The sequence below is a fragment of the Halalkalibacterium halodurans genome (genome assembly GCF_005671335.1).
Classification (GTDB): domain Bacteria; phylum Bacillota; class Bacilli; order Bacillales; family Bacillaceae_D; genus Halalkalibacterium; species Halalkalibacterium halodurans.
Genome location: NZ_CP040441.1, coordinates 3112831 through 3228173 on the forward strand (window position 1 = coordinate 3112831; position 115343 = coordinate 3228173).

Here is a 115343-nt window from a genome sequence, read left to right on the forward strand (position 1 = left end):
CCTGTCATCCATAAGTAGTCACGTGCACGAGTAGCGGCCACATAGAATAGCCGTTTATTCTCTGCCATTGTAGCAAGATCGGCTTGCTCTTTAACAAGCGCAAAGGCAGGCGTCTCTAGTTTCACCACTCCATCATCCTCTTCCCATTCATGACGAAGGACAATGCCCATTTCTCGGTCGTAGCGAACCTGTCCTTTGTCCCGTTGCGGAACACGGTCAAGCTGTGGCAAACAGACGATCGGGAATTCAAGACCTTTCGAAGCGTGAACGGTCATAATATGGACGACGTTTCCTGCCACTTGCTCAACTTCGGCTTCTCCTTCCTTTTCCACCTCTGCTTGAATCAAGTCAAAACGTTGGAGCAGTTCTTCCAACACGTTCGTCTTCCAACCGCTCATCACATCGATGAGCTTTTCTACATTCCTCACTTTTTGCATTCCGTTTTCCTGAACAAAAAGAGACATCTTTAATCCTGTTTGGTCGAACAACTCATACAGGTGATCGATTAATGAAGGGACTGGACGGAACGGAACCCACCGATCAAGCCATGTACGCAACCTTACGAAAGCGTCCGTAACGACGGGGCGTTCAGCAAAAAGACTGGCCATCTCCTTATCAACGACAATATCAAACCATGTTAGTTCATCGGAAAAACGTTCCTTGACAAACATTAAATCATCGAGCGTTAGTCCGAACATTGGACTTCTAAGCAATGCAAAGAGATAGAGCTCTTCAAACGGGCGGTCAAGCCACCGTAGCAGTGTCACGAAGTCTAGAATTTCCTGTCGTTCGTAAAAGCCAACACCGCCATAGACGTGGTACGGAATACCTTTATCGCTTAGCGCCCGTTCTAAGGCTAACAATTCCGTCCGCACAGGAATCAAGATCGCCATATCTCCCCAATTCGGTGAACGCCACGATTCACCGTTCCATACCGTCGGCTCCCCTGTTCGCACCATCTCTAGCAAGCGATCGGCAATATGGTGATAGGGTACCTGATCATTATCCTTTTCTTTCTCCGTTGTTTTTGTTATGTGCAAGCTCACCCGGATGTCATCCTCTTTTTCTGGTTCTCTCGCAGGAATGAGAGAGGCGTAAGGGACTGAATGAACGCTTACGTCTTTCATTGCATGAGCAAACAGTCCGTTTACTGCATGAATGACAGGGGCGGTTGTTCGGTAGTTCGTATTCATCTCAATAAATTGCGCCTCTTTCTCATCCCGTGCCTGTTCACTCATTTCATTCATCAGCGTTACATCGGCTCCGCGAAAACGGTAGATCGATTGTTTTCCATCACCGACAAGAAACTGATAGGAAGGGTTGATCTTTGTGAGCACATCCATTTGCATTTGATTCGTATCTTGGAATTCATCGACCATCATATGTTTGAACTGGTCATGGCAGCTTTTCTGCACGTCCTCCTGATCCAACAAACAAACAGCATTCCTCTGAAAATCAGAAAAGTCGAAAGCACTTAAAAGTTGTTTCCGTTCTTTGTAGCGAGCCGCAAAATATTGCAACAAGTCGATAAAGGCTGTAAGAACCTCCTTTGTTATTGGTTGTACCTCTACCGAAAAAGAGGTCCATTGTTTTTTTAACCCTTTCCACTCATCATAGAGTTGTTGAAAGGCTGGTGCTTTCTCCCCCCAGCTTTTATGCCCTCGTGCTGGCATGGCTGCTGTCAGCGTTTGTACATATAAATCTGGCGCTTCAGGATTAAGCTGATGAAAACAGCTGAGTAGATTGTGAATGTGATCTTTGAGCGCTTTCGTCAAGCTTGGATCATTTCCATCGATCCGATCCACTAAACGAGACGCTTTTTCATGAAACTCCGCGATCTGCTGTTCTTTTTCGAGAAGGAGTGCATGGGTTTGCACATTGAGCATCGCATCACCATCCAAGCGTTTAAATACGTCGTCATCAGCATGAATGTCTCGAATGTGTTCGTATACTTGGAGTAGAGAAGACTCAAGGGAACGCTTCGTATAGCATTCAAGGAGCTTTGCGAACAAGGGACGTAAAAGTGCGTCTTGGAATAGATCGTCAAGTATCTCTCGTTTCATGATCGCTGCTTCCACTTCATCTAATACGATAAATGTTGGCGGAATGCCCGCTTCTTGCGCATACTCTAATAAGAGCCTTTGACAAAAGCTATGAAACGTACTAATTCGTGCCCGTTCCAACCCTTCTTTTTGCTTTTGCCAAAAAATCACCTGCCCCGCATCACCGTGGGCCTTCGCTTCTTCTACTTTTTCGAGCAACCGTTGCCGGATTCTTTCTTTCATTTCACGTGCTGCCTTCTCCGTGAATGTGATCGCCACCAGCTCGTCCACCTCAGCACCAAATGAAGCCTCTAGATCATTTTGTGTTTCCTGCCATTTTTGTTCACAAATGTGGACAAAGCGCTCTGTCAGAACGCGAGTCTTCCCTGAGCCGGCTCCAGCCGACAGAACGACGAGCGGAGCCCGGCTAAAAATCGCTTGTTCTTGCTCCTGGTTAAATGTTATTGCCATGAAGTTTCTCCCTCCTCTCGCTGTTCAGGTGTTACGCGACAGACTGCATGATAGGGGCAGCTTTTACTGCAATCTAGCGGCATCACAGAAAAGTCTTCATGCATCCCTTGCCAGAGCTGTTCGATTCTCTCATCCAAGTTGAACGCATGAAGAAAGTCAATCGTTCCAAGCTGCTCGTGGCGATTTTTGCAAAAAGCCGATACGCGAAAACGCGAACCTTTTCCCACATGTTCTGGCTTCCAAAGCCCATTGTTTGCTCGTTTTTCTGGTTCCTTAAGCGAGATGTAGGACGCCCCATACGCTTTTTTCTCCTTCAGTTGCTGTCCAGCAGCAATCATGTACAAAGGGAGCTGTAGCTTTAAACCAGACGGGACATCTTCCTCCATCTTCAAATGGGCTTGTCCTGTTTTATAGTCGTAAATCGTAAACCCTTCATGATCCACATCGATTCGGTCGACTTTTCCTGTAAGCGTAATGGTCGTCCCGCTTGGTAACCGAATCGGCAATGACACTGATCGTTCCAAGGAATAGATGGCCATCTCCTTGACCGGTTCATGATCCCAAAAGTGTTTTCGCTCCGCTTTCCACCACTTTCTTAACCGTTTCAGCCATTCACGTTTTATGAGCTCAAGCTCTAGTCGAGATAAGCTGAGATACCGCTGCTCTATTTCTTCCCAAAGAGCTAAAAATACCAATTCTACTTTTTGGCCGATCCGCCCTTTATCTGTCTCAGATAAGCGATGAAATGGTTGTCCAATCAAGTCTTCTTCCTCGTATATATGCTGGATCACTTGATGAATCAAATGGCCAAGATCGAGCGGTGAAACGCGTACATCTTTTTTCATTGGTTCCTTAACCGCGAAGATTCGCTCCATTCCGAAACGAAATGGACATCTAGCATATTGTTCAAGTGCCGTCACAGATAGAGTGTGCTGGGCGGAGAGCGGCTCTGATAAAGTTTCCTCCCCTGTCTTCAACCGCTCGACGTGTTGATGGATACGCTCTATTTCAGGAGATAATCCATTGATGACGTAGCCTTTCCCTAAAAAATGCGCAGCTTTTTCTTGTTGTTCTCCTACCGTCAATGCAAAAGGGGCCTCCATTCGTTTTTCAAACGTCCATTCATACGTCTCTGTCGCCACATACCGATCCAAAAAGGGCGAAGGTAAGAACGGTTCGTTCGGATTCATCCCCTTAATATAGGAGAAGACAATTTCTGGAGCGATATAAAAGAGCTGGTCAAAATACGCCTCTTGCTTCATTTTAAACACGTGTTGTGTTGGAGCGCCGTACGGAATTGGCAAAGAATATAAATCTCGCTCCTGCACATAACCTTGGAGTGAATGGGGAGCTGGAAACGTACCTTCATTCATACTTGTCACATACAGTTTATCCCCTTGAAACAGCGGCACGTCTCGCCACGTATGGATGGAAACACCGCGCTCTCGTCCTTTCTCAATCGTGAACTTTTTCCGCTCGAGCTGATAGTGAAGCCATTCCCTAAACAGGTCAAGGCGAATCGTAAATGCCATGAGACCTTTTTCTTCTAATTCTTGTCGCTTCTCTTGCACCAATGACTTTAAATAGGTCATGACGTGTAATTCAAATGCGATTTCCTGCGCTCGCCACGTCTCATGGCTCTCTCGCATGCGTTGCTCATAAAGGGAAGACAGTTCACTATCGTCCAGTAATCTTTCAAGCTGATGCAAATAAGCTAAAAACGTATCTCGCTTCCGCCAAACGTTCCCGCGCACTAGCTCAATCAACCGTCCAATCCCCTCATCCGCTACATCCCCCGTTGCCAAAAACGACTTCTTAGCCAATGCAAAGCTCGCACCGCTCGTAAACGTGAGCTTCATGATTAGTTCTAGCAGTGGCAGCTGCTCCCAGCTTGTAGCTGCGCGGCTCGGCATGCGGAGAACGTAATCAAGCCAATGGAGAATAGCTGAATCTCTAGCCGAACGTCGCTTGGAACGTTGCAATGGCACACCTAAAAATTTCGCCACTCGAAAAAGGACTGCTTCATCCGCCTTTTCATCTGCTAGTACAATTCCAAACGCATCATACGGCTTTTCGCTCAGTATAATGTCTTGCATCAATCCATAATATTGTTCTTCTGTCGTCGAGGCCGCCTTTACGGAAATACTTTCTGTCATAAGGTCGTTCCGATGATGGACCGTTTTCTGTTCAAACCCTAACGAAAGTAGATCGTTTAACGTTTGTTTGGCAATCGCAAACGTAGCTTGCGGGAGGTAAACATGAAAGGGAACATCCGCTTTTTTCAAGGCCGTGATCAATCGATATTGCAACGGACTGAAATCATAAAAGCCGTCCACGACAACAGCTCCTGTCATGAGCGATGGACGTTTACTCAAGCGATTCGCTGCTACCAGTATTTTTTGTTCGGGGTCAAGTAGCCGATTTTCGTTAACGGTTGCTTGTTCATATCGTTTAAATAGAGGCTTTAACGACTCAAGTCCAGCGGTATATTCCTCTACCTCTAAGCCTAACCGTTTGATTTGACCATATGTATCAGCATAGGCTTTCGCCTGATGTCGATCATGTGTACCACCTAGTGCGTCTTCCTCTAAAAATTGCTGAAAAAACAAATGCCGGTCTTCTTCCCCAATCACAACATAGGATTCTTTTGTCTCGTCTAAAATGAGCTCCGCAAGATCATCAAACGTGATGTAACGAATGCCTGGCTGCCGTTTTCTTCCGAGAGATAACCATTTTGCCGATGGAAGAATGTAATAGAGAGGCGTCCCCGTCATTTGCTGCCACTGAAACCAGTGCGTAAGACGTTTTCTGTTGGCAATCTCCTTCACTGTTGATTCATAGACTACTTGTTCAGCCACCGTCATCCTCCTTCCTGCTTGGACGAATCATTTCTACGTGTGGAATGCCATCTTCCACGTATTCTTCTGAGCACGCATGAAAACCGTGCACTTGATAAAAAGCTTGTAAATGAGCTTGGGCCTGTATTTGAATCGAAGGTGCACGTTCGAATGTATGTAAAAAACCGATGGCTTGCTCCATTAATGTATGCCCAAGTCCTTTACCACGTCCACTTGGAGCGATAATGACTCGTCCGATGGAGGCATGCTCATCGTATTTGACACCTGTTTGAAAAAGGCGAGCGTAGGCCAGTATCGTTCCATGATCAATCCCAAACAAATGACTCGCTTGTTGATCGTACCCGTCAAGTTCAGAGTAAGGACAAGCTTGTTCTACAACGAACACGTCAACCCGTAACCGCAAAAGCTCATACAATTCATCTTTCGTTAACTCTTGAAACGTTTTGCAGTGCCACTTCAACGGACTTCCTCCCTTGCTATTTGTACTCCTAGTGTATCACATTCAAACATACGTTTGGTTATTTAGAAAAACTTGGCTTGTTGCCCCGATCATTAGGCAAACATGCAAAAAGAGAGCAGCGTTTAGGAAGCGCCACTCTCCATGTCTTAAAACGAAATCACATTATAGCCGATCAATGCGACGAGCACAAGACAGGTGATGAATACAATCCAATAGATACGAGCCTGCTGGCCGATCGTTCCTTTGGACGTACGTGTCAACAACATCTCCATCGCATAGATAAGCACGATTGCAAGAACACCTTTTACGATAAACAAGAAAGCAAACTGCCAGTAGACGAGCATGCCAGCCCCTGTGATTAGCATGATCACAAAGAATAACCGGACGATCATATGAAGGATTTTTCCAGCCTTCCCTTTCCCTGCTTTGATCAAAAAATAGCTAACGAGAAAGAGAATAATTAAAATGGCCCATGATCCGCGGTGAGATTCATAGAAAATGTTATAAAGTTCTGGTGACAATTGTTACGCCTCCTTTCCCAATCTAAATCTTCCCGTTTCTTGTCCATTATAAAGGATTGAAAACGGATTTACCAAAATCATCTCCTCCCGTCACAAAACTGTTAGATTAAAAAATCTACTTTTTATGAACCCGCTACAAAAGTTTTTCTCCGAACAATGAGCCCATCAGTTCAACAGCAACCTCCGCCGTCTTATTTCGCTCATCGAGAATCGGGTTTACTTCCACAAATTCTGCTGAGGTCACAATCTCGGCTTCGGCTAACATCTCCATCGCCAAATGGCTTTCCCGGTAGGAAATTCCACCGAGCACCGGCGTGCCGACACCAGGGGCATCATTCGGATCAAGTCCATCTAAATCAAGGCTCAAATGGACACCATCCGTCCCGTTTGACACGTGGGCAATCGCTTCCTCCATCACCCTCGTCATCCCTAGTCGGTCCACTTCATGCATCGTAAAAATTTTCATCCCATGTTCGCGAATATATGCCTTTTCCCCTTCATCCAATGAACGGGCACCGATAATGACGACGTTTTCTGGCTTTATTTTCGGTGCAAAGCCGCCGATTGACGTAAGTTTTTCATGCCCGATGCCTAAGCTTACGGCCAGTGGCATACCATGAATGTTCCCAGATGGGGAGGTTTCTGCCGTATTCAAATCCCCGTGGGCATCGTACCAGATGACCCCTAATTGGTGTCGGCGCTTTGCCACCCCAGCTAACGTACCAATGGCGATGCTATGGTCCCCCCCTAGAACGAGCGGGAAGTATCCTTTCGCCACAGCTTTCTCCACATGGAGGCAGAGCTGCTCGTTCGCCTTGATGACCTCGCCTAAATTTTTTAAATTTGTTTTTTCCTCGCTTACTTCCCCGGGGCGATCAATCGGAATATCCCCCATGTCATCGACATGATAGCCAATTGATTGAAGCCTCTCAATTAATCCAGCATAGCGTAACGCACTTGGCCCCATGTCAACCCCCCGACGATTTTGTCCTAAATCCATCGGTGCTCCAATGACAGCAATTTTCTTTCGATCCATGTCTCTTCACCTCAGCTGTAAAGTCAAAGTTCCCTTATTTACTAGCAAAACATTTGTTCATCGCCTACTCTAGCTCTTTCTCTGTAATCACGAGAGTGGGGGTTGGTGACCTTGCTTGACTGCTGAATAGGCACTCAACATATTCATGTAACGATTTCCTTTAGGGCTCCCTCCTCAAACCCCTTCTACTTGCCCCATATTTTTCTGTTTGTTTTTTAATGGCTGCACTGTTCAAAACCGATCGCCTCCTTTAAGATTGACTGCCGAGAACGTTTACATAAAAATATACATTAATGAATAAAAATACTTTTTCTTCCATCCTTAGATTAATTATAACAGATCGACGTGGTCAACAGTATGATTTCTCTAAAAGGCAAAAAGGGAGATCACAATTGAGTGACCTCCCTCACCACGAACTCGTTCCATAAAAACCGAGAAGGAACGCGGCGATCGAACCGACAATGCTTAACAACACATAGGAAAAAAGCTTCTTCCACTCACGCTCCCTTATGAGTAGCACCGCCTCCACACTAAACGTCGAATACGTAGTAAAGGCACCAAAAAAGCCAATTCCACCGAAAAGATACCCTATATCATCATAAGATGCAGCAAACAGTTCATGATAATAAAGTCCGAAAAAAGCTCCTAACCCGAATGAGCCAAGCAGATTGACAACAAGCATAGCTATAGGAAAAGGCGGGTCTGGGAACCGCTTCATCATCCATTGACCGACAAGATAACGGGCAATAGCGCCGATGCCTCCACCAATCGCCACAATCAAGAGATTCATGAGCCTGCCACCTCTCGTTTCCGTCTCGTAGCAATCTTACTAGCAAGCAAATAGCCTAAGAGCGCGAATCCGATTCCGCCAAATAAGGACGCAGCCACATATATAAGAAAACTGAACGGATGGTGACTGTATAACAACACCGAGTCAGCCGCCAGCGTTGACATCGTTGTAAATCCTCCGCACAAGCCGACACCCAGTCCTTTCTTCAGCCATTCTTTAGGAACAATGACGAGAAACCAAGAAGTTAAAAAGCCAAGCAAAAAGCTGCCTACTATATTTTCAATGAGTGTTCCATACGGATAGCCAGTTGTTAACATCCACGTGTTGAGGAGAAAGCGAAAGTTCGTACCGATCGCTCCACCGATGCCGATGGCGACAATTTCCTTTACAGTCTGTCGCATGCTGAAAAACTCCTCCCAAAAGCAAACCTCTTCCTCCATTAAAAACGTTTTTCGTTCAGTATTCAACTGTGATGAAAAAAAGAATCCCGACCATGCTGATACACAAACTAAAATGCCGTCAATACAATGAACTACCGACTGACACATCTTTTAGAACAAAAGGTGATTGCGTCTAATGCCTTGAGTAGATGTCTGAGTCTAAAGTAAACGAAAACCAATAAAAAACCCTACGGCTATGAAGAACCGTAGAGTGTCTCATTCTTTTTTACACTTGATCCCGGTCAATTTCTAAGCGATCTTGTCCGGCAAAGGCAACTTCCATGTCAAATTCGACGACATTTTCTCGATCGAGATTGAAATAATCAAGGACTGCATCAATTACTTGATCTTCTTCCATATCTGGCGTGAGCTCTAGCGTATTGATCAATTCATCAATTCGCTCTCTAGCCTCTTCTCCTCTAAATGATTCTCCGGCTGCCACGTATTTGGCTTCCGTCTCATCCCATTCTTCCTCAAATTCGATGTCTACGACTTCATCATCTTCAAGCTCAATTTCTAAATCAAGCTTGGTGACCTCCCCTTCATCGCCTACTTCCCCTTCTTGTTCGGTCTCATCTACGGGGGTCTCATCCATCATCTCTTCGTCCTCTACAGGTGCTCCCGGCTGGTCTGCCTGTGGCCCACACGCAATGATCATGACACTTAATAACATCATTGAGAGGAATAAACCTAGTCGCTTGGACAACATTTTCATTAACCTCCTTTATGTATGTTCAATAAAAGCATGCCCCAGTCATCCACAAATTATGAACACGAATAAAGGCAAGTAGAGGGGGAACGGTATGGACAAAGGATGATAACAAAGAAAAAGGAGGCGCTTCCTCATGAAGTGGATGCTCAAATCTTTCGTCTTACTTTTAGGCTTCTCTTGTTTTTTCATTTCAATGAACCAATCGATTAGCTATGCAACTCCTAGCATCATTGATTTCGAACTTGAAATGGTTTTAAAGGATTACTCAACATATGACATTGAATACGAAATGAGTGAAAATGTACTAGACGCCACCTATAACGTCCCAAACGAACCGACCATAAAGGGGCAAGAAGCAGTTGAAAAAGTCCAATCGTTTATCGGAACATTGCAATTGCTGCCGAGCACGAGTAACATGCAAGCTGTTCAAAACGTTCTAACTCAGCTTCAGTTATCAAAGGACGATATTCACTTCTTTAAGTTAGAAGCTACATTTGACGGTGGAGCTACGCTTAATATCCACTGGGCAGGAAAGAACTGCTGTTGCAATGACTGTCAGCACAACAATGGACGCGATTAAAAAAACCTATAAACACGAAATGATTACCATTAAATGATAAAATTATAGGTATTTTTATGCGTCATTTACATTCCCTTAACAATTCATTGTTATGATCAAGCTTGACAGTACAATGAATTGGGGGTCTCAGCTTGAAACAAACGTTATCAAACAAACATAAAGGAAGTAGATGGGCAACAACAATTTTGGAAAAACTAAACTTGCGCCTCCGTCTCCTTCTTCTTTTTATCTCCGTTATGACTTTTTCAATTAGCATTGTCGGTCTTAGTTCATATTTCCAAGCGAGGGATGTGACGATGAAGACAATCGAAGACCGACTCGTTCGTGAAACAGAGTTAATGGAGTACCTTTCCGAAAATTTGCACTTTCTTTATGTTAGCGATCCAGAATACTTTATGCAGCAGCTCACGAGCAACGTCCGTTCACAACAGGCAACTCTTTTTGATGATGGGATCGCGTCAGATTATTTTTCCATCGTTCATGGTGAAATCAATCCTTTTATTGAACCGAACCATCTAACAGCACCATGGCCCGAATCCCTTGTGGAGCAAATCATTGACATGGGCCGTGGCCAAATTCATACAACGATTGCTGGTGATTCCTACACAATCTCGTTTCAAGAAATGGAGGCCATCGATGGAATTTATCTTTTAGCCGTTCCTACCGATACATATATGCACGAGATTAATCAAATGGCTTTGTATTCTCTCGTAATCGCAGTTGTTAGTTGTCTAATGGCTAGTCTGCTAATTCTGTTATTTGTTCGCTCCATTACAAAGCCATTGATGGCCTTACGCACATTAATGAAACGCGCTCAACTTGGTGAACAGAAACAGACCATTCCTGACACAACGATTCCTGAGCTTATCTCTCTTTATGAAAGTTACCATGCTCTAATGTCACAAATGACCCGAATGTTACAGGAGTTAAAGACAACAAGTCACGAACTTGAACGAACAGGCGCTAGACTGGAGGCTTCGTCAGAAGAGGCATTAGCATCTAACAGCCAAGTCGTACGAGCGATTCAGCTCGTGCAACAAGGAGCTGAGCAAACTGCAAGCCGTTCTGAACAAAATGCAGACAGATTTCACATTTTGAGTGATCAGCTCATGGACATGGTGAACAAAACGGACCATCTTTTTCAAAAAGCAGCAGCAATGAATGTCTCTGCTAAAGGAGGCGAAGCGAATATGCAGCAGCTGATTGAAACGATCCATACGTGCAAAGAAGATTTTCACCAACTGACAAAAACGATGAATCATGTAAGCGATCATGCCCTTTCGATTTCGGATCTCGTACAATTAATTCAAAGAATATCAGAACAGACGAAGCTCTTGGCGCTGAATGCATCTATAGAGGCGGCGCGAGCTGGAGATACGGGCAAAGGTTTTGCTGTTGTTGCCACAGAGGTTCGGAAGCTAGCAGAACAATCCTCCCAAGCAACAGACCAAATCACTCACTCGATTGCTTCGCTAGAAACGGTCACAACGCAAGCCTCGGAAGAATTTAAACACGTGCTTGAAAAAATGATGACACACCTGACAATTGCTTTTGATTCTAAAAACGCCTTTGATAAGTTAATGACCGATATTTCCGAGGTAGGTTGGAGTCTAACAAGCACTCAGGAAGATCTACACTCCATTGAACGGATCATTCCTGAGCTCGAAGAAACATTTCAACAGTTCATGACCGTCTCACAAGAGACGTTAGCAAGCACAGAGGAAATGATACATACAAGCAGCATACAAAGTGAGCAAGTAGCCAGTACGCACGCGATTGGCTTAGAGCTTTCAACACTAGCAAGCGCTCTTTCAACTAGGACAGAGCACTTTTCTCTACATGCAAAAAACACGTCGGCTTGACGTGTTTTGCTTTTAGTCTCTAATTTAAATCAAAGTGTTTCCCATTCACCTCATAGACGACCCACTCTGATACGTTCGTCGCATAGTCGGCAATACGCTCAAGATAACGGCCAACGAAAGCCATTTGTGTCACCTGATCAATCTCGATACTTTCTCTCGGCAGAGCGAACAGCTCACGAATAAACTGACCATACATCGTATCCACTTTATCATCTAATAGCGCCAATTTTTGCGCCATAAGCACATCAGATTTCTCATAAGCAACTAGGGCTTGTTGAATCATGCTTTGAGCAATCTGAAACATGTCAATTAATTGCTGTTTATAGTCGGGTAGACTGTCTGATTTAAGCCGACTCGATTGCTTGGCAATATCGACGACGAGGTCTGCAACTCGTTCAAGATCACCGGAAATTTTCAATGCGACAATCAATTTTCGTAAATCGGTCGCCACAGGCTGTTGTTTGGAAATAAGCAAGGTGACCTGATCGTGTAGGTCAAGTTCAAGCTGATTGATTCGCACATCCCCTTCAATAATGCTGTCCATCCGCTCAAGATCGAAGGTTTGAAAGGCAACCATCATCTCTTCGATAACAGTTTCCACTTGATGGCCCATCATTAAGATTCCTTGCTTTAAATAATCCAATTGGGAATGAAATTTACGCATTGACACGCTTTATCGCTTCCTTACCCGAAACGTCCGGTAATATAGTCTTCCGTTCTCTTATCAGAAGGATTGGAGAAAATAATATCCGTACTATCATACTCTACCACTTCTCCGTTTAAAAAGAATGCTGTTTTGTCTGAAATTCGAGCCGCCTGCTGCATATTGTGGGTCACAATAATGATCGAATACTCTTTTTTCAATTCTTGAATCAATTCTTCAATTTTTAACGTAGATTTCGGATCAAGGGCTGATGTCGGCTCATCCATTAAAATCACGTCTGGTTCGATCGCTAAACAGCGGGCGATGCAAAGGCGTTGCTGCTGACCACCAGAGAGACCGTAGGCATTTTCATGAAGACGGTCCTTTACTTCATCCCAAATCGCAGCCCCGCGCAAGCTCCGTTCGACAATCTCACTCAAAATTTTCTTGTTGCGGATGCCGTGAATTCTTGGTCCATAGGCTACATTATCAAAAATGGATTTTGGAAATGGATTGGGCTTCTGAAACACCATCCCTACACGAGTGCGCAACTCCTCCACTTGAAAGGATTTATCAAGAATGTTACGGCCACGATACGAAATGTTCCCAGAAATTCGCACGCTAGGAACGAGCTCAACCATACGATTTAACGTTTTAAGATACGTTGATTTTCCGCATCCTGAAGGACCAATAATCGCGGTCACTTCTTTTTCATAGATCGAAAGGTTGATATTTTTTAATGCATGATCCTTTCCGTACCATAGGTTCAAATCCCGCGTTTCATATGCAACGGTAGGTTCCCCTTGTATAACATGCTTTTGACGAGGTTGTGGTACAATAACCTCCACATTCTTCTTTTCCTTCACTGTTAATGCCATAATCGGTTCCCCCTAAACCTTAATATCGTTTTTGAAACTTGTTACGAATGATGATTGCCGTGGAATTGAGCAAGAACAAGACAAGAAGCAAGATGATGATGGTTGCCGCTGCCAGGTTGGCATATTCAGCCACTAATGCTGAGTCGATCGTCCAATAGTAAATTTGCACAGGCAAAATCGTAAAACGGTCCATCAAACCGCCCGGAAACGGAATAAGCAAAGCTGGGATGCCTAGAACAATTAACGGAGCTGTTTCTCCAATCGCACGTGAAAGCGATAGAATAGCCCCTGTTAAAATCCCTGGTAATGCTGCTGGTAGAATAATATTTTTAATCGTTTGCCACTTCGTTGCCCCTAAGCCGAAAGATGCTTCACTCAAATGGGACGGTATCGCCCGAATCGCTTCCTGACTCGCCACGACCACAATCGGTAAAACGAGTAAGGACATCGTCAATCCACCGGCGAGCACGACACTTCCTAAATCCATTGTGCGGACAAACACCGTAAGGCCTAATATCCCAAAAACAATGGAAGGTACCCCCGCCAAATTGGAAATGTTCGTTTCAATCAAAGATTGCAGTCGTCCTTTTTTTGCATAACACTCGAGATAAATTGCTGTCCCAACGCCTAAAAACATCGTAACTGGGGTAACAACCAGCATGAGCCATAACGTCCCTAACAACGCCCCCATAATCCCAGCTTTTTCAGGGTCTGATGAATGCCGTCCTGTGAGAAAGTCAAGATTGATCCAACTAGCGCCATCAGCAAGAACACGAGCAATCAACACAGCGAGCACAACCAAACCAAAGATCGTCGCAAGAAAAAATAGTCCTTTAGCCATTTGGTTGATCAGTACCCGACTGCTCATCTTTTTTTGAACGACGTTTGCATCAACATATTTCATCTTAATACTCCTCCCTAAATCTGCGAGAGATGTAACGAGCAAGTAGGTTCATAAGGAAGGTAAAGACGAACAGCGTCATCGCTACAGCATACAAGCTATAGTAAATCGTCGAGCCAGCTGGAGCGTCTCCTCCTGTCACTTCCACAATATAAGCCGTCATTGTTTGCATCGATTGCGTCACATCGAATGTAAAGTTTTTCGAGCTGCCGCTTGCGATCGTGACGATCATCGTCTCACCAATCGCTCTTGAAAACCCAAGAACAAACGAAGCGACAATTCCAGAAATAGCTGCAGGGATTACGACTTTAGTCGTTACTTCTAGCTTTGTTGCCCCGAGTGCAAGTGCTCCTTCACGCATAGCATTGGGTACAGAGCTCATAGCATCCTCAGAGAGGGAGGCAACCATTGGGATGATCATAATGCCCATGACAATTCCAGGACTTAATATATTCGTTGCTTCCAATCCAGGAACAACGTGTCGTAATAAGGGAGTCACAAATGTGAATGCAAAGAAACCATAGACGATGGTGGGAATTCCCGCCAACACTTCGAGCATTGGCTTCAACGTTCGCCGCAAGCGATCAGACGCATATTCACTTAAAAAGATCGCTGTCATTAAACCGATCGGAATGGCAACCACCATCGCAATGACTGTAGAAATTAACGTCCCTGTCAACAACGGCAGCACGCCAAATTCGGGATTTTGACTTAAAGGCTTAAGTACTGTCCCTGTGAAAAAGTCAACGATCGGTATTCGACTAAAAAACTCAATCGTTTCATGTAATAACGTATATAAAATTCCAATCGTTGTCAGAATCGAGACCGTCGCAATCACAAGGAGACATTTTGGAATTAACTTTTCTGCTAAATTCGCCAAGCTCTTCGTCTGCCTGTTTTTTTCAATCATCTCCCTTACATCGACAGCGCCCCTGACATTTAATTCGCTGTTGTTATTCATGGAGATCACTCCTTCCATCCCTTGTAGCAATAGATAAAGAAAATTCGGTGATTACCAAAGCCTTTAAAGGGCAACAGAGCGGCAGTTGCACTTATACTTCCACCTAAAATTTTGTCTACGTTAAATGACCTTCACTGCTAAAATTTTTTTCTTAAATCAAATGCAAGCAAGAAGATGAGAACTTTTTCAAGCTCTCATCCTATGCTCGTACACAATTGTTTTATTTTAGTCCTTCTAAGAAATTCACATACTCTTGAACTTCTTCTTCAGGTAATGGTGCAAATCCAGTTTCGCCGGCAAATTCGTTTACATTGTTTACAACGAATAGAGCAAAGTCTAGCACTTCTGGCTTTTCTTTCGCATGATTTACGTTTAAATATGTGAACACTGGACGAGTAAATGGTGCATAATCACCATCTTCTGCAATCGTCTCTAGATTAGGCTCAACTGGTCCATCACCGAAGTCAACATGAACAGCTCCTAGTTGATCTTGGTTGTTCACATAATAACCGAAGCCAAAAAACGCGATCGCATTTGGATCTTCAGATACTAGGTTAACAAGAGTAGAATATTCTTGCTGCAAGTTAACGTTATCTACAAGATCTTGCTCTTCCATAATGACTTCATAGAAAAACTCATACGTACCGTGGTTTTCGTTAGGTCCCATAGGATTAATTTCTTCATCTGGAAACTCTGGGCGGATGTCAGACCATTTTTCCACTCCACCGTCTGCAGCGAAAATGCTGATTAGCTCTTCTTTTGTTAACTCTGTCGCCCAGTCGTTGTCTGGGTGAATGACAAATGTAAGACCGTCTAAAGCAACTTTGAATTCTTGAACGTCTATTCCAAGCTCTTCTGCCGTTTCTTTCTCTTCGTCCTTGATCTGACGAGACGCATCGTTGAAGTCTGTTCCGTTTTCTACGAGAAATTTACCAAATCCAGCACTTGTTCCAGCGCGGCTTACCTCTACTGAAACGTTCGGTTGCTCGCTTATCATATACTCTTCAGCAATGGCTGCCATTAACGGATAAACCGTACCAGAACCATCAACGACAACACTACCTTCAAGCTCATCGCTTCCAGTAGCCTCCTCTGTCGTTTCTTCAGGAGCTTCCGTTGTTTCTTCATCCCCTGGCTCTGCTTGTGTATCTTCTCCCGATCCACACGCAGCAACGATGACCATAAGCACCGTCATAGTAAGTAATAGCATGAACTTTTTGACATTCACAGAATTGTCCTCCCTTTTTTATACGGTTGTTTACTATTTTGAGCGACATGGTTTTTGTCCCTCCACAATCCGTAGTATAGAGAGAAAATATTAATCACATATATACTAAACGTAAAGGTTTTGTAAACGGGAGACGAACCTTGTCTAACCATCGTGTTTTTACTAGATTTACTAGAAATTTTGTCCTCTTATGTGGTCGTATTCGCTTAAACCGTAAAAAGACCGCCTCTTTCATAACAATGTAGAGGCAGTCCCTGTGTTACGGTGCTCATTCTATTAGCAGCAAGATCTTTTTGCCAGAAAGTCGCTTTTACATACACCTGTCTTTGGTAATTGAAGCTCCACACGTTCGGCTTCTTTCTTGCTCCCTGCAAGTGATGCAACAATCGAACGTACTTGCTCATAACCTGTGGCAAGCAAAAAGGTCGGTGCCCTCCCGTAGCTTTTTACGCCAGCAATATAGAAATTTTTTTCCGGTTGTCTAAGCTCCTTTTCCCCGTGGGGTCTCACTGTACCGCAGCTATGAATGTTCGGATCGATGAGAGGTGCTAATGCTGGCACACTTTCTAGCTTCGAATCCAGTTGATAGCGAATGTCCCGGTGATAGTCAACGGTTGGTCTTGCACCTGTATTGGCCACAATTTCATCTACAAGCGGGAGGGAAATAGGGGATTCATTTTGTACCCCAACTATGCTTAAACGACCTTCCACTCGGTCAATTTGCTCCATTTCAAATGAAGAGATCAACTCCACCTTCTGTTTCGATAGCAAGGCTTCTAACGCTAATCCAAGCTGGCCTCGTGCCGGTAATGCGTCTTCCTGCCCGCCACCAAACAACCCATTCGGACTGTTTCTGCGAATCGCCCATAAGATCCGAGTGGATGGAGCGGCTTCCTTTAATTGAGCTAAATCAAGCAATGTATGAATCGCAGAGTGGCCACTTCCTACAACAAGTATCGTTTTCCCTTCATAACGGCTGCGATCTTTTCCCTTTACATCAGGAATACCATAATAAATCGAGTCTTTCGCCTCCTGCTCGCCAATGGCTGGTACCCCACCAGCCCCGATCGGATTAGGGGAGAACCATGTCCCTGTAGCATCAATCACCGCCCTCGCCCTAAGAGTCTTTTGGTCGTTATCTTGCTTGTAGCGAATGATAAACGGTGTGTTTTCCCGATTGTGATCCTTGATTTTATCGATACCTTTTCGATAAATCGACTGAACCGGTGCATTCGTGTAAATATACGGCTTTAATGCCTTCGTTTCAGCAAGTGGCTGTAAATAATCTCGAACCAATTGTTCTCCTGTCGGTAAGTGGTCTCCAGCGGGCTCTTTCCAGCTTTCTTTCTCTAACAGAGATTTTGCTGCTCTGTCGATGTTATATTTCCAAGGAGAAAACAATGAAACGTGCTTCCATTCTAAAATCGAAGCTCCGACTTCACTTTTTCCTTCAAATAAAACAAACGGAACGTCCCGAACCGCTAAATGAGCTGCCGCCGCTAATCCGACAGGCCCTCCACCAATGATTGCTACAGGTAAAGAATTCATGTTTAACCGCCACCTTATATCAATTTTTTTTGATTTAATAACTGAAGAAAAATCGCCTATTGGCGAGCATAAAAGGAAAAAGAAAGGAGCAAACCCTCTGTCCAACTTGCATTCCCTCTACTGCGGGCGAAAAACACAGCACAATTGTTCAGAGAGTAATGCTTTAACTGTTTGGTCTTTCAAGCGATAATAGTTCCATTGACCTCGCTTCTGACGTTCAATTAAGTCAGCATCGAGCAAAATCTTCAGATGATATGATAATTTCGATTGAGGTAAGTTCATCATCTGTTGTAAATCACAAACACAGACCTCATGATGTTGGCATAACTCATACATGAGTAATAAACGTTTTTCATCGGCTAATGCTTTAAATTTTTGCTCAAATATCTTAAAGTCTGGCTTTACTGGAATAAGCTCGATATCCATTGTGCACCTCCTTTATCAACTTTTTTTGATTTATTGTTAGTTTACACGATGCCTGTTAGTTTATGCAAGTGTTAAATCAATTTTTTTTGATTAACTTTCTCTGATGCTCTAGTGATTTTCAGACTAAAACTTTTTTAAACTCATGTAATATTCCTTTGTGTCTTTATCAAATTTTTCTAAAGCGTATCGGAGAGTTACTCGAGGCATGATAGCTCCAAACTTGTCTAAAAATTGTTTAAGCCTATTTTCATCTTTTTTTCCTGCTTCCCGAAGCCAACTTCCCACCGCTTTATTGATCAACCGGTCGTTTTGTCATCTCAATTCTCCCTTCATGAATGGTTTACGATCGCTTAAGGATAGAAGGTTTTTCTCTTCTACTGCAATCACCTGAAAAATTTCATAGTCAATCTATCCTTTCGCTTTTTAGATGATCGATCCTCTAATCCTTCTTTAAAAGTTCAATATTAACGAATTAGTGAAACGTTTTTTGCTCTTTCGGATGACATTCTTTCTAGAAGGGTAATATGATAATAATTCATTCGACGAGGGTACATTGAAAAATACAGTTGCTCAGAAAGGATGGTTCATATGGATGTTTCATTTGTAAGAGATTATATCAATCTTGTTGATCATTTATCTGATGCCTTACTGCTTGTTGACAAAACGTACGAGTTTATAGGAATGAGCGCTGAGGAATGGGGAAGGTTGTCTTCCCAAGAAAAGCGAGGTTACTTGCAAACGATGGCCGATGATGTCATTTATGCGCTAGGGGCTATGCAGAAAGTACGTGTCGGTGAAAGTATCATTTCTTATGAACACCCAGCTCAGGCCATTATTGTCAACAGCGCGAACCATGTCGCACATGTCATTCGGCTGAAGTAAAGTTACGTTCCCCACGTCCTTCATTTTTTTATCATAACATAAAAAATAACCTCCTATGACATCAGCATCATAGGAGACCAGTGGTTATTTTCCTGTTTCAGCAAATGTTTTAATGCGCTCGCCAATTTCATCGCGTACCCGACAGAAGACAGCCCATTTTTCTTCATCGGTTCCTTCCGCTTTTGCTGGATCATCAAATCCCCAATGCACTCTCTCTTTGTTCGAAGGGGTTGCAGGACATACGTCCGCTGCGTGCCCGCAAAGGGTGACGACTAGGTCGGCTTTTTGCAATAACTCTTGATCAATTGTATCCGACGTCTGCTCGGAAATATCAATTCCAATTTCCTTCATTGCTTTCACAGCGTTCGGATTAACACCATGGGCTTCAATCCCAGCTGAATAGACGTCCCATTCGTCTCCTAAATATTTTTTCCCCCACCCTTCGGCCATTTGACTCCGGCAAGAATTTCCTGTGCATAGAAAGTAAATCACCTTTTTATTCATTGCTCTCTCCAACTCCTTTTTCTGTCGTTATGAAATAAGCATTAGCCATAAGTAAAGACCGACCAATGTAATAAATAAGGTTGGTACAGTCAGAATGATTCCAACTTTAAAGTAGTAACCCCACGTAATTTTCATCCCTTTTTTCGATAAAACATGGAGCCATAATAAGGTGGCTAATGAGCCAATCGGCGTAATTTTCGGTCCAAGGTCCGAACCTATAACATTGGCGTAAATGAGCGCTTCCCGCATGATCCCCATAGTATTTGTATCAGCAATCGCTAAGGCGTTAATCATGACCGTAGGCATGTTATTCATAAGGGAAGATAAGATGGCAGCAATAAATCCCATCGCCATCGTACCGGCAAACAACCCTTGGGCCGCTGCAAGTTCAATAATGTCGGCCAGAATATTAGTTAAGCCAACATTGCGCAGACCGTAAACAACAACGTACATCCCGATGGAGAATACGACGATCGCCCATGGGGCACCTTTTATAATTCCAGTCGTATTCAGCGCTTTGTTTTTTCCACTCGCTCTCCGGAAAATGAGATAAAACACAAAGGCAATTGGCATCGCGACAAAGGAAACAGGGATATGAACAAACTCACTGACGAAATAGCCAATGAGTAGGACAGCGAGAATAACCCATGAGAGTTTAAACATCGCCTTATCCTTAATCGCTTCATGTGGCTTTTTTAACTGTGACAGGTCGTAAGTTTTTGGCATATCCTTTCGAAAATAAAGATATAGCACCACGATGCTAGCAGCTAATGCAAAAAGGTTCGGCACGACCATTCTTGTCGCATACTCGACAAAGCCAATGTTGAAAAAATCGGCAGACACGATATTCACCAAGTTACTTACGATTAACGGCAACGATGTTGTATCGGCGATAAAGCCGCTCGCCATAACAAATGGAAGCACCATCGCTTCCTTAAACTTTAGCGCTCGCACCATGGCGAGAACGATTGGCGTTAAAATAAGAGCCGCCCCGTCATTCGCAAATAAGGCTGCAACAATCGCCCCTAATAACGTAATATACAAGAACATTTTAATCCCACTCCCATTTGCCACACGGGCCATATGGAGAGCAGACCATTCAAAAAAGCCAATCTCATCCAAAATAAGGGAAATAATAATAATGGCAACAAACGTTAATGTCGCATTCCACACAATTCCCGTCACCGCTTGAACATCAGCAAAATCAACGACACCAGCAAGCAGGGCAAGCACTGCTCCAATGGTTGCTGACCACCCGATTGATAGCCCGCGTGGCTGCCAGATAACGAGCACAAGCGTAAACAGGAAAATGAGGGATGCTACAATCACAGAGGACAAACGTCTCCACTCCCATTCTTAGGTTTTTTTAATCACAACATACTCGCAAACCGTCTTTTTCTAGTTCTCTTAATCTTTCTGTCTGGTCTGGGATATGGTTAAGTAACGACGCGACCATGTCGTATGCTTCATGCTTTTTATTCACACGAAAAAAGATCCATTGGCCTCGCCGTTCTTCCTCGATTAAGCCCACGTCGCGAAGCTTGCGAAGGTGTTGGCTAATCGAAGGCTGACTCATTTGGAACAGCTCAACAAATTCGCAGACACAGCACTCGTCTTCAAGCATCAGGGCCACCATCGTTAACCTCGTTTTATCTCCAAGCAATTTTAACACTTTGGCCGCAGTTGCAACCTCCATTTGCTGTTTTACAGACGCCATGGATTACACCTCACTTTCCCTATCCATCATCAGTATATAAACATATACTTATATACGCAACTATTAGTACATATATTTTATGTTAAGTGTTTGTAAATTCGTCTAATATATAAAGAAAACCCTATTTGCCAGACAAGTAAGGTTTATAACAGAAATTTACACGTCAATCGTTTGAATAACTTTGGCAGGATTTCCAGCAACAACTACATTTTCTGGAACATCTTTCGTTACTACTGATCCCGAGGCAATAACAGCATTATTTCCTATCGTCACTCCAGGATTAACGATCGCTCGGCCACCAATCCAAACATTATTCCGGATCGTAACCGGTTTTCCATATTCAGGACCCTCCACTCGCTCAAGTGGGTGAATGGGGTGGGTAGCTGTATAAATATGGACTCCCGGAGCAAGCATACAGTTTGCGCCAATTCGCACTTCACAAACATCTAAAATAACACAATCAAAATTGGCAAAAAAGTTGTTCCCTACATGGATGTTATAGCCATAATCACATCGAAATGTTGGTTCAATATTGACGCTTTCTCCCATAGAGCCGAACAGCTCTTTGATCAATTCCGTTCGCTGCTTCTCCTCAGTTTCTGTCGTTTGATTAAACAGACGTGTTAACCGTCTTGCCCTCTCTCGATCCTTGACTAGCTCTGGATCCCATGCCTTATATCGTTCTCCTGCTAGCATTTTTTCTTTTTCTGTTCTCATCTCCAACCTCCCGACAAAATAAATAGCGTTGCAGTTAACCAGCTAGCAACGCGCGGTTTGTAGAGTAGGGAGCTAGAATGTTTACCATTCTTTCACCCAGCCAGTATTCGCCAAAAAAATTTCCCCTTGGTATTTTGTTTTTACCTCAGCTACAAGCTGTTCGTGCTGTCCATGATGAGGCAGATGGGTAAGTAATAGTTGACGAGCGTTGGTGCGCTCAGCCAAAATCCCGACATCGAAGCTGTTCATATGACCGTAATCAGACAAGTCGGTTCCTCCATAGGCGCTACATTCTGCAATTAATAAATCACAGCCTTCAGCGAAATTGGCTAATTCCGCAAAATAGCTCGTATCTGCCGTGTAAACGAGCGATTGGCCTTCGACTTCAATCCGCATCGCATAGCAAGGAACGGGATGCTTCGTTTTAAAAAATGAAAATTGAAATGGACCGATAACCTTCGGGTTTAGTCCGTCATACGTCTCTGACCGAACGACGTGCTTATAGCTTAAAGAAGAAAAAGTCTCTGGGTCGTCACGATGGCCATAGATGGTCGCTTGCTTTTTTATTCGACCTTGTCCCGCTTGAAGCAGACGAGCATAATGAAACACACCGATATCAGCCATGTGATCTTGATGATAATGGGAAAGGACGATGCCATCGAGCTCCTCCAGAGGACAATAGGCTTGCACATGTGACAGCACCCCACTGCCGCAATCGAGCAAAAGCTTCGTTTCACCTTGTTCGAGCAAATAGCCAGATGTTGCCCCTTCTCGCCCTGGATAACCATGCCAGTAACCGATCACCGTTAGCTTCATGATTATGCCCATTCCTTTCGCTTCGCTCAAGGCACAAAACGGCATGAAATAAACTTGTGCTGAGCGATTTTTTTATTATTCTAGACTTATAGGGATACCAGTACACTACAAATCACGTGGAGGTGAGTGGGCTGCTCCAGTTATGGAGTGACCGCATGATTATATGTGTAGATTACCTTTCCAAGCACAAATAAGTGTGACTTCGAGCACGCAGACTTATCTTTGTATAAACAACTCGTTTATAGCTAGGTAATCAGTCAATGCTGTCTATCCCTATATATCTTGGAAAGGAGTTCTCCCTATGGGTTTAAAAATTGTCTATCCCGTCTGTTGTGGAATTGACGTCCACAAAACCTTTGTTGTGGCCTGTATTGCTTCAACCAACAAAGGAGTGACTACTTACAAACGCCATCGCTTTTCTACCTATACCAAAGGGCTGAAAGAGCTGTCACAATGGCTTTGTGAAAACAACTGTAAAGATGTCTGTATGGAATCTACCGGGAAATACTGGATTCCCGTGTTCAATGTTCTTGAAGATTCCTGCAACATCACTCTGGCTCATCCCAAATACGTCAAAGCCATTCGGGGTAAAAAGACGGACAAAAAAGATGCCAAATGGATTGCTGATTTATTTAAACATGATCTTGTAGCTGGAAGCTTTATGCCTCCCCTAGCTATTCGGCAACTTCGTGACCTGATGCGTTATCGTTTTAAATTGACCAACTTTACGTCCAGTGAAAAGAATCGATTTCAAAACAGCCTAACGGTATCGAACATCCAGCTTGGTAATACCGTGTCGGATACCTTTGGAAAGAGTTCCATGAATATTATTGAAAAACTGCTGGAAGACCCAACAGATACAGATTTTGATATCGAACCCCTTATACACGGTTCGATGAAGGACAAGATTCCCGAGTTAGAACTTGCCATTGATGGTGTTATTTCACCTGAGCAAGCAGGGAAAATAGCTGTGATTAAACAACATTATGATGATCTTCAAGCTCGTAAAGCAGATCTTGAACAGCTGATCCTTTCTCTTGCCGAGCCCTACACAGAAGAAATTAACTTGATCTTAACTGTTCCGCCCTTTAAAAACATCTTCTCCGCCATTGCAGTGGTTTCGGAAATAGGTGTCAATATGGACGTGTTCCCGACAGCTAAGCATTTATGTTCCTGGGCAGGGCTAACACCAACGAATAACGAAAGTGCTGACAAGAAAAAATCCGTAAGGGTTTCGAGAGCAGGGGTTTATATCAAGCCCCTTTTGGTACAGTGTGCTACGGCTGTAGTCAAAAGCGATAAGCATCCCGAAGTCCGAAACCGCTATTTAAGACTTAAAAAACGTCGCGGACACAAACGTGCCATTATCGCTATAGCGCGAATGTTGTTAACAGCAATTTACCACATTTTGAAGAAAAAAGAACCTTATAACCCAGATCTGTATCAGAAAGCCGATGTTCTTCCAGTAAATCGCGAAATTACGATTGAACAAGCAATCTCGTTGGCAAAATCCCAAGGCTTTCGAATTATGGAAACAGTAACTTAAGTTTTGTTTGATATACCATAATTTGCTAAACAGTCATCTCTGGATGGCTTATTTGTCATACTCTTTTACTTTAGTTGTTACATCATTGGTTTATTTCAGACTTGCCTCCTACAGATGATAAAATTAGCTCTGCTCCTTTTTGTTTTCACTTTTTATCCTGAGCCGAGATTTTTCAAGAATGAGTGTCAATTGTGTAATTAGCTTTCTTCGATCCTGTTCAGACTCCGTTTGATTAATCTTATCTTGAATCGATTGAATCGCTTCCCTTTCTTCTTTCGTTAATTGATTGAAATTGGCCATATCCCTGCTCCCTTCAGCAAGTCTTGTTTCAAAACACCAGAACTGAGGGGCTTTCATCCTACTTTCACTATATCACAGCATAGGACGAGGACAAAGTAAAGATGATGTAATGTTTGTTACCTCTATGTCACCATCTCTTTAGGTAAACGACTAAAATTTGCTTGCAAATGAGCGGATGATCGATTATCATAATATTCAGAAACTCATACTCTGGTCTTTGGTTTGCCCCCAAGACCAATCAGTATTGAGAAGCAGGTGACCCTTTTGTTTGATCAAGACTCTATTTATATCGTTGGTGAAGCGAAGTCACCGTCTAACAATCCGATTACACAACAATATAAAATCTTTTTTATCGGCTTTGTTGTCGACCGAAAGACAGGGAAAATCGTTGATGCGGATGTCTCATCCATCCTTCCATTAACGAGTACGTTTATTCGCCACCTGCTCATCGGTCAAAACATACTTGAGCCAGAAACTATAATTCAAATCATTGAAGACCGCTATCACGGCTCTTCGCAAAAAGCGATCATTGTTGCGTTACGCAACGCCAGCCAAAAATTTCAACAGCTTCATACCGTCTAGCTGCTTGATCCTTACCGGATGAAACCCAGCTAAATTCTTCAATGAAGAATTTAGCTGGGTTTTTTATATTTCTATTAAGAAAGGGGGCTCTGACTTTTCTCAATACTTTCCTAGATTTACTGAAAAGGAGCGATGTTTAAATGATTGAAAACGGCTTTTTGTTTCTATCGATCCTCATCGGGATGACCGCCCTCATCGTATGGGCAGAGTACAAAATTGGCGGAAAATTTTTCAAATATGTACCAGCCATCGTCCTCATTTATTTAGGTGCTGCCTTTATGAACACCTTTGGTTTATTTGGCGATTCAGAATCGTTAAGCAACACGAGCTATGGGGTGCGCAACGCCCTGCTACCCGCCATGATTTTACTTATGCTTCTTCAATGTGACCTTCGTAAAATTATCAAACTCGGACCAAAACTATTAATTACTTATTTTGTCGCTGCCTTTAGTATCGTTTTAGGGTTCACCCTTACCTACCTTGTGATGCAAAGCTTTTTCCTCGATGATACGTGGCGCGCCTTCTCTGCATTAGCTGGTTCATGGACTGGTGGATCGGCCAACATGGTCGCCTTGCAAGACATTTTAGCCGTGCCTGAAACCATTTTTGGCTATGCATTGATTATGGATACGATCAACTATTCGTTTTGGGTGATGGTGATGTTCTGGCTCGTTCCATTTGAGCGTATGTTTAATCGATGGACAAAAGCTGATACGAGCAAATTAGAAAGCATGAGTCAAGAAATTGCAGCAACCGTCACCGATGAAAAGCGGGAACCTACGACCTTTGTTCATATGATCGGTCTCCTTGGTTTCTCGCTCTTTATAGCCGCTTTGGCCACCGTTATTGGTGAGAACCTCCCTCAAATTGGTACAGGGATAAATGCGATGACGTGGACGATTCTCATCGTATCGATCGTCGGACTTCTTTTAGCCTTAACACCGTTTGCGTCGATTCCAGGTTCAATGGACATCGGTCGTGTCATGTTGTATACGATTGTTGCGATCATTGCCTCAGGGGCCGATTTCTCCTCCATTGGAGAAATTCCTGTGTACATTATCGCCGGATTTATGGTTTTGCTCTTCCACGGCTTGATTCTATTCGGGTTCGCCAAATTGTTTAAGCTCGATCTGTTTACGCTTGGTGTTGCTAGCCTAGCGAACATCGGCGGTATGGTATCAGCACCTGTATTAGCAGGGGCCTTTAATCGGGCTCTGATTCCTGTTGGGGTCATTATGGCACTCATCGGAGGATTTATGGGGACATGGTTCGGTGTCCTTACAGCTGAGATCTTATCAAGACTATAGAAAGAAGGTTAAACGTGAACATTCGTACTTTCTCGATTCATGAACAAACTTACGCATTAAAAGAGCCGTTTGTCACCGCCTTGCGCACCGTGACGGAAATAGAGGTCATCCATGTCATCATCACGCTTGAATCAGGCGCCATAGGACGAGGAAGCGCAGCCCCGACTTTTCCGATCACAGGTGAATCAAAGGAAAGCATGATTGCAGCCATTAACGGACCGATCATGACAGCATTGATGGCTCGCTCCATGTCCTTTCAAGAAGCGCTTCAAACCGTTCAAAATAGCTGCGCCGGGAACACAAGTGCTAAAGCTGCAGTCGATATCGCGCTTCACCATGCGTACGCCCAGTCTCTCGGCATTAGCTTGCTACAACTACTAGGCGGGGCTTCTATACCATTAGAAAACGACATGACGGTCAGTCTAGACGAAAAAATAGCGATGGAACAACAAATGCTTCGCCATCTGAATCATGGGTTTCAAACGGTGAAAATCAAAGTTGGAACGAATGGAGTAGAAGACTTAGAACGCATTCTTCATCTTAGCCATTCTGCCGAAAAGGGGGTGATCTTCCGAATAGATGCGAATCAAGCGTGGTCACCGAAGGAAGCTGTACAATTTATCCGCCAACTGGAAGCACAGGCAGTCCCTGTTCAATTTGTCGAACAGCCCGTCAAAGCCCATGATTTAGAAGGGCTTCGATACGTTCGTGATCATGTGGCAACACCGATAATGGCTGATGAAAGCTGCACGACCCGGACTGCAGCCCTCCGCATTATCCAAGCACAAGCAGCAGATATGCTGAACATAAAATTGATGAAATGCGGAGGATTGAATGAAGCCCGTGTGATTGCCGACCTAGCGCAAGCCGCAGACCTCCCGTGCATGATCGGAAGCATGATGGAGTCAAGCTGGTCCGTGGCTGCAGCGGCAGCGTTGGCTAGCACTCACCCAAACATCACAATGGTAGATTTAGACGCTCCATTATGGTTAATGGAAGAGCCTCCATCTCCCCATTTACTTTATGAAAAGGGAACCGTTTTCTATCATGAACCATCTTCTCCAGTGAAGGCACCCTCTTCATTGAACAATTGAAAGGAGTAGATTTTTCATGAAAATAGGCAAGTGGATTTTAATGTTTTTGCTCGTTGTTGCACCAGTGTTTTCCTTTGGATCTACTACCTATGCAAAGGACCCAACAAAAGAAACGACCGCCTATGTGGATGTATCCGTCTTAACCGTCTGGGTGGAGCCTAATATCGCTCGCGATGTGGACCTTCCGTCCCTTACAAATCCTGTTGATCCATGGAAATGGACAAAGAACATGACCTATGAAGAAAAACTATGGCTTGTTGGAAAATTAGAGACGCAAGCGTTGTATGGGATGAAGGTTCATATTTTAGAAGAGCAAGGGGACTGGGTGAAAATCGCTGTTGTAGGCCAACCGACGCCTCGAGAAGAAGCCGGTTATCCCGGATGGGTTCCAAAAGAGCAGCTTATCCAAAGCAAAAAGTTTCAACAGTTGGAACGCAGACCATTTGCGACGGTAACAGCGCCAACTGCTTTCCTTTATAGCAATCAAGGACTGACAAAAGAATTTATGGAGGTAAGCTTTAATACAAGGCTTCCTGTCCTCGCAGCCTTTCGTGATCGCGTTCTTGTCATGACCCCAAGCGATGGGACGAAGTGGTTTGCTCGAACAGATGTGGAAATCTATCAATCAGAAGACGATATCCCTGCCCCAACGGCGGATGATCTATTAGAAACAGCCGAATTGTTTCTCGACCTTCCGTATCTATGGGCCGGGGTATCTGGATTTGGCTTCGATTGCTCCGGATTCACCCATACTATTTATCGAGCCCATGGTATTACAATCCCACGGGACTCTAGTGTCCAAGCTCGATATGGTACGTACGTCGAACGGGAGCATTTACAAAAAGGAGACCTTGTCTTTTTTGCCCGTAACGGGGGCACAGGTGCGGTTCATCATGTAGGGATGTATATTGGTGATGGGAAAATGATTCATTCACCAAACTCGGCTAGCACAGTTGAAATTGTCACCATTGACGAATCAAGCTATGCAGGGAGCTATCATAGCGCGAGACGTTATTTAGAAGAATAATTAAAAGACAAAGCCGATGGAGCAGTTCGTTCCATGGGCTTTGCATCTGTTTAGCAGTGGGAACCTGTCACACACTTACCATTAATATACGTAGCTTCTACTTGAGCCGTGGCTGTAAATGGATGGTCACTCCAAATGACAAAATCACCATCCTTTCCTTTCTCAAGGGAACCGACTTGCTGTTCAACTCCTATGTGCTCAGCTGCACGTAAGGTAATGGCTTGAAACGCAGACTGTTCAGAGAGTCCAGCCTTTACCGCTTGAATCGCTGAGGTTACGAGATGGTTGATAGTCACTACAGGATGATCCGTTGTAATTGAAAAGGGGATCCCGTGCTTCTCCAATTCAATCAACGTATGCCAGCCTTTATTTACTAACTCTTGTTTCGTTCTGGACGTCATCGTCGGTCCGACCGACACTTTCACATTATATTTCGCTATATGGTCGGCAATTAAATGCCCTTCCGTGCAATGTTCAATCGTTGCTTCTAGATCAAATTCATCAACCATTCGGAGAACGGTGGCAATATCATCTGCACGATGGGCATGAACGCGAAGCGGAATTTCCTTGCGCAACACTTTTGCTAACTGCTCCATCCCAAGATCGCGCTTCTCTAGTTCGCCCTTCTCAAACCGTTTCAAATAATCTTGCGCTTGATACAATTGCTGTCGAAACAGAGCGGCAACTCCCATCCGTGTCACTGGGAGCTTTCCTTTTCCACCATGGACATTCTTCGGGTTTTCCCCGAACGCTGCTTTCATCCCAGATGGAGAACGGACAATCATCTCATCGACTACGGTTCCCACCGTTTTGACAGTTACCATTTCACCGCCAATTACATTAGCGCTTCCCGGCATGATTTGTACGGTCGTAACACCTGATTGTCTCGCATCCTCGAACCCTTGATCAAACGGATAGATCCCATCAATGGCTCGTATGTATGGGGTTGCGGCGGCTGTCGTTTCATTAAAATCGTGGCCCGTCCGGCCTAACCCTTCTGAAAACACCCCTATATGGGTATGAACGTCGATGAGACCAGGGGTAATATACTTTCCTGTTGCGTCGATCAGCTTCGCATTGGCTGGAGTGTCTACCCGCTGCCCCACCTCTAGCACCTTTCCGTCCTGAATGAGAAGCGTTCCCTGTTTAATGGTTTCTCCCGTGCCTGTTAATATCGTTCCGTTCTTGATCACTTTCATTCGTAGCACCTCCCCTATCTATTTCGTGATACGAATAAAAAATCCTCCATGAAATACGTGGTTGACCTGTTGTAAGAGCTACAAAAGAAAAAGCCTTCCTCTCATGAGGAAAGCCTTCTTTACACAATTATTGAGCTTTTGGGTATACGCTCACCTGTTTGCGGTCACGACCAACGCGCTCGAATTTTACAACGCCGTCGACTTTCGCAAATAGAGTATCGTCTCCACCTTTACCCACGTTCACTCCAGGGTAAATGCGTGTACCGCGTTGACGTACAAGGATAGAACCGCCTGTTACCAATTGTCCGTCAGCACGTTTTGTACCAAGACGTTTAGAAATAGAGTCACGTCCGTTCTTTGTACTACCGACTCCTTTTTTCGAAGCGAAAAATTGAAGATTCATTTTTAGCATCATCTTCACCTCCTGATACGTTCTTCTATTTGAATATGCTCACCGTAGCTTTCAGCAATCGATTGAAGGGAGATATTCATCCCTTCCAAAAGAAGTTGAACTTTCTCAAATGTCGTCTCTTCCAAATCATTTGGAACACGACAGCGGAGAAATCCACCTTCATTCTCCATCTCAGTCACCAACTCCACTTGGCACAAGGCAATAATGGCGTTGACCGTCCCGAGGGCAACAGCTGAAGCGCCAGCACACACGAGATCTTGACCATAAGGTCCTGCATCCGCATGTCCTGACATCGTGAACGAAACGATATCGTTTTGCTTATTACGTTCAAAAACAACGTCAATCATGTCATACCTTACGCATTGATTTTTTCAATGACAACTTTTGTATAAGGTTGACGGTGACCTTGCTTACGACGGTAGTTCTTCTTTGCTTTCATTTTGAAAACGATGATCTTCTTGCCACGGCCATGTTTTTCAACTTTCGCCGTAACTGAAGCACCTTCTACATATGGAGAACCGACTTTTACGTCATCGCCACCAACAAGAACCACTTTGTCGAAGTTAACAGATTCACCAGCTTCTGCATCAAGTTTCTCAATGTAGATCTCTTGACCTTCTTCAACCTTAACTTGTTTACCACCAGTTTCGATAATTGCGTACATCCTTGCACCTCCTCATATACTCAGACTCGCCATTCTAGGTAGGGAGATCCATTTATAAACCTAGTCTGTGCGGTTGTAGTCATTGGGTGCGACCAAATAACTAACAAGAGATATCATACCACATATCAAAAATCTATGTCAATGTCCAATCCTCTCTGCACATCGTTTCCCTCGTCTTGGACAAACTAGGACAAACTAGGGAAAAAATGAAAAAGGAGCTGACGATGAAATGGATCTTCTTACGATACTCAAATATGTTTGCAGCGCATCCGCTGTCAGTTGCTTGGTCTTCATTTACTCCTTCATGGCAAAAGAAGCGAAAAAGCAAAGCAAGTCTTCCCGTTAAACGAGGGCTGCTTTTAACGTATCTTGTTTAATGTCCCAATGAGACTTATTCCAGATCGCTTCTTGATCTTTGACGACAATGGCCTGTGGTGACTCGTGTTTCACACCTAAATCCTCCGCGATTTGGTTTGAGACAGGACGCGATTCGATCACCTTTACGAGTACAACTTGTCCGTCCCATTGAAGACCGTTTTCCAATAAAGCGTGTAACTCTTGATGAGCTTCAGCGCTCACCGGGCATTGCGTACTATGTTTAAATACAAGGACAGGTGTTTCCGTCGTCCCTTCAAATACTTCTTGCCATTGTTCAACTGTTGTTAGTTCTTTTACACTCATTGTGCCCACTCCTTATCGTTTTTTGATCCGCTCCACAAACTGTGTCGCTTCTTCGAGACTGCCAATATAACGAATCTCATACTGTTCTTCTTTTAACGTTTTTTTCGGTACTGCGAGAATTCGTGAGCCAATGGCAGTCTCCAATCTTTTTAAATGCCCCCCATCTTGTCCAAACAACACAGGAGCAATATGTGAAGGGAGCTCGAGAACAATTGCTTCAGCATCGGAGCCACGATATTCCCATAGTTCCCGTTCAATCTTAAATGCTTGTGCTTCATCTGACAAGACTTGACCTGTTCCCCGGCACGTCGGGCATGGTTTTGAAAGGGAGGCTTGCAACGATTGCCGAACTTTTTTCCTCGTCATTTCCACAAGCCCTAGACCTGTCATTCCAATGACATTTGTTTTCGTTCGATCGGTTTTCAACGCTTGTTCAAGCGTATGTAAGACAAGCTGTTGATCCTCCTCGCGTTTCATATCGATGAAATCAATAATGATGATCCCAGAGATATCACGTAGGCGAAGCTGATGAGCAATCTCCTTTGCCGCCTCGATGTTTACTTTAACAACCGTATCCTGTAAGTCTTGCTTCCCGATGAACTTTCCTGAATTCACATCGATTACCGTTAAGGCTTCAGCATGATCCATCATTAAATAGCCACCATTTTTTAACCAAACCTGTCGCCTCAACCCTTTTTCTATTTCCTTCTCGACCTTTAAATGTGAAAAAACATTCTCTTTTCCCTTATAAAGAAAGACGCGGGACTCCATGTTTGGATAAGAGGCAAGGAGCTGCTTGATGAAATGATACTCCTCTCTATCATCTACAACAATTTCCCCCACTTCGTCAAGGGGGAAGTCTCGCAAAATGCGCTCGATCAGGCCCGAACTTTGATAGAGAAGGGACGGCGCTTTTGCTCCTTTGCCCCTCTTTTGAAGCTCTTCCCACATCTGCCTGAAAAACAAGATCTCTTGCTCTGCTTCATGCCGAACCTCTTTTTTACAAGCCGTTCGAATAATTAACCCTTCGTCGTTAAGGAGTAATTGCTCCCATTCGCTACGCCAACGTTCTCGCTCCTCCTCTGGGAAGATTTTTTTTGACACTCCGACGTAGCCGGCTTGTGGCATGTAGACGACGTATCGACCAGGAAAAGCAACCACGCCCGTTAATCGCGGCCCCTTCGTACCGAATCCTTCCTTTGTCACTTGAACGAGAAGCTCCTCCCCTTCTTGGACAAAGTCAGAAATATTCCGTTTCTTTTTTTCATCCTCTTCCTCATTCGATAAGTGAAAAGAGAGGAGCTCATCGCGATACAAGAACCCATTTTTCTCCCGACCAATATCGACAAAGCAGGCTTGCATTCCTGGCAGTACATTGACGACACGCCCACGATATACATTTCCGACAATCCGCTCTTCTACAGGGCGTTCAATCATAAGCTCAATGACTTGTCCATTTTCCACAACCGCCGCTCTTCGCTCTCTCGTTGCCATATTAAATAAGATCGATTTCACACTGTGCAACTCCTTCTTCGTCCCGCTTTTCCCGTTTAACTGATGCGAAGACTCTCACTTCAAGGCAACAAGAAAGAAGAAGTGAGAGAGACAACCCTATTGCATCAGCGAACATACAGTTGGGAAAAGCCTACCACTAAATGAGGTTTCGCTTTATCTCCTTTTACTTTACCTTATGTGATCATTATTTCGCAATGATCGTCGATAATGGTGCTCTTGGGAGCTTCGCTTCAAACAATGCTCTGAGCACCTCGGTCTCTGGAAGATAATGCGTCCTTTTTTGTTTTGCATCATTTACGATGATCGTATGAATGACTCCTCGTCTAAATTGCTTCGCGACTTCGGACACCTCTTGATGTGCTGAGACCACAACCGGCAAATGCGGCTTCCCCTGCTGGCTTAAGCCGATGTAAAATCGCTCCGTTAAAAAGCGGATAAACCGATAATGACACTGTTTATATTCGAGGTAATTGTTCACTATTAAAAAGGCAAGTACAAGCCAAAGGTTCAAATGAAATGGGTAAAGGATGACGGCAACACAAACAGCTACCGTCAAAAATAGAAAAGACAGGCCTACTGTTCGCCTCAAAGCCAATCGGTAGGGCCAAAACCGCATGCATAACAATTGCATAAGCCTTCCACCATCTAACGGTAAAATGGGCAACAAGTTAAATGCTAGAATCGTCACATTGTACCAAAGAAACTGTTGATAGGTTGATACATTCCACATCTCAAGTGCCACGAGCCCATAAGAAACAGCCATCATCCAAACGTGTTGAAGCGGACCAGCCGTGATAATAATGACCTCTTCTTTAAACGATCGATTGCCCCCTTCTTCTACTTCCGCTACACCACCGAACGGGAGCAACTCAATCTTTCGAATTCGCCAGCGAAAAAAATGGGCCGCTACTGCGTGCCCCATTTCATGCACAAAGACGATCACAAATACCATCAACACTTCCCGAAAATATCCCGTCAACACCCCCATTCCGATCACAAACCAGAAAAGCGGATTGACCTTCATTTTTTTAAATAGCGCCAAATAGCTAATCAAATCGAATCACATCGCTCGGATCCACGTAGTTTTCTCCTTGCTTCAAGGCAAAATAATAAACCCCTTTTTCACCGTCCTCTGCTCTTGAAGCTGTCCCAATCTTTGTCCCTGCTTCAATATGGTCGTATACATTGACCGCTACGTTATCGATCATTCCATAGATGGATTCTGATCCGTCATAATGCTGCAACGTCACCATTTTCCCCTCTTCACTGTTATTAATTTCAATGACGTACCCAGATTTCGCTGCTTCAACCTCAGCTCCCACGCCCGTCTCCACGAGAACTCCCCGGCCGTTTTGCTCAAAGCTTTCTGTAATTACCCCACTTGCAGGTACGGCAAAGACCATTCGTTCCTCATCTTGGTCTGGGTCTCCTAGAGCAAACTGATCATTGGAAGGAATGAGCGCAAGGGGTTGGCCAAATTGCTGCTCATACCAATGGGCAATAGCGGCAAATTGAAATTCTTGTTCAAACGCCTGTTCCACCCCTGCCCTTAACGGTTGAAGAGGAGCTGCGTTCGATTGAAACACGATTGCAATCACGAGAAATAAGCAAATTGAAATTAATGTGCGAAATAAAAGCAACCCTTGCCGATCCGTTGAGGCTCTCGGTTCATTTCGCTCTGGATACACGTAAACCTCTGGTTCCTCCCTAGCTTCTTCATGACGTTGAAACATTAGAGGTACCATTCGCTCACTTTTTTGTGTTCTCTCGTTTATTTCCCTTCTCCGTAACGCTAATCTTTTTCGAAGCTTATCCAATTCACGAGCCATTGATCCCCCCACCTTTACATAGACCTTCTTACTTGACTATATGACTTGTCCTGACTCGTTATGTCATAATGAAAAAAAGGTTTCTATGGAGGTATACGTGCAATGAATCACTTGGATCGCATTGGAGTCATTTTAGCAGGGGGAAAGTCAACAAGATTTGGTCGACCAAAGGCTATGGTCCAATATCAAGAGCGCTATTTTTATGAAGCGAGCCTTGATGCATTGCAGCACCATACCGATCAAGTGCTAATCATCAGCCATCCGACGTTAACAAACCAATTCAGACGGAATGAGGGTATACGAGTGATTGAGGACGATCCACGTTATCAAGGGTGTGGACCACTTGCTGGAATATTTACCGCGATAGAAAAGGAGTCTGCCTATTGGTATTTAACCGCTCCATGTGATACTCCTTTTCTAAAAAAAGAGATTTATGACATTCTCTTTTCTTATCTAGACCAAGAACCAGACAAAAAGGCGGTTATTCCTGTCGTCAATGGTCGAAAACAGCCGTTGATTGGCCTTTACCATCGCTCCTGTCTTGCACCAATCCAAAGCTTGCTAGAACAAAAACGTTATAAGGTAGGCTTCTTATTCCAATTGGTTGATACGCTATTCGTTGAAGATAAGGCCTTCGAGCAGCTCCACTCTTCGTTTGTCAATATCAATCGGCCAGAGGACTTGTCAGAATGGACTTGAGTATTAAAAAACCCCCCGCATTACTGGATCAATCCCAACTGAAGTGAGTTACCATCCGGTGATATTTACTCGATAAGTCTACTTATCTTTTTTTGCTTGTGAGAAAAATAGGCAGTTGCCGAGATTTTGTAGACCAGAAGCTCCGTTAGCTTTAGAAAATGTAAAAAGAAAAAGCGAGATCTCTCTCGCCCTTTGATCTACATTCACCCACCGCTTACAGGGGGAATCAACGCGACCACATCTCCAGCTTTAACAGTCATATGATCATTCGCATATTCTTCGTTGATAGCGACCATGATTTGTTCAAGTGAGCCTAGGGCGGGAATTTCCTTCGCCACCATTTCTTTAAGCTCCCCCACCGTCTTCCCTTCCCCTGCTAATAACAGACGGTCCGTTTCAGCTTTCTCACTTAACTCGGCAAATAATAGAATTTCGATCATTCCTCTCCCTCCATCTTTGGCGCTCCTTCAGGATATGAGGTTGTCTCTAATTGATCCCCGACCCACATTTCGCCATCCTCCCAATGTTCTTTTTTCCAGATTGGGACAATTTCTTTGATTCGTTCTATCGCATAGCGGCTTGCTTCATACGAATCAGCGCGGTGAGGGGTTGAAACAGCAATGACTACCGCTACATCGGTAATTTCTAGCCGACCTATTCGATGAGTAATTGCGACCCTCGCCTCAGGCCAGCGCTCTTGAATTTCTTGGCCGATTTGCACCAACTTTTTTTCTGCCATCGACGGATAGGCCTCGTACTGTAAATAAAGGGTTCTCTTTCCCTTTGTCAGCTCACGAACGGTGCCAATAAACGTATTAATCGCTCCTGCATGTGGGTGAACGACCTGATCGATCACTTGCTGGATCACAATCGGTTGTTCCATGATGGCAAATCGTTTGCTCGTCATGCTTACACCTCCAACCAGTTGATGAGATACGATAAATAGCGTTCTTCTTCATGGATTGTAAACACAGGTACATCCACTATTTGCTGAAGCTGTGCAGCATCCTCCCACACAATTACAGCTATCACTTTTTGTAGCTCACGTAAAAGAACGGCCTCCTTCTCATCTTTCAATAAAACAATTTTCGCGTATGGTTCATGTTTATAACCTTCAATAAAAACCCCGTCTAAATGAAGGGAACGATAAAGTGAAAAAATGTCTTCCAGCCGCCAAGGGGCAGGTTTACTCATCTGCACTTGCAACTCCCCATTTGAAGAAACGGCACTTGCTACAGCTCCTGCTTGTCTGTGCTTGTACGAATCCTTCCCTTTATCAAGAGCTGTTAGGGGGGAACCATGTCCATGATGCTTAATCGTCGCAAGTTTCATCCCTTTTGCCCGACCTTGTGTAATCAATTTCTCGAGCAACGTAGTTTTTCCCGAATTGCTGAAGCCTACCACCTGCAAAATTTTCATGCTTCGCTCAAAGGCATTGGTCCGCCTTCCCCTTTTAATAGCAACACATCTACTTCATCTCCGGCTTGAAAACCTCTCGTTCCACCCGGTAGCATGAGCAGCCCATTTGCATTTGCCAGCGACGTCACGACGCCTGATTTATCAAGACCTGTTGGTTTCACAATCAAACGGTCAATTTTAAATTCAACCTGGCTGCGAACAAAACGGGTAAACGGATTCGGCTTCGGGAAATCTCGTCCTAGTGTGGCCTTCACCCGCTTCAAGAAAGGCTGTTCAGAACAAAAGCCAACATGGATGAAGGGGCGAACGAGAAGTTCGAAGCCAACAAAGCAGGCTGAAGGATTTCCTGAAAGACCGAACAACAACTGGCCCTCACGTTCGGCAACGGTTGTTACACTTCCAGGGCGCATCGCAATTTTATTAAACAACACATTCGCTCCTAGCTTTTTGTAAATCGCAGGGAGATAATCATAGTCCCCAACCGATACCCCTCCTGTCGTGACAAGCACATCAACATCAGCCAACGCTGTTGCAATCGCATCATAGCATTGATCAAAATCATCAACAAGCTTACCTAAATAAACGGGTTCAGCCCCAATTTGTTTCACCTGAGAAGCGACCATATACGCATTGCTGTTGCGTATTTTCCCTGGGACAAGAGGCTCATCAACCTCTAATAATTCAGTCCCTGTCGCAAAAATTCCGATCTTCGGCATTCTATATACCGGAACCTTCGCGTAACCGAAAGTGGCAAGAAGCGCCTTGATTCCTGCATCAATTTGCCGCCCCTTCTCCACAAGTGGCATTCCCTCTTTCGCGTCTTCACCGCAAAACGAAATGTTATCGCCCGGTTGGAACGAGCGTTTAACTTCAATAAAACTCTCACCCGCTTCGCTTATCTCTTTTGTTAATTCAAACATTACAACCGCATCGGTTCCTTCTGGCATCTGCGCCCCTGTCATAATCCGAATAGCTTCCCCTTGGGAAGGGACTTTCTGTGCTACTTGGCCAGCGCCAATTTCTTCGATAATTTTTAACCGAACAGGAGTCTCTCGGGTCGCATCCTTCGTATCTACTGCACGTATAGCAAAACCGTCAAGAGGAGATTTATCAAAAGGAGGTACGTTGTGATCGGCTACTAGAGGTTGTGCTAAAAAACGACCGTCTGCTTCTTCTAGCGGCACCCATTCCATCGCCCACTCCTTTGCAAAAGCAACAACTTGCTCAACAGCCTCATGAACAGGGATCGGCACTCTTCGCTCTACCATTTTTTCGTCACCTCATGTCATCAAGTCTAATTTTTACCGATCCTTCAAAATTTCCCGCATCACATGGCCAAGCTCCGGAATGATAATGCGTGTCATGGCTAGCTTTACCGCCCCTGTTGACCCAGGCATAGAAAAAATCGCCTTTCCGTCACGTACACCGGCAATTGCTCGGCTCAGGATCGCAGCTGTACCGATATCCTCCTGGAAGCTAAGTAGACGAAAAATTTCGCCAAATCCAGGCATCTCTTTATCAAGACTGTCTCGAACCGCTTCATACGTTGTGTCGCGCAGAGCGATTCCAGTGCCTCCGTTTAGAAGGATAGCATCAATGTCTGCTCGTCCAGCAGCCACCTTTAACCAATGCTGAATTTGGCTATACTCGTCCTTCACAATTTGATATTCCGTCACTTGATGCCCTTTTGCTTCCAATAGTTCACGAATGAGAGCGCCGCTTTTATCTGTGTCGTACGTTCTCGTGTCTGAAATGGTTAAAATCATACAGCGTACAGTTTTCGGCGCTTCCTTTCGATGTTGTTCTACAGACATTTCGCTCATCCTCTCCTTTATTGACAAACTGTTTTCTGTTTACTATGATAGCACAGAATTAAGTTTACTAAATAAGCGCTCACTAAGTAGTGAACTTTTTCACTTGAAAACAAACATACTGCCAAGACTCAACGGCTGAAAATCAACTTACATAAAGAGTAAAAGGGGATGAAGAAAGGCATGAGGGATTTCACCCATTTTAACGAGCAGGGACGGGCGAAAATGGTCGATATTTCGGAAAAATCCATAACCGAGCGTACGGCTGTCGCGAAGTCAAGTATAGAAGTGAACAAAGAAATTTACGAGAAGATTACAGCAGGTAAGATCCGTAAAGGTGACGTACTCGCGGTCGCACAAATAGCTGGCGTCATGGCTGCAAAAAACACGTCCCAATGGATTCCTATGTGTCATCCACTTTCATTAACAGGTGTAGACATTTCCTTCGAGTGGGAAGAAACTAGGAACCATTACTTACTTCATATTGAAGCATCTGTTAAAACAACAGGACGCACTGGCGTAGAGATGGAAGCATTAACTGCCGCATCAGCTACTGCTTTAACGGTCTACGATATGTGCAAAGCGATTGATAAAGGGATGGTCATTGGCCCTACGTATTTAGTGAAAAAAACAGGCGGCGTCCACGGTGATTTTGAACGAAGCTCCAGTCAAAAGTCATAAATGTGAAACAGTACTTGATCTTATCTCAACAATTTCTTAATATAAAAGTAACACACTTCATAATTCAGAAGACTTCTGGAGGACATGTATGCAACCTTTTCGAGTCACGTTGGTAGAGGACGAGCCTAGTCATGCGACGCTTATTCAATACCACTTAAATCAGTTAGGGGCTGAAGTGACGGTTCATCCTAGTGGGAGCGCCTTCTTTCAGCACCGGAGTCAATTGTCGACCTGTGATTTACTGATTGTAAGTGATCAACTAGTGGATCTATCCATTTTTTCTCTCTTAGATATCGTAAAAGAGCAGACCAAGCAACCATCCGTCCTCATCTTAACGACAGGACGACATGAGTTAATCGAATCTTCTGAACATAATCTCTCGTACTTACAAAAGCCGTTTGCGATTTCAGAATTACGGGCTGCCATTGATTATCACAAGCCCTCCATGGGAGTAACGATGAACGTGTAGCTTTCGCCCCTATGTGGAACAATGCTTTCCATAGGTAAGAGCACTTGCCGATTGGCAAGTGCTCTCTTCGTGTTAAGTTAACACGTTTAAGGATTCACGGTTAAAGGCAGGTAAATCATCTGGCGTTCGGCTCGTGACCAAGTTCCCCCCACAGACGACCACCTCTTGATCATAGAAATTAGCCCCTGCGTTTCGTAAGTCAACCGCGATCGACTTATAGCCTGTCACATCACGTCCCTTTAATACACCTGCGTTAATTAAGAGTTGAGGACCGTGGCAAATCGCCATGATCGGTTTTTTCGCATCGGCAAAAGCTTTTGCAAACGCTACGAATCGATCATCCGCACGTAAAATGTCCGGTGAAAATCCACCTGGGATTAAGAGAGCATCAAACGCATCTTCTGTTACTTCATCGATACTAGCGTCAATTGTGATCGTCGATTCACCCTGCTTTCCTTTCACTTTTATCCCTTTTTCCTTTTCAATCGTTACGATGGAGTGACCAGCCTCTTTGAACGCTTTCACCGGTTCTGTGTACTCCGAATCTTCAAATAGATTGGTTACCACAACTGCGATCTTTTTCCCCATGTTCTCGTTCACTCCTTTTTTGTTCTCAGTGTTCGTATTACCCGAATGCCACACGTTCAAACACTTCTAATTGTAAAAAAAGATGTGATAAATATATTCAATTCTCATGTCTCATTTTATTTTTAGAAAACTTGGCTTTATCGTTTAACAGCATCTCTCATATAGAATATACTACTTGGATATTGCCAAAAGCCTTCAACCTGTTCGCCCAGTCCTGCCAACAGTTCAGAATGGTATAAAAATACGAGTGGAACCTCATCTACAATAATTTGCTGTGCATCTTTGTAGAGCTCAAGTCTAGTAGCTTCATCCGTTTCTTTTCGTGCACGCTCCAGTAAATCATCTAGCTCTTCATTTGCAAAGAACGTCCGATTACCAGGAAAGCCTGCATTCTCGGAGTGGAACATTGGATATAAACCGTAATCAGCGTCTAAGGTCACCGTTCCCCAGCTACTCACAAACATTTCCGTATCACCATTTCCCGCCAGTTCTAAAAACGTACTTGTTTCCACTGTTTCGACCTGTACATCGATGCCGATTGCCTGGAGCTCCTGTTGAACAAAAACTGCGATATCCATAAACGCCCGTGTATCGTTAGAGACAATAGTCGTTTCAAAACCATTTGGATATCCTGCCTCATCCAAAAGAGCTTTAGCTTCCTCTACGTCTTTTTTGGCAGCTGAAAACTGATCATCATAACCAAAGACAGTCGGAGCTAGCGGTCCTTTGGCAGGCAATGCCATCCCATTTAAAATGCCGTTGATAATCCCTTCCTGATCAATGGCCTTCGCAATCGCCTGTCGAACAAGTGGATCATTAAACGGTTCCTTTGTTGTGTTAAATCCTAAATAGGTTAAGTTTGAACTTGGAGACTTCAATACTTTAGTCCCATGATGCTGTTCAATGCGGTTAACATCATTCGGATTAACGGGATAAATGATATCTGCCTCACCCGTCTCAAGCTCAGCCACTCTCGTTAAATCCTCTGGTACGACCTTAAAGGTAAGAGCATCAGACTTTGCCTGCTCTCTATCCCAGTAGTTCTCGTTTTTGACAACTTTCACATACTCACCGTTTTGCGCACCCTCATACCGGTAAAAACCCGTACCAACAGGGTGTTCGTTAATGTATGAAAAAGGTTCTTCTCCATTTGCCATTGCCTCATAATCAGCCTCAATTGCTTCTTTGCTTATCATATGACCGCCAGGATGGGCTAAATGAGACGGCAACGGAGCAAACGGATATTCTGTATGGATGTGAACCGTATACTCATCGATCACTACAACTTCAGTAATCATATCAAACAAAAAGGCGACTGGAGATCCAATGTCTGGATCAATGACGCGCTCGAGATTAGCTTTTACCGCCTCCGCATTAAATGGGCTGTCATCGTGGAACGTGACTCCTTGGCGCAGCTTTGCCTCCCAAATCGTATCACCCACCATCTCTAAGCTTTCTGCAAGCAATGGCTGAATTTCTAGGCTTTCATCTAAATAGACAAGCGTATCATACATCGTACTCATCACATATAGAGATTCTCCATTATTTGCACCATGTGGATCAAGGGAAACCGGGTATGACATTAAATCGATTATAAGCGCATTTCCCTTCCTAGCATCTTCATTCTCGCCTCCCTGTTCACTCGCGGACGGTTCACTCGCACAACCAACTAGAGCAAAGGCGCTAAGCCAAACGATTAGTAACCACTGTTTCATATCGCTTCTCCTCCTTGTTGTATGTAAAAATTGGTATGAATGTCAAACGATGATGATAGTGTATCAGCTCAATTCCGAGTTTTCAACTCTTTTTTATCAAATTTAGCAAGCGACCTTTGCAACATAAGAAGAGAGACACAACCGACAATGAGTGTGGTATTATCCCCTACAGGTAGACATCAAAAAAAGAGAACATGATATGATGTTCTTAAATAGTCTACCTGCGAGGGGATTTTTCTATGGCAAAAAAAGGACAAACCTATACTACATATACAGAAGAATTAAAACGAGAAGTAGTTCGTTTAAAGTTAGAGGAGGGCTGGTCCTATCGTCGCCTTCGTGAGCGATTCGGGATTAAGAGTGATGCTCAAATTGCTGAATGGGTAAAGAAAGTTCAAAATGAGATATCATTTGATGACCAACGTGGTAAGTGGCATAAGAAGCATTTTAACAGTCTAGAAGAAGAGAATGCTTATTTGAAGGCGCAGGTAGATTATCTAAAAAAGCGCAATCCAAATCTACACGGGAAGGAGTGGTCTTAAAAGCACAAAGGTTTCAAATGATTGATAAATTAAGGAGAAAGCATCCACTTATGTGGCTTCTTAAGATTGGTGAAGTTTCAAAAGCTGGATACTACAAATGGCGGAATAGTCGTTCGAAACAAGCAATTCGCAGGGAAGAGGATATTCTGTTAAAGGAACATATCTTAGCTCTTCACAAACGACATCCATACTTTGGGTATAAACGAATGACGAGGGCTTTATCCAGAGAAGGAATGGTTATAAATCATAAACGTGTGCGGCGTTTAATGAGGGAATTAGGAATAAAATCAGTCATACGTAAGAAAAGACCTTTCTACGGGCGTAGAGGTTCTATTGTATTTCCTAACGTACTGAACAGAGAATTTTATTCAGAAAAGCAGTATGAAAAGCTAGTAACCGATATTACATATGTACGAATCGGAGACAAATTTGTGTATTTATCAGCCGTTTTAGATTTAATTGTTGCTTGGCAATTATCTGAAAGAAACGATCTTGATTTAGTCGTAGATACGTTGAAACAGTTAACAGGTAAGTCCTTTGCCAAGAATGCGCTCATTCATTCTGATCAAGGATTTCAATATACAACTAAGACTTATGAAAAGCAATTAGAGGGATTAGGCGTTCAAGGAAGCCACTCTCGCCGTGGCAATTGCTATGATAATGCTTGTATAGAAAGCTTCTTTTCACATTTGAAAGTGGAGAAGTTATATTTAATACGTCCAAAAACCGTTGAACAAGCTCAATGGGCGATTCAGGAGTATATCAACTACTATAACAACGGACGTTTTCAAGAGAAATTTAAAGGCCTTTCCCCGATTGAATACCGAGAAAAGGCCGCAGCTTAAGATACTCTTTTTTTCATTGTCTACTTGACAGGGTTATGTGCAGTGCCTCTCTTCTTTTTCTGCTATTTTTATATGGGGTTGATTGTGTCAAAAACACTCCCTTGCCGCGGGCAAGACTTCAGCTTATCGGGGGAAATCGCCCCGATGGATCTTCAGCTCTTGCTTTTCCCGCAGGCGTCCACGACGAATGCAAATAAAGTCTGCATTCATCGATATCGTGCCTATGAGGGATATTATTCGTCAATCGTATTTTTAAGCGCACGATAAAACAGAGCTGTCTCAAAAGATATACTTTTGAGACAGCTCCCTCCGATTTCATATGTAGGGTCGTGTTTAACGAACCCCAAAAAATGATTTTATTTTCGCTAGGACGCCCTTTTCTTGCTCGAATGACATGAGCGGAACCGTTTCTCCTAAAATGCGTCGTGCAATATTTCGATAGGCAACTGAGGCCTTGCTATCAGGATGAAGCGCAATCGGCTCTCCCTTGTTTGAAAATTTAATCACATTCTCATCGTCAACGACAATCCCTAATAGTTCGATGGCTAAGATGGAAACAATCTCGTCCACATCCAGCATCTCTCCGTTTTTCATCATATGGCCACGGATTCGATTGACGACAAGACGCGGTGCTTCAACCTCTTCCTTCTCGAGAAGGCCAATGATTCGATCAGCATCACGGACTGAAGAAATTTCAGGAGTTGTAACGACAATCGCTTTATCCGCCCCCGCGACCGCATTTTTAAAGCCTTGTTCGATCCCAGCCGGACAATCGATCAAGACATAGTCATATTCTTGTTTAAGCTCCTCGACGATTTCCTTCATTTGTTCAGGGGTTACTGCAGACTTATCTTTCGTTTGCGCAGCAGGTAACAAATTCAAACATTCAAAGCGTTTATCTTTGATGAGCGCCTGCTTTAGCCGACAACGCCCTTCCACTACATCGACAAGGTCATAAATAATGCGATTTTCTAAACCCATCACCACATCTAAATTACGCAAGCCAATGTCCGTGTCGACTAAACAAACTTTTTTTCCTGAAAGGGCAAGGGCGGTTCCTATATTTGCAGACGTTGTCGTTTTACCAACTCCACCCTTACCGCTTGTAATAACGATTGCCTCTCCCACGCGTAATTCCCCTTTCTTTCCTCTATTGCTCTACCATTTCGTCCAAAAACGTTGCGAGATTTGGTCTTATCTTTAACAACTTCTGAACGCGATCTAGCTGAATTTCATTCGTATCCGATGCAATGTATGCACATTCCATGATCCGGTCGCCAGCTTGTTGCTCTTCCTTGGACCAATGAAAAATTTGTTCTCCAATCCGCAGTTGAGCAGGTGCCATGTGCGACGTTGCAATGACCGCCTCTCCGTTTCCTTTATAACCAGCATGAGCAATGCCACGCAAGGAGCCTATCACAAAAATATTTCCAGAAGCTCGAATCGTTCCTCCAGGGTTTACATCCCCAATTAGCAGCAAATCACCATCCACTGAAAACACTTGTCCAGAACGAATGACTTTTGCTACAGAAACGATTTGTGCTTCTTTCCTTTTTTCTTCAGCCTCTTCTTTTGTCATGACTTGGGACACAAACTCCTCAACGTCCAAGTTTCGTCCATCGGTAATCAATTCTTGAATATGTCGCTTCTGTTCTACAGTTAAATAGCGATAGCCAACATCTACTTTAACCTGTATTCTTGGTTGGTCTTCCATTTGATAATGTTTCGAAGACAGCTTTTCAGCTAGCTCCCCAACAATACTGTCGAACGAGCAGCGATCATCTAAATGAAAGGTAAGACCATCCTTCGTCCCTTTAATGGTTACAGCTTGTTTTTTTTGTGTTGTCATCGTCCATGTTCACCTCAGCGAAGCACAAGTACCTTCAGTGTTAGACGTTGATCCATCCACTTGAAAATACCGTGTTGTTTATCTAATTCCACACAGGTATTTCGTTTCCCTTTTTTCGTCCTTATTTTTCTCGAAATCTCGCCATTTTCAAGACATATTGTAACAATTTTCGCATCGGAAGCACCATTAGTATGGCAAACGCCCCATTTAACGCCAGTGTTGGCAAAAGACGATGCTGAAAAAACATTGTATGGTCCATCTCTGTAAGGCCAATGATTTGCAAAAGACCGTATTGGTAGTACTCAAAAAGAAAAACGGCTAAAAACGCTAATGTGACTTGCGTGAGATTGCTATATTGTAGCCATTTATATGTTAGAGCAAAACCGTATCCTAACAAGGCGAATCCAAACATATAAACACCGATTAAATCCGTATAGACAACATCAAATAGCAGTCCAAAGATCAACCCGTATAACGCACCACTCCACCGCCCTAAGTATATGCCGATAAATACAAGCATAACGATGAGAAACCTAGGGACAATCATAATCTCACTTGCAAACCGCTCTGTGATGACTAGTTGAAACAATGTGCCTTCAAGAATAAAAATGAAAAACATCAGCCCTGGGAGGATGAAACGACTCACAGTCCTCCCTCCTCAATAAGTTCAGGGTCCATTGCTGTACTTAATCGTTCAATCACGATGACGTAATCGAGTGAGAGTAAATCGGCGTATGGCCTGATGTATGCATTTTGTGTTAATCCATACTCGTCCGGCTCTACCCGTTCCACTTCACCGATGATAATGCCACGTGGATAAACAGTCCCTAAACCAGAAGTTGACACAAGTTGTCCAGGTTCAATCTCTGCATCCATCTCTAGCTTTCTCATAACTAAAAGGCCCGTTTCATCATCATACCCCTCAATAAATCCAACAGGACCTGCTTTATCATCACCATCGATTCGTGCAGATACACGATTCGTTCGATCCGTATCTGTCAACAATTGTACTCGGGAAGAGAACTCACTTACTCGTTGAATTTTTCCGATCAAATAACCATTGGATGAGACGACGGCCATGTCGTCTTCCACACCGTGCTGACTCCCTATGTTAATTCCGATCGCTTCATTCCAACGGTCAGGTGATCTGAAAGTAACGACCGCATTACGCATTCGATAGTCTGATAGACTTTCTTCTAAATCAAGAATTTCACGCAATGATTCATTTTCTTCTTTTAACACATTTCGCTCAACGGATATTTGCGCATATTCTTCAAGCCGTGCCTTCAACGTTTGGTTTTCCTCATAAAGGTGGCGGAGTTCAGAAACCTCCTCAAAGAAACCCGCGACTAAATGTGCGGGTCTCATAACGATCGACTGAACCCAACCAACGGAATCATGCAAAAAACGCTCTGGCCACGTCAATCGTTCCCGGTCACTCAATGAATAGCCAATCAAAGCCACCAAAACAATAATGCTTACGAGCAGTACAATTAGTTTTTTGTTTGAAAAAAATGATGGCATCCCAAGCACCTACTCACGATTTTCGGTCAGCGCTTGATGTAATCCCAGCCTTGGACCGAAATAAATGCAAGTTTTCCAATGCTCGCCCTGTGCCAATCGCTACACAATCAAGCGGTTCTTCGGCAACGATGACTGGCATGTTTGTTTCGTCACTCAACACTTTATCTAAGTTTCGTAACAAAGCACCACCACCTGTTAACACAATGCCACGATCCATAATATCTGCAGCAAGTTCTGGCGGTGACTGTTCAAGAGTATTTTTTACAGCTTCAATGATGGTTTGAACGGTGTCCGATAGAGCCTTGGATATTTCTTCAGCCGTGACTTCAATCGTTTTCGGTAATCCTGTTAATAAATCCCGACCGCGAATATCCATATTGTCTACCCCTTCAGGTGAACCTGCCGAACCAATCTCAAGCTTTAATGCTTCTGCTGTCCGTTCCCCAATCATTAAATTATACGTTTTCTTAATGTATTGGATAATCGCCTCATCCATTTCATCTCCAGCTACACGGATGGACTGGCTCGTGACAATGCCACCCAAAGAGATAATGGCTACTTCTGTTGTTCCACCACCAATATCAACGACCATGCTACCTGTCGGCTCCCATACTGGCAAATCAGCTCCGATTGCAGCCGCAAATGGCTCTTCTAGCGTATATGCGTACTTTGCCCCAGCCTGTTTTGTCGCATCTTCCACCGCTCTCTTTTCGACTGCTGTAATTCCCGATGGTACGCAAACCATGACTGCAGGCTTTCTCGTGAAAATTGAACGATTTTTTTGCGCTTGACGAATGAAGTATTTTAGCATAGTGGCTGTCGTTTCGAAGTCTGCGATAACCCCGTCCTTCATTGGACGTGTAGCGACAATATTACCCGGCGTACGACCGATCATGTTTTTAGCATCGTTTCCGACCGCTTCGATCGTCCCAGTATCCGTACGTTTAGCCACGACAGAAGGCTCACGTAATACAATCCCTTTTCCTTTGACATATACAAGTGTATTTGCTGTACCTAAATCAATTCCAATATCTTTTGAAAACCCACCGAACATCTATGTATCTCCCTTCATGAATAACCGAAGTCATAACAAATATTATATCGAAATTTCCTCTAAAAACATAGCCTTTCATTTCCCTTTGATCATTTTACATTTTTATTGCGATTTTATACAGACCTTTCGCTGATTTTTATGAAAATGGTAAATGTCCTTTTTCCTTTAAGCTAACGAATGTTCGATCACCAATGATCACATGATCTAGCAGTTCAATCCCGATCAATTTTCCCACCTGTGCTAATCGGTGTGTCACTTCAATATCTTCTCGGCTTGGAGTTGGGTCTCCGGATGGATGATTATGGAGGCAGATGAGTGAAGCGGCTGACCTTCGTAACGCTTCCTTGAACACTTCACGGGGGTGGACGATGCTAGCGTTTAAACTCCCGATGAATACGGTTTGCTTATGAAGAACTTGGTTTTTCGTATTTAAATACAGACAAACAAAATTCTCTTGGCTGAGAAAACGCATTTCTTCCATAACAAAGCGCGACACGTCTTCTGGAGTGCGAATCACATACCGATCCATCTCCTGCATCGTATGAATTCTTCGGCCTAGTTCAATCGCGGCACAAAATTCTATCGCCTTTGCTTCACCGATACCATGAATGCTCGTCAACTCCTCTACCGTCGCTTCTCTCAACAACCGCAGACCGTCGAAATGACATAAAACATGTTGTGCAAGCTGTAGCACAGATTCGTTCTTTGTACCTGTCCGAAGCATAATCGCTATTATTTCTTGATTAGAAAGCGCGTGAGCACCTTCATGCAGCAACCTCTCCCGTGGTCGTTCCCTGTTTGGAACATCACGAAGCGTCATAGACATATTCGACAAAAGGGAGTACTCCTTTCTTAAAAAGTGTTCGAAAAATCACAAAATCTTATACTTATTACTTTTCTAGAAAAAAGGAAATGAAGGAGCCAAACCTAACAAAGCAGTTGCTAAAATCGTGTGGAAAATCCATGGACCTTTAGAGCACGTACTGTTCTCGAAAGGGGTAACCCGACAACGTTATAATAATCCCCCTTAAGTTCCTTCACTAAATAGGCACCTAAACCTTGGATACCATAAGCTCCTGCCTTATCAAACGGTTCACCTGTTTGCAGATATGTTTCAATTTCAGTGTCCGTAAGCGGCCAGAATCGGACTTCGGTTGTTTCCACAAACGTTTCGACTTGCCCCTGATGCAAGAGCGCCACTCCTGTTAACACTTCGTGGGATTGATCCGATAGTTGGGATAACATCTGTCTAGCTTCTTGCTCTGTTGCTGGTTTCCCAAGAATACGTCCTTGAAAGACAACGATTGTATCTGCGGCGAGGATGAAAGAGTCCTCGTGTTTTTTTGCTACGTCTTGTGCCTTTTGTCTTGCTAGTTGCTGAACAACCTCATCTGGTGGGAACGTTGGATCAAAAGTTTCATCAATTGTACTTTTACATACTGTGAAAGGGACGTTCATTTGTTCTAGAAGCTGCTTTCTGCGTGGGGAACCTGAAGCTAAAATAAGTGGTTTCATGAAGGGAGCACCTCTTTCAATAAAGATTAACATCTCTATTGTACAAGGTATGAGACCATCATACCAAATTTTTCAACAAACAACAATCAAAAGGAAGCTCTAACCCATGTGAGTTTTTTCCCGATTCAAGAGTATAAATTGGAATTAGAATGGGCTTATACTAATCACAAAAAAAGCGAGACCTCGCCATTTAAGAACGGGAGGTATCGCGCGAAAACAGTTGATACTGTACAAGGGCATCTAGGAGCTCCTGTTGCGTTTTCCAAAGGGCGTTTCCATCTTGTGTTGAGACATACGATGCTAGGTGATTTCCGGCTTGGATTAAATGTTCATTGATTACTTGAAGATGGGAAGCTGTCGATTCATCAAGTTCCTGAAAGGCGGTTTTCTGCTGTCCGTGAAGCCTTTCTACCTCTTTTCGTATTCCTTCAACAGACTCTTTTGTGATCGTTGCTCCTCCTGCCGTTAATCCATCCACCGAGAGACTGACTAACTGCTGATAACTTGACTCCATGTCATGAAGCCATTGAATGGTTTCCTCGTTTAACCTTTTGCTATCGGAAGTTGGTCCTGCAAATGATTTAATGTACGTATCTTGATCTAATTCTGAATAAGCTTGAGCCACATCCTGTGCTTTTGCCCGATCTTGCGCTAAGCCAATAAACATGTAAACTGAATCATCACTTTCTACTAGAGCAGCTGCCCTTCCCTTCTCTTGTAGGCTTGCGATGACCGCTTCTCCAGCCTCAATTGAAGTAAAAGCACCACCTTGGACAACCTCAACCGCTAACTCGGGAAAAGAAGCATCCCCTTGTGAAACAGCTGGAACCGTCTCCTGCACTTCACCAGATGCCACAGGTAATTCATCAGCTGTAAAGATGGTCAGTACAATGAACCCTAAGCTTGTCCCGACGATTAAAGCTGATACGAGTGCCATAATGAGAATAACCGGCACTTTTTTTACTTTTAGTGCGAACCTCTCATTTGTTCCGTACGGCTTTTTTTTCTTACGTTTGTAAGGGATTTTTGGACTCTTCTTCCGGTTCCCGTCATCCCAAAATGGTTCTTCATTCCGAATACGATCTTCATACCTTTTATGAAAATCGATCACTTTATCTGCATCTTCTCTAGGCTTTCGGCTTCTGTCATTTTTTTTTGCAGTTGAGGCTGGGTTGTTCTCAACTAATTCTTGAAATGGTTGGCGCTTTCCATTCAGACGAATCGAGACTTTTGCCTTATTTTGATCCATATTCTCAACACCCTCTCTAGCAATTCCACCTTTCCCTAAAGTCTATTAAACGAATGAATTTCATAGAACCATTTAAGCAAAAAACGATTACTTTTCATTGGACACTACTTTTTTAGGTTTTAAAGCCAACGTACGTACCATTGAATAAGAGCTTCTCCATACAAATAAGCAGTGAGGCTACCTAAGATGATAAATGGACCAAATGGAATGGGCTCTCGTCTTTTAATTCTTCCCAGCATCATCCCAACACCGCCTCCAATCGCGCCAAAAAGGCTGGATAGCATTATCGCTACTAGTGTAAGTTTCCACCCTAATACGAATCCGAGGACAGTAAAAAGCTTCACATCTCCTCCACCGATTCCGTTAGGATCGATCAAATAGACGATGAACAATAAGATGTATCCTACAACGGCTCCTGCCCAAGCATCCCACCACGGGTTTAGTGGAGCGAGCGTTGCGCGAAAAAGAACAAATAAGATAGCAAAGAAGAGAATGATGCGGTCTGGAATGATCATGTAAACAAGGTCACTAACAAAGATGATCGAAAAGAGAGAGACGAGCGCGAGAGCTACAAGTAATTCCATATTCCAGCCAAAGACAAGAAGCATTATGGAAAAACCGGACCCTACAGCTAACTCGACGAATGGGTAAAGGGGAGATATTTTTTGACGACAGTTTCGGCATCGGCCTCTTTGCCAAACATAGGAAAGGACAGGGATTAACTCAATCGTGGCAAGTGTCCTTTTACAGTATGGGCAATGGGAGCGAGGAGCCACGATTGATTGTCCTTTCGGCACACGCAAACCGATCACATTAAAAAACGAACCAAGTACCATACCGAGCACGAAGAGTAGGAGAAACGACATCACATCAATCTGATGCAAATGGCAAAACCTCACAAATAATATTGTTTTCGGAAGTGGTGGAAATCTCCCACTTTAAGTATAAAGGATAGGATGAAAATGTCTATTCCTTTTCATCATTTTCACAAGATAGGATCTCTTCTTACAATGATAGGGAGTGCTCTTGTTTTATATCGCTATAGGTCGCGACTCGATTACGTCCCTTTGACTTAGCACCGTTATACATCGCCCGATCAGCTTTACGTATGAGGTCCATGGCATGATCTTTTTTTCCAGCCTCTGCTATACCGAAGCTTGCGGTGACTTTAATGTCCACCGTTTCTCCTACTAATAGATCGGATCGAATGAGTATCGAGCGAGAAGAGAAATCCTGTTGAAGTAGAATTCCCACTTGACGTGCGTCCTCTTCACCATGATGAGGTAGCAATATGACAAATTCTTCTCCACCATACCGAGAAATCACACTGTTATCTGGACATATCTTTCTCATCCGATCAGCCACCGCTTCAAGTACATCATTCCCACTTTGATGCCCATACGTATCATTAATCTTTTTGAAATGATCCAGATCCAGAAGAATAATTGAAAACGGGAAGTCAGCCTCATTCACGGTTTTCTTCAATGCTTCCATCATATAACGAAAATTATAAAGGCCAGTTAAAGGATCGCGGACGCTTTCTTGTTTTGTCGTTTCTAGCAAGTCAACATTTTTAATCGCGACAGCAAAAATATTGACCAATATTTCTAGCATATGAATCCGCTGCTTCTTAAAATGATACATGTTCTTTGAAAAAACCGTAATGACTCCATACGTATCTTCTTTTTGACGAATCGGTAATGAAACAACAGACTGATAGATTTCAGGCAAGCGGATATCTCGTAGGTCACCGTCTTCTCTTCTTAGCATCGTATAAGGGCTTCCTGTCTCATAAACGTTTTTACTATAAAGATCTCCGTTTTGAAAATGGTTTGACCATTCAGCATCTAGTAAACTGCCATTCAACAGATTGAGTTCCTGTTGTTTCCCCTCATAAAGAACAACCGTATCAGCTTCTAAAAACTGCTCTACTTGTACGGCAAATAGATGAATTAACTTCTCCCGTGTGTTACAAGCATTTAACTCATGGCCGTACTCTGTCACGTCCTTTAGCATTCGGTTCGTATACTGGCTCTTATGATACATTTGCAAAAACATGCCGATCCCCGCAAAAAAAGATCCTAAAATAAAGACTGCCACGAGACCAACTGCTTCTGATAAATATAAAAGCATTAAACCTAACGGTAGCATAATGCTAGAGATGGCTACTTCTCGCATAATCCCCTTCAGAAATGAAGAATTCGCCTTTAATACAAGTACCCGAAACAAGTGAATCAAGGTATGATTAACGACTAGAAACGTCACCGCATATGCAAATATCGGAACGAGCTGTTGTTGAAAAGTTAAGGCTAAACCTCGTCCAACTTCACCACCTAAAAAATAAAAAACAGCGGCTGACACAAGGGAAGTAATCAAAAAAATAAATGTGTTTACTGGAATTCTATATAGGCTTCCATATCGTACACCAGCTGAGTATAGAGCAGTAATGATCGCAAATTGGGTCATGACAATTTCTACAAGAAGCCCATATTTCAAAAAGACAGCCAGACTCACCCACTGAAAAAGGGTGAGCACATGGCCACGATAAATGATCGGCATCGACGCCGTTAAGATCATCAAGAGTAAAAAGCTTATTTTTTCAATAGCGGTCAAATCACCGCGGGGAATGAGAACAACGCTTAAAGCGAACAATACGACAAGATACCCAAGATACAGTCCCCATAACCATTGCTTTTGCTTTAGATTCATCGCATTGCTCACCTCCCCAGCGGAATACACGTTATCTCTCTAACAGAAACGCCCTAACTTTTGAAATAAAATAAAGTGACCCGCAGATGATAACCATTTCATTAGCTTTACAACTTTCTCGTTCTCGCCTAATGGCCACTTTCCAATCTGCACAAATGGATTTGTTATAAACAGGCGCTTGTTCATACAATTGCTCTGCTTTCTGAGCTCGTTCAAATTCAAATGTCGTAAAAGTAAAAGAAGCGGGAAGGTCAACATAAGGGGCCAGTAAAGCTTTCATCTCTTTTTCTTTCGTTACAGCCATGACAAAGCGATACTTATACGTTGGAAAGTGAAGCGCTAGTAATTCGGCTAGTGCTTTCATGCCTTCTTCATTATGAGCTCCATCTACAAACGTAAGCGGTGCTTCAGATATTTTTTCAAAACGCCCAATCCATGTCGTGTTCCTAATCCCCCTAACAATATGGTCATTAGAGAGCTCGTAGTGTTTCATGGATCGTAATTGTTCGATGGCTTGAATCGCCATACTTGCGTTCTCTATTTGATGGTGGCCTTTCATTACCGTTTCTAACGATAGGGTGAGACCTGATTGTGATTGATATAAAAAAAACTGTTTATCCATTGTCACACTTTTGGGCAAGGAGTGGAAATCAGTTCCGTAAGCAAAGAGCGGAGCTTTCACCTTGTTCGCCTTATCCTGAATCACCCGAAACGCTTCAGGTTGTTTAACATGAACGATGGCTGGAATATCCGGCTTAATAATCCCCGCTTTTTCATAAGCAATGCTTTCAAGGGTTCCCCCCAATACGTTCATGTGATCGTGTCCAATTGACGTAATAATCGATAGAAGCGGGGTCACAATATTTGTGGAGTCAAGTCTCCCCCCAAGCCCGACCTCTAGTAGAACGATGTCAGGGTTCACACGGGCAAAAAAGTCAAAGGCTATGACCGTAATAACCTCAAACTCCGTGGGGCTCCCCAAATCTGTCCTTTTGAGCTCTTCCACCACGTCGATAATATTTAAGCAGCTTCGAACAAGCTCTTCGCTACTGATCGGTTCGCCTTTATAAGCAATACGTTCCCTAAAATGTTCAATATAAGGAGATGTAAACGTACCTACGTTGTAGCCTGCTTCGGTGAGCATGTAACGCATAAAGCTAACCGTTGAACCCTTTCCGTTCGTTCCACCGATATGAACAACGTTTAACTCTTTTTCTGGGTGTCCAAGCTTCTCCAACATCCATTCAATTCGTTGTAAACCTGGCTTAATTCCAAACGGTAAAAAAGTATGAATCCATTCAATGGCTTGCCTTTCATTTTGCACAGCTATTTTCCTCCATGTCGATCAAGTATGACATGATTATAACGAGAGTTCATCCACCCAGCAATGATGAAATACAAATCGTCTTTTAACAGACATATTAGAAAATTTTTAAACTAACCATTACCTTATACCTTGATTCTATCATACCATAAACACGCAAAAAGAATGATGAGAAAGATTGTCGAAAATTGACTAATAAGAACTAAATACCTATTACATATAGACTATAACTTATCATTAATGATCTTTCGTACTCGCATAAAGGTAAAAAGACAAGAGAGCGCCTACTATTTTAAATCATAAAAGAGAGCGCTGTGATTACAGCGCCCTCTTTTTATCCTTTTAGTTCTTTAATTCTTGCTCTGACCGCTGCTCGTTTTTCGAGATAATCTGCTTCCTTCTTCCGCTCTTCTTCGATTACTTTCTCTGGGGCCTTTGCTAAAAAACCTTGATTAGACAGTTTTTTCTGTACTCGTTCTACTTCTTTTTCGAGCTTATTCTCTTCTTTTTCAAGGCGAGCAATTTCTTCCTCTAAATCTAACAATCCAGCCAACGGTAAGTAAAGCTCAACCCCTGATAAAACATTCGACATGGATTTCTCTGGTTTTTCAATCGCCGTTCCCATTACAAGCGTGCTAGGGTTACAAAACTTTTCAATGTAGTGCTTCCCTCGCTCTAGCTGAGTCAGAACGTCATCGTTCTTCGCTTGAATATGCAATTCAATTTCCTTGCTCATCGGAACATTTAGTTCCGCACGGGTATTGCGGACAGAGCGAATAATGTCTTTCAATAGCTCCATGTCGCCCATCGCTTGTTCAAACGTAAATTCTTCTGATTTCACCGGCCATGAAGCAACAGTGATCGATTCGCCCTCATGCGGCAAATGCTGCCATATTTCCTCGGTAATAAACGGCATGAGTGGATGTAAGAGACGCATCGTTTGGTCAAGAACGTAGGCTAATACAGAACGAGTCGTCTTTTTCGCCACTTCGTCTTCCCCATATAAAGGGAGTTTCGCCATTTCAATATACCAATCACATAGATCATCCCAAATAAAGTTATATAAATGGCGACCGACTTCACCAAATTCGTAAGCATCGATCAAGCGAGTGACTGTTTCAATCGTTTCTTGAAGACGTGTTAAAATCCATTGATCAGCAATTGATTTCTCACCTGTTAAGTCAATTTCATCATAGGACATTCCATCCATGTTCATAAGAGCAAAGCGAGATGCATTCCAAATTTTATTGCCGAAATTCCATGTTGATTCGACTTTTTCCCAGTAAAAGCGCAAATCATTTCCCGGGGAACTACCTGTAGCTAAGAAGAAGCGTAAGGCATCGGCTCCGTATTTGTCGATCACTTCCATTGGGTCTACACCATTACCAAGCGACTTGGACATCTTTCGTCCTTCTGCATCCCGAACGAGACCGTGGATTAATACATCTTTAAACGGTGGTCGACCGGTAAATTCAAGGCCTTGGAAAATCATCCGTGATACCCAGAAGAAGATAATGTCATAGCCTGTCACTAGCGCATCAGTTGAGTAGTAACGCTTGTAGTCTGGTGCTTCCTCATCTGGCCATCCCATCGTTGAAAACGGCCATAGGGCTGAGCTAAACCACGTATCAAGAACGTCCTCATCTTGTTTCCAATTGTCTTTATCCTGCGGCGCTTCATGTCCTACATACACTTCTCCTGTTTCTTTATGGTACCATGCAGGAATACGATGCCCCCACCAAAGCTGACGAGAAATGCACCAGTCGCGAATGTTTTCCATCCAGCGAAGATATGTTTTTTCGAATCGGTCCGGGACAAAGTTGACTTTGTTTTCTGTTGTTTGCAGTTCAATTGCTTGCTCCGCCAGTGGCTTCATCTTGACAAACCATTGTGTCGATAAGTAAGGCTCGACTACCGCACCACTACGCTCTGAATGCCCGACCGAGTGAACATGCTCTTCGATTTTAAATAAAACCCCTTGTTCTTGTAGGTCTTTGACAATCTGCTTCCGGCATTCAAATCGATCCATGCCTTCATATTGGCCAGCCTTCTCATTCATCGTCCCGTCCTCATTCATAACGAGAATGCGCGGAAGGTTGTGGCGGTTACCGATTTCAAAGTCATTTGGATCATGGGCTGGAGTAATTTTTACCGCTCCAGAGCCAAATTCCATATCGACATAATCATCAGCAACAATTGGAATCTCTCGTCCGGTTATAGGAAGCTTCACCATTTTGCCGATGAGGTGTTGATACCGCTCATCCTCAGGATGTACGGCTACAGCCGTATCACCAAGCATCGTTTCCGGGCGCGTCGTGGCAACCTCAATTGCTCCGTCTCCATCGGCTAATGGGTATTTCATATGATAGAAATAGCCTTGCACATCTTTGTAAATGACTTCGATATCCGATAGGGCCGTTTTCGTCACTGGGTCCCAGTTAATAATGTATTCTCCTCGGTAGATAAGCCCCTTCTCATAGAGCTTGACAAACACTTCTCGAACCGCTTTAGACAGCCCTTCGTCCAACGTAAATCGCTCGCGGGAATAGTCGAGAGAGAGGCCAAGTTTTGCCCACTGCTGACGAATAAAATCAGCATATTCTTCTTTCCATTCCCACGTTTTCTCCACAAACGCCTCGCGCCCTAAGTCGTATCTAGACTTACCTTCCTCTCGCAATTTCGCCTCTACCTTTGCTTGTGTGGCAATCCCTGCATGGTCCATCCCTGGTAACCAAAGGGTATCATACCCTTGCATTCGCTTTACTCGTGAGAGAATATCTTGTAGCGCCGTATCCCACGCATGCCCTAGATGCAGTTTCCCTGTTACATTCGGTGGTGGAATAACTATGGTGTATGGTTTTTTCGTCTCATCAGATGTAGCTTCAAAAAATTTCCCTTCAATCCAATATTCATACCACTTCGATTCAATGTCTTGTGGATGATATTTTGTTGGCATTTCTTGATCCTGCTTTGTCATCTTTTTTCCTCCTTGCTTACCTTTAATTACGGCAGTAACATAAAAAACCCCCTTCGCTCAAAGGACGAAGAGAGTTTACTCGCGGTACCACCTTTGTTTGCCTATGGAATCATCACCATTGGCACACTCGACATGATAACGGCTTTTCGCCGACCTTACTTACTTGTGTTCAGTAAAGCTGCTCCAGGGCGACCTTCACCTCGTACATCCTAAGGAACCTCCCAGCCAATGGATTCCTCTCTCTGAAAAGGGTTCGGAAGCTACTCTTCCCTATCTGTGCATTTAAGATTATGTACATCATACGTTTATAAGTATTTTAGCGTTCCTTCATTGGATCGTCAACAACAGCATGATCTCTTTTTATGATAATTATACATGGGCCGATGCACCAGTTGCCTTGAAAACGCATAGGCTGATAACAAGATCATACACCGTATGTGAGAGGTGCTTTCGGATGAGACGACCGTACTACAAAAAACCCCCATGGTATTTAAAAATTCGCGCGATCATCGCCCAATTTCTTTTACCGTTAATCATTTTTCAATTTTTTCGTACACTGTTTTTCCCGACTTCGTTTGACGTCATTTTATTAACATTCCTTATCTTCCTTTATTGCTGTATGCTCATTCGGTTATTCTAAAACATGATGGCATCCATATATTAGGATAGGGTGGATAGCCCAATCTTATAAAAGGAAAACTTCATAAAGTGCAAAGAGACTACCTTCGTAAGAAGGCAGTCATGATAGTCCGCTTTCGTTGATAGCTGGTGTGGGGAGCAAACTTTTCGAAAATCGTTCAACTCGCCGCAAATTAAGCAAACGTTTCTCCAATCGCTTCACATGTTTGACTTCTGATGGAGGACCAGATTGCTGTTGATAAGCTTCGATCCCGTATATAACTGGATCTGGAAAGGATAAATAGGCGTGCAATAACCGTTTTTCTTCCTCTAGTAATGGAAGGTGTTGCTCATAACGATAAAGCCAGCGGTGCCCTTCCTCTTCAGACCAAAGGGCGTGCGGAAAGCTATGTCTAAAAAAGCTGGCTAAATCACGAGCAGGTGTGTCCAATGCAGCCCGCTCAAAGTTAAACAACAACGGTTCATGTCGCTCATTAAAAAAAGCATGGGCGCGGCTTAGCCTTCCGTGACAGAGGACGCTTCGATATTTTTCTTTCTCCAAGCACGTCTCATACCATGCTTCAAGGGACTCCTTCGCCGTGTGGGCCATATGCTCTAAAAATGAAAAGTGAGTTAATAACGTTAGCTCATAAGGAGACATATACGTTTTTCGTTCCGCCTGATCTGCAAAGCGATTCATTGTCAGCCATCGCGAATCCCATCGGTCACGCAGCTCGTTGTATGAAGCTTCAAGCTGCTCCTTCGAGAACGGCTGTGTCTTTACGGTCAAACGATGAATGACACCGAGCTGATCTGCCAGCTTCTCTTCTTGTGATTCACGGGCATTGTAAGGAATTGATTCAATCCATGGCATCACATAAAAACTCGTATCTCGATCTGTCAGTGTATATTCACCAAACTTTGTCGGTAAAAGAGGGACCACTTTCCGATAGCCTAAACGATCAAGCTTTCTCATACAGTAGACGAACCAATCGGCTTGCGATCGCGTCATTTGCGTCTTTTTTAAGGCAAATAAACCGTGCTTTGTGACGAGTTTCTTCACGTTCTCCCCATGGTCCTCTACCGCTTCTGGATATAAATCATACTGATACAAAATCGCCTCAAGAGGTAGTTGAGCTTGTTGCATAATCACTCACCTTCTTTTTTTCGTCAAGCCAACCGCTTAATTCTCGCACTAGCTTACGTGCTTTCTCCCATTCCTTTCGCACATCTTTACCTTCCCGTACACCTTGAAGTTCATACGGCTTCAAACATTCAGCTAATAGTAGATACCCTTGTCCGTCTGTTAAAGGGTGAAAATCATCCATTTCATCAAGAAGACGTTTTAATGAGTCCGTGCCATACTCCTCCATCCAAAATAGAAGAAAGGTTCGTAACGGAGCATAGCTCTTCTGAGGTTCCTCTTTTCTTGGACAGAAGAAAAATAACCCGTTCCAAGAGTATCCACGATCGATGGACAGTGACGCTGGTAATGTTGGAGGCTCAAGCTTGGAAAACCATGCCGTTAATTGCTCAGATTGCTGAATTCGTTTTTTACCCTCTCGCACAAGTGCTGCCCATTGCCCCCCTGTTTCAACAGAAGAGGGAGCGATTAAACGTTCCTGAGTTGAAGCGCTATACGGGGTTTGTTCACCAAATGCCAGCATGTTCCCGATGAACGCTCCCCATATCGCCTCCCGATTTTCTTCTAATTGAAGCGGAACCGCTCCTTCCATATGATCATGTACGGTAATCCATTGATGTTCATATGGAATGGCGGTTCGCCCATCTTTCGTTCGTATCATTCGATCAACAAACACATGCGGGGGCTGCTGGCATGTATCTCGCCAAGCAACATGCCATTCAAGTAAATCAAATTCGTCCCAATATTCAATCCTCTTATGGCCATACTCTGTTTGAATGAGATGCTCGGAAAGCTGGACCACTTCCTGATATGAGTAATTTTCCTTCAAGTGGTTGACAAGAGCCATAACTGCTCCTCCTTACCCCTCTTTCGACTGATGGGATGGGACAGGAATGTAAAGAATTTGCCCTTCTTCCACCCGTTCCTCTGTTAAACGATTGAAACGTATTAAGTGACTTGTCGAAATATCATATCGCTCGGCGATCATATCGAGAGATTCATTTTCTTGAATGATGCACATCTTTAACTTCGAAAATTCCTCTTCACCGTTCGTCATCATTTTTGTTAAATAAAGGGCATTCTCTTCTCGATGTCCTTTTGGTTCGTCTGTATCTTCCCCTAGATCTTCTTGTGATTCCTCGTCTATTGCTACTTCCTCTCGCTGAACGCCAAGTTGAATTTTCGTAGGATTCTCTTCTTCTTCCACACTTTCGGAATCATAGTGTTCTACGTCTACTTCTCCACGCATCAGCGCTGGTTCAATAGCATTTTCTTCGTTGACTTGCCCCTCTGCTGTCTCATCCTGATTAGCAACTGATGTAACTTCTTGTTGATGATTTTCCTCTTGCTGCTTTTGAACGGAGGCTGTAGACTCCTCCACTTTTGCCTGATCCGCTTTTGATTCCTCTATTGACTCCCCTTCGTGTGCCTGCTCTTCGTTCGATACAACCACATCTTCCTCTAGTTTATTTTCATTATCTGCTGGTTGAAATTTAAATGTTTGTCGAGACTGCACTCCCTCATTCCATGCACCAGCCTCCTCATTCACAAACGGTTTTTTCGCTTCAAACGAAAAAGTAGATGGGATAGGCTCTAACTGTGGTGGCTTCGGGAGTGGGTCGATGGCTGCTGGACGCTCCGATTGTGCTTTTTGCTTTGACACAGGAGGCTCACTTGTCATACCGCTAATCGACACATCTGCCGTTAATTGAATGCAGCTTCGTTCTGGCAAGTCATAATCAAATGAATCAACTTGAACGTAAATATCGTCTAGTTTTTGAATTCGACTTAAAGGAATCGTAACATCAATCGGGAAAAAATGTTGAATGCTCCCCTTTCCCTCGTCATCAATGGTCACCTCTTCGACTGAACGAAACGACACCTGTTCTTGAATGGCCGAAGTTGGATCAAGGGTCGCTTCCTCTTCCGTCGGTACATATTCTCCAAGAAGTCTTAAGCCGCCTTTAATATAGACATGATCCTGCTTTTCTTCGATCCGAATATCAGGCTCAAGGGACATTGCCAATATTTCTTTTACTTCTTGCCCTTTATTAAGCCAAACGGTTTCTTCAATGGAAAACGACAACTTTGAAGGTCGTTCTTGCGTCATTTTCATTCCTCCTCATCTGGAATTCAGTTCACCTGTGCTCGTTCACGATCAGTACGATACACTCTATGACACAACCGCATCGTTTATGATTGAACACAGCTTGTCTTTCTCTCCTTGCTTCGCTTCCATCCTATGCGGTTCCCCTAGCAACATATGCCTATGGATTTGTGCTTTTTAGATTAAAAGGGGCAGATTGTCACTTGCGAAAAACGTTCACAAGAGAATAAAAAAACAACACATGCCTCCTCTAGCGACATGTGCTGTTCAGTCTATTTTTTTAAACGCTTGAATGCTTGACGTGCTGCATCAACTGTAAAATCAATATCTGCCTCTGTATGTTTCGTTGATAGGAACATTCCTTCAAACTGAGATGGCGGAAGTGATACTCCTAGATGTAACATCTCCTTAAAATATTTTGCGAAAAATTCTAGATCTGAGCTTGAAGCGTCTGCAAAATTTTTCACCTTCTTATCGGTAAAGAAAAAGCCAACCATTGAGCCAGCCCGGGACGTATAGTGTGGAATATCATACTCCTTCGCCACAGCTGATAGCCCTTCTGCTAATCGATCTCCTAGTCGATCAAAATATTCGTAATTCGCTTCCGTTAATTGTACAAGTGTCTCATAACCAGCTGTCATCGCTAACGGATTTCCTGATAGTGTCCCCGCTTGATAAATCGGGCCGCTCGGAGCGATTTGCTCCATGATCTCTCGTTTTCCACCATAGGCGCCAACTGGAAGACCACCTCCAATGACTTTTCCAAGACACGTCAAATCAGGTGTAATCCCAAATGCCCCTTGCGCACAGTGGTAGCCGACACGGAATCCTGTCATCACTTCATCAAAGATAAGAAGTGTACCATTTTCTTCTGTTAGACGGCGCAACTCTTCTAAAAACCCTGGTTCAGGTGGGACAACTCCCATATTCCCTGCAACTGGCTCAACGATTACACCCGCTAGATCATCGCCGAATTGCTCGAACGCATAACGGACGCTCTCGAGGTCATTGTATGGAACCGTCAACGTATTTTGGGCAACTGTTTCAGGTACTCCTGGACTATCTGGAAGACCGAGAGTCGCCACACCAGATCCAGCTTTAATCAGTAATGAATCACCATGCCCGTGGTAGCAGCCTTCAAATTTTAAAATTTTATTTCTGCCCGTATAGCCTCTAGCCAAACGGAGTGCACTCATCGTCGCCTCTGTTCCTGAGTTAACCATCCGCACCACTTCAATCGAAGGGACACGCTCAATGACAAGCTCAGCTAGCTTTGTCTCTAATTCACTTGGGGCGCCAAAACTCGTCCCTTTTTCTGTCGTCTCTTTTAATTTTTCAACCACTTGATCATCGGCATGTCCTAAAATAAGCGGTCCCCATGAAAGAACATAATCAATATACTCGTTTCCATCAATATCGTAAATGTTCGCTCCTTTTCCTCGTTCCATAAACACTGGGTCCATGTTTACAGACTTAAAGGCACGGACGGGGCTGTTTACCCCCCCTGGCATGAGCGGCTTCGCTCGATTAAACGCTGCGCTTGATTTTTCGAACGTTTTCATAGCATCATCCCCCTCACTTCTCTTCATTTAACCAACGGGCTACATCTTTAGCAAAATAGGTTAAAATTAAATCTGCTCCCGCTCGCTTCATACTTATTAGCTTTTCAAGTACCGTACTTTTTTCATCAATCCACCCTTGCAAGCTAGCTGCCTTAATCATCGAATATTCCCCAGAAACGTTATAAGCCACAACTGGAAGACCTGTTTCATTTTTTACTTCACGAATAATATCGAGATAAGAGAGGGCAGGTTTCACAATTAAAAAATCGGCACCTTCCTCTACATCAGAACGGGCTTCTCGCAGTGCTTCTAACCGATTCGCCGGATCCATTTGGTATGTTTTCCGATCCCCAAACACAGGTGAACTATGTGCTGCGTCGCGGAAAGGTCCATAGAATGCTGATGCATATTTTACCGCATACGACATAACGGGTACATCTGTAAACCCTGCAGAATCCAGTCCAGCACGAATGGCCGCTACAAACCCGTCCATCATGTTAGAAGGGGCAATGATATCAGCCCCAGCTTTTGCTTGGGAAACAGCCGTTCTCGCTAATAAATCAAGACTCGGATCATTGAGAATTTTTCCTTCTTCAATGACACCACAATGACCATGATCCGTGAATTGGCAAAGGCACGTATCTGCGATTACCGTTAAATCAGGATATGATTCCTTTACTTGACGAATCGCTTGTTGGACAATTCCATGCTCATGATAGGCAGCGCTACCGACAGCGTCTTTTTCAGCTGGGACCCCAAAAAGAATAATCGCTGGGATTCCTAAAGAGACGACTTCATCCACTTCTGCATCCAACTGATCGAGCGATAATTGATAGACATTCGGCATGGATGGAACCTCTTGTCTCACCCCTTCGCCTTCCTTCACGAAAATTGGATAAATAAGATCATCAATATGTAGTTTCGTTTCCCTTACCATGTTGCGAATAGCGGCCGTTTGCCGAAGTCTTCGATGGCGCTTAAACGTTAAATCTTGTCCCATTGTTATCCGTCCTCCTTTACAAAATCACAGATCGCGTTTACAAGACCTTCCCCTGTATACGTCTTGGCTACAATATGAACCGGCAGTCCACGCTGTTTTGCTCTAGCGGCAGCAATTGGACCAATATAAGCATACAATAAATGCTCGTGAAGTATGAACTCTCGATCGAGAAGCGTCACAAAATGATCAACGGCTGAGGGCGAAGTAAACGTAATAATCTCAATCCTATGCTTTTGAAACGCTTCGCATAACATCACTTTGGCTTCCAATGGCCGCTTCGTTTCATAAACGGTCATCTCATCGACGATAAAGCCGTTTGCCTCCAGTCCAACTTTTACGGTAGGGCGAGCTAGATTCCCTTTTGGAAACAGGACTCGGCACGGCTTTAATCTTTTCACCATTGTTTCAACCAATGACTCTGCAACGTACTCATTCGGCATTAAGTCTACACTGATTCCGTAGCGCGAAAGCTCTCGTTGTGTCGAGCTCCCTACAGCCGCAATGGAAGGCAATTTTTTAAGCTCCTGCCGTGGCCATGTGTTGAAAAAAAAACGGACGGCGTTGGCACTTGTGAATACAATCCATTCATATGATTGGATGGACGCCCCTACTTCTTCATACACGTCCATCGTTTTTATAAACGAAAGCAGTGGGACTTCAATTGGAACTCCCCCTGCTTCCTCAATCAAACGAGAAAGGGAAGAGGCTTGCTCCTTTGCTCTCGTAATAAGAACACCCTTCCCCTTTAATACGGGTGCAATCATTGCGACTCCAACCCTTTTTTCACTTGTTCTAGCACTTCCTTCGCTCCTTGATCCATCAAAGTCTGTGCCATCGTTTCACCAAGTTCAACAGGATCTTTTCCACGAAGAATTTCTTTAAAAATTTGCTCACCATCTGGTGTGCCGACTAGGGCGGTTAGCTCAATCTCTCCTTCATCTGTTAACGTGGCGTATCCAGCGATCGGAACTTGACATCCCCCTTCCATCCGATGAAGGAATGTTCGCTCCGCTAGAACCGTCTTTGCCGTTGTGTCATCATTGATCGTCTTTAACATCTCAAGAACTTCGTCGTCATCCGCTCGGCACTCAATGCCTAAAGCTCCTTGTCCAACCGCAGGAACACAAAGGTCTGGGTCAAGATATTCGGTCACAATTTCATTGGACCAGCCCATTCTCTCAAGACCTGCTGCGGCAAGAATGATCGCATCGAAATCTTCCTCTTTTAGCTTTCGCAAGCGTGTTTCAATGTTTCCACGAATCCACTTAACTTCTAGGTCTGGACGCTTCGCTAAAATTTGGGCGGAGCGTCGTAAGCTGCTCGTTCCGACAATTGAACCGGCTGGCAATTCGGCCAACGTATATCCTTCATTTGAAATGAGCGCATCCCTTGGGTCGACTCGAGTCGTTGTTGCTCCTAGAGCAAATCCTTCCTGAAGTACAGAAGGAACGTCCTTCATACTGTGAACGGCGATATCGATTTCTTTGTTCGCCATCGCCTGTTCGATCTCCTTAACAAATAACCCTTTCCCCCCTACCTTTGAGAGGGTAACGTCAAGAATTTGATCGCCTTTTGTGATAATTTTTTTTATTTCAAAATCAAAAGGAGCACCGGCCTCTTTTAATTTGCTGATCACCCACTCCGTTTGGGTAAGCGCCAATTGGCTCCGTCTTGAACCGATAATTATTTTTCGCAATTCTCCAACCTCCAACTCTATTGTTCCAACGTCTTTTAATCCCATAAGTGAAACGTAGATAGGCTACCAGGGAGAAAATAATTGATTAGTATGAGTAAAAAGCACGCCACGTTTAGCAGCGCCATAGAATAGCCTCTTTTCATCTTTACCACACGTTGGTATAAGTAAACCGCATAACCACACATGACGATCATTGATGAGATCACCTTTGCGTCAAACCAAGGCAGTTCCCCAAACTGAATCGAGGCCCAAACAAATCCTAGGATAATGCCAATCAAAAAAAGCGGGAAGGCAAACATTGTCGAGTGAAACGCGTACTGATCCAACTTAGTCAACGACCCTAACCGCAGCAGCCGTTTTCCCCATTTTTTTCGCTTCAACATTTGGTGCTCGAGAACATACAAAGCGGAAAACGCAAATGCTAGCGTAAGCCCAGCATAAGAAAGCAAAATCATCGATACGTGGATGATCAATAGCTCCGAGATGAGCAAGGAGGCGAGCGATTCTGGTACGTCTCCATCTGGGGTAAACAAACTAAATGACATCATAACAAAGCCGATGATATTGACGAAAAAAACGAGAAAATCGACGCGAAATACACGATTAATGATGAGCGATAGAGTGACAACAACCCATGCATAAAAAAATAGCCCTTCAAATGGGGTAATGATCGGTAGCCGATTTAGGTCAATTGCACGTATGATAAAAAAGACCGTTTGTAGTAACCATACAACAGAAAGCAACCAGAAGGCCAAACGATTGACCTTCCGGTTGTGTTGCAAAAAGTCAATAAAATAAGCAAACAAGCTAATGCTGTAAATGATAATCGTCAACGGGTAAATCCAATTCATATATTGTCCACCTCAGGAGAATGCTTCCACTAAGATTTTACCATAACATGAGATTGTTTCTCCATACAGGTGATTGGACGTTTTTTCGCAAGCCACTCTTGCTCTGCTTGCTTTACTTTTTCTTGTTTTTCTTGCTCAGCCAACTCTTCTTCTAGAGCAAAGATTTTTGTAAACAAGTCCAGTGCTTCTTCCCTCTCCGGTGCGTTCGCAAGCTCTTTAATACGAGTGATTGGATCTCTCAACAACTGATTTACAATGCTTTTTGTATGCTTGCGAAGCACTTTCTTTTCTCTTTCCGTTAGGTTTGGAAGCTTCCGTTCAATGCTTTCCATCGTTTCCCCCTGAACGGTTAGCGCTTTTGTTCGCAAGGCTGTAATGATTGGGACAACCCCTAGTGTATTAAGCCATTGCTTAAATTCCACCAGCTCTTCTTCAATCAAAAGCTCAATTTTTTCTGCTTCCGCTCTCCGTTCTTCTAAGTTCGTTTGAACGATGTTTTGCAAATCGTCAATGTCGTATAAGTATACGTCATCATGCGAAGCAAGAGCTGGGTCTAAATCTCGTGGCACTGCAATGTCCACCATAAAAAGAGGACGACCTTTTCGCTTCTTTAATGCGTGAGAAACCATATCTGACGTGACGACATAACCTGTAGCGCCAGTGGAACTAATGAGGATATCGGCCTCCACTATCGCCTCTGTCAGCTCATTATATGGACGATCCACACCGAGGAAACGCTTGGCAAGCTCTGCTGCTTTTTCTCTCGTGCGATTAATGACCGTCACTTGTTCTGCACCGTTGCTATGAAGGTGCTTTGCTGTTAGCTCGCCCATTTTTCCTGCTCCTAGAATGAGCACTTGCTTTCCTTTAAAATCATCAAAGATTTTCTTTCCAAGTTCAACAGCTGCATAGCTAACAGATACTGCATTTTGCCCAATATCCGTTTCCGAGTGAGCCCGCTTCGCTAAGGTAATCGCTTGTTTGAACAGATGATTAAAAATCGAACCAGTGACTTGCTCTTCTTGAGCGATGAAAAAGCTATTTCTAACCTGTCCTAAAATTTGCGTTTCGCCAAGGATCATCGAATCTAATCCTGTCACCACTCGGAAAAGGTGCTCAATCGCATGATCGTTTTCACGAATCGTTAAAAACGGGGTAAATTCATCTTTCGGGAGCTTGAACCAATCAGCCAAAAAAGTTTTTGTGAAGTGCCGCCCAGTATGAAGTTGATCGGCAACGACATATAATTCCGTTCGATTACATGTTGAAACAATCGTGCACTCTAAAATGCTCTTCATTTGACGAAGCTGATGAAGGGCTTGAGGAAGCTCCGAATCTTGAAAGGAGAATTTTTCACGAATTTCAACAGGGGCTGTTTTATAATTTAATCCGATCATTAAAATGTGCATGTCTCTCGCTCACCCCTACAGGAAAAATGACAAAATTCTAGTGTACGTCCAATTCAAAACTATCTACATTATAACATGTCTAATGTAGCTTGTTAAAAAAAGTTTGTGAACAGTTAATGAAGGCTGAACGACTGCTAAACATCCATTCAGATCCAGCCACTGACTTATCTTCTAGCTTAACCAAATCAAGTCAGAACTATGATAAAACCGAAGTTGTGCCCTAGTGTTTTTTATTTAGAATTATTATTATAAGATATATATTATTATAAATGAATATGAAGGCATGTCAATAGAAAAACACCTTCAACTAGCAGAAGGTGTTTTCGAATCATGAGATCGCATGGAGGATGGCTTTCCATGCCTCATCTTTTCCTACGCCTGTTTCCGAGGAAAAAATGACAATTGGATCGCCTCCATCTTTCCCAAGCACACTTGCGATGTTTTTCACGTGTTTTGGCCACTTCCCTTTTGGGATTTTGTCACACTTTGTCGCGATAATAATGACTGGGATTTCAAAGTGCTTTAACCAGTCATACATCAGTTGGTCATCCTTCGTAGGATCGTGACGAATATCAATGATTTGCAACACAGCTTTTAATTGACCGCGTTGTTGTAAGTACGTCTCAATCATGCGCCCCCAAGCTTCACGGTCTTTCTTTGACACTTTGGCAAATCCATACCCTGGCACGTCAACAAAATGCAAGATGTCATTGATGTTATAAAAATTTAACGTTTGCGTTTTCCCTGGCCTTTGTGACGTGCGAGCTAGCTTTTTTCGATTGATCATTTTATTAATAAACGATGACTTCCCTACATTAGAACGACCTGCAAGTGCGACTTCCGGTAACGGACTGTTTGGATATTGCTCTGGCTTCACCGCTACACAGTCTAGTTCAGCTTTTGTTACTTTCATTTCTTCTCTCCCAACGCATGCTTTAATACTTGATCTAAGTGATCAACTAAAATATAGTTTAAATCCTCACGCACACTTTTTGGAATATCTTCCAAATCTTTTTCATTCTCCTTCGGGATGATGATAGTCGTCAGTCCAGCACGATGGGCGCTCATCGATTTTTCTTTTAAACCGCCAATCGGTAACACACGGCCTCTCAGCGTAATTTCCCCTGTCATTCCTACTTCTTTTTTCACAACACGACCAGTTAATGCGGAAATGAGGGCTGTCGCCATCGTGATTCCTGCAGACGGCCCATCTTTTGGTGTAGCCCCTTCAGGAACATGAATATGGATATCGTTTTTTTCATGGAAGCTCGGGTCGATGTCTAGCTCTTTTGAGCGTGAGCGAATGTAACTAAACGCAGCTTGAGCTGATTCTTTCATTACATCGCCAAGCTTTCCTGTAAGAATGAGCTTCCCTTTTCCAGGCACGACCGATACTTCAATCGAGAGCGTATCTCCTCCCGCCGTAGTATAGGCGAGACCTGTCGCTGCTCCCACTTGATCTTGCTCTTCTGCAAGTCCATAGCGAAACCGCTTTTTCCCTAACATTGTTTCGATAGTGTTTTGAGTAACAACCACTCGCTTTTTCTTTCCAGATACGAGCATTTTTGCCCCTTTGCGGCAAAGGGTAGCCATTTGCCGTTCCAAGCTTCGAACACCGGCTTCCCGGGTATAATAGCGAATAACTTTTAAAATCGCTTCTTCCTTCACTTGAAAAGTTCCTTTAGTTAGGCCATGTTCCTTCATTTGTTTTGGCAGAAGATAGTCTAACGCTATTCGCTGTTTTTCAACCTCTGTATAACCAGCAATTTGGATAATTTCCATTCGATCAAGAAGCGGACCTGGAATCGTCATAATGTTGTTTGCAGTTGTAATAAACATCACTTTCGATAAGTCGTAGGGCTCTTCAATGTAGTGATCACTGAACGTATGGTTTTGTTCAGGGTCGAGTACTTCTAAAAGGGCCGCTGCTGGGTCTCCTCTAAAGTCGTTTGCCATCTTATCGATTTCATCAAGTAAAAATACTGGGTTGACCGATCCTGCCTTTTTCATTCCTTGAATAATTCGTCCCGGCATAGCCCCAACATAGGTACGACGATGACCACGAATCTCAGCTTCATCCCGAACACCGCCTAGGGATATACGAACAAACTCCCGGTTAAGTGCTCGTGCCACAGAGCGTGCGAGCGACGTCTTTCCAACTCCAGGGGGGCCCGCCAGACATAAAATCGGACCTTTTAGTTCTTTCGTTAATTGCTGAACCGCCAAATATTCAATGACACGTTCTTTTACTTTTTCTAAACCATAATGATCTTCGTCTAGGATGCGTTCGGCACGGTTTACGTCAAGAATGTCTTCCGTTTCCTTCACCCATGGTAGCTGTATCAACCAATCAAGATAATTTCGGAGAACAGAGCTTTCTGCGGAGCTAGCCGGCATTTTTTCATACCGTTCCAATTCTTTTAATGCTTTTTCTTCTACGTTTTCTGGCATGTTCGCCTCATCTATTTGCTCACGTAATGAGGCAACTTCCCCTGTTTTTCCTTCCTTATCTCCTAGCTCTTTTTGAATCGCCTTCATTTGCTCCCGAAGGTAATACTCCTTTTGAGTACGCTCCATTGATTTTTTGACCCGTTGACCGATTTTCTTTTCGAGCCCGATCACTTCTTTTTCGTTGTTCAATACGTCAATGACTTGCAGCAACCGCTCTTTTACGGACGTTGTTTCAAGAAGCTGCTGCTTTTCGACAATTTTTAACGGTAGATGAGAAGCGATAACATCCGCCAACCGACCAGGCTCAGCAATATCAGAAACAGACGCTAACGTTTCAGCCGACACTTTTTTCGATAGCTTGATGTATTGTTCAAATAATTGCAGCACATTGCGCATAAGAGCCTTATTTTCGGTCGCGTTATCTTCATCATCTTCAGGCAAGGTACGCATCTCTACTTCGATAAATGCATCATTGGCAACATATTTTTCGATCTTCGCTCGCTGAAGCCCTTCGACGAGTACACGAATCGTCCCATTCGGGAGCTTTAACATTTGCTTAACTTTCGCATAAGTCCCAATTTGATAAATGTCGGTTTCGATCGGTTCATCTATAGAAATTTCTTTTTGCGCAGCGAGTAAAATGTAGTGGTCATCAATCATTGCATGTTCTAAAGCTTCAACAGATTTCTTTCGTCCAACATCTAGATGGAGGACCATCGTTGGAAAAACGAGCAATCCTCTTAGCGGCAACAGTGGTATATTGCGCCGCACGCTTTCAGCCATCCGCACACACCTCCAAAAATTCTTCATCCTTCGACAGAATTCGTCATACTCCAATCAATGTTGCGAAAAAATTGGGGGTTTTTGGCGATTCAGTATCTCAATTTTATCTTAATGATACCCCTTTGTCTAATATTAAACTGGCGCTGGTGCGGATACAAACGATTGATTGGCCGGAATCGTTTCCTCTTCCGTTTCTTCACGGATTAAGGCATATGAAAGAACGTCATCAAGATGTTTCATTGGGATAATGGTAATTCCTTCGATCTCCTGCAATATCGCTTGTTCATTCTCTTTTGGAATTAGAACCGTCTTTGCGCCGCTTGCTTTCGCTGCTTCCACCTTGGCGACGATTCCGCCTACTGGCTTGACTGTACCATGAATACTAATTTCTCCTGTCATTGCCACGGTATTGTCGACCTTTTCTTCTTTAATCGCGGAGTAAATGCCTGTTGCAATCGCTACACCCGCAGAAGGACCGTCTACAGGAGCTCCGCCAGGAAAGTTAATGTGAATATCATATTGATCAATCGGCAAATCCATTTTCTTTAAAACGGTAAGGACATTTTCAACTGAACCTTTCGCCATACTTTTTCGGCGAATGGAGCGAGCTTGGTTCCCCGTTTGCTCCTCTTCCGCGATACCTGTAATTGTTACACTACCTTCTGCAACGGAAGGAATGACATCGACCTCCACTTCGAGCAATGCCCCTGTATTCGGTCCAAACACAGCAAGACCGTTCACAAGGCCCACCTTCGGCTCGGACGGAATTTGCCGCTCTGGTCGTGGGGAAAGCTGACTTGAATGAATGACCCATTCCACATCGGCTACCGTCACTTCATGTCGGCCTTCTGTCGTTGCCATACCGGCTGCAATTTGTACGATGTTGACCGTTTCTCGGCCGTTGGTCGCATAAGCCGAAATTTTTTCATACACGCCTTCTTCCGCTTTAAACCCTAACCGGTTAACTGCTTTTTTCGCAATTGTCACAATTTCTTCCCGTTTTAAGGAACGGAAATAAACTTCTAAGCAGCGTGAACGAATCGCAGGTGGGATTTCCTCAGGCATACGGGTCGTCGCACCGACAAGGCGAAAATCAGCAGGGAGCCCCCGTTGAAAAATTTCATGGATGTGGCGAGGAATTTGTTGATTTTCTTCACTATAATACGCACTTTCTAAAAAGACTTTCCGATCTTCTAACACCTTGAGGAGCTTGTTAATTTGAATGGAGTGAAGCTCACCGATCTCATCGATAAAAAGCATGCCTCCGTGGGCTTTTGTGACAGCTCCTTGCTTTGGCTGAGGAATCCCTGCTTGCCCCATAGCGCCCGCCCCTTGATAAATTGGATCATGAACTGAGCCAATCAACGGATCAGCAATTCCTCGTTCATCAAAACGAGCTGTTGTTCCATCGAGTTCAACAAATACGGCATCATGGGCGAACGGAGAGTTCGGATTTTTCTTCGCTTCCTGCAACACAAGCCGCGCAGCCGCGGTCTTTCCTACTCCAGGTGGTCCATAAATAATGACATGCTGCGGGTTTGGTCCACATAAAGCAGCTTTTAATGCACGAATGCCTTCCTTTTGTCCAACAATATCTTCAAAGCTTTCCGGTCGGACTTTTTCGGAAAGCGGTTCACTGAGTGAAATGGATTGTAGCTTTCGCAATTGATCCATTTCTTTGCGTGACTCCCGATCAATGGATACACGCTGAGAGCGTTGGGTTTTTAATAAATTCCAGAAATAGAGGCCGATGACGACCCCAAAAAAAAGCTGGACGACAAAGAGAATTCCAGTCCAATTCATAGCGTACCTCCCCGGAACTAAATAAGTTTTTCTTAGTATCTCCGGGAACAAATGACCTAATCAGGTGAACACCGAAATCAGGCTGTCGTTTCTTGGATGGATTGGCGGAGCACTGGTTAACGAGGGAGAAGACAACCTCTACTCTGTTCGCGTTGCGAAACACTAACATGCGTCTAGGCTCTTTTTTCGGTACCGATTAGAGCAGGCACTTCTCTCATCAATTCCAAGCTTGCTTACGATAAGAAGCGTGCAAAGCGCCTGCGTTTGGCGTTCAGCTAGACCTTTCTGTTTTATAGAAAAACTTGTTGTCTCCAAATGATTAGCGATAGCCGTAGTTACACGTATCCAAACTCTCGAATAAAATTTCGCTTGGCTGAATGATTTTTACCCTTTCTTCACGAAAAAAACCACCCTTGCTTTTACGCAAGGGCAGCTAGTATCCATTAGGCACTTTCCTTTGGTTCCGGTTTAGTCATCGCTACTTCTGAGCCATCTTTCATTTTTAAAATCGGTGGCTCTCCCTCGGTGACGCATTTATCGTGAATGATACACGTTTCTACGTCGTCGCGGGCAGGTAGGTCAAACATGACGTCGAGCGTTAGTCCTTCAATGATTGAGCGCAAACCACGTGCACCTGTTTTACGCTCAATCGCTTTCCTTGCAATTTCACGCAACGCTTCATCAGTAAATTCTAAATTCACATCATCTAGCTCAAGCAACTTCTTATATTGTTTAACGAGCGCGTTTTTTGGCTTTGTCAAAATCTCGATAAGCGCTTCTTCATCTAAAGGCTGCAAGCTCGAAATGACAGGCAGTCGTCCGATGAATTCTGGGATAAGACCGAAACGAAGCAAGTCTTCAGGCAATACTTTGCTTAAATATTCACCTGGTTTTAACTCGTCTTGCTTAACTTCGGAGCCAAACCCAATGACTTTTTTCCCGAGACGGCGCTTAATGATTTGTTCAATGCCATCAAACGCTCCTCCACAAATAAAGAGAATATTCGTCGTATCGATCTGAATGAACTCTTGATGGGGATGCTTTCTCCCTCCTTGAGGAGGAACGGAAGCTGTTGTCCCCTCTAAAATCTTTAGTAAGGCTTGTTGGACCCCTTCTCCAGAAACATCACGCGTAATCGATGGGTTCTCAGATTTACGTGCAACCTTGTCAATTTCATCAATATAAATGATCCCTTTTTCCGCTTTTTCTACATCATAGTCAGCAGCTTGAATCAATTTAAGCAAGATGTTTTCCACGTCTTCACCAACATAACCAGCTTCCGTTAAAGAAGTGGCATCAGCAATCGCAAAAGGTACATTTAAAATGCGAGCGAGCGTTTGAGCTAATAGCGTTTTACCACTACCCGTAGGTCCAATCATACAGATATTACTTTTCGAAAGCTCGACCTCTTCCGATTTGCTCATGGAATTGATGCGTTTATAGTGATTGTACACAGCAACGGATAACGATTTCTTTGCTAAGTCTTGACCAATCACATAGTCATCGAGAATTTCGCGAATTTCATGAGGCTTCGGCACCTCTTGGAACTCCACTTCTTCTTCTGTGCCTAATTCCTCTTCTACAATCTCCGTGCACAATTCGATACATTCATCACATATATAAACGCCCGGACCAGCGACTAATTTTCTCACTTGATCTTGTGTTTTTCCACAAAAAGAACATTTCAATTGCCCTTTTTCATCATTAAACTTAAACATCCGGATCACCCCTTAACTAGTATTGTACCACGTTGTTAAAGCTTCTCGTAGTCGAAAAGCTCTCATGGATTTGACCCGCTCAATCTTTCCTCGCTATTTTGACATTGTAACATAGAACGATCATTTATGTGAGTAAAAGCGCTTTTGAAGCCATACAAAAAAACTTATGTACTGTTAGTGTAATGTGATACGGTTGTGACATGTAGACGAACGAAATAGGTATGTAAGTCATATGTACTGTCAAATAGCGAATCGTGAACATGAGGTGAGTCAAAAAGCGCGAAACATTTGGATGCACGCGAGCATAAGATAGCTTCTATCTTTTATATTTATGACCGCATTTTTTATACATTCAATAATTGAAGGAGAAATTCCTTCTTTTCGTGGTAATGTTTCGCCTTCTCATTAGGATACTCAAATCCACGCTTTGTCATACAAGCTAATTGGATCAAAAATAGTGTAAAACAAGGCACGAAGCACGTGCCTTGTTTTGGTTTTACATGTCATGGTGTTACCGACTATTTTGTTATGAGACAGCTTTACTGTGCTCGACTAGGAAATCAACCGCTTTTTGAATCTTAAGGTCAGCTTTAATACCGTCCGTTCCACCTTGCGTTGCAAAAATGGATTTAATTTCATCCACAGAACGTTGGTACATCTCAGCCATTTTTTCAAGTTCCTTTTCAACATCTTCATCAGATGCTTCTAAGTTTTCTTGATTTGCGATCGCTTCGAGTGTCAAGTTCACGCGAACACGCTTTTCTGCATCTTCTTTCATTTGTTCACGAAGTTGCTCTTGTGTCTGGCCTGAGAATTGGAAGTACATTTCAAGGTTCATTCCTTGCATTTGCAAACGTTGCTCGAACTCTTGTGTCATGCGGTCAAGCTCTGTATTAATCATAGCTTCAGGAATATCAATCGTTGCATTTTCAGACGCTTTTTGAATAAGCGTATCCCGCTTCTCATGATCCGCTTCGTGAGCGCGATCTTTTTCAAGCTTTTCACGGAGCTTCTTTTTCAGCTCATCTAAGCTTTCTACTTCTTCATCCACGTCTTTTGCAAACTCATCATCAAGCTCAGGAAGCTCTTTGCGTTTTACATCATGAATTTTCACTTTAAAAGTGGCTGGCTTTCCTGCAAGTTCTTCCGCATGGTATTCTTCTGGGAATGTGACTTCCACATCTTTTTCTTCCCCAGCTTTTAGGCCAACAAGTTGGTCTTCAAATCCTGGGATAAATTGACCTGAGCCAATTTCAAGAGAGTAATTTTCCGCTTTTCCGCCTTCAAAAGCTTCACCATCAACGAAGCCTTCGAAATCAAGAACAGCTGTATCACCTTCTTGGATAGCTTCTTCTTCAACAACGACAAGCTCTGCCTGACGCTCTTGCAAGCTCTTTAATTCTTGTTCTACATCCTCATCAGAAACAGTCGTATCTTTTTCCTCAAATTCTAATCCTTTATAGTCACCAAGCTGAACTTCTGGTTTGACTGTTACAGTTGCCTTAAAAATCAAGTTATTCCCTTGCTCCATTTGTTCGATATCAATCTCTGGGCGGTCGACAGGCTCGATCCCTGTTTCATCAATTGCCGCAGCATACGCTTCTGGTAAAAGAATATCGAGTGCATCTTGATAAAGAGCTTCTACCCCAAATTGGCGTTCAAAGATTTTGCGAGGTACTTTTCCTTTACGGAATCCAGGTACATTGACCTTTTTTACAACTTTTTTAAATGCTTTGTCTAAAGCTTCGTCCACTTTCGCTGATTCAACATCAACTGTTAAGACACCTTCGTTACCTTCTAACTTTTCCCATTTTGCAGTCATTGTTTATTAGTCCCTCCAACTTCACACTTACATTTTTCAAACGAACCTTCTGCTTTACAACCACTCTATTATAACATAGTATTGATTGATTTCAAGGGATAGGTTAGCGGAAGGAATGACCACTAATCCCTTGAAACGTCTCGGTTTCAACAAAATGAATTTCTTCTCCTTTTTCTAGCATTTGCTGCACCCGACAATTGTACATCCCGGCAATTTCTTCTTCATCGAAAGGTAACCCATTTGATTCATGAACGGCTACATGAACGGCTCCTGCCCATAGATCTTTCTGCTCAGGCTTCGGTGTAAAAGGATATAACGCGTACAAAAACTGCCACCAAAGCTGCTCTGCCATTTTAAACAGGGACGGGTTCTCGACTGCCAATCTGGCTTCTAGCTGCTCTACCACCGCATTTCCAAACCGCTGTTGCTCATCCGCATTAAGCTCTGCTGGGATGACCTCCGCTTCCTGATCAAATTTTCGAATTCTCACACGCTTTTCTACTTTATGCATCGTTAACATATGTAAGGCATAACTTCTCAAAGCAGGATCATTGCTTTCAGATTCGACGAATGAAAGCAGAGTGCGAATATCGGCCGGATCGTTATGCTTGCGCATCTGTTGTAGAAAATGCCATTGTTCTAATGAATCTCGCTCATTTATATCATCATATGTTTCTTTTAAATCGAGCTCTTCAGAAAGCGGCTCTTTTATGTATGTAGGAGAATCCTCGACCATCTGGCGACTAAAGTGGAGTAGCTGATAAAAGGATTCGGCATGTTTAGCCGGGAGTCTATCTTCAGCAAGAACGACGTCTAACATTTCGACCACTTCATCATATCTTCCCAACTGGACGAGTAACGAAAGATGAATTTGCAAGATATCATAGTAGTTTCCAATATCATTTCGCAACATTTGATCGGTTAATAGCACAGCATCATCTAACTTGCCTAATTCCACGTAACAAAGAGCTTTACCGAAAAGAATTTGCGAAGGTTCAGCATCGTATTGTTCTGCTTGTTCAAACATGGTTAACGCTTTTTTCGCATCTTTTTCTTTTAGCGCCTCCATCCCCTTTTCAATCAATCGCTTGACAAGTCCTGGGTATAACACGATGTTATCGCTTGATTCCGTTTTTTTCCCGCTCATGGTATTGTATCGCTCCACTCTTCTCTCCAATGGGAGAGAACGATTCTTTGCCTAAGTGTACCAAGACGCACATGAAAACACAAATCGAGGAGAGAAAGTAGCTGCCTAGTATTCAGGCAGCTACTTTCCGTTTCTTCCATTCATATTCCCTACTCTTTTGATCATTAAACCCGGCTTGCCTCAAATTGTTTAATTTGTTCCTCGTAACGCAAGGTAAGTCCGATCTCATCCCATCCATTAATGAGCATTTCTTTCCAATACCCATCAATTTCAAACGTTGCTTCGAATCCATCCTCACTTGTCACGGTTTGGGCTTCCAGATTTACAGTTAGGCTATAAGCTGTATCTTTGCCCTTCTCCACCAAAGCTGTTACTTCCTCTTGCTTTAATTTCACAGGCAAGATACCATTTTTGAAACAGTTATTATAGAAGATGTCAGCAAAGCTTGGTGCAATGACTACTCTGAAGCCGTAATCTTTAATGGCCCAAGGTGCGTGTTCACGCGAAGAACCACACCCGAAGTTATGCCCTGCGACAAGGATCGTCCCTTGTTTTGCATGAGGTTGATTTAGCTCAAAATCTGGATTGTCTTCTCCATTCGGCAAGAAGCGCCAGTCAAAGAATAAAAATTGGCCAAATCCCGTCCGCTCTACACGCTTTAAAAACTGCTTCGGAATAATTTGATCTGTATCTACATTGACCCGATCCAAGACGGCAATCGTACCTGTGTGTGTCTTTAGTGGTTCCATCGGTCTTCCCCTCCTTTTACGCGATTAAACGGTCTGCGGTTCGGATTGGAATGTGCGAACGTCCACAAAGTGACCTGCAATCGCAGCAGCTGCTGCCATCTGTGGGCTCACAAGGTGTGTCCGCGCTCCTTTTCCTTGTCTTCCTTCAAAGTTACGATTCGACGTAGACGCACAGCGCTCACCTTCAGGAACGGTATCAGGGTTCATCCCTAAGCACATACTACAGCCCGAATCACGCCACTCAAACCCAGCTTCCTTAAAGATTTCATCCAATCCTTCTTTCTCTGCTGCCCGCTTTACTTGCTGAGAACCTGGTACGACAAGTGCACGCACGCCATCCGCCACTTTTCTTCCTTTTATTAATTCTGCTGCTGTACGTAAGTCACTAAGACGTGAGTTTGTACATGAACCGATAAACACGTGCTGAATCGCAATCTCAGTAATCGGTGTTCCTGGTTCAAGGCCCATGTAAGCTAGCGATTGTTTGATCGCCCGACGCTCATTCTCATCTTTTGCATCGTCTGGTGAAGGGACAACCTGACTAACCCCTGTCCCTTGGGCTGGATTTGTTCCCCACGTGACCATCGGTTCAATTTCAGACGTATTCATTGTGAGCACACGATCATACACAGCTCCAGCATCAGTCGCTAACGCTTCCCATTGCTGGATAGCCACGTCAAACGCCTCACCTTTAGGAGAATTCGGTCGGCCTCGAAGGTATTCAAACGTTACAGAGTCTGGACTAATTAAACCAGCTTTTGCTCCTGCCTCAATCGACATATTACAGATCGTCATCCGCTCTTCCATTGATAGGGAGCGAATCGCTTCTCCCGTAAACTCGATGACATGTCCGGTTCCAAAATCAACACCATATTTCGCAATGACGGCAAGAATAATGTCTTTTGCTGACACAGATGGTGCTAATTCCCCTGTAACACGAACTTCCATCGTTTTCGGCTTCGATTGCCACAACGCTTGCGTTGCTAGTACATGTTCTACTTCACTTGTACCGATCCCAAAAGCCAGCGCACCAAATGCGCCATGAGTGGACGTATGACTGTCACCACAAACGATCGTTTTTCCTGGTTGCGTTAAGCCGAGCTCTGGTCCGATAACGTGGACTATTCCGTTATTCGGGCTATCTAAACCAGCGATCTCAATTCCGAATTCTTTGCAGTTCGCCTCTAACGTCTCAATTTGCTTCCGAGCAATTTGATCTTGAATGTTAAAGCGATCAACCGTCGGAACATTGTGATCCATCGTAGCAAATGTCAAATCTGGCCGGCGCACAGGGCGGCCTGCTAAGCGTAAGCCCTCAAATGCTTGCGGTGAGGTGACTTCATGGACCATATGCAAGTCGATATAAAGAAGGCTCGGCTTGCCTTCCTCACCGATGACCGTATGAGCGTCCCAAATTTTTTCAATAATTGTTTTTGGAGCCATCGCTTTTCTTCCTTTCTAAAGCATCATTTATGAAATATCAACAGAGGCTTGAATCGCTTCAACTACAGCATCCGTAATCGCTTTGGTTGAACTTGATTCTTCACCTGGCTTAGCAATATCTGCTGTACGATACCCTTGTTTTAATACTGCTTCAATCGCATCTTCAATTGTTTTCGCTTCTTCATGCAAGCCAAAGGAATATTTTAACATCATCGCACATGATGCAATCGTCGCAAGTGGGTTTGCTACCCCTTTCCCCGCAATATCAGGAGCTGATCCATGGATAGGCTCATAAAGTCCCGGTCCATCGCTCGTTAAACTAGCAGACGGAAGCATTCCGAGGGAGCCTGTCACCATCGAAGCCTCGTCGCTTAAAATGTCACCAAAAAGGTTTTCCGTCACGAGCACATCAAATTGTTTCGGTCTACGAATGAGCTGCATTGCCGCATTATCTACGAGCATATGTTCAAGCGTAACTTCAGGAAATTCTTGTGCCACTTCGTTTGCCACTTCTCGCCACATCCGACTCGATTCAAGAACGTTCGCCTTGTCAACCGATGTGACATGTTTATTTCGAACCATGGCTAGCTCAAAGGCTTTGCGAATAATTCGTCGCATTTCCCCTCTCGTGTAGAGAAGGGTGTCTACGACTTCCTCTGTTTCGCCTTCACCCCGTCGTTCACGTGGTTCCCCGAAATAAAGCCCCCCAGTCAGCTCTCGGACAATTAATAAATCTACCCCATCGATCACATCGTTTTTTAAAGTGGAGGCATCTGCTAGACTGTCATACACAGTGACTGGGCGTAAATTAGCAAAGAGGTTTAATCCCTTCCGTAAGCCGAGCAGTCCTTTTTCTGGACGAAGATGACCGGGCAGTGTATCCCACTTCGGACCTCCGACAGCACCAAGTAAAATTCCGTCCGCATGACGGCATACGTCTAGCGTTTCTTCTGGGAGCGGCGTTCCTACCTCGTCAATCGCACATCCGCCTAATAGGGCTTTTTTATAGGAGAACGTATGCCCAAAACGATCGGCCACTGCCTGCAGCACTTCTATGGCTGCGTCCGTCACCTCAGGACCAATACCGTCCCCAGGCAAAACCGCTATTTGTTTCTCCATTGCCCTACACCTCCACCTTCGATTCATAAACTTCTGCATATTTCTTTCGATTAATCGTTCGATTAACTGCGTTTAAATAGGCTTTTGCTGACGCTTCTAACACATCATGGGCCGTGCCGCGTCCACTTGAGACGACTCCTTGATAATCCATTTGAACATAGACATCTGCCAGAGCATCCCTACCGCCTGTAATGGACTGAATTCGATAATCTAACAATTTCACCGGGGCATCGAGCAGGCGCTCAAGTGTATTGTAAATCGCCTCAACACTTCCAGACCCAGTGGCCGCCTCTTCCGCCACTTCCCCTGATGGTAACTTCATCGTGATCGTTGCCGTATTCGTCAGGTTGGACCCGTAATTCACTTGAAGAGCTTGCAATTCGTAATGGTTCGTTTCTCCTCCAACGGTCTGCTCGGTCATTAAAGCAAATAGATCGTCTTCGGTAATTTCTTTCTTTTTATCTGCTAGGTCTTTAAATGCTTTAAAAATGTTGTTTAGCTGCTCATCTGTTCCTGTAAATCCAAGTTCCTGAACTTTCGTTTTGAACGCATGGCGCCCTGAATGTTTTCCAAGCACCATCGAATTGGATGACACACCGACCATCTCAGGTGTAATAATTTCATATGTTTGTTTATTTTTTAGAACGCCATCTTGGTGAATGCCCGATTCATGAGCAAATGCATTCGCTCCTACGACCGCTTTATTGTTTGGTACAACCATGCCCGTTAATTTGCTTACAAGGCTACTCGTACGTTTAATTTCTTTTAAAATAAGTCCAGTTTCTGTTTCATAATGATCTTTACGAATATTAAGGGCGACGGCAATCTCTTCAAGAGAGGCATTACCGGCTCTTTCCCCAATGCCATTAATCGTGCATTCCACTTGATCGGCCCCGCCCTGAATCGCTGCTAATGAGTTAGCAACTGCCATTCCAAGGTCGTCATGGTTATGAGTAGACAAGCTGACTTTGTCGATGCTTGGAACGTTTTGCTTCATATATTGAAACATTCGCTTAATCTCTTGCGGCGTCGTATATCCAACGGTGTCAGGTAAATTAATAACGGTTGCTCCCGCTTGGATCACCGCTTCAATGATTTGCGCTAAAAACGGAAAGTCCGAGCGGCTCGCATCCTCAGCTGACCATTGAACATGCTTGAAACGACTGGCTGCATACTTCACAGACTCAACAGCCTTTTCAATCACTTGTTCTGGAGTCATTCGTAATTTATGTTCCATATGAATGGGAGAAGTAGCAATAAAGAGATGAATCCGTGGCTCCTCAGCCGATTTTAACGCCTCCCACGCTGCGTCGATATCTTTTTGCACAGAGCGGGCCAGCCCAGTAACGGAGCTTCCTTTTACGGTCTCCGCAATCGCTTTAACCGATTGAAAATCCCCTTGGGAAGAGGCTGGAAAACCAGCCTCAATAATATCCACACCGAGACGCTCTAACTGTTTTGCGATTTCCATCTTTTCCTCAAAGTTGAGGTTCACTCCGGCTGACTGCTCACCGTCACGCAACGTCGTATCGAAGACGCTAATTTTTCGCACTGCCGACCACTCCTTTAGATTTAGCTTTTACGAATGGCATCATTTCTCTTAGCTCACGACCAACGACTTCAAGTGGATGATTTTTCTCACGTTCGTTGATGGCTGTAAATTCTGGGCGATTCGCTTGATTTTCTAAAATCCAACCTTTTGCAAATTTTCCTGTTTGAATATCAGATAAAATGTCCTTCATCGCTTGCTTCGTCTCTGCTGTTACGACACGTGGTCCTGCTTGGAAGTCTCCCCATTGAGCCGTATCAGAAATGGAATAACGCATATATTCAAGTCCACCCTCGTACATAAGGTCAACGATTAATTTTAATTCGTGCAAGCATTCAAAGTAAGCAACTTCTGGCTGGTAGCCAGCTTCTACTAATGTTTCGAACCCAGCTTTTACAAGTGCTGATGTTCCACCGCAAAGGACGGCTTGCTCACCGAAAAGATCTGTTTCTGTTTCTTCTTGGAATGTCGTCTCAATGACACCTGCACGAGCAGAACCGTTCATTTTTGAGTATGCAAGGGCGATGTCTTTCGCTTGACCTGTCGCATCTTGGTATACGGCTACAAGACCTGGAACGCCAGCACCGTCAACATAAGTGCGGCGTACGAGGTGTCCTGGACCCTTCGGAGCTGCAAGGAATACATCCACTGTTGCTGGAGGAACGATTTGGTTAAAGTGAACGTTAAATCCGTGAGCAAAAGCAAGTGTTTTTCCTTCTGATAATTCTGGCTCGATTTCATTTTTGTAGACGGTAGGTTGATGCTCATCAGGCAATAGAATCATGATTACATCGGCGCGTGATGCTGCTTCGCGAACAGAATATACTTGAAAACCGTCCTCTGCTGCTTTATCCCAAGATTTCCCTGGACGAAGACCAACGATCACTTCCTGTCCGCTGTCACGTAAATTTTGCGCATGCGCATGACCTTGTGAACCATAACCGATAATTGCTACTGTTTTTCCTTGTAATACACCTTCGTTAATATCTCCGTTATAAAATACTTTTGCCATTTCGTATCTCTCCCTTTTCCTTTTTATTTTTTTGGGTTTAATTAATGAGAGTGATGTGGTTACCTTCCACATCGTATTTTTTCGACCCTCGTTTGAAGGCCGTTATCCCTGTTCTAGCAAGTTCCTTAATTCCATACGGTCTAAGTAAGTCAATAAATGTTTCGACCTTTTGATGATCGCCTGTAATTTGGACGGTCATGCTCTCCCTACCAATGTCGATAATGGAGGCGCGGAACGGATTGACGACTGCTGCGATTTCTCCCCGCTGTTGGGGTGAGGCAACGACCTTGATTAAAGCTAGCTCCCTCGCCACAATCGCCTCATCGGTAATGTCTTTTACTTTCAAGACATCAACTTGCTTGTGAAGCTGCTTGATGACTTGCTCAATGTTTTTTTGGTTATCAACGATGACGACGAACGTCATTCGTGACACTGTCGGATTTTCTGTCACCCCGACCGTAATACTCTCAATGTTGAAATGACGTCTTGCGAATAAGCCTGTGATCCGGTTTAAAACCCCTGATGTGTTGTTCACAAGAGCTGTGATCGTTCGTTTCATGGCTTCACTCCCTCCATTTCATGCTGGCCTTTCCCTGGTGAAATCATCGGATACACATTCTCCTCTTTCGCTACACGGAAATCCATTAAAACCGGACCATCATGATCAAGCATTTCTTTTAATGCTTGATCCACCTCGGAAAGCTTCTCCACCTTCATCCCTTTAATGTCATAGGCTTCTGCCATTTTTACAAAGTCAGGCTGAATCGGGAATAGGGAGTTGGAGTAGCGCTCCCCGTGGAAAAGTTGCTGCCATTGTCGCACCATTCCAAGCGAGGCGTTGTTCACTAAAATTACTTTTACCTTCAGCCCTAATTCTTGTAAAATGGACAGCTCCTGCAACGTCATTTGGAATCCTGCGTCGCCGAGAACCGCTACAACCGTTGACGATGGCTCTGCGATTTGCGCTCCGATCGCGGCAGGGAAACCGAAGCCCATCGTGCCAAGTCCGCCTGATGTTACCCAACGATTCGGCTTATTGAACGCATAATATTGGGCTGCCCACATTTGGTGCTGGCCGACATCGGTCGTGATAATCGCCTCACCATTTGTAGCTTCACACAATTTTTCGATCAACTGCTGCGGCTTGATCGTCTCCCCATCTTCCTTGTACCAGAGTGGATATTCTTGCTTCATTCGCTGCAAATCTGCACGCCACACACTGTTATCACCGCGTTTGCCATTTTCCCCAATGAGCATTTTCAACGCTTCCTTCGCACAGCCGACCACAGGAATTTCCGTTTCAATGTTTTTACCGATCTCTGCTGGATCGATGTCAATGTGGGCCACGCGTGCATTTGGTGCGAAGAAAGCAAGGTTACCTGTCAAACGATCATCAAATCTGGCTCCGATACTGATTAACAAGTCCGATTCATGAATCGCCATGTTGGCCGTGTACGTTCCATGCATGCCGCCCATCCCTAAATGTAGTTCATGATCCGCCGGAAAGCTTCCGAGTCCAAGCAGTGTATTGACGACTGGAATTTGTTGTTGCTCAACATATTCAAACAGCTCCTGTGCAGCATGAGCATGAAGCACACCTGCACCAGCTAGAATAACGGGCTTTTTCGCCTGTGATACAGCTTCGACAAGCTTCCGAATTTGCAGGCGATTTGGCATCACTGTCGGTTGGTACCCTGGAAGGTGCACTTCTTTATCGTAGTCGAATAGGCCTGTTGTAAGAGAGATATCTTTTGGAAGATCGATGAGTACAGGCCCAGGCCTTCCAGTCGTCGCGATATGGAACGCTTCTTTGATGATCCTCGGTAAATCTTCGATTGTGCGGACTTGGTAGCTATGCTTCGTGATAGGCATCGTAATTCCGATCATGTCCGCCTCTTGGAAAGCATCCGTTCCGATCAGTGTTGTGGCTACCTGTCCCGTAATGACGACAAGTGGTAACGAGTCGATCATCGCATCAGCAATTCCCGTAACAACATTGGTGGCTCCAGGTCCTGATGTGACGACACACACACCGGGCTTTCCTGATACACGAGCATATCCCTCTGCTGCATGGATCGCTCCTTGTTCATGTCTTGCTAAAATATGACGGATCCCTGTCTTATAAATCTCATCATACGTTGGCAAGATCGCCCCACCTGGATATCCGAAGATGACATCCACCCCTTCCCTCGCCAAGGCTTGAATCAACATGCTTGACCCTGACATTTCCTGAGGTGGTTCAGGCTTTGGTTGCTCTCGCTTTTTCAACTTAAAGTTGGTACTCATCCTTGCTCCTCCTTTAATTCTTTGATTGTCTCTCTCCAACAACAATGGAATAATAAAAAAATCTTTTTACCCACGCTGCCAGAATTTCTAGCAAAGGGGCAAAAAGATTTCTCTTTTCACGGTACCACCCTCATTCGTAGCATTTTTACAAATGCTACCTCATGGACGATCAAATCGTCTCATTTTGATAACGGGTGTAGTGAAAAACCACCCGGCAACATCTACTAAAGCAGGCTGTGCCCGATTGTTCGAAGTCGCACTCCGAGGTGAGCTTCATTAAAGGATCATCGCTGCCTCTCAGCTCCTAGCAGCTCTCTGTAGATGATCGTCTTTAATTACTGATCCTCTTCAACGTGTTAAAACTATTTAGATCTTCATAACGCCACCTGTGTTGGCGGACGTCACAAGTTTAGAATAACGAGCTAGATAACCTTTTTTCACCTTCGGCTCTGGCTCGGTCCATCCCTCTTGGCGCTTAGCAATTTCTTCGTCAGATACGAGCCACTCAATCGTCCGATTCGGTAAATCGATTCGAATCTTATCACCATTTTCGATGAACGCGATCGGTCCGCCTTCTGCCGCTTCCGGTGAAATATGCCCAATGGAGATTCCTCTTGAAGCTCCGGAAAAGCGTCCATCCGTGATGAGGGCTACCTTTGTTCCTAAACCTCTTCCGATAATGGCTGAGGTTGGCGCCAACATTTCTGGCATTCCTGGACCACCTTTAGGCCCTTCGTAGCGAATGACGACCACATGCCCTTCACGGACATCCCCGTTGTTAATTCCTTGCTGCGCTTCTTCTTGGGAATTGTAGACGATCGCTTCACCTTCAAAAACTTGAATCGAAGGATCAACGGCCCCAACTTTAATGACCGCTCCATTCGGTGCTAGGTTACCAAACAAGATAGACAAACCTCCCACTGGGGAGTAAGGATTATCTTTTCGCCTGATGACTACATCATCGGTGATTTCAGCGTCTTTTACATTTTCATAGATGCTTTTGCCTGTAATCGTGATTCGATCTGGGTGTATCGCACCATCGATCTCGCAAAGTTCTTTAATGATCGCTGCTACTCCGCCTGCATGGTGGACATCGTCCATCGAATAATCGGACGCTGGGCTGATCTTACACAAATATGGAACTCGCTCTGCCACTTCATTGATACGATTTAAGTCGTATTCAATCTCGGCTTCATTTGCAATCGCAAGCGTGTGGAGAACCGTATTTGTTGATCCTCCCATCGCCATATCAAGAGCGAATGCGTCATCGATCGTTTCTTTCGTAATAATGTCGCGAGGACGGATATCTTTTTCAATTAAGTTCATTAAATGTTTCGCTGCGTCTTTTATTAGCTGGTGCCGTGCCTCAGAAGTTGCAACGATCGTTCCGTTCCCCGGCAATGCCATCCCTAGCATTTCCATGAGCGAGTTCATGGAGTTTGCCGTGAACATCCCGGAACAGGAACCACAGGTTGGACAGGCTGTTTGCTCAATTTCGAGCAACTCTTCCCTTGTCATTTTTCCTGACGAAAATGCGCCTACTCCTTCAAAGACAGAAGCTAACGATAGGTTCTTTCCGTCTTTTGTACGCCCTGCTTCCATTGGTCCACCTGATACGAAGACAGATGGGACATTGGTTCGAACCGATGCCATCAGCATACCTGGCGTAATTTTATCACAGTTTGGAATGAAGAAGACTCCATCAAACCAGTGTGCATTAATAACGGTTTCTGCCGCATCACATATGATTTCACGGCTTGGAAGGGAGTACCGCATTCCGATATGACCCATGGCAATTCCATCATCAACGCCAATCGTGTTGAACTCAAAAGGAATTCCTCCGGCTTCTCGGATCGCTTCCTTCGCGACTTCAGCAAACTTGTTTAAGTGCATATGACCTGGAATAATATCAATGTAAGAGTTACAGACCCCGATAAACGGTTTATCCATCTCCTCTTCTTTGACCCCTGCGGCACGAAGCAGACTTCGATGGGGGGCTCGGTCTATGCCTTTTTTTATCATGTCACTTCTCATTTTAATCGCTCCCACTGTTGCTTCGTTATCTTCTCTAAGCTCTGCTCTCTCTCCACTTTAAAGCGTTACGCTTTATTCTATGTTTTGTGAAAACGAAATAGTCAAAAAATATCCTCTATATACGGACATTTGTTTATCTCGTTTCTGTCTTTTGCTGAATATAATACGCCTATCTGCCGCTTCGGTCAACCACTTTTACAAAAATAATTTGACTATTTCGATTAGTCAGCCCCCTTGACAACGCTTACATACGCATGGATTCAAGCATCAATGGAACAACTCTTTTTTGCTATTTTTTCAAAACATAAAATAAAAAAAACTGGGCAAACTAGTCGTGGTGATGTAAAATGTGGAAACTCTCTTGGACAACTTATCGCTCAAAAAATTTTCCATTCCCTCTCCCTATCGTCCGGCTAAGGCAAACAAAGGTTGGCTCTTTAGTGCTGGTCGAAAATGGACGGATGAAGTGTAAAACTGAGGAAGAATCAGACTTTTATGAGCTTCTTATTCAAGAAAACTTGTACCCTACCTTGAATTATCATGTCGGAAGCATTCCCGTTCACTTCGCCCTCGTTCCTTTTAAGCTTGCGCTCATTGAACGTCATTCCCATATGAACGAAAAGCGATTAATGAAACGGTTAAAAAAGAGAAAGTGGGATGTGTTATTTTTTAGTCGAGAGCGCCTCGCCACAGAGCATGGGCGGCGCCTATTAGTAAACGACATTTATCATCTCCTTTCCCAAAAACCTTCTTTCTCACTGTTTGAAACGAAAAAAGGCCTCTCCCATTAATGGACAGGCCTATTTTCGTTTCACTTGTCATACCGCCGCATCGTACCACGATTTCACTAGACGAACAGAGGAAGCACATACTCTGTGCCATGCCACGTATTGGAGTTGGGATTCTACGTTTCATCTGAACTTTGGTAAATGACGATCGTTTTTCACTAACGACTGTTTTAATGTATGTACTGCTTCTAAAGCGACTGTTGCAAAGGTACAATTGGCGCCCAACTGCTACGATTTGCTATGTTTAAGATACTGGGCATATGTAGCTAAACTAATGATTCTCCATTTTTTAATGTGAAAGTGTCTGAGAATTCTTTTACTAACATAAAATACTCTTCCATCTATACTTGGGATGATCACGATGTGGTACTTTTAAATTCCATCTTGTATGTAATAAATTTTGTCACTTATAAGTAAGATCTCCTTTCGTTACCGAAATTGGTCTGGCCACCAAGTTCTTTTCTAACGATAGGAGTTTTTTTTATCATAAGACCACTCTTCTAGACGTTTTATTTTCACAAGTGCAGAGTACGTAGTTTTAGATCTATATTAAAAACAAACCAGTTCTCCAATAATGAGAACCGGTTAGCTTTACTATTGAATTTTAATTTCCCCTTGCTGTGTTCCAAAAAACCCGGTTTGTACGTTCAACAAAATATCATCGCTATCAAGCACGTCTTGCGGAACATCAAATACCACTTTACCTGGTAGTTCCAAACCAGGATTTAGCTTAGTAAGGAAAAAGTCAGCACCTTCATTCGCGTAAAGTCCAGCAGAGGAATCAGAATCATATTCTACATCTCCGACTTTTAATTTAAAGAAAGACGAATCAACCGTAATAGAGTCGCTTCCTTCATTTTTGATTGTTACATCTACAATGAGGAAAGTTCCTTTCGCCTCTGCAGTAAGAACATCTCCAACACTACCAGCTGTGCTAGTACCATTAGCCGTGAAGACTACATCACCGACTTTTAAAGCTTCACCGAGACCAGCAATTGGGTCTTCTTCCTCTGCTGATTCTTCCTCTGTATCTTCTTCTGTGCCTTCAGCCTCTTCTGGCTCCTCAGATTCATTTTCTGATTGATCTGCAGACACTTCTTCCGCCTCTGGTTCAGGTTCTTGTGCAGTCTCTGAGGAGTCATCATCTCCTCCTGAAACAGCCGCAAAAATAACAATAACTGCGATTAACCAGACCCACCATTTTTTATAAAATGGCTTTTTCGGTTTTGTTTCGTTTGACATAATCATCCCCCTATTAAATTTTAGTAAAAACTTCACAGGAAGATTATACCCTAACGATTGATTATTTTCTACATAATTTTATATATTTTTCGTATTTTTACCTGAATGTTGTGATATTATAGTCAAAATATGAGGATAAATCTATCTTAAGCTAATTTTTATTAATAAGTCAAAAGGCATACTATTTCTCATTTACTTTCTCCGATAATCATATAACCTTTTCCTATACATTTTCTAAACAATGAGCTTAAACCACTATGCTTATCTTTCTTGATGGGTACACGGGATAAGATCGTTGTCGCGATTTCTTTAGATGTCTCAACAATCGCTTTTGGCTCCTCCAATTCAGTGTCCTCCACTAACACACAGCGATAATTTAATGCTTTCACTCCTGTTGACATTGCTCATACTCCTTGTATGTTTCAAAAGCAGTATATTCTTCAATCCTCCGTTATTATCCATCAAAAAAAGGATGCTTTCACAGTCTGTGATAGCATCCTTTATCTGTTCCATCCCTTGTTGTTACCAAAGGTTACTTTATGTAGCTAAATGGCGTCCCAGGAGAGATTCGAACTCCCGACCGACGGCTTAGAAGGCCGTTGCTCTATCCAGCTGAGCTACTGGGACTCGATGGAGCGGGTGATGAGAATCGAACTCACGACATCAGCTTGGAAGGCTGAGGTTTTACCACTAAACTACACCCGCATTAAAGTTGGCTTTCTGAACATTACTTTTTCATGCCTCTTCCTCTTCTAGCTATGCTTTGCAGCCTGATGCGTCGAGGCAACTCGGAGCTTTTTCGGCAGATGTGTCGCTCGTGGCTGAGGTTTTACCACTAAACTACACCCGCATTAAAGTTGGTTTTCTGAACATTACTTTTTCATGCCTCTTCCTCTTCTGCTATGCTTTGCAGCCTGATGCGTCGAGGCAAAATGGCTTCTAATAATACAGCGACCTCTATTATAATAGCGAAAAATAAAATGAATGTCAACTAGTTTATTCCGGAATGGGGAGAAAAAACTTCCCATTCCGGTTAACGTAGGTACGTCCGTTGAAGGTCAGTTACTTCATGGCCGTCGCGATCCAAAAATGTGAGTTCGATCTGATCGTCTCTCACATATGCAAGACAATACGTTTGTTCTTTCCTGTTTCTCGGCAATCGAAGGCTTCCCGGATTCACAAAAACAATACCGTTTTCTTGGAAGCTTGTGGCCACATGGGAGTGACCGAAGCAAACAAGTTGTGCCCCTACCTCTTCTGCACGATACGTAAGGGAGACGTAACTCATTTTTACGTTGTATAAATGGCCATGTGTCACATAAACGTTAAAATCACCTACTGTTTTTATAAAGTCCTCAGGAAAATCAACACCAAAATCACAATTCCCTCGAACGATATTCATGCCTTCAAGGGCGCGATCGTCTCGGGGTAGTTCAGAATCGCCACAATGGATGATGGCATCCACTTCCTGGCGATGCTTGTCCGCAACCGCCTTTAGTTCATCGCTCCAGCCATGACTATCGCTAAGAATTAACAGTTTCATCTGGATCACACCCTTTTTGTTCCCCAATTAATCAAGCCACTTATCCAACTGCTTTAACGCGTGGTATCGGTGACTTAGCTTGTTTTTCTCTTCCTGCGTCAATTCTGCCATCGTTTTGTCATGGGACGGTACATAAAAAATTGGATCGTACCCAAAGCCACCCGTTCCTTTTGGCTCTGTTGTGATATACCCTTCACACGTTCCTTCAAACACGATTGTCTCTGCCTGCGGGCGGGCGAGCGCGATGGAGCAATGGAAGCGTGCAGTTCGCGCTTTCCACGGGATGTCTTGTAATTCGCGAAGGACTTTTTCGATGTTTTTTTGATCATCCTTTTCTTCCCCTGCATACCGAGCAGAGAAAATGCCCGGACGTCCGTCCAAGGCGTCGATGATTAATCCTGAATCGTCAGCAAGTACAGGCCGTTGAAAACGCTCGGCGATCGCCTCTGCCTTGATTGTCGCATTTTCATTAAATGTGCTTCCCGTTTCTTCGATGTCTTCAATTGCTGGGTAATCGAGAAGTGATTTGACCGAAAACCCTCTCTTACCTAAAATGGCTTCGAACTCTGCTACCTTGCCCTTATTTTTTGTTGCAACGATCCATTCTTTCATGCTTCCGATTGTTCCTTCTTTTTTTGCTTCGCTTCATCCACACGATTGGCAATCGCTCCTAATGCATTCCGTTGTTCCTCGATTAATTGCTTAATCCCTTTATCGGCCAAGGCTAAAATCGTAAGCAACTGATTGTGAGAGAAGGTCGCCTCTTCCCCCGTTCCTTGAAGTTCTACATACTCACCTTTCCCTGTCATGACAACGTTCATATCCACTTCTGCCTGTGCATCTTCAGCGTAGCATAAATCAAGGATCGCTCCAAGCTTCGGATCAATCCCAACAGAAACTGCTGCTAGAAAGTCATCAATTGGCCATTCTTGGATCGCTCCATTCGCCAATGCTTTTTCCATCGCAAGCGAAAGCGCGACAAAGGCGCCTGTAATCGACGTCGTCCGCGTCCCCCCATCTGCCTGGATCACATCACAGTCAATCCACACGGTCCGTTCACCGATTTTATCTAAATCAATAATGGATCTCAGCGCTCGTCCAATTAAACGTTGAATTTCCATTGTCCGTCCGCTTACTTTTCCTCTTGTCGACTCACGCATGTTCCGTTGCTCAGTCGCACGTGGAAGCATGGAATATTCGGCGGTAATCCAACCTTTGCCTTGCCCTCGTAAAAAAGGAGGAACCCGATCCTCTAAGCTCGCCGTACAAATAACCTTCGTGTTCCCTATTGAAATTAATATGGAGCCTTCAGGATGGTGTAAGTAGTTGATTTCGATTGAAATGGGCCGCAATTCATCGGCCTTTCGTTCATCCATTCTCATGTTCTTATTCCTCCTTATCCGCGTGTCCATTCTAGTTTATGTATTCGTATAAAAGAAAAACTTAGCTCATTCATTGAGCCTTTACTCGCAAAAGTTATCGTTTTTCTGACTTCCGAAAAACGATATCCTTTCCAATCGTGCAAAAAGAAAAGGTAGCGCTTCATGCTACCTCCGTCCTTATGATTATAATAACCAAAACTCCATTTGTCCAATTCATGAAACGCCTTAAAACTTCCCAGTGTTCACTTGACTTGGCCTAGAAACAGGCTCTGCCACAAATTCACCTTGCTCATTTAAAATGTTAGTCTCTCCGTTGACTTGAATCGCTACTTTTTCCACACCGTCTTGCTCTGTAAGCGTTAAGGCTAACATGTTAATGATTTCATCCGAAACGGCAGTTGCTTGCATTTGACTTAAAAGCGCTTCGTTGAAGTTCAGGGTGACGACGCCATTTTCGTATTTCGGTTCGTCCAATAGCTCAACCCCATTGCGGAAATCGGTGACTAAAGGAGACGTCACCATCGGCCCATTTAAAAGCTCCTCCACCGCCGCCGCAAACGAATTGTCTTTCACATTGACCCGGCGAGTGACCGGGACATAGTACGTCTGATCTCCAGACTGGGCAAGAAAGTAAAGGGTGACCGCCTCGCTGTTGACGACATCAACCACATCGCCCGATTCTAAGTTAATTCCATTGGCACGGCTATAACCATCACCAATCGGTGTTCCATTAACCGGCATTTTCTCGAGCTCATGACCGTTCACTTGAAGTTTTACTTTTTCTACGTTTTCAAATTGGGTAAGCGTCCATGTAATCGATTGAAGAATTTGTTGTTCCTTCTCCCCATCGTATTCGGTAAACTCTTTCGAGAAGTCAACAACGGCTACACCGTCCTCTAAATTGACAGACATCTCCGTATCTGGAGGAAGCACCGCTTGGAACCCATTCGGTAATAAATTCGTGACAGGGCCACCCTCAACTAAATATTCAAGGGATTGTTTCAACACACCGTCGGATTTTGGCAGCGGTAACGTTTGCGGGACGACCATGCCGTTTTCATCTAGCAAATACAGCTCACGATTGACTGTTTCTTCTACGGCTGATTCTTCATCCCCTTCTTCTCCTTTCTCCTCACGCTCGCCTTCGTCCTCTGGAACCCCTTCTTCCTCTAACTCTAATGATTCGCCTTCTTCTACATAATTGACAGGCGGTGTATCCATTTCATTTAAGGCTTCGTTGGCTCCAGAAGAGCACGCCGCAAATACAGCAAGCGATGCCGCAATGATGACAAACGGCGCCCCTTTTCTTAGGATTTTGCGCATTTCCCTATTCCCTCCTCAGCATGTTTGTACTAAATGTATACGAGCCTGCCCACAAATTAGACCATCTATCTTGGAAAAGCCGTAAAAAAGGTTCTTAGTCAAATGTTGGGGTGGCATAGGAGGGCGAGCCCCTCTTATCCTACCCCGAATGTCTGATGTTTGAATTGATGATGCAAGAGAATACGGTTTCGCAAGCGATCATAACGCCGAAAACCAAAGGCATTTCTCTTAATCACCTTCGTTTGATTATTCAGTCCTTCAATAAAACCATTGTTTAAGCCAAACGCGAGGCTATTCAAGATCTCGGTCTGCCAGTTCTTCAGCGTCTGAATGGCTCGGTGGAACTCCTTTAACGGGCTCGCCTCCACTCTTCGGTAAAAGGCGTAGAGCCCTTGTTTCACCTCGCTCATTCGTCCTTCCCTTCCTTGCATCTTCGCTTCTTGATACCACTGACGAAAATGTTCTTTTAGCTCATACGCTTCCCTTAAATCAGGGGATAGCTCTAAGTACCGCTCCACCTTCTTCTTTTGCTTATCATCCAGTCCTTCTCTCTCTTTCTGAAACAGATGTTTGATCCGTTTACATCGTTTTCGATGATACGGATGGAACGCTTTTTGCACTCGGCGGCGAACCCCTTCCAGAGCCCAGTAGATGTAACGACAGAAATGGAACGGATCCCCAATGATGAGCGGGTGGCCTAAGGCCTTTTGAACAGCCGACTTGAAGGTATAACTGAGATCCATCACGACTGTTTTCACATGATGACCCTTCTCTTGAAGATATCGTTTAAGCGTATCGGCTTTACGATCCGGTAAGATATCCAGTGGCTTCCGTGTATCTGCATCCGCAATGATCACTTGATATTTCCCCGCATTCGTATCCCCTTTGTAATCATCAATCGCAATCCGAGGAGGAAGGTGATCCACCTTCTTCACGAGGGGGGCCGCCAATTGATCAAACCGGCGCATGGCAGTTGTCACGGACGTTTGGAATTGATTCGCTGTGTCCGTAAAGTTCTTCCCTTGAATGAGCCGTAAGCGAAACGCTTGATTCCATTCCACTGTCTGACGCTGATATCGCTCTACAAAACAGGCTTTCTCCGCAAACCGCTTCCCGCATCTGCACGCGTACCGGCGCTTTCGATAGAATAGATACACCCACCGTTCAAAGAGCTTGAGATGTTGAACTTTTTGGATGCGGTAATCATGGATTCTCTCGGTTCTCTCCCCGCAGGATGGGCAACGATGAGGCGTTCGCGGCATTTCTACATGGAGCGCGATAAAGCCCTCTCGTTCCTCCATCTTTGTGACCTTCACACCTTTTAATCCGGGCAAATCCATGGTAAAATTCATCGTACACGCAGCTCCTATCCTTTCTTTGTTTCTGGACAATTCAAGGATAATGGATAAAGGAGCCTGCGTGCATTTTTTTTGCCCCTCTTTTGTGCAAAAACCCCAACATTTATTGTAGAGCCGTAAAAAAGAATTATATCGGTAAGCTAATAAAGGAATGAGCGTTCACACAAAAGAAAAAATCACACCATGGAGTAGTGTGATTTTCGTTTTCTTTCTATGACTCAAGGGTAATCGTTTCTACCCCTGGAACATTCATTTCTAACCAGACATCTGCTAATCGCTTGAAGCTTTTCGCATCACCCGTTGTGTAAAAATGATGTTCTGGTGCTTCATTACAAGTACGCAACCTCTGCTTATGATAAAGTAATCCACTTACTTCTCGCGCCGTTTCGTCCCCCGAGGAAATGATCTGAATGTCTGATCCCATCACCTCTTGGATCACAGGCTTTAATAACGGGTAGTGGGTGCAGCCTAAAATGAGCGTGTCGAACCCTTTCCCTTGTAAAGGCTTAAGGGTTTCTGAACAGGTCTCTAATGCCTCAGGACCTGAAAAAATCCCTCGTTCCACTAGAGGGACAAATGGGGGGCATGCCAAACTTTCAACCTGTACCCGATTGTTGATCTTTTTCAACGTGTGCTCATAGGCCCCGCTTTGAATCGTGCCTGTTGTCCCAATGACGGCCACATGTTCATTCTTCGTCACTTTTAGTGCGCTAATCGCTCCCGGTTGGACAACTCCGACGACAGGAATAGAGAGCTTCTCCTTCACCTCATCCAAGACGACTGCTGCAGCAGTATTACAGGCAATGACGAGCATTTTAATCTCCTGCTTCGTTAAATACTCGATCATTTGCCATGTGTAAGTCCTCACTTCATGCGGTGGACGAGGACCATACGGACAGCGCTTTGAATCCCCGATGTAAATTAGCTCTTCTTTCGGTAACTGTCTTATCAGTTCCTTAGCGACCGTTAGCCCGCCAAGGCCTGAATCTATAACCCCTATTGGTCTATCCAATCGATTTCCCTCAATTTCTTTTTTTCTCTTCCTCTTTTTTGGCCTGCATCTCGTCATACAAGACATTTAAATAGTTTTCAAACATGCTCACTTCTTCGTCTGAAAACTTTTCTAAGATATCCGTTAAATATTCTTGACGTTTACGGATCACTTCTTCAATGATTGTTTTTCCACGTTCTAATAAATGAATACGAACGACGCGCCGATCATTTTGATCTTTGACTCGCTCCACTAAATGGTTTTTCTCCATCCGATCGATCAAATCGGTTGTTGTACTGCAAGCTAAATACATTTTTTGTGACAATTCACCTATCGTCATATCCCCATGTTCATTTAACCATTGCAGCGCAACAAACTGGGGGGGCGTAATCGGGAAGTGGGATAATATTTCCCGCCCCTTCTGTTTTACGATTTCTGCCACCATTCGTAATGATTTTTCAATTTGCTCTACTTGGCGTCGCTCCACTGTGGAACCTCCTGATTAAAGTACTCTTATCCTATATTTTCGCTGTTTTTTATAGGAATTGCAAGGTTCGACACAGTTTTTTCACATGGAAAAGAGCCGACCTAACGGGCAGCCCTTTCCATTATTTCAAGTACGTTTTCTTTACAAGTTGCTCAACTTCCTCTGCTGTATCAAGCATTAACACTTTTTGTGCAAACGGTTTAAGCTCTTCTTTCGATAGCTTCAAAAGTTGGCTGCGAGCTGGTAAAATCGATGTTGCACTCATGCTGAACTCGTCCAATCCAAGACCAAGCAAGAGTGGAATCGCCACTTCATCTCCAGCCATTTCACCGCACATCCCGACCCACTTGCCTTCGCTATGAGCTGCTTTAATAACCATATCGACGAGGCGTAAAATCGCAGGGTGGTATGGCTGATACAGGTAGGAGACTCGCTCATTCATGCGGTCAGCAGCCATCGTATATTGAATTAAGTCGTTCGTTCCGATACTGAAAAAGTCTACTTCTTTTGCAAAAAGATTAGCCGCTACCGCCGTCGATGGGATTTCTACCATGATTCCCACTTCAATTGAATCGGATACGTCCACTCCTTCACTAAGAAGCTTGTCTTTTTCCTCTTGCATGATCGCTTTTGCTTGGCGAAGCTCTTCAAGGGTGGCGATCATTGGAAACATCACTTTTAAGTTACCGTATGTGCTTGCGCGAAGCAAGGCACGGAGTTGGGTCCGGAAAATATCTTGTTTTTCAAGGCACAGACGAATCGCCCGGAAACCAAGGAACGGATTAAGCTCTTTCGGTAGCTGTAGGTAGGAAAGTTCCTTATCTCCCCCAATATCTAGGGTGCGAATGACAACAGGCTTTCCGTCCATTCGCTGTACAACTTCCTTGTATGCTTCAAATTGCTCCTCTTCCGTCGGAAGCTGATCGCGATCCATATATAAAAACTCTGTTCGGTAAAGGCCGATGCCTTCGCCGCCATTGGCTAGAACACCATCAACATCTTTTGGAGTCCCAATGTTTGCAGCTAATTCAACATGAGCGCCATCCTTCGTTGCTGAAGGCTCCCCTACGAGCTTGGCCCATTCTTGCTTCTGCTTTTCAAAGGCCGCGCGTTTTTCTTCATAGGCTTTCACTTCTTCTTCAGTAGGGTTGACGATCACAATTCCCTCGATGCCGTCAACGATCACCATATCGCCATGTTGAATTTTCTCTGTTACTTCCTTCGTTCCAACAACCGCTGGAATTTCAAGTGAACGGGACATAATCGCCGAATGGGACGTACGTCCTCCAATATCGGTCGCAAATCCTTTAACGAATTGTTTGTTCAATTGAGCTGTATCTGAAGGCGTTAAATCCTCTGCGATAATAACCGTTTCTTCAGCAATTGTTGCCAGAGAACCAGTTTCCACGCCAATAAGATGCCCTAACACCCGCTTCGAAACGTCACGAATGTCGGCCGCTCGTTCTTTCATATATTCATTGTCCATGCTTTCAAACATGGAGACAAACATATCGGATACTTCTTTTAATGCATATTCTGCGTTCATTTGCTCATTCTCGATTTTCCCTTTGATCCCATCCACGAGTTCAGGGTCGTCAAGTACTAGCAAATGCGCCGCAAAAATCTCAGCCTTGTCAGCTCCCATACTAGCTTCTGTTTGATCTTTGATCGCTCTTAGCTCTTCTTTTGATTTTTCGAGAGCGGCTGTTAATTTTTCGATCTCTGTTGAAACATCTGTGATGGACGTTTTTTCTATGTCAACGTTTGGTTCTAGGTGAATGAATGCTTTGGCGATCGCTACGCCAGATGACGCAGCGATGCCAGTAATTTTGTGATGCATGCTTATTCTCCTAATCCTTCCTTAATCACTTCTTCAATGCCTTTAAGCGCTTCAGCTTCATCAGAACCTTCTGCTTTGATCGTCACTTGTGCACCTTTGCCAACACCAAGTGACATAACGCCCATGATGGATTTCAAGTTAACAGCTTTCCCTTTGTATTCAAGAGTGATCTCTGAAGAATACTGCCCCGCTTTGTTCACAAGCTGTGTTGCAGGACGTGCGTGAATCCCAGTTTCCGCTGTAATGGTAAACGTTTTTTCTGCCATAGAAAACAACCTCTTTCCTTGAATATTTTTATAATAAATGGAAACTATTCCAGTTTCACTTCATCCCTTCCTTGTTTATGTACCCGTTTTCTCTTTGCTGTAAGGACAAACAAGGAAACAATAAAAAAAGACACAGTAAAGAATCGCACATGATGAATGAAGGGACAACCTTTAGCATTCCCTACACCTTTTTCATATACACTTCCCTACTTATGCCTGATCGAATCAGTAACACGTATTTTCAGTGCACTTTATATTGTTGTAGCTTATGAAGTATGTAAGCACTCGTGTTTGCACCACTTCATACCTAGCTAACAGAAATTATAGCACAACTGAAGTCGGGCTTTCAATAAAAAACAAACGACAGGGAAGCATCGCCCTCCATCCCGTATCACGGTCTTGCCATGCGAATACACTAAATATGAGAGCTATCGTCATTTTACCTAGTGAAGGGCCAAGCGTCAATCACTCGCCCTTATCTCCCCATAATTTTCACAATAGGGATGTTCCTATTCACGTGTCTGATTTTCATCACATATACTATGTTGACTAAAACCCTTCTTACACAGACATGAGACGGAGATGTCAAATGTAGCTTCGGCCCGTGCAAGAAGGAGTGAACCCATTGAAGGGAGCAGAATTCGGACCAAAGCCCTTACTCACAAAAAGGGAGCGGGAAGTCTTCGAATTGTTAGTTCAAGACAAGACGACGAAAGAAATAGCTGAACAACTTTTCATCAGTGAAAAAACCGTTCGTAATCATATTTCCAACACGATGCAAAAGCTTGGGGTCAAGGGGCGCTCTCAAGCGGTCATCGAACTGATCCGATTAGGGGAACTGGAGATCTAAGGTCGCGTAACTACCTTTGACTCGCTCCCCTTTGATCACCGCTTTGTGGTGAACCGGGTGACTTATGCTTTCCCTTTGGGAGCTAGGTCACCTGAATTTTTTTATGGCATGATTTACGCCTTTATTTGATCGTGAGCCTAAATGGCTCCCCTCAAGTGTGGTGCTATTCTTAATTTTATTTGTTCCTTTTATTATAAATTCAGTTCTCCCCTAATCCCTTTTTTAGAATGGACGTCATTGCTTCTTCAGTAATGGAGAAAACATTTATTTCCTTCGCCCTTGCCCCTCCCCTCTTTTCAACATCGGCTTACATGTGATTTTTTAACCTTTCTTCCATCAGTTTTGCCATTTGTTTTGAATTCGGGGGTTCTTCACTCTTTAAATGATCAATAATGTTCATGTAGTCCCTTTCATTTCGGTTCTGACTTAATTTATACGCAGCCTGAATTTCTTCCACCTCTATCTTAAACCCCACTATGCCCTTCAGTTCCTTTTCTAAAAGTTCAGGAGAAAGTTTTTCCCATAACACTGGATTCTTGTAGACGTCAAGTCGAATTTTACACTTTTTGCTCGTTTCCTTTTTACACTTCTGCTGAAAAAATGCTTTTCCGGTTTTTCATGCGATGACTTTCCTCATTCTCTCCACCATGGATGACTTCCACACGGTGAAGTAAGCGATCTAAAATAGCTGTTGTGATTCCTTGATCTCCAATTAAATGACCCCATTCTTCTGGACTCTTATTTGAAGTCAGGATGATCGAACTTCGTTCGTATAAATGGTTAATCAAATGAAAAAACAAGTTTGCTTCTCTCTGATCCATCGCCATATACATTAAATCATCGATAATCACAAGGTCGGCATTTCTAATTCTTTTAAGCTGAACTTTAGATTTATTCAGGTATTCTTCTGACTTTAAAAGCTGCACAAGCTCACCCATTGTAGCGAAGTAAACATGGAATCCTCTATACACAGCTTCCAGTCCTAATCCAATGGCGATATGTGTTTTACCTATACCAGGGGGACCCAGAAGGATTAAATTGTACTGCTGCTCTAGCCAGCTTAATTCTCGGAGTTGAGAAAGCTGACGAGCCGTCAGAACGTTTTGTCCTTTCAGTTCAAACTCATCTAACGACTTCACGAAAGGGAAGCGCGCCCATTTCATTCTTTTCTCGAGGCTTTTTGCTTCACGTTTTGCTAATTCATATCGAGTGATCGATTCTAAAAATTCCAGGTAGGTCCATGATGCTTTTTCAGCTTCGCGAAGAAGCTGTGGCAGCTCCTCCGCCGTCTCTGCTAAACGTAACTGACGAAATTGATCTTGTAATTCATGCACAGTCTTGTTCATCATGCTCTACCTCCTAAAATGCTGGTATAGGCAAGTAGAGAACGGGTAGATGCTTTGATATGAGAATGCTTTGGTGAGCTAGTATAAAAGGGTTGTCCCTCTTCAATCGGTTCATCTCGCAATGTATGAAGGTGATGAGCAATATCACGAAAATCATTCGCATGATATAGTTTCTCTGCCATGCACTTTGTCAAAACAGTATCAATGAATGCTGGATACTGTTGAATGATCTTATAGAGGATCGCAAATTGATCTCGACGATACCTCGGGTATCTTTGGCTGATCTCATCTAAATAAGCAGCTGCCTGACCTTGATCTTCAAAGCAAGAGACGAGGCGTTGCTTAAGCTCTTCAACCCCTTTGGAGCGATCTCGAGTGTGGTGGCGATTTTGAATGAGTTTCCCTTTTTCTGAGCTCACAAGATGCTCGGCAATGACTTCACCTTTTGCTTCTCTGCGAATGACGAGCATCTTTTGACCTTCGTCTTTCACTTCAATCCAGACAAGATTCTCCCCCATTGTTTGATACGTCCCTAGGGGGACAGAATAACGGTTTGACTTGTACCGGATGGTGTTGTCCTTGCTTACATTTCTTGTTATACTTTGGTTATGGGTACTTTCATATGAAAGTAACGAAGAGACTGGCTGTAAGTGTTGCTTTTCGAGGAGAAACACTTCTGCTGGTCTTTTTTTCGTTGTTTGATGAACCTGATGATTCCCGGTACGCTGAAGCCATTGTAGTGCTCGACTATTCCAATCTTCTATATCGCTAAACACTCGACTGTCTGCGAAGTTGCCCTTTATGTATTTCACTACATTCTCAATCATGCCCTTAGATTCCGGATCGGCTTTTCGGCACAAGTGAACGTTAAACTCACGTTCATTCACATAATGTTGGAACTCCGTTGTTAAAAGCAGTTGTCCAGCATTCTCACTCACTGCGATTAAGTGATCCTGATCATAAACAATTTCTTCTGTTCGTCCTCCATAGAACTGAAAGGCATGTTCATGACAACGAATCGCGTCTCTTGTCGTAAAAGGACGCGCCTGCCATTCCATATATTTCTGCCTGGAATGAGCGAGGACAAAGGCAATGAAATAGAGCTTGATTTCTTTGTTGTCTGTCGTTTTCTGTTTTGTCTCACCCCAGTCTACCTGAAGTTGTTTACCCATTGGTTGTTCAGGAACGGCTTCATATTGACGGATCATGACCTTCTTCTCAATCTGATAAACCTCACGAATATCTTTCACATACGTTCTCACCGTACTTCCACCGACGACAAGATCGGGGTATCTCTCCAAAAGCCAATCATGAATTTGAGCACTACTTAGGTGAGGGTATTCTTCTAGCCAAGCAAGGATCCAGTCTTTGTAGGGATCTAGTTTTCTCTTCTTCCCTAAAGGTTGTTCAGTGTATGCTTTTGCTTCATCAAATGTCATGTCTAAATACTTATAGACAGTCGGTCTTGAAACTTTCAGCTCCTTAGCGATTTGTGCTACTTTAAACTTTCTCTTACGTAATTCATGGATCTTTACATATAACACTAACTTCTCCTCCAAAACCCTAACCCCCAGTAAAATAACATTACTATCTATTTTACTAAAGTAGTAGGTTGATTGAGCAAAAGTGTAAAATCTTATCGAGCAAAAACTGTCAACTTCATTCTAGCGTTTACAATTCTCTCGATGTTTCTCATATTTTTCTAACATTAATGTTAATTCTTCTATTAGTTCTTCTTTCTCTAAAATACTAGCTTTACCATACAGATGGACCGCCTGATAATTCCATGTCGGAACATTTTCTTCTGAATACCAAGAAGAAGAAATGTATGCATGTGGTCCTTGGAACATCACAAGCACCTTTCGGCAAGTTTCAAACGTTCGCCATTGAGGATTTCCATACGCTAAATGTCCTGTTACATAATAACCATCGCCCCTTTTATTTAAAGCTAAGGGTAAATGAGTGGCAATAGGTGTTTCTTGATTCGTTGTCACAAGCGTACCAAAAGAGTTCTTTTGAATAAAATGCCTTACCTCATTAACATCCGTGATCTTATAGTATTTCGGAATATACATAATAACACCTCCATTACTAAAACTAGCTCAGTGCTTTGGTCATGATCATATCTATCTGTTCTTCATCTCCCATATAAAAAGAGTGGGCTCCCCTTGGAACAAACCCCATCTTCTGATAAAAAGCAATAGCATTCTCGTTCTTTTCCCACACTCCTAACCAGATCTTATTCTTGTTTTGTCTTAAGGCTATTTCCATCGCTTTGTTTATAAGAACTTTTCCAAGGCCCTTTCCTTGAAATTCTTTTCTTATATATATCCTTTCAATTTCAAGTGACTCCTCACCCAATTCCTCAGATTGAGCATCATCTGTGTTGATCTTTAAGTATCCAGCAACTTCATTTTTGAAATAAATAAAAAAGAATTGTGAAGCAGGATTGGCTAATTCCTTTTCTAATTGCATTAAGTTAAATGCTTTTTCCAAATAGGTATTCATATTTTCAGGTGAATTCTGATCTTTAAAGGTATCGTTAAATGTTTCTATACTGATTTCTTGAAGCATCTGTAAATGTTCTCTGTTGCATCTTTTTATTTCCACCGTCATTGTAACGAAACAACTCCTCTCTATCGTTAATAGTGTCTCTTGTTTCCCTTCTTTACAAATTCCCAATCAACTTCTACGTTTTTTCTAACCCTTTGAAGAAGGTGGAGCATTTTTTCCACTTCTTCTTCAGAAAATCCCGCTAATGCCACTCTATTTGAATGGTCATTTTCTCTTTTTATAATGGGATAAACACTTTTCCCTTTTTCTGTTGGGAAGAGTTTTTTAATTTTTTTATTATGTTCATCATCTCTTTTTTCAATAAAGCCATTATGCTCAAGTTTTTTTATCGCACGAGCTGCTGTTGTTCGATCTACTTTTATCATCTCAGCTAACTTTTCTTGAATGATTCCTGGACTCTCACAAATTCGTACAAGGTACAAATACTGCCCTTTTGTAAGGTCATATTCTTTAAATTCGATATTACTTATTGAATCCAAGGCCCTTGCGATCATTCCAATCTCACGAAGAATCTCCTTCATAGCTATCTCCTCCACAACTTTATATTGCAAATGCAACAATAATCACCTATAGTAAATTTAACTTAAATTTGTTGTAAATGCAACAAAAAAATAATAAAGAGGTGAGTAGAATGAAATTTATTTTCTATGTGATAGGAATTTTAACATTCACTCTTGGTATCTCGTTTACAATCCAATCAGATCTAGGAACTTCACCTTTTGATGCGCTGCTTGTAGGCTTGTAGCAAACTGTTGGTCTTACTGTGGGGAGTTGGGAAATCCTCATCGCTTTCATGTTGATCGGCTGTAATTCATTATTAAAAAGGCAAAAGCCAGAAATTTTAGGAGTGCTGACAGCATTGATAGTAGGTATTGGAATTGATATGTGGCTTTTTTTAATGCATCATTTCATAACACCTGAACTTTGGTACAGCAAGAGCATTTGTTTTGCAATCGGTTTAGTCGTTGTAGCGGCAGGAACTGCAATCTATTTACACACAAATATCGCGCCAATTCCAGTTGATCGCTTGACATTAATCATACAAGAAATAACGAGGACGAATCTATTTTTTTCAAGAACACTCGTTTACCTCGTATTCTTGTTAATGGCATTACTTTTCAATGGACCTATTGGCGTTGGAACGGTAGTAACCGTTTGTTTAGGAGGATTACTACTTAATTTCTTTATGCCCATTACTGGTAAAGCATTAGACGGTATTTTAACAGATTCTCGTAGCCGACAAAATATAGACAAAAAGCATTCCCTATAGAATTTTTTCAAATATTTATTCGTTCAAGGCAATTGAGTGGGATTCCCATCTCCCCTTTGCTAAAATTTATAAGTATAATCAAAAAAGTAGGAAATCATTTGAAATGGTTTATCGCTATTCCATTCATTCTATTTGGAGCCTTCTTATTGGCACTAACAATTGATCAAATGGGAACTTTCGGTCATATCATGATGAAATTTATCGGAGTCGGAATGATTTTTTTGGCTGGTTTAATTGTTAGAAGTTAAAGAGACAAACATAACAAGTACAACCATTCATTGGAGCAATGTGTTATATTATTGTATGGGCAACGCCATATTGATCATAATAAAAAGTTCATGATCTAATGTCCGACTACAAGTTAAAGGAGTATGTACTAGATGGCTGAATTTGATTTAGGAGCAGTTCTCTTACAAATTGGTTTCATAGGTAGTATCATTTTAATTGGCTGGATTCTTTTTTTGTTGGTAAAACGTCTAAAAAAGTAGCCCTCTAGAGATGGAATTTACAAAGGGCTACAGAAGTTTATTAGATACTAGTTCTAGTCTGTGCCGATTACGGCTATAATCAGCTTTAAAGTCTTGGAGTGTAAACTGAACTGTGTAAATAGAGAGCGTACGGCTCTTGCGTCGCAGTTTAGTTTTTATATTGGTAGATTAAAATAAATCTTTCTAATGTTAAATCTAAATAAGAAGACAACTCAGTTGAATTATCAAATCAGACCCTAGAAAACTACCAACTCAAAAACGATCAATCTACAATTTCCTAAACAATTAAAAAATCCCGTATCATGAATAATTGGTGTGGGTTTGCATTAAGTCAAACTGTTATCGAGATTTTATTTTATGTCACTAATTTTTCTCGCAATAGTATATTCATTATCTATCTTCACTGCTATTACACTGTCAATATCATGCGATACCTCTATTCCCTCTATTTTAAATAACTTTGTTCCTATTGGTAGTTTAAAAGCCTCTCCGTGTTCGTCCGGTAATTCTTCTGTCTCACTAATGACAGTCCCAATCTCTTTTTCTAATTCTTCTTCTTCTATTGGCTCATGTGTCACTATATAGTTTTCTCCCTCCCAATTTAACACAGGGTCAGCAATCTTTTCATTATTACAAGCAACTAAAATAGTTATAAATATAATAGCTGCAGTTACAAAATTAAAAAATTGTTTCAACAAAAATTCCCCTTTCTTCTAAAAAGGCGGGATGTAACCTTCCCGCCTTTTTATGAATACGCTTATTAACGATATTTTATCTTAACATAAGTATCTTTAGCTAAAGGTTTATTTTCATAGTATGTTCTGATTAACCGTCCCGCACCATCATATTCTTTTACTTGATATTTTGTTACAATATATTTCCCGTGAACTGCCGGTCTACTCCACCTATTATAATCAGCGTTCACATAATAGCCGCTCCCGCCAGCCTTCGCAATACTGACTGAAACTGGACCATATGATACTGAAGCTGTAAATGATACTGTACTAGAAGAGCTAAACCAGTACCCACTTGCACGATTATATCCACTAAAACCAGGATGCCAACCAAAATTATAGTCAGAGCTTTGAGTCCAACTCGAAACCTTTGTATATTTTTTGTGGATACACGATCCACAACTCGGAGTTATATCAGGTTCATTTAACGATACCACATTTTTGGAGGAGAGCCGCTATGAAAATCGCCGTCTTTTGCGGATCAAGCAATGGAGCTTCTGACGTCTATAAGGAAGGGGCTCGACAGCTTGGAAAGGAATTAGCTAGAAGAGGAATTACCCTAGTGTATGGAGGAGCTAGTGTAGGAATCATGGGGGCTGTTGCAGATTCTGTCCTTGAAGCCGGTGGAGAAGTAATCGGTGTCATGCCACGTTTCCTTGAAGAACGGGAAATTTCACATCCTCATTTAACCAAACTTATTATAGTTGAGACGATGCACAAGTGGAAAGCGAAAATGGCAGAACTAGCAGACGGATTTCTTGCTTTGCCTGGTGGACCTGGGACGTTAGAAGAGTTTTTTGAGATTTTCACTTGGGCTCAAATTGGATTGCATCAAAAACCATGTGGCCTTTTAAATATCAATCATTACTTCGATCCACTTGTTACTTTATTACATCACATGTCGAATGAACAATTTTTGCATGAGAAGTACCGTTCCATGGCGCTTGTTCATACAGACCCTATCGTGCTACTAGACCAATTTTCAACTTATGAGCCACCGACAGTCAAAGCGTACTCATAAAGCAATATTCATATTTTTCTCGTATTAGGAGGCCTACGTAAATGGAGATTAAAAAGACAAATCCAGAGAATCTTGCCGCTCCTATCGCTAACTATCACCATGTAGCTGTCATTCCGAGAGACGCAGAGCTTGTCGTTCTATCTGGACAAATTGGAAATGATAAAAACGGCGATCTGCCAACCGATATAGAATCACAATTCGTGAACGCACTAGAAAATATTAGAGCGATTCTTCATAGCGAAGGGGTAGACCTGAAGAATCTTTTCAAAATTAACCTTTGGTTGACCGAAGATCTAGACAAAGCCTTTTTCTCCGAGAGATGGAACGAATTCCATGGTGGTTATCCTCCTACAACAACGAAAGCATTCGTTTCTGCTCTCGCAAGGCCAGAGATTAAAATTGAAATTGAAGCATGGGCAGCCAAATAAATATCTTTGAAAAAGTGTCCTTATGGGCACTTTTTCATTCCCTACCGCGTTCTTTTTATTCTTGCTTCCACCGCATACAGTATCGGCATGCAGCGATGTAAACAGAGAAAAGCGGAGTGAAGAACTACATTGAATCTCTCTTTATGACTCTTTTTTCGTTATCAAGTCGCACTACTCTTCTGGGAAATAACGCTCCTTTACTTCCTCAGTTGTCGTTCCTTTCGAGCTGACGATATAACGTGAATAAATTTCCGCTCCGTGTTCAAGCTCATCCAACACTTCGTAACTATCAAGCAGCGCTACAAATGTCCAGTGAACTTGTTCACCGTACGGATTTTGGTATTGTTGCTCTGCTTTTCTCCCTAATTGTTCCCCTACCCTGTGTGCTTGCTCCCTACTTTCAGCTCTTACTAAAACATGTCGTTCTTCAAATACCTCAGCTTCCATCGGATCTTTTTTGTTTGCTTCTATTGCCCTGTTTGGTATCCCTGTCTTTATTGATTTATATAATAGATTGACAACAAACCACTTTCCTCCCACAGTTCATTCCTCCAGTAAGATGTTTATTCTTTAGCATAGACAGTGCAGCTATCTTCTGTCTAGTAGACATGAGCTGTTTATCATTTTCAACACTGTTCTTGTTCTGATTTTTAAGGCTTTTCAAGATTCATTTATGACATGATACATACCCCTCCCAAGTAAGGGAAAACTTAAAACATGCCACGTTAGGGAGGGTTGTATGGAACATCGTTCGCTAACCTATGTCGAAAGATTGATGAATCTCCATGTATTAATGGAAACAAAGCAAATGCTACAAACAAAATTAGCCGAAATGAATGGTGATGATCAGTCTTTTGAGCTTGTAAAAGAAGACTTACGAAAGATCGAGGAAGAGATAAAAAGCTATGCTGATGAACAATCAATAGAAGCTTTGGATCAATCTATGCCCCATGCCTTATTTAATCCAGCTGTCACCGAAGAATTAGACACACAATAACGACCTAAAGTGGTTGTTGAAAGCCAAGAGATCCCTTGGCTTTTTCTATTTTACGGAATCTTTTCATGAACTTATGATGAAAGCATCACTTGAAGGTCGATTTGGTACTCGCCATAATAGACAAAAAAGGCAAAATAAGGAGTTATAATGAAACAATTATGGTTTTTTGGTCTAGCTCAGGCAAAAGCCTGTCTCTTTCCCATCGTGATCTTTCTGACTCTTGCGATTACAAAATTGGCAGACATCCCATTCATACCCCGCTATGATTTCATTCTACTTGTTTGCCTTCTGACTCAAGTGGTAATGATCATCTCTAAATTGGAAACGATCGATGAATTGAAAGTGATTTGTGTCTTTCATTTGATCGGACTTGCACTTGAGATTTACAAAGTTCATATGGGTTCGTGGAGCTATCCTGAGGAAGCTATCACGAAGATTTTTGGCGTTCCATTGTACAGTGGCTTTATGTATGCGAGTGTAGCAAGTTATATGTGCCAAGCGTGGAAGCGACTTGACTTACGGTTAACGAATTGGCCTCCGACGTGGACAGTTATCATTCTAAGTGGTCTGATCTATTTTAACTTTTACACGAATCATTATCTCTACGATATTCGTTGGTTGTTAAAAGTAGCGACATTGCTTCTTTTCTTCCGCACGTTTGTTTTCTTTACCGTCAATCACCGGACGTATTCGATGCCACTCTCATTGTCGTTTGTCCTCATAGGCTTTTTCATCTGGATTGCTGAAAACATTGCCACGTTCTTTGGCGCATGGCAATACCCGAACCAAGAGCATCAGTGGGAGCTAGTGAAAATCGGAAAAATAAGCTCCTGGCTCTTGCTCGTTATTGTTAGTTTTCTAATCGTTGCCATGCTCAAACATTTAAAAGAGCGAAGGCTACAAATGAAAATATGTAAAGAAGGGGCAAATGTTGACATTAAATAAAAAGGGAAGCCAAAACTCAGCTTCTCCCCTTCACATGTCAGAGATATTAATCAAGATATACCGGAATGTCGGGATTCACTCAATGTTTAAATGCGATGTCGAGTTGAGATTGTGCATTTCTCACGACCGAAAGAGGGGGCATTTCACCTTGTGCAAAAAAGCTGATGGCACTCGTTTCAATTTCTTTCTTCGGCACACCCCCGGTAATTTCACATTGGATAAACAGTTTGTATACATGATACGGGGAAGGTGGATGAGGGTGACAGGCTTTGTCAAAAACAGCAAGTAGCTTTGTGCTCTCACGTCAAGCCCCGCCTCTTCTTTTACTTCTTTTTCAGCCACCTCTTTCGGTGTTAAGTCAATGTCTCCCCAACCACCAGGTAAGTAACTTTTTTAGAAGTAGCGTGTATGACTCCCTTTTAAAGTTGTATGTATTGTTTAATTAGTTTGCTCCCTTGGCATTGAGAAGTGAATCCTTCATTTCTTCACTCAATGGGAATGGTTTTCCCGTTTTTTTGCTCACTTGTACGACCGTTCCTCTTCCAGTCATACAGATGTGGCCAGTGCTGTTTTTGATCATATAATGGAGGTCAACAGATGAGCTACCAATGTTTGCAGGCTTTACCCATACCGTTAAGCGATCATCGAAAAACACTTGTCGTTGATAATCACATTGCAAGTCTGCAACAACAATCATTCCTTCGTATTCCGGGTTCGTCCATAGCTTAAAAAAACCTAGAGATTTAAAAAAATCGGTCCTTGCTTCTTCAAAATACACAAATGTTTTCGTATTGTTTAAATGGCCGAACGCATCTGTTTCTGAAAAGCGAACCTTTACAGATGTTGAAAAACGAAATTCCGCTTCCCATAAATCCAACTGTTCAATATACGCTGGAAGTCTCATTACTTTACTCCCCCTTTGATTAGTCAAAAGCCTTTCAACTTCAAACCACCTAGTCTTTATAGCAAAACAATCGCTTCTTTGTCCTTTTTATAGGTGTAAAAAGCGAGGCTCTCCCTCATGGAAGGAAAGCCTCGCTACAAACGTCCAACATGGTAGTAGTTTCTTAGTTTGTGCTGCCAAAGAAGTTTTTGAACGACTGCAACGTAGCCGAACGGTTTAATGCCGCAATCGACGTTGTAAGCGGAATTCCTTTCGGACATGATTGAACGCAGTTTTGTGAGTTTCCACAGTTCGCAAGTCCGCCGTCTCCCATAATCGCTTGGAGTCGTTCCTCTTTGTTCATCTCGCCTGTTGGGTGGGCGTTAAAAAGACGAACTTGTGATAGCGGCGCTGGGCCAATGAATTCTGACTTGCTGTTAACGTTTGGACATGCTTCTAAGCAAACCCCACACGTCATACATTTTGAAAGTTCATACGCCCATTGACGCTTCGACTCTGCCATCCGTGGACCAGGACCTAAATCGTAGGTTCCGTCGATCGGAATCCATGCCTTTACTTTTTTCAATGAGTCAAACATCCGGCTGCGGTCAATGACTAGGTCGCGGACCACAGGGAATGTTTTCATTGGCTCTAGGCGAATGGGCTGCTCCAGTTGATCCACTAGGGCCGTACATGATTGTCGCGGCTTGCCGTTAATGACCATGGAACACGCTCCGCAAACCTCTTCCAAGCAGTTCATTTCCCAAGCAACTGGTGTGCTCGTTTCGCCCTTGCTGTTTACCGGATTTCGGCGAATCTCCATTAAAGCCGAAATGACATTCATATTTTGACGGTACGGGACATGAAACTCTTCTTCATAAGGACTGCTATCTGGGTCATCTTGACGAGTAATAATGAAACGTACGACGTTTTCGCTCATGATTTAACAGCTCCTTGCTTCTTTTGAGAGTAGTCACGCTTACGCGGTTCGATTAAGGATACATCCACTTCCTCGTATTCAAACTCTGGCGCCAACGTTTCTGGGTTGAATTTCGCTTTTGTCGTCTTGAGGAATTCCTCATCATTACGCTCTGGGAAGTCTGGCTTGTAATGCGCTCCACGGCTTTCATTACGGTTGTACGCCCCTAACGTGATCACGCGAGCGAGCTTTAACATACCATCAAGCTGACGGGTGAACGATGCCCCTTGGTTGCTCCATTTCGCCGTATCATTGATGTTGATGTTTTTATAGCGTTCCATGAGCTCCTGAATCTTCTCATCCGTTTTGAGTAGCTTATCGTTATAGCGAACGACCGTCACGTTATCCGTCATCCATTCACCGAGCTCTTTATGGAGAACGTACGCATTTTCTTTTCCATCCATTTTCAAGATGTCATCGAATTTTTCTTGTTCTTTCTTCAGTTCACCTTCAAATAAAGACGAAGGCATGGATTCTGCAGACTTTTCAAGACCGTTCATATACTCAACTGCTTTAGGTCCAGCCACCATTCCACCAAAAATCGCTGATAAGAGAGAGTTTGCTCCGAGACGGTTGGCCCCATGCTGCGAATAGTCGCACTCTCCTGCAGCAAACAAGCCTGGAATGTTTGTCATTTGATCGTAATCGATCCACATGCCGCCCATTGAGTAATGAACCGCTGGGAAAATTTTCATAGGTACTTTACGTGGGTCATCTCCCATGAACTTCTCATAAATTTCAATGATTCCACCAAGCTTAATATCGAGCTCTTTCGGGTCTTTATGAGAAAGATCCAGGTATACCATGTTTTCACCATTAATTCCGAGCTTTAAGTCGACACAAACGTGGAAGATTTCCCGTGTGGCGATATCACGAGGTACAAGATTTCCGTATGCCGGGTATTTTTCTTCGAGGAAATACCACGGTTTCCCGTCCTTGTATGTCCACACACGACCACCTTCCCCGCGAGCAGATTCACTCATGAGGCGGAGTTTATCATCCCCAGGAATCGCTGTCGGGTGAATTTGGATAAATTCCCCGTTTGCATAATATACACCTTGCTCATAAAGCTTAGCTGCTGCATACCCCGTATTGATAACAGAGTTCGTAGATTTTCCGAAGATGATTCCAGGACCACCTGTTGCCATAATCACAGCGTCAGCTGAAAAACTCTGGAACTCAGATGTTTTCAAGTTTTGCGCTGTGATGCCTCGACAGATTCCTTCATCATCGATAATAGCTGAAGTAAACTCCCAGCCCTCATACTTTGTTACGAGGCCAGATGTTTCATGGCGACGTACTTGCTCATCTAATGCATATAACAACTGCTGACCAGTTGTTGCTCCCGCAAATGCGGTACGGTGATGTTGAGTCCCACCAAACCGGCGGAAATCAAGCAAACCTTCCGCTGTTCGGTTAAACATGACGCCCATACGGTCCATTAAGTGAATGATTCCAGGCGCCGCATCACACATTGCTTTAACTGGTGGTTGGTTCGCTAAGAAATCTCCACCATATACAGTATCGTCAAAGTGCTCCCACGGAGAGTCCCCTTCCCCTTTCGTGTTGACAGCACCATTTATCCCGCCTTGAGCACAGACAGAGTGAGACCGTTTAACAGGAACGAGAGAAAAAAGCTCCACCGGGACGCCTGCCTCTGCTACCTTAATAGTTGCCATAAGACCTGCAAGGCCTCCACCGACAACGATGACTTTTCCTTTACTCATATCGACTCACTCCTTAAATGTTTGCTAAGTCCGGGTTAATAAACGCCAAGATTGCACGGATTCCGACAAATGTTAGCGCGAAGAAGATGGCGACAGTTACGTATGTCATGATTTGCTGTGAACGTGGTGATACGGTAATTCCCCAAGAGACGAAGAACGACCATAGACCGTTAGCAAAGTGGAATGTCGCTGATACAACACCTAAGATATAAAATACAAGCATAAATGGATTGCTTAAAATGTCGGCCATCATGTCATAGTTAACTTCTGCACCGAACGCTGCTTGGATTCGAGTCTCCCAAACGTGCCATGCGATAAAAATCAACAAAAAGACACCGGAGATACGTTGCAGCAAGAACATCCAGTTTCTAAAGTAGCCATAGTGGCTTGTATTATTTTTCGCTTGGAATGCTATATAAAGGCCATAAATAGCATGGTAAAGAATTGGAATGAAAATGATGAAGATTTCAAGCGCATAGCGGAACGGTAAAGATTCCATGAAGTGCGCTGCTTGGTTAAATGCACTTGCCCCTGCTGTAGCAAAGTGGTTGACGACGAAGTGTTGAATTAGAAAGATTCCAATAGGAATGACCCCTAGTAAGGAATGCAGTCTTCGATTGAAAAACTCACGATTTTCGGCCATACCGATTTCCCCCCACTGTTTTTGTTGATCCTGAATTTTCACTCTGAACCACTACAAACGAACTCCCATCCTCTCTGTATTTCTCGTATCGCACCAAACCTCCTAAGCATGTCCACTTTCATTCATTAAAACAGCACCATTTTTGTGACACGTTTTAGAAACTTTCTTGAAAAATTTCCGACAAAATTATTGTACTCCCAACGAAAAGCCGCGTCAAGAAAACGTATACAGACTGAATATTATCAATCCTCTGCACTTTCCTTTATTTTCGCGGCTTTTGTCCTTAATATTAAGAAAACCAATCGGATTACCCAATAATAATTCGTTCCGTAGGATATTTATAGTAGCTTTTTGTTTCTTTTCGGCGAACCGAGAATAAGAAAGCAATGAGCCCTACTCGCCCAATGAACATGAGCACCATTAAAATAAACTGACTCGGTAGCGACAACTCATCTGTAATCCCCATTGAGAGCCCGCACGTTCCGAAAGCTGAGGCTGTTTCGAAAATAATCGCGATTAACGGAATCGCACTCCCTCTTTCAAAGGCTGAAATCATAATGACTGCAGCAAATAAGAGCACTAGAAAAACCGAGATAACGATGAACGATTTTTGTTGATCCTCTGGATGAATTTCACGACCAAACACTTTGACATCCTGCTTACCTAAAGCAAAGCTCCGGATCGTCAAAAACATGACAGCAAGTGTCGTCGTCCGAATCCCTCCGCCCACGCTGGATGGACTAGCACCAATGATCATCAACCCTGATATGAAGAGCAAGGTCGCCAAGCTTAAGTCAGAAATGTCCATAATCGTCA

113 protein-coding genes, 2 tRNA genes, 4 pseudogenes and 3 other annotated features (2 of these 122 only partly in view) are annotated in these 115343 nt (G+C 43.4%); of the genes and pseudogenes, 20 read left to right on the forward strand and 99 right to left on the reverse strand.

Going from position 1 to position 115343, the window contains the following annotated elements; translation table 11 throughout:
* From FED51_RS15130 to FED51_RS15165, 8 genes are all read right to left on the reverse strand, one after another.
* Window positions 1-2513: the 5' portion of a UvrD-helicase domain-containing protein gene (locus tag FED51_RS15130; RefSeq protein ID WP_053430613.1), read on the reverse strand. It extends 877 nt beyond the left edge of the window; 2513 of the gene's 3390 nt are visible here — the first part of the coding sequence; its start codon is at window positions 2511-2513; its stop codon lies beyond the left edge, outside the window.
* Window positions 2504-5371 carry a PD-(D/E)XK nuclease family protein gene (locus tag FED51_RS15135; protein ID WP_053430612.1) on the reverse strand — a complete coding sequence of 956 codons (2868 nt, stop codon included), beginning with the start codon at window positions 5369-5371 and terminating at the stop codon, window positions 2504-2506. Before FED51_RS15135 ends, FED51_RS15130 begins: the two co-directional genes overlap by 10 nt.
* Window positions 5364-5831, reverse strand: coding sequence for a GNAT family N-acetyltransferase (locus FED51_RS15140; RefSeq protein ID WP_053430611.1), 468 nt, complete (start codon window positions 5829-5831; stop codon window positions 5364-5366). Before FED51_RS15140 ends, FED51_RS15135 begins: the two co-directional genes overlap by 8 nt.
* Window positions 5832-5977: 146 nt before the next feature.
* Entirely contained in the window at window positions 5978-6352 is a 375-nt protein-coding gene (locus FED51_RS15145) for a YisL family protein (protein WP_010899127.1), read from the reverse strand.
* Window positions 6353-6485: 133 nt separating this feature from the next.
* Complete coding sequence (rocF, locus tag FED51_RS15150; protein ID WP_053430610.1) at window positions 6486-7388, reverse strand: arginase; 903 nt, start codon at window positions 7386-7388, stop codon at window positions 6486-6488.
* A gap of 406 nt (window positions 7389-7794) precedes the next feature.
* Window positions 7795-8178, reverse strand: coding sequence for a fluoride efflux transporter CrcB (gene crcB / locus FED51_RS15155; RefSeq protein WP_010899130.1), 384 nt, complete (start codon window positions 8176-8178; stop codon window positions 7795-7797).
* Window positions 8175-8579 carry a fluoride efflux transporter FluC gene (locus FED51_RS15160; protein ID WP_053430609.1) on the reverse strand — a complete coding sequence of 135 codons (405 nt, stop codon included), beginning with the start codon at window positions 8577-8579 and terminating at the stop codon, window positions 8175-8177. Before FED51_RS15160 ends, crcB begins: the two co-directional genes overlap by 4 nt.
* A 265-nt stretch (window positions 8580-8844) precedes the next feature.
* Window positions 8845-9327, reverse strand: a complete 483-nt coding sequence (locus FED51_RS15165) for a YusW family protein (RefSeq protein WP_053430608.1) — start codon at window positions 9325-9327, stop codon at window positions 8845-8847.
* Between the two features lie 136 nt (window positions 9328-9463).
* Between FED51_RS15165 and FED51_RS15170 the strand changes: the two genes are divergently transcribed.
* Both FED51_RS15170 and FED51_RS15175 read left to right on the forward strand, forming a co-directional pair.
* Complete coding sequence (locus tag FED51_RS15170; protein ID WP_053430607.1) at window positions 9464-9910, forward strand: YusW family protein; 447 nt, start codon at window positions 9464-9466, stop codon at window positions 9908-9910.
* A 131-nt stretch (window positions 9911-10041) separates the two neighbouring features.
* Entirely contained in the window at window positions 10042-11772 is a 1731-nt protein-coding gene (locus tag FED51_RS15175; protein WP_053430606.1) for a methyl-accepting chemotaxis protein, read from the forward strand.
* A gap of 19 nt (window positions 11773-11791) precedes the next feature.
* On the opposite strand, the gene phoU is transcribed toward FED51_RS15175, so the two are convergent.
* The 8 genes from phoU to FED51_RS15215 all read right to left on the reverse strand — a co-directional run bounded on the left by phoU (window position 11792) and on the right by FED51_RS15215 (window position 18657).
* Entirely contained in the window at window positions 11792-12436 is a 645-nt protein-coding gene (gene phoU / locus FED51_RS15180) for a phosphate signaling complex protein PhoU (RefSeq protein ID WP_041821728.1), read from the reverse strand.
* 20 nt (window positions 12437-12456) lie between these two features.
* Entirely contained in the window at window positions 12457-13293 is an 837-nt protein-coding gene (gene pstB, locus FED51_RS15185) for a phosphate ABC transporter ATP-binding protein PstB (protein ID WP_053430605.1), read from the reverse strand.
* A gap of 19 nt (window positions 13294-13312) precedes the next feature.
* A complete protein-coding gene (gene pstA / locus FED51_RS15190; protein WP_053430604.1) occupies window positions 13313-14197 on the reverse strand; it encodes a phosphate ABC transporter permease PstA in 885 nt (294 codons plus the stop codon).
* 1 nt (window position 14198) lies between these two features.
* Window positions 14199-15155 (reverse strand): phosphate ABC transporter permease subunit PstC, encoded by a 957-nt coding sequence (gene pstC, locus FED51_RS15195; protein ID WP_010899137.1) that lies wholly within the window; start codon window positions 15153-15155, stop codon window positions 14199-14201.
* 220 nt (window positions 15156-15375) lie between these two features.
* The gene (locus FED51_RS15200; RefSeq protein WP_010899138.1) at window positions 15376-16383 is read right to left on the reverse strand and encodes a PstS family phosphate ABC transporter substrate-binding protein; all 1008 of its coding nucleotides are present in this window, start codon (window positions 16381-16383) and stop codon (window positions 15376-15378) included.
* Window positions 16384-16659: 276 nt separating this feature from the next.
* The gene (locus FED51_RS15205) at window positions 16660-17931 is read right to left on the reverse strand and encodes an NAD(P)-binding domain-containing protein (RefSeq protein WP_083445476.1); all 1272 of its coding nucleotides are present in this window, start codon (window positions 17929-17931) and stop codon (window positions 16660-16662) included.
* Window positions 17932-18048: 117 nt separating this feature from the next.
* On the reverse strand, window positions 18049-18357 hold the full coding sequence (locus FED51_RS15210) for an ArsR/SmtB family transcription factor (protein ID WP_010899140.1): 309 nt from the start codon (window positions 18355-18357) through the stop codon (window positions 18049-18051).
* 123 nt (window positions 18358-18480) lie between these two features.
* The gene (locus FED51_RS15215; protein WP_083445475.1) at window positions 18481-18657 is read right to left on the reverse strand and encodes a DNA alkylation repair protein; all 177 of its coding nucleotides are present in this window, start codon (window positions 18655-18657) and stop codon (window positions 18481-18483) included.
* A 288-nt stretch (window positions 18658-18945) separates the two neighbouring features.
* Between FED51_RS15215 and FED51_RS15220 the strand changes: the two genes are divergently transcribed.
* Complete coding sequence (locus tag FED51_RS15220; protein ID WP_053430603.1) at window positions 18946-19239, forward strand: hypothetical protein; 294 nt, start codon at window positions 18946-18948, stop codon at window positions 19237-19239.
* 84 nt (window positions 19240-19323) lie between these two features.
* Here FED51_RS15220 and arsC read toward each other — a convergent pair whose 3' ends face one another.
* The 5 genes from arsC to FED51_RS15245 form a co-directional block, all read right to left on the reverse strand.
* On the reverse strand, window positions 19324-19743 hold the full coding sequence (arsC, locus tag FED51_RS15225; RefSeq protein WP_053430602.1) for an arsenate reductase (thioredoxin): 420 nt from the start codon (window positions 19741-19743) through the stop codon (window positions 19324-19326).
* A gap of 27 nt (window positions 19744-19770) precedes the next feature.
* Window positions 19771-21081: an arsenic transporter gene (locus tag FED51_RS15230; protein WP_010899143.1), complete on the reverse strand. Its 1311-nt coding sequence runs from the start codon at window positions 21079-21081 to the stop codon at window positions 19771-19773.
* A 28-nt stretch (window positions 21082-21109) separates the two neighbouring features.
* Window positions 21110-21460: an ArsR/SmtB family transcription factor gene (locus FED51_RS15235; protein ID WP_053430601.1), complete on the reverse strand. Its 351-nt coding sequence runs from the start codon at window positions 21458-21460 to the stop codon at window positions 21110-21112.
* A 156-nt stretch (window positions 21461-21616) separates the two neighbouring features.
* Window positions 21617-22177 carry a sugar O-acetyltransferase gene (locus tag FED51_RS15240; protein WP_010899145.1) on the reverse strand — a complete coding sequence of 187 codons (561 nt, stop codon included), beginning with the start codon at window positions 22175-22177 and terminating at the stop codon, window positions 21617-21619.
* An 81-nt stretch (window positions 22178-22258) separates the two neighbouring features.
* A complete protein-coding gene (locus tag FED51_RS15245) occupies window positions 22259-22993 on the reverse strand; it encodes an MBL fold metallo-hydrolase (protein ID WP_010899146.1) in 735 nt (244 codons plus the stop codon).
* 301 nt (window positions 22994-23294) lie between these two features.
* Here FED51_RS15245 and FED51_RS15250 point away from each other — a divergent pair, with 301 nt between their 5' ends.
* Entirely contained in the window at window positions 23295-24539 is a 1245-nt protein-coding gene (locus tag FED51_RS15250) for an IS110 family RNA-guided transposase (RefSeq protein WP_138090661.1), read from the forward strand.
* 123 nt (window positions 24540-24662) lie between these two features.
* Here FED51_RS15250 and FED51_RS21190 read toward each other — a convergent pair whose 3' ends face one another.
* Window positions 24663-24839 (reverse strand): hypothetical protein, encoded by a 177-nt coding sequence (locus tag FED51_RS21190; RefSeq protein ID WP_010899147.1) that lies wholly within the window; start codon window positions 24837-24839, stop codon window positions 24663-24665.
* A gap of 264 nt (window positions 24840-25103) precedes the next feature.
* On the opposite strand from FED51_RS21190, the gene FED51_RS15255 reads away from it, so the two are divergent.
* From FED51_RS15255 to FED51_RS15270, 4 genes are all read left to right on the forward strand, one after another.
* Complete coding sequence (locus FED51_RS15255) at window positions 25104-25421, forward strand: DUF3870 domain-containing protein (protein WP_010899148.1); 318 nt, start codon at window positions 25104-25106, stop codon at window positions 25419-25421.
* Window positions 25422-25561: 140 nt separating this feature from the next.
* The gene (locus tag FED51_RS15260; RefSeq protein ID WP_010899149.1) at window positions 25562-26728 is read left to right on the forward strand and encodes a DUF819 family protein; all 1167 of its coding nucleotides are present in this window, start codon (window positions 25562-25564) and stop codon (window positions 26726-26728) included.
* Between the two features lie 14 nt (window positions 26729-26742).
* Window positions 26743-27822 (forward strand): dipeptide epimerase, encoded by a 1080-nt coding sequence (locus FED51_RS15265; RefSeq protein ID WP_010899150.1) that lies wholly within the window; start codon window positions 26743-26745, stop codon window positions 27820-27822.
* Between the two features lie 16 nt (window positions 27823-27838).
* Window positions 27839-28849, forward strand: a complete 1011-nt coding sequence (locus FED51_RS15270) for a C40 family peptidase (protein WP_053430600.1) — start codon at window positions 27839-27841, stop codon at window positions 28847-28849.
* Window positions 28850-28899: 50 nt separating this feature from the next.
* Here the strand turns inward: FED51_RS15270 and FED51_RS15275 are convergent, their stop codons facing one another.
* The 8 genes from FED51_RS15275 to FED51_RS15310 form a co-directional block, all read right to left on the reverse strand.
* Window positions 28900-30048 (reverse strand): amidohydrolase, encoded by a 1149-nt coding sequence (locus tag FED51_RS15275; protein WP_053430599.1) that lies wholly within the window; start codon window positions 30046-30048, stop codon window positions 28900-28902.
* Window positions 30049-30175: 127 nt separating this feature from the next.
* Window positions 30176-30460, reverse strand: a complete 285-nt coding sequence (gene rpmA, locus FED51_RS15280) for a 50S ribosomal protein L27 (protein WP_010899153.1) — start codon at window positions 30458-30460, stop codon at window positions 30176-30178.
* Window positions 30461-30465: 5 nt separating this feature from the next.
* Window positions 30466-30807: a ribosomal-processing cysteine protease Prp gene (locus FED51_RS15285; protein ID WP_010899154.1), complete on the reverse strand. Its 342-nt coding sequence runs from the start codon at window positions 30805-30807 to the stop codon at window positions 30466-30468.
* An 8-nt stretch (window positions 30808-30815) separates the two neighbouring features.
* On the reverse strand, window positions 30816-31124 hold the full coding sequence (gene rplU / locus FED51_RS15290; RefSeq protein WP_010899155.1) for a 50S ribosomal protein L21: 309 nt from the start codon (window positions 31122-31124) through the stop codon (window positions 30816-30818).
* A 12-nt stretch (window positions 31125-31136) separates the two neighbouring features.
* Window positions 31137-31209, reverse strand: a sequence feature (ribosomal protein L21 leader region).
* 257 nt (window positions 31210-31466) lie between these two features.
* The gene (ytxJ, locus tag FED51_RS15295; RefSeq protein WP_053430598.1) at window positions 31467-31805 is read right to left on the reverse strand and encodes a bacillithiol system redox-active protein YtxJ; all 339 of its coding nucleotides are present in this window, start codon (window positions 31803-31805) and stop codon (window positions 31467-31469) included.
* Window positions 31806-31817: 12 nt separating this feature from the next.
* Complete coding sequence (locus tag FED51_RS15300; protein WP_010899158.1) at window positions 31818-33320, reverse strand: Rne/Rng family ribonuclease; 1503 nt, start codon at window positions 33318-33320, stop codon at window positions 31818-31820.
* Window positions 33321-33504: 184 nt separating this feature from the next.
* On the reverse strand, window positions 33505-34374 hold the full coding sequence (locus FED51_RS15305) for a M50 family metallopeptidase (RefSeq protein ID WP_053430597.1): 870 nt from the start codon (window positions 34372-34374) through the stop codon (window positions 33505-33507).
* Window positions 34367-35149 (reverse strand): M23 family metallopeptidase, encoded by a 783-nt coding sequence (locus FED51_RS15310; protein ID WP_010899160.1) that lies wholly within the window; start codon window positions 35147-35149, stop codon window positions 34367-34369. The genes FED51_RS15305 and FED51_RS15310 overlap by 8 nt, the downstream gene beginning before the upstream one ends.
* Window positions 35150-35251: 102 nt before the next feature.
* Here FED51_RS15310 and FED51_RS15315 point away from each other — a divergent pair, with 102 nt between their 5' ends.
* The gene (locus tag FED51_RS15315) at window positions 35252-35848 is read left to right on the forward strand and encodes a molybdenum cofactor guanylyltransferase (RefSeq protein ID WP_053430596.1); all 597 of its coding nucleotides are present in this window, start codon (window positions 35252-35254) and stop codon (window positions 35846-35848) included.
* Window positions 35849-36051: 203 nt separating this feature from the next.
* Here FED51_RS15315 and moaD read toward each other — a convergent pair whose 3' ends face one another.
* From moaD to FED51_RS15340, 5 genes are read right to left on the reverse strand one after another with little or no spacing between them, the layout of a single operon-like run.
* Entirely contained in the window at window positions 36052-36288 is a 237-nt protein-coding gene (gene moaD, locus FED51_RS15320) for a molybdopterin converting factor subunit 1 (RefSeq protein ID WP_010899162.1), read from the reverse strand.
* A complete protein-coding gene (locus tag FED51_RS15325; RefSeq protein ID WP_053430595.1) occupies window positions 36285-36755 on the reverse strand; it encodes a molybdenum cofactor biosynthesis protein MoaE in 471 nt (156 codons plus the stop codon). Before FED51_RS15325 ends, moaD begins: the two co-directional genes overlap by 4 nt.
* 2 nt (window positions 36756-36757) lie before the next feature.
* Entirely contained in the window at window positions 36758-37267 is a 510-nt protein-coding gene (mobB, locus tag FED51_RS15330; RefSeq protein ID WP_053430594.1) for a molybdopterin-guanine dinucleotide biosynthesis protein B, read from the reverse strand.
* Window positions 37264-38535 (reverse strand): molybdopterin molybdotransferase MoeA, encoded by a 1272-nt coding sequence (locus tag FED51_RS15335; protein WP_053430593.1) that lies wholly within the window; start codon window positions 38533-38535, stop codon window positions 37264-37266. Before FED51_RS15335 ends, mobB begins: the two co-directional genes overlap by 4 nt.
* Before the next feature lie 33 nt (window positions 38536-38568).
* Window positions 38569-39081: a MogA/MoaB family molybdenum cofactor biosynthesis protein gene (locus FED51_RS15340; RefSeq protein ID WP_010899166.1), complete on the reverse strand. Its 513-nt coding sequence runs from the start codon at window positions 39079-39081 to the stop codon at window positions 38569-38571.
* Window positions 39082-39261: 180 nt separating this feature from the next.
* Between FED51_RS15340 and moaC the strand changes: the two genes are divergently transcribed.
* The gene (moaC, locus tag FED51_RS15345) at window positions 39262-39759 is read left to right on the forward strand and encodes a cyclic pyranopterin monophosphate synthase MoaC (protein ID WP_053431939.1); all 498 of its coding nucleotides are present in this window, start codon (window positions 39262-39264) and stop codon (window positions 39757-39759) included.
* A gap of 88 nt (window positions 39760-39847) precedes the next feature.
* The gene (locus FED51_RS15350; protein ID WP_010899168.1) at window positions 39848-40228 is read left to right on the forward strand and encodes a response regulator; all 381 of its coding nucleotides are present in this window, start codon (window positions 39848-39850) and stop codon (window positions 40226-40228) included.
* Window positions 40229-40300: 72 nt separating this feature from the next.
* On the opposite strand, the gene FED51_RS15355 is transcribed toward FED51_RS15350, so the two are convergent.
* The gene (locus FED51_RS15355; protein WP_053430592.1) at window positions 40301-40816 is read right to left on the reverse strand and encodes a type 1 glutamine amidotransferase domain-containing protein; all 516 of its coding nucleotides are present in this window, start codon (window positions 40814-40816) and stop codon (window positions 40301-40303) included.
* A gap of 137 nt (window positions 40817-40953) precedes the next feature.
* Window positions 40954-42531 (reverse strand): glutathione ABC transporter substrate-binding protein, encoded by a 1578-nt coding sequence (locus FED51_RS15360; RefSeq protein WP_053430591.1) that lies wholly within the window; start codon window positions 42529-42531, stop codon window positions 40954-40956.
* A 239-nt stretch (window positions 42532-42770) separates the two neighbouring features.
* Here FED51_RS15360 and FED51_RS15365 point away from each other — a divergent pair.
* A protein-coding gene (locus FED51_RS15365) for an IS3 family transposase (RefSeq protein WP_138090663.1) occupies window positions 42771-43918 on the forward strand; the annotation gives its coding sequence in 2 pieces (ribosomal slippage) (window positions 42771-43029 and window positions 43029-43918; 1149 coding nt in all).
* 333 nt (window positions 43919-44251) lie between these two features.
* Here FED51_RS15365 and minD read toward each other — a convergent pair.
* The 12 genes from minD to FED51_RS15425 all read right to left on the reverse strand — a co-directional run bounded on the left by minD (window position 44252) and on the right by FED51_RS15425 (window position 58119).
* Window positions 44252-45046, reverse strand: coding sequence for a septum site-determining protein MinD (minD, locus tag FED51_RS15370; RefSeq protein WP_010899171.1), 795 nt, complete (start codon window positions 45044-45046; stop codon window positions 44252-44254).
* Between the two features lie 22 nt (window positions 45047-45068).
* On the reverse strand, window positions 45069-45767 hold the full coding sequence (gene minC / locus FED51_RS15375; protein WP_010899172.1) for a septum site-determining protein MinC: 699 nt from the start codon (window positions 45765-45767) through the stop codon (window positions 45069-45071).
* Window positions 45768-45888: 121 nt separating this feature from the next.
* Window positions 45889-46413 (reverse strand): rod shape-determining protein MreD, encoded by a 525-nt coding sequence (gene mreD, locus FED51_RS15380; RefSeq protein WP_053430590.1) that lies wholly within the window; start codon window positions 46411-46413, stop codon window positions 45889-45891.
* Complete coding sequence (gene mreC / locus FED51_RS15385; protein ID WP_010899174.1) at window positions 46410-47291, reverse strand: rod shape-determining protein MreC; 882 nt, start codon at window positions 47289-47291, stop codon at window positions 46410-46412. The genes mreD and mreC overlap by 4 nt, the downstream gene beginning before the upstream one ends.
* 13 nt (window positions 47292-47304) lie before the next feature.
* The gene (locus tag FED51_RS15390) at window positions 47305-48345 is read right to left on the reverse strand and encodes a rod shape-determining protein (RefSeq protein WP_010899175.1); all 1041 of its coding nucleotides are present in this window, start codon (window positions 48343-48345) and stop codon (window positions 47305-47307) included.
* Between the two features lie 136 nt (window positions 48346-48481).
* Window positions 48482-49165 carry a RadC family protein gene (gene radC, locus FED51_RS15395; protein ID WP_053431938.1) on the reverse strand — a complete coding sequence of 228 codons (684 nt, stop codon included), beginning with the start codon at window positions 49163-49165 and terminating at the stop codon, window positions 48482-48484.
* A 122-nt stretch (window positions 49166-49287) separates the two neighbouring features.
* A complete protein-coding gene (locus FED51_RS15400) occupies window positions 49288-49860 on the reverse strand; it encodes a Maf family protein (protein ID WP_010899177.1) in 573 nt (190 codons plus the stop codon).
* 190 nt (window positions 49861-50050) lie between these two features.
* Window positions 50051-51109 carry a hypothetical protein gene (locus FED51_RS15405; RefSeq protein ID WP_053430589.1) on the reverse strand — a complete coding sequence of 353 codons (1059 nt, stop codon included), beginning with the start codon at window positions 51107-51109 and terminating at the stop codon, window positions 50051-50053.
* Window positions 51110-51228: 119 nt separating this feature from the next.
* On the reverse strand, window positions 51229-51975 hold the full coding sequence (locus tag FED51_RS15410; RefSeq protein WP_053431937.1) for a prepilin peptidase: 747 nt from the start codon (window positions 51973-51975) through the stop codon (window positions 51229-51231).
* Between the two features lie 139 nt (window positions 51976-52114).
* On the reverse strand, window positions 52115-53818 hold the full coding sequence (locus tag FED51_RS15415) for a sensor domain-containing diguanylate cyclase (RefSeq protein ID WP_053430588.1): 1704 nt from the start codon (window positions 53816-53818) through the stop codon (window positions 52115-52117).
* Window positions 53819-53849: 31 nt separating this feature from the next.
* Entirely contained in the window at window positions 53850-55142 is a 1293-nt protein-coding gene (locus FED51_RS15420) for a bifunctional folylpolyglutamate synthase/dihydrofolate synthase (RefSeq protein ID WP_053430587.1), read from the reverse strand.
* Window positions 55143-55476: 334 nt separating this feature from the next.
* Window positions 55477-58119, reverse strand: coding sequence for a valine--tRNA ligase (locus tag FED51_RS15425; protein ID WP_053430586.1), 2643 nt, complete (start codon window positions 58117-58119; stop codon window positions 55477-55479).
* Between the two features lie 57 nt (window positions 58120-58176).
* Window positions 58177-58405 (reverse strand) — a binding site (T-box leader).
* 168 nt (window positions 58406-58573) lie between these two features.
* On the opposite strand from FED51_RS15425, the gene FED51_RS15430 reads away from it, so the two are divergent.
* Window positions 58574-58759 (forward strand): hypothetical protein, encoded by a 186-nt coding sequence (locus FED51_RS15430; protein ID WP_010899183.1) that lies wholly within the window; start codon window positions 58574-58576, stop codon window positions 58757-58759.
* 99 nt (window positions 58760-58858) lie between these two features.
* On the opposite strand, the gene ysxE is transcribed toward FED51_RS15430, so the two are convergent.
* The 23 genes from ysxE to ilvD all read right to left on the reverse strand — a co-directional run bounded on the left by ysxE (window position 58859) and on the right by ilvD (window position 88422).
* Window positions 58859-59884: a spore coat protein YsxE gene (gene ysxE, locus FED51_RS15435; RefSeq protein WP_053430585.1), complete on the reverse strand. Its 1026-nt coding sequence runs from the start codon at window positions 59882-59884 to the stop codon at window positions 58859-58861.
* Window positions 59859-60728: a hypothetical protein gene (locus FED51_RS15440; protein ID WP_010899185.1), complete on the reverse strand. Its 870-nt coding sequence runs from the start codon at window positions 60726-60728 to the stop codon at window positions 59859-59861. The genes ysxE and FED51_RS15440 overlap by 26 nt, the downstream gene beginning before the upstream one ends.
* Before the next feature lie 12 nt (window positions 60729-60740).
* Window positions 60741-61991 (reverse strand): stage VI sporulation protein D, encoded by a 1251-nt coding sequence (spoVID, locus tag FED51_RS15445; RefSeq protein ID WP_053430584.1) that lies wholly within the window; start codon window positions 61989-61991, stop codon window positions 60741-60743.
* Window positions 61992-62260: 269 nt separating this feature from the next.
* Complete coding sequence (gene hemL, locus FED51_RS15450; protein WP_010899187.1) at window positions 62261-63550, reverse strand: glutamate-1-semialdehyde 2,1-aminomutase; 1290 nt, start codon at window positions 63548-63550, stop codon at window positions 62261-62263.
* 13 nt (window positions 63551-63563) lie between these two features.
* Window positions 63564-64550, reverse strand: a complete 987-nt coding sequence (gene hemB / locus FED51_RS15455; protein ID WP_053430583.1) for a porphobilinogen synthase — start codon at window positions 64548-64550, stop codon at window positions 63564-63566.
* Between the two features lie 2 nt (window positions 64551-64552).
* On the reverse strand, window positions 64553-65314 hold the full coding sequence (locus FED51_RS15460; RefSeq protein WP_053430582.1) for a uroporphyrinogen-III synthase: 762 nt from the start codon (window positions 65312-65314) through the stop codon (window positions 64553-64555).
* Window positions 65311-66246 (reverse strand): hydroxymethylbilane synthase, encoded by a 936-nt coding sequence (hemC, locus tag FED51_RS15465; protein WP_053430581.1) that lies wholly within the window; start codon window positions 66244-66246, stop codon window positions 65311-65313. The genes FED51_RS15460 and hemC overlap by 4 nt, the downstream gene beginning before the upstream one ends.
* Before the next feature lie 35 nt (window positions 66247-66281).
* Entirely contained in the window at window positions 66282-67097 is an 816-nt protein-coding gene (locus FED51_RS15470) for a cytochrome C assembly family protein (protein ID WP_010899191.1), read from the reverse strand.
* A 29-nt stretch (window positions 67098-67126) separates the two neighbouring features.
* Complete coding sequence (hemA, locus tag FED51_RS15475; RefSeq protein ID WP_053430580.1) at window positions 67127-68506, reverse strand: glutamyl-tRNA reductase; 1380 nt, start codon at window positions 68504-68506, stop codon at window positions 67127-67129.
* Window positions 68507-68834: 328 nt separating this feature from the next.
* Entirely contained in the window at window positions 68835-69419 is a 585-nt protein-coding gene (yihA, locus tag FED51_RS15480; RefSeq protein WP_053430579.1) for a ribosome biogenesis GTP-binding protein YihA/YsxC, read from the reverse strand.
* Window positions 69416-71740 (reverse strand): endopeptidase La, encoded by a 2325-nt coding sequence (lon, locus tag FED51_RS15485; RefSeq protein ID WP_053430578.1) that lies wholly within the window; start codon window positions 71738-71740, stop codon window positions 69416-69418. The genes yihA and lon overlap by 4 nt, the downstream gene beginning before the upstream one ends.
* Before the next feature lie 132 nt (window positions 71741-71872).
* A complete protein-coding gene (gene lonB / locus FED51_RS15490) occupies window positions 71873-73543 on the reverse strand; it encodes an ATP-dependent protease LonB (protein WP_010899195.1) in 1671 nt (556 codons plus the stop codon).
* Between the two features lie 443 nt (window positions 73544-73986).
* Entirely contained in the window at window positions 73987-75261 is a 1275-nt protein-coding gene (gene clpX / locus FED51_RS15495) for an ATP-dependent protease ATP-binding subunit ClpX (RefSeq protein WP_010899196.1), read from the reverse strand.
* A 526-nt stretch (window positions 75262-75787) separates the two neighbouring features.
* Window positions 75788-77083, reverse strand: a complete 1296-nt coding sequence (gene tig / locus FED51_RS15500) for a trigger factor (protein WP_010899197.1) — start codon at window positions 77081-77083, stop codon at window positions 75788-75790.
* A gap of 103 nt (window positions 77084-77186) precedes the next feature.
* A complete protein-coding gene (locus tag FED51_RS15505; protein ID WP_053430577.1) occupies window positions 77187-78248 on the reverse strand; it encodes a DUF3196 family protein in 1062 nt (353 codons plus the stop codon).
* 146 nt (window positions 78249-78394) lie between these two features.
* Window positions 78395-78979, reverse strand: coding sequence for a 3-isopropylmalate dehydratase small subunit (gene leuD / locus FED51_RS15510; protein WP_053430576.1), 585 nt, complete (start codon window positions 78977-78979; stop codon window positions 78395-78397).
* A gap of 24 nt (window positions 78980-79003) precedes the next feature.
* On the reverse strand, window positions 79004-80422 hold the full coding sequence (gene leuC, locus FED51_RS15515; protein ID WP_138090665.1) for a 3-isopropylmalate dehydratase large subunit: 1419 nt from the start codon (window positions 80420-80422) through the stop codon (window positions 79004-79006).
* 27 nt (window positions 80423-80449) lie between these two features.
* On the reverse strand, window positions 80450-81541 hold the full coding sequence (gene leuB, locus FED51_RS15520; protein ID WP_010899201.1) for a 3-isopropylmalate dehydrogenase: 1092 nt from the start codon (window positions 81539-81541) through the stop codon (window positions 80450-80452).
* A 4-nt stretch (window positions 81542-81545) separates the two neighbouring features.
* Window positions 81546-83093 (reverse strand): 2-isopropylmalate synthase, encoded by a 1548-nt coding sequence (locus FED51_RS15525; protein WP_053430574.1) that lies wholly within the window; start codon window positions 83091-83093, stop codon window positions 81546-81548.
* Window positions 83080-84102, reverse strand: coding sequence for a ketol-acid reductoisomerase (gene ilvC / locus FED51_RS15530; RefSeq protein WP_010899203.1), 1023 nt, complete (start codon window positions 84100-84102; stop codon window positions 83080-83082). Before ilvC ends, FED51_RS15525 begins: the two co-directional genes overlap by 14 nt.
* Before the next feature lie 37 nt (window positions 84103-84139).
* The gene (ilvN, locus tag FED51_RS15535) at window positions 84140-84661 is read right to left on the reverse strand and encodes an acetolactate synthase small subunit (RefSeq protein ID WP_010899204.1); all 522 of its coding nucleotides are present in this window, start codon (window positions 84659-84661) and stop codon (window positions 84140-84142) included.
* Window positions 84658-86388 (reverse strand): acetolactate synthase large subunit, encoded by a 1731-nt coding sequence (gene ilvB / locus FED51_RS15540; RefSeq protein ID WP_053430573.1) that lies wholly within the window; start codon window positions 86386-86388, stop codon window positions 84658-84660. The genes ilvN and ilvB overlap by 4 nt, the downstream gene beginning before the upstream one ends.
* A gap of 91 nt (window positions 86389-86479) precedes the next feature.
* Window positions 86480-86749 (reverse strand) — a binding site (T-box leader).
* Between the two features lie 5 nt (window positions 86750-86754).
* Window positions 86755-88422 (reverse strand): dihydroxy-acid dehydratase, encoded by a 1668-nt coding sequence (gene ilvD / locus FED51_RS15545; protein WP_053430572.1) that lies wholly within the window; start codon window positions 88420-88422, stop codon window positions 86755-86757.
* Between the two features lie 461 nt (window positions 88423-88883).
* Here ilvD and FED51_RS15550 point away from each other — a divergent pair, with 461 nt between their 5' ends.
* On the forward strand, window positions 88884-89213 hold the full coding sequence (locus FED51_RS15550; protein ID WP_138090667.1) for a hypothetical protein: 330 nt from the start codon (window positions 88884-88886) through the stop codon (window positions 89211-89213).
* Window positions 89214-89804: 591 nt separating this feature from the next.
* Here the strand turns inward: FED51_RS15550 and FED51_RS15555 are convergent.
* From FED51_RS15555 to FED51_RS15615, 13 genes are all read right to left on the reverse strand, one after another.
* The gene (locus tag FED51_RS15555) at window positions 89805-90452 is read right to left on the reverse strand and encodes a DUF4352 domain-containing protein (RefSeq protein WP_010899208.1); all 648 of its coding nucleotides are present in this window, start codon (window positions 90450-90452) and stop codon (window positions 89805-89807) included.
* Between the two features lie 188 nt (window positions 90453-90640).
* Window positions 90641-90853: a hypothetical protein gene (locus tag FED51_RS15560; RefSeq protein ID WP_053430570.1), complete on the reverse strand. Its 213-nt coding sequence runs from the start codon at window positions 90851-90853 to the stop codon at window positions 90641-90643.
* 149 nt (window positions 90854-91002) lie between these two features.
* A tRNA-Arg gene (locus FED51_RS15565) sits at window positions 91003-91079 on the reverse strand.
* Between the two features lie 4 nt (window positions 91080-91083).
* Window positions 91084-91157 (reverse strand) — tRNA-Gly (locus tag FED51_RS15570).
* A gap of 328 nt (window positions 91158-91485) precedes the next feature.
* The gene (locus FED51_RS15575) at window positions 91486-91995 is read right to left on the reverse strand and encodes a metallophosphoesterase family protein (protein WP_010899210.1); all 510 of its coding nucleotides are present in this window, start codon (window positions 91993-91995) and stop codon (window positions 91486-91488) included.
* 27 nt (window positions 91996-92022) lie between these two features.
* Window positions 92023-92607, reverse strand: a complete 585-nt coding sequence (locus tag FED51_RS15580) for an XTP/dITP diphosphatase (protein ID WP_010899211.1) — start codon at window positions 92605-92607, stop codon at window positions 92023-92025.
* Window positions 92604-93377 (reverse strand): ribonuclease PH, encoded by a 774-nt coding sequence (gene rph, locus FED51_RS15585; RefSeq protein WP_053430569.1) that lies wholly within the window; start codon window positions 93375-93377, stop codon window positions 92604-92606. The genes FED51_RS15580 and rph overlap by 4 nt, the downstream gene beginning before the upstream one ends.
* A 225-nt stretch (window positions 93378-93602) precedes the next feature.
* Entirely contained in the window at window positions 93603-94700 is a 1098-nt protein-coding gene (locus FED51_RS15590) for a GerMN domain-containing protein (protein ID WP_053430568.1), read from the reverse strand.
* 134 nt (window positions 94701-94834) lie between these two features.
* Window positions 94835-96052 carry an ISL3-like element IS651 family transposase gene (locus FED51_RS15595; protein WP_138090576.1) on the reverse strand — a complete coding sequence of 406 codons (1218 nt, stop codon included), beginning with the start codon at window positions 96050-96052 and terminating at the stop codon, window positions 94835-94837.
* Between the two features lie 217 nt (window positions 96053-96269).
* Window positions 96270-97070, reverse strand: coding sequence for a glutamate racemase (racE, locus tag FED51_RS15600; protein WP_053430567.1), 801 nt, complete (start codon window positions 97068-97070; stop codon window positions 96270-96272).
* Between the two features lie 10 nt (window positions 97071-97080).
* On the reverse strand, window positions 97081-97536 hold the full coding sequence (locus FED51_RS15605) for a MarR family winged helix-turn-helix transcriptional regulator (RefSeq protein WP_083445473.1): 456 nt from the start codon (window positions 97534-97536) through the stop codon (window positions 97081-97083).
* 121 nt (window positions 97537-97657) lie between these two features.
* Window positions 97658-99376, reverse strand: coding sequence for a phosphoenolpyruvate--protein phosphotransferase (gene ptsP, locus FED51_RS15610; protein WP_053430566.1), 1719 nt, complete (start codon window positions 99374-99376; stop codon window positions 97658-97660).
* Between the two features lie 2 nt (window positions 99377-99378).
* A complete protein-coding gene (locus FED51_RS15615; RefSeq protein ID WP_010899218.1) occupies window positions 99379-99642 on the reverse strand; it encodes a phosphocarrier protein HPr in 264 nt (87 codons plus the stop codon).
* Between the two features lie 625 nt (window positions 99643-100267).
* Here FED51_RS15615 and FED51_RS15620 point away from each other — a divergent pair.
* Window positions 100268-100492 (forward strand): helix-turn-helix domain-containing protein, encoded by a 225-nt coding sequence (locus tag FED51_RS15620; RefSeq protein WP_010899219.1) that lies wholly within the window; start codon window positions 100268-100270, stop codon window positions 100490-100492.
* A gap of 307 nt (window positions 100493-100799) precedes the next feature.
* On the opposite strand, the pseudogene FED51_RS15625 reads toward FED51_RS15620, so the two are convergent.
* The 6 genes and pseudogenes from FED51_RS15625 to FED51_RS15650 form a co-directional block, all read right to left on the reverse strand.
* A pseudogene (locus tag FED51_RS15625) lies at window positions 100800-101075 on the reverse strand (FMN-binding negative transcriptional regulator); the annotation flags it as partial.
* On the reverse strand, window positions 101074-101838 hold the full coding sequence (istB, locus tag FED51_RS15630; protein ID WP_010900090.1) for an IS21-like element IS643 family helper ATPase IstB: 765 nt from the start codon (window positions 101836-101838) through the stop codon (window positions 101074-101076). The pseudogene FED51_RS15625 and the gene istB, both read right to left, overlap by 2 nt.
* Complete coding sequence (istA, locus tag FED51_RS15635) at window positions 101838-103382, reverse strand: IS21-like element IS643 family transposase (RefSeq protein ID WP_138090669.1); 1545 nt, start codon at window positions 103380-103382, stop codon at window positions 101838-101840. The genes istB and istA overlap by 1 nt, the downstream gene beginning before the upstream one ends.
* 132 nt (window positions 103383-103514) lie before the next feature.
* Window positions 103515-103913 (reverse strand): annotated as a pseudogene (locus FED51_RS15640) (FMN-binding negative transcriptional regulator); the annotation flags it as partial.
* Window positions 103914-103935: 22 nt separating this feature from the next.
* Window positions 103936-104454 (reverse strand): spermidine/spermine N(1)-acetyltransferase, encoded by a 519-nt coding sequence (gene paiA, locus FED51_RS15645; protein ID WP_053430564.1) that lies wholly within the window; start codon window positions 104452-104454, stop codon window positions 103936-103938.
* A gap of 26 nt (window positions 104455-104480) precedes the next feature.
* A complete protein-coding gene (locus FED51_RS15650; protein WP_053430563.1) occupies window positions 104481-104933 on the reverse strand; it encodes a MarR family winged helix-turn-helix transcriptional regulator in 453 nt (150 codons plus the stop codon).
* Between the two features lie 110 nt (window positions 104934-105043).
* On the opposite strand from FED51_RS15650, the pseudogene FED51_RS15655 reads away from it, so the two are divergent.
* Window positions 105044-105682: pseudogene (locus FED51_RS15655) on the forward strand (YczE/YyaS/YitT family protein).
* An 838-nt stretch (window positions 105683-106520) separates the two neighbouring features.
* Here FED51_RS15655 and FED51_RS15660 read toward each other — a convergent pair.
* Window positions 106521-106865 carry a hypothetical protein gene (locus FED51_RS15660; RefSeq protein WP_053430562.1) on the reverse strand — a complete coding sequence of 115 codons (345 nt, stop codon included), beginning with the start codon at window positions 106863-106865 and terminating at the stop codon, window positions 106521-106523.
* A 496-nt stretch (window positions 106866-107361) separates the two neighbouring features.
* Between FED51_RS15660 and FED51_RS15670 the strand changes: the two genes are divergently transcribed.
* Window positions 107362-107925 carry an LOG family protein gene (locus FED51_RS15670; RefSeq protein WP_053430561.1) on the forward strand — a complete coding sequence of 188 codons (564 nt, stop codon included), beginning with the start codon at window positions 107362-107364 and terminating at the stop codon, window positions 107923-107925.
* Between the two features lie 41 nt (window positions 107926-107966).
* Complete coding sequence (locus FED51_RS15675) at window positions 107967-108353, forward strand: RidA family protein (RefSeq protein ID WP_053430560.1); 387 nt, start codon at window positions 107967-107969, stop codon at window positions 108351-108353.
* Between the two features lie 171 nt (window positions 108354-108524).
* Here FED51_RS15675 and FED51_RS15680 read toward each other — a convergent pair whose 3' ends face one another.
* On the reverse strand, window positions 108525-108893 hold the full coding sequence (locus tag FED51_RS15680; protein ID WP_053430559.1) for a DUF4288 domain-containing protein: 369 nt from the start codon (window positions 108891-108893) through the stop codon (window positions 108525-108527).
* A 199-nt stretch (window positions 108894-109092) separates the two neighbouring features.
* Here FED51_RS15680 and FED51_RS15685 point away from each other — a divergent pair, with 199 nt between their 5' ends.
* The gene (locus tag FED51_RS15685) at window positions 109093-109350 is read left to right on the forward strand and encodes a hypothetical protein (protein WP_010899231.1); all 258 of its coding nucleotides are present in this window, start codon (window positions 109093-109095) and stop codon (window positions 109348-109350) included.
* Between the two features lie 147 nt (window positions 109351-109497).
* Complete coding sequence (locus FED51_RS15690) at window positions 109498-110295, forward strand: DUF817 domain-containing protein (RefSeq protein WP_053430558.1); 798 nt, start codon at window positions 109498-109500, stop codon at window positions 110293-110295.
* Between the two features lie 79 nt (window positions 110296-110374).
* Here the strand turns inward: FED51_RS15690 and FED51_RS21425 are convergent.
* The 6 genes and pseudogenes from FED51_RS21425 to FED51_RS15720 all read right to left on the reverse strand — a co-directional run.
* A pseudogene (locus FED51_RS21425) lies at window positions 110375-110679 on the reverse strand (NUDIX domain-containing protein); the annotation flags it as partial.
* A gap of 58 nt (window positions 110680-110737) precedes the next feature.
* Window positions 110738-111199, reverse strand: coding sequence for an acyl-CoA thioesterase (locus tag FED51_RS15700; RefSeq protein WP_010899234.1), 462 nt, complete (start codon window positions 111197-111199; stop codon window positions 110738-110740).
* A 163-nt stretch (window positions 111200-111362) separates the two neighbouring features.
* Window positions 111363-112118 (reverse strand): succinate dehydrogenase iron-sulfur subunit, encoded by a 756-nt coding sequence (gene sdhB, locus FED51_RS15705; RefSeq protein ID WP_053430556.1) that lies wholly within the window; start codon window positions 112116-112118, stop codon window positions 111363-111365.
* The gene (sdhA, locus tag FED51_RS15710) at window positions 112115-113884 is read right to left on the reverse strand and encodes a succinate dehydrogenase flavoprotein subunit (protein WP_053430555.1); all 1770 of its coding nucleotides are present in this window, start codon (window positions 113882-113884) and stop codon (window positions 112115-112117) included. The genes sdhB and sdhA overlap by 4 nt, the downstream gene beginning before the upstream one ends.
* A gap of 13 nt (window positions 113885-113897) precedes the next feature.
* Window positions 113898-114527: a succinate dehydrogenase cytochrome b558 subunit gene (locus FED51_RS15715; protein WP_010899237.1), complete on the reverse strand. Its 630-nt coding sequence runs from the start codon at window positions 114525-114527 to the stop codon at window positions 113898-113900.
* 307 nt (window positions 114528-114834) lie between these two features.
* Window positions 114835-115343 carry the 3' portion of a TrkH family potassium uptake protein gene (locus FED51_RS15720; RefSeq protein WP_083445472.1) on the reverse strand. It continues 841 nt past the right edge of the window, so the window shows 509 of its 1350 coding nt (coding positions 842-1350); its start codon lies off the right edge, out of view; its stop codon occupies window positions 114835-114837.

Coding starts and splice junctions, on each gene's coding strand:
- rocF (WP_053430610.1), bottom strand. CDS start 7,388: ATGGATCGAAAGAAAATTGCTGTCATTGGAGCACCGATGGATTTAGGA.
- crcB (WP_010899130.1), bottom strand. CDS start 8,178: ATGAATCTCTTGATTGTGGCGATTGGTGGAGGCATCGGCGCTATTGCC.
- FED51_RS15160 (WP_053430609.1), bottom strand. CDS start 8,579: ATGCGACAGACTGTAAAGGAAATTGTCGCCATCGGCATCGGTGGAGCG.
- FED51_RS15165 (WP_053430608.1), bottom strand. CDS start 9,327: ATGTTGTCCAAGCGACTAGGTTTATTCCTCTCAATGATGTTATTAAGT.
- FED51_RS15170 (WP_053430607.1), top strand. CDS start 9,464: ATGAAGTGGATGCTCAAATCTTTCGTCTTACTTTTAGGCTTCTCTTGT.
- phoU (WP_041821728.1), bottom strand. CDS start 12,436: ATGCGTAAATTTCATTCCCAATTGGATTATTTAAAGCAAGGAATCTTA.
- pstB (WP_053430605.1), bottom strand. CDS start 13,293: ATGGCATTAACAGTGAAGGAAAAGAAGAATGTGGAGGTTATTGTACCA.
- pstA (WP_053430604.1), bottom strand. CDS start 14,197: ATGAAATATGTTGATGCAAACGTCGTTCAAAAAAAGATGAGCAGTCGG.
- pstC (WP_010899137.1), bottom strand. CDS start 15,155: ATGAATAACAACAGCGAATTAAATGTCAGGGGCGCTGTCGATGTAAGG.
- FED51_RS15205 (WP_083445476.1), bottom strand. CDS start 17,931: ATGAATTCTTTACCTGTAGCAATCATTGGTGGAGGGCCTGTCGGATTA.
- FED51_RS15210 (WP_010899140.1), bottom strand. CDS start 18,357: ATGGATATCGAGCTTATTCCAGTAAAGCCAGACTTTAAGATATTTGAG.
- FED51_RS15220 (WP_053430603.1), top strand. CDS start 18,946: ATGGATGTTTCATTTGTAAGAGATTATATCAATCTTGTTGATCATTTA.
- arsC (WP_053430602.1), bottom strand. CDS start 19,743: ATGAATAAAAAGGTGATTTACTTTCTATGCACAGGAAATTCTTGCCGG.
- FED51_RS15235 (WP_053430601.1), bottom strand. CDS start 21,460: ATGGCGTCTGTAAAACAGCAAATGGAGGTTGCAACTGCGGCCAAAGTG.
- FED51_RS15240 (WP_010899145.1), bottom strand. CDS start 22,177: ATGAGAACAGAAAAAGAAAAAATGCTAGCAGGAGAACGATATAAGGCA.
- FED51_RS15245 (WP_010899146.1), bottom strand. CDS start 22,993: ATGAAGCTAACGGTGATCGGTTACTGGCATGGTTATCCAGGGCGAGAA.
- FED51_RS15250 (WP_138090661.1), top strand. CDS start 23,295: ATGGGTTTAAAAATTGTCTATCCCGTCTGTTGTGGAATTGACGTCCAC.
- FED51_RS21190 (WP_010899147.1), bottom strand. CDS start 24,839: ATGGCCAATTTCAATCAATTAACGAAAGAAGAAAGGGAAGCGATTCAA.
- FED51_RS15260 (WP_010899149.1), top strand. CDS start 25,562: ATGATTGAAAACGGCTTTTTGTTTCTATCGATCCTCATCGGGATGACC.
- FED51_RS15270 (WP_053430600.1), top strand. CDS start 27,839: ATGAAAATAGGCAAGTGGATTTTAATGTTTTTGCTCGTTGTTGCACCA.
- FED51_RS15275 (WP_053430599.1), bottom strand. CDS start 30,048: ATGAAAGTGATCAAGAACGGAACGATATTAACAGGCACGGGAGAAACC.
- rpmA (WP_010899153.1), bottom strand. CDS start 30,460: ATGCTAAAAATGAATCTTCAATTTTTCGCTTCGAAAAAAGGAGTCGGT.
- FED51_RS15285 (WP_010899154.1), bottom strand. CDS start 30,807: ATGATTGACGTTGTTTTTGAACGTAATAAGCAAAACGATATCGTTTCG.
- rplU (WP_010899155.1), bottom strand. CDS start 31,124: ATGTACGCAATTATCGAAACTGGTGGTAAACAAGTTAAGGTTGAAGAA.
- ytxJ (WP_053430598.1), bottom strand. CDS start 31,805: ATGAGTGTAAAAGAACTAACAACAGTTGAACAATGGCAAGAAGTATTT.
- FED51_RS15310 (WP_010899160.1), bottom strand. CDS start 35,149: ATGGCTCGTGAATTGGATAAGCTTCGAAAAAGATTAGCGTTACGGAGA.
- FED51_RS15315 (WP_053430596.1), top strand. CDS start 35,252: ATGAATCACTTGGATCGCATTGGAGTCATTTTAGCAGGGGGAAAGTCA.
- moaD (WP_010899162.1), bottom strand. CDS start 36,288: ATGATCGAAATTCTATTATTTGCCGAGTTAAGTGAGAAAGCTGAAACG.
- FED51_RS15325 (WP_053430595.1), bottom strand. CDS start 36,755: ATGACGAGCAAACGATTTGCCATCATGGAACAACCGATTGTGATCCAG.
- mobB (WP_053430594.1), bottom strand. CDS start 37,267: ATGAAAATTTTGCAGGTGGTAGGCTTCAGCAATTCGGGAAAAACTACG.
- FED51_RS15335 (WP_053430593.1), bottom strand. CDS start 38,535: ATGGTAGAGCGAAGAGTGCCGATCCCTGTTCATGAGGCTGTTGAGCAA.
- FED51_RS15340 (WP_010899166.1), bottom strand. CDS start 39,081: ATGTCTGTAGAACAACATCGAAAGGAAGCGCCGAAAACTGTACGCTGT.
- moaC (WP_053431939.1), top strand. CDS start 39,262: ATGAGGGATTTCACCCATTTTAACGAGCAGGGACGGGCGAAAATGGTC.
- FED51_RS15350 (WP_010899168.1), top strand. CDS start 39,848: ATGCAACCTTTTCGAGTCACGTTGGTAGAGGACGAGCCTAGTCATGCG.
- FED51_RS15355 (WP_053430592.1), bottom strand. CDS start 40,816: ATGGGGAAAAAGATCGCAGTTGTGGTAACCAATCTATTTGAAGATTCG.
- FED51_RS15360 (WP_053430591.1), bottom strand. CDS start 42,531: ATGAAACAGTGGTTACTAATCGTTTGGCTTAGCGCCTTTGCTCTAGTT.
- minC (WP_010899172.1), bottom strand. CDS start 45,767: ATGACAACACAAAAAAAACAAGCTGTAACCATTAAAGGGACGAAGGAT.
- mreC (WP_010899174.1), bottom strand. CDS start 47,291: ATGCCATCATTTTTTTCAAACAAAAAACTAATTGTACTGCTCGTAAGC.
- FED51_RS15390 (WP_010899175.1), bottom strand. CDS start 48,345: ATGTTCGGTGGGTTTTCAAAAGATATTGGAATTGATTTAGGTACAGCA.
- radC (WP_053431938.1), bottom strand. CDS start 49,165: ATGACGCTTCGTGATGTTCCAAACAGGGAACGACCACGGGAGAGGTTG.
- FED51_RS15400 (WP_010899177.1), bottom strand. CDS start 49,860: ATGAAACCACTTATTTTAGCTTCAGGTTCCCCACGCAGAAAGCAGCTT.
- FED51_RS15405 (WP_053430589.1), bottom strand. CDS start 51,109: ATGGATCAAAATAAGGCAAAAGTCTCGATTCGTCTGAATGGAAAGCGC.
- FED51_RS15410 (WP_053431937.1), bottom strand. CDS start 51,975: ATGTCGTTTCTCCTACTCTTCGTGCTCGGTATGGTACTTGGTTCGTTT.
- FED51_RS15415 (WP_053430588.1), bottom strand. CDS start 53,818: ATGAATCTAAAGCAAAAGCAATGGTTATGGGGACTGTATCTTGGGTAT.
- FED51_RS15425 (WP_053430586.1), bottom strand. CDS start 58,119: ATGACAAAGCAGGATCAAGAAATGCCAACAAAATATCATCCACAAGAC.
- FED51_RS15430 (WP_010899183.1), top strand. CDS start 58,574: ATGAGACGACCGTACTACAAAAAACCCCCATGGTATTTAAAAATTCGC.
- ysxE (WP_053430585.1), bottom strand. CDS start 59,884: ATGCAACAAGCTCAACTACCTCTTGAGGCGATTTTGTATCAGTATGAT.
- FED51_RS15440 (WP_010899185.1), bottom strand. CDS start 60,728: ATGGCTCTTGTCAACCACTTGAAGGAAAATTACTCATATCAGGAAGTG.
- spoVID (WP_053430584.1), bottom strand. CDS start 61,991: ATGACGCAAGAACGACCTTCAAAGTTGTCGTTTTCCATTGAAGAAACC.
- hemL (WP_010899187.1), bottom strand. CDS start 63,550: ATGAAAACGTTCGAAAAATCAAGCGCAGCGTTTAATCGAGCGAAGCCG.
- hemB (WP_053430583.1), bottom strand. CDS start 64,550: ATGGGACAAGATTTAACGTTTAAGCGCCATCGAAGACTTCGGCAAACG.
- FED51_RS15460 (WP_053430582.1), bottom strand. CDS start 65,314: ATGATTGCACCCGTATTAAAGGGGAAGGGTGTTCTTATTACGAGAGCA.
- FED51_RS15470 (WP_010899191.1), bottom strand. CDS start 67,097: ATGAATTGGATTTACCCGTTGACGATTATCATTTACAGCATTAGCTTG.
- hemA (WP_053430580.1), bottom strand. CDS start 68,506: ATGCACATTTTAATGATCGGATTAAATTATAAAACAGCCCCTGTTGAA.
- yihA (WP_053430579.1), bottom strand. CDS start 69,419: ATGAAAGTAACAAAAGCTGAACTAGACTGTGTAGCGGTGAAGCCAGAG.
- lon (WP_053430578.1), bottom strand. CDS start 71,740: ATGGCTGAAAGCGTGCGGCGCAATATACCACTGTTGCCGCTAAGAGGA.
- lonB (WP_010899195.1), bottom strand. CDS start 73,543: ATGAATTGGACTGGAATTCTCTTTGTCGTCCAGCTTTTTTTTGGGGTC.
- clpX (WP_010899196.1), bottom strand. CDS start 75,261: ATGTTTAAGTTTAATGATGAAAAAGGGCAATTGAAATGTTCTTTTTGT.
- tig (WP_010899197.1), bottom strand. CDS start 77,083: ATGACTGCAAAATGGGAAAAGTTAGAAGGTAACGAAGGTGTCTTAACA.
- leuD (WP_053430576.1), bottom strand. CDS start 78,979: ATGGAACCACTAAAGACACACACAGGTACGATTGCCGTCTTGGATCGG.
- leuC (WP_138090665.1), bottom strand. CDS start 80,422: ATGGCTCCAAAAACAATTATTGAAAAAATTTGGGACGCTCATACGGTC.
- leuB (WP_010899201.1), bottom strand. CDS start 81,541: ATGGAGAAACAAATAGCGGTTTTGCCTGGGGACGGTATTGGTCCTGAG.
- ilvC (WP_010899203.1), bottom strand. CDS start 84,102: ATGGCAAAAGTATTTTATAACGGAGATATTAACGAAGGTGTATTACAA.
- ilvN (WP_010899204.1), bottom strand. CDS start 84,661: ATGAAACGAACGATCACAGCTCTTGTGAACAACACATCAGGGGTTTTA.
- ilvB (WP_053430573.1), bottom strand. CDS start 86,388: ATGAGTACCAACTTTAAGTTGAAAAAGCGAGAGCAACCAAAGCCTGAA.
- ilvD (WP_053430572.1), bottom strand. CDS start 88,422: ATGAGAAGTGACATGATAAAAAAAGGCATAGACCGAGCCCCCCATCGA.
- FED51_RS15550 (WP_138090667.1), top strand. CDS start 88,884: ATGAAGTGTAAAACTGAGGAAGAATCAGACTTTTATGAGCTTCTTATT.
- FED51_RS15555 (WP_010899208.1), bottom strand. CDS start 90,452: ATGTCAAACGAAACAAAACCGAAAAAGCCATTTTATAAAAAATGGTGG.
- FED51_RS15560 (WP_053430570.1), bottom strand. CDS start 90,853: ATGTCAACAGGAGTGAAAGCATTAAATTATCGCTGTGTGTTAGTGGAG.
- FED51_RS15575 (WP_010899210.1), bottom strand. CDS start 91,995: ATGAAACTGTTAATTCTTAGCGATAGTCATGGCTGGAGCGATGAACTA.
- FED51_RS15580 (WP_010899211.1), bottom strand. CDS start 92,607: ATGAAAGAATGGATCGTTGCAACAAAAAATAAGGGCAAGGTAGCAGAG.
- rph (WP_053430569.1), bottom strand. CDS start 93,377: ATGAGAATGGATGAACGAAAGGCCGATGAATTGCGGCCCATTTCAATC.
- FED51_RS15590 (WP_053430568.1), bottom strand. CDS start 94,700: ATGCGCAAAATCCTAAGAAAAGGGGCGCCGTTTGTCATCATTGCGGCA.
- FED51_RS15595 (WP_138090576.1), bottom strand. CDS start 96,052: ATGAATTTTACCATGGATTTGCCCGGATTAAAAGGTGTGAAGGTCACA.
- ptsP (WP_053430566.1), bottom strand. CDS start 99,376: ATGCATCACAAAATTACTGGCATCGCTGCGTCATCTGGCGTAGCGATC.
- FED51_RS15615 (WP_010899218.1), bottom strand. CDS start 99,642: ATGGCAGAAAAAACGTTTACCATTACAGCGGAAACTGGGATTCACGCA.
- istB (WP_010900090.1), bottom strand. CDS start 101,838: ATGAACAAGACTGTGCATGAATTACAAGATCAATTTCGTCAGTTACGT.
- paiA (WP_053430564.1), bottom strand. CDS start 104,454: ATGACGGTGGAAATAAAAAGATGCAACAGAGAACATTTACAGATGCTT.
- FED51_RS15650 (WP_053430563.1), bottom strand. CDS start 104,933: ATGAAGGAGATTCTTCGTGAGATTGGAATGATCGCAAGGGCCTTGGAT.
- FED51_RS15670 (WP_053430561.1), top strand. CDS start 107,362: ATGAAAATCGCCGTCTTTTGCGGATCAAGCAATGGAGCTTCTGACGTC.
- FED51_RS15675 (WP_053430560.1), top strand. CDS start 107,967: ATGGAGATTAAAAAGACAAATCCAGAGAATCTTGCCGCTCCTATCGCT.
- FED51_RS15685 (WP_010899231.1), top strand. CDS start 109,093: ATGGAACATCGTTCGCTAACCTATGTCGAAAGATTGATGAATCTCCAT.
- FED51_RS15690 (WP_053430558.1), top strand. CDS start 109,498: ATGAAACAATTATGGTTTTTTGGTCTAGCTCAGGCAAAAGCCTGTCTC.
- FED51_RS15700 (WP_010899234.1), bottom strand. CDS start 111,199: ATGAGACTTCCAGCGTATATTGAACAGTTGGATTTATGGGAAGCGGAA.
- sdhB (WP_053430556.1), bottom strand. CDS start 112,118: ATGAGCGAAAACGTCGTACGTTTCATTATTACTCGTCAAGATGACCCA.
- sdhA (WP_053430555.1), bottom strand. CDS start 113,884: ATGAGTAAAGGAAAAGTCATCGTTGTCGGTGGAGGCCTTGCAGGTCTT.
- FED51_RS15715 (WP_010899237.1), bottom strand. CDS start 114,527: ATGGCCGAAAATCGTGAGTTTTTCAATCGAAGACTGCATTCCTTACTA.